The sequence below is a fragment of the Sphingopyxis sp. genome (genome assembly GCF_035998965.1).
In the GTDB taxonomy this organism is placed as follows: Bacteria; Pseudomonadota; Alphaproteobacteria; order Sphingomonadales; family Sphingomonadaceae; genus Sphingopyxis.
The window spans coordinates 1-104,730 of the sequence record NZ_DASYHE010000094.1 but is presented as its reverse complement, the minus strand read 5'-3'; the positions used below and the strand labels follow the sequence as shown (position 1 = coordinate 104,730).

Sequence of the window (104,730 nt, the reverse complement as noted above, 5' to 3'; positions counted from 1 at the left end):
CCCTCGACCCCAACCTTGGCAAGGTTGTGCTCTACCCCTGAGCTACGCCCGCTCTGGCGGCTGAAACCGGTCGGTTCCAGCGGGTGAGGCGGGCGCTTAGCATCGGGTTTTTGAGTCGGCAACCCCCCTTCATGCTTTTCGTATCTTATCGCGGGGGAAGGGTTGGCATATTCGCCGCAATTCCCACATAGATGGTTCGGCATTTTGAACAGGAGCATGACGCGTGGCCACTTTGGGTCTGAACCCCACCGAGAAGGAAGCCGTCGAAGCGTTCCGCCGCGACGTCGTCGAACCGTCGATGACCAAATTGGTGATCCTGGATTTCTGGGCCGAATGGTGCGGGCCGTGCAAGCAGTTGACCCCGATCCTGGAAAAGGTCGCCGCCGATTATGCTGACAAGGGTGTGTTGCTCGCCAAGATCGACGTCGATGCGAATCGCTTCATCGCCAGCCAGTTTCAGGTGCAGTCGATCCCGACCGTTTATGCGATTTTTCAGGGGCAGCCGGTCGCCAACCTGACCAACGCGCGCACCGAAAGCCAGTTGAAGACGATGCTCGACCAGCTGCTCGCGCAGTTGCCGATCGAGAGCGAGGCGACGGCGCGCGCGGTCGAGATCGCGCCGCTGATCGACATGGGCGAGTCCGTGTTGGCCGAGGGCGACGGCGAACGTGCCGCCAGTATCTTCGGGCAGATTCTCGAGATGGCGCCCGACAATGCGGCGGCGCATGGCGGACTGATCCGCGCCTTTGTGCTCGCGGGCGACCTGACCAGCGCGCAGGGCGCGCTCGACATGGTACCGGCCGAAATCGCTGACGATCCGGCGATCGCGCAGGCGAAAAGCGTGCTCGCGCTCGCCGCCGATGCGCCCGACGCGGGCGAACTGGCCGCGTTCGAAGCGGCAGTGGCCGCCAATCCCAATGACCATCAGGCGCGCTTCGACCTGGCCAGTGCGCAAATCGGCGCGGGGCAGCGCGATGCCGCCGCCGACAATCTTCTCCACATCGTTGCCGCCGATCGCGAATGGCAGGAAGATGCCGCGCGCGCCAAACTGCTGTCGCTGTTCGAAGCCGTCGGGCTGGAAGATCCTTGGGTCGCGGCGCAGCGCCGCCGGCTGTCGCTGATCCTGTTCGGCTGATGGGCGACACCGCGCCCCTGACTATCCAGCGGATCGCGATCTTTCCGCTGCCCGGCGCGGTGCTGTTTCCCGGGCTGCACCTGCCGTTGCATATCTTTGAGCCGCGCTATTCGGCGATGGTGCAGGAGGTGCTGGCGCGCGACCGGCAGATCGGGATGATCCAGCCGCGTATGCTGCCCGGTGAAGAAAGCCGCGAGCCGCCGGCGCTGTATGACGTCGGCTGCGTCGGGCGGATCGTCGATGTCGAAGCGCTGGACGAGGGCCGGTTCAACCTGGTGCTGGAGGGTGTGGCGCGGTTTCGCGTCCGCCGCGAACTCGACGTCATCACCCCGTTTCGCCAGGTCGAAGCCGAGATCGAAACCGAGATCGACGACGATGCAGTGCTGTCGAGCGTCGAACGAGCGAGTCTGGAGCGCGAGGCCAAGCGCTTTGCCGCGCGGCAGGGTTATGTCGTCGACTGGGATTCGGTCGGCCAGCTCGACGATGCGACGCTGGTCAACGGCATCGCGCAGGTCGCGCCCTTCGATGCCGCCGCGAAACAGGCGCTGCTCGAAGCGACCCCGATCGACGCGCGCGCCGAGCTGGTCGTTCAGCTGATGCAGTTTTTCGGCCGCTATGACAGCGACGACGGCCGCGCCACGCTGCAATAGACGCGCGCTCAGTTCAGCTTGCGGGACGCCGCGTGGCGCGTGATGTCGGTCAGCGCGCGGCGCACGATGTGGCGGTCGCTTTCGCGCAGCCGGTCTGCGGCGTCGTTTACCCTGAGCTGATCGCGGACCAGTGCCGTTTCGGCGGCGAGGCGCGCCGCGATGCGATCCTTATCGGCCCGCGGAGCGCGCGACAGGGTGGTTCGGCGACGCGCTGCCCATTCGGCAACCAGCCGGTCAGCGACGAGGGCGGCAAGACTGTCGCGCGCCGCTCCTTCAGTCGCCGCTTCGGCGATGGGATCGACCAGCCAGTCGTCTGCGCCGTCGGCCTGTAATGCATCAAGCGACAGCGTCGCGGTGACGTGCCGCCGCCCCGCTGATCGCTGGTCACCGTGCAGGCGCAGGCGCAGCGCCTGCAGCTCGGCGCGCAGCTGCCAGTTCACATAGGTGGTGAAGCGCGCGCGCGCCGGGTCATAGCGCTCGGCGGCACGGTGGAGTGCAATGGCGCACACCTGCGCCGCATCGTCGGCGACATCGCTCAGGCCATAGCTGCGGGTGAAATAGCGGATGCGCGGCGCCGCCAACGCCGCCAGCCGCGCAAATGCCCGATCGGCGAGTGCCCGCGCTCGCGCGCCCGGCGCCGCGTCGAGCGCGGTTCGTGCCTGGATATAGTCTTTCACAGCTGTTTCGAGCGCGTCGCTTTTTGCCGACATGGTCCGTCCCCATCGTGCCGCGGCGGGGGTGCCGCTTGGGCCGGGATAGGGAAAGATGATGAGCGGCAGACTGATGGTGGGGTAGGTAGAAATACCTATATGGGGTTCCCCATTTGCCGTTCGTGTCGAGCGAAGTCGAGACACCCATCGACCTGACTCGGCCCCGCAGCGTGTTTCGACTTCGCTCGACATGAACGGACTGGTGGGTTGGGCCTAGACCTCGGCCCCGGCGAGCAACCTTGGCAGATCGCCCGCCTCGCCGCGCGCTTCGTCCATGAAGAAGCGCTTGAGCAACGGCAGGCGCTGGACCGCGCCCAGCCCGGTGCGCCGGACCGCGGCGGCGGTGCGGCCGGGGATGCCGAACAGGCGAGTCAGCCCGTCGGTGGCGAGGCTGACCATCATGTTATCGAGCCCGCGCCAGCGCTGATAGCGCGCGAGCAAGGCCGCATCGCCGAGGTCGAGCCCGAGCCGGGCGCCCTCGACGAGCACTTCGGTCAGCGCCGCGACATCGCGCAGGCCGAGATTCAGCCCCTGCCCCGCGATCGGATGGATGCCGTGCGCGGCGTCGCCGACCAGCGCGATACGCTCGGCGACGATCGACGCGCTGTGGTGGAAGCCGAGCGGATAGGTCATCCGCGGCGCGACAAGCTCCATCGCGCCGAGCACCCCGCCCGCGCGCTTTTCGAGTTCGGTGACGAAGCCGCGGTCGCCGAGCTTGGCAAAGCCGGGACCGTCCTTTTCGGCGACCGTCCAGACGAACGCTGAACGGTGCCGTCCCTCGGCGTCATCGACCAGCGGCAGCAGCGCGAACGGGCCAGAAGGGTAAAAGATCTCATGCGCGACATTGCCGTGCGGCCGTGCGTGCGACACCGCTCCAATCAACGCGTGGTGATCGTATGACCAGGTGGCGATGTTGAACCCGGTCGCTTCGCGGGTCGGCGAGCGGCGGCCTTCGGCAACGATCAGCAGCGGGGCCGCGAGCTTCGTCCCGTCAGCGAGGGTCAGCGTGACGCCGTGGCTATCAATGTCGCGGGTCATGACGGCGGCGGGCATATGCAGCCGGACCAGCGGTGCATCGGCGAGCGCCGCGGCGAGCGCGAGGCGGAGCTGGCGGTTCTCGATCATCGTACCGAGCGGTGGATCGCCGTCGGCGGTGACGAAATCGAGATGGCCGCCGCGGCCACTGTCGGGGGCGCCGTCGGCGACCTGAATGGCCCGGATCGGGCAGCCGTGCCCCGCAAGTCGCTCGGCAATCCCCAGCACTTCGAACATCTGCCAGGTCGCACTGGCGATCGCCGACGCGCGGCCGTCGAAGCCAGGGGCGATCGTCGTGATCGGGTCGGTGGGATCGACGACCTGGACCGACAAGCCATGGTGCGACAGGGCAAGGGCGAGCGCCTGGCCGACCAGGCCGCCCCCCGAAATCAGGACATCGCTGCGCAGGGTTTCACTCATGAAATCACCCTAGCGCGCGGCGCGCGGCTTGGAAAGGCTGTGGACGCGCGCGGGGCTGCGCTTGACGGCGAGTCCGGGCCATGTGCATATCGCCGTGGTGTATCGATGGGGACCGTAAACAGCATGGCCAGCCGCAAGGGCGCACCGATCAAGGCCGATTGGCGCACCGTTTTCCGCCAGAGTATCGCGCGATCGCTGGTGATCGGCGCCGCGGCGGCGCTCGGGCTGTTCACGCTGTTTCTGGCGCTCGCGCTCGCGACGTACGACAGCACCGATGCGGCGCTGAACACCGCCGCTGCTGGTACCGCCGCCAACTGGATGGGCAGCCTTGGCGCGTGGTTCGCCGATCTGGGGCTGTCGATCGGCGGGGTCGGGATTGCCCTGCTGGTGCCGCTGCTCGGGCTCTTCGCGTGGCGGCTTTGGCTGGGTGAAGCGCAGCCCTATTGGCCGCGTCAGCTCGCCTATAGTTTCGTCGGTATCTTGCTCGTCGGGCTGGGCGCTGAACTGTGGTCGCCAGCCACCAGCGCGCCGATGCCCGCGGGCTGGGGCGGACTCATCGCGCTGCTGATCGGCGGCGCGATCACGCCGCTGTTCGCCGCAGCGGGCGAACCCGCCGCGGCGCTGATCCGTTTTGCGACCATCCTGCTGCTGGTCACCATCGGGCTGTCGCTGGCGTGGCGCGCGCTGCGGCTGGAGAAAGGGTGGGCGTCGCGTTTCCGTCTGCCTGCCGTCGAGCGCAGCCGCATCGCCGAGCCGGTGCGCGCCGCCGACGATGGCGCCCAAAGCCCGAACCTGATGGAGCGCGTCGTGCGCCCGCGCGCGATCGCAGAACCCAGCGACCGCGCCCCGCCTGAGATCGCCGATCCGGCGCAGCGCACAGCGCCGTCGAAACCGCGGCCCAAGCCACAGACCGAACTGTTCACCAATTACCAGCTGCCCTCGATCGATCTGCTCGCGCCGCCGCCGCCGGGGCCGACCGGACAGATCGACAAGGCGGGGCTGGAGCGCAACGCGCGCCTGCTCGAATCGGTGCTCGAGGATTTTCAGGTCAAGGGCGTGGTCACCGCGGTGCGCCCCGGCCCCGTCGTCACCATGTACGAACTCGAACCCGCCCCCGGCACCAAGGCGAGCCGCGTATCGAACCTCGCCGACGACATCGCGCGCAACATGTCGGCGCTGTCGGCGCGCATTGCGCCGATCCCGGGCCGCACCGTGATCGGCATCGAACTGCCCAACGCGCACCGCGAGGCGGTGGTGCTGCACGAAATCATCGGCAGCGCCTTGTTTCAGGATCAGACCGGCGCGCTGCCGATCATCCTGGGCAAGAATATCAGCGGCGACCCGATGATCGCCGACCTGGCGCCGATGCCGCACCTGCTGATCGCGGGGACGACCGGCTCGGGTAAGTCGGTCGGGCTCAACGCGATGATCCTGTCGCTGCTCTATCGGCTCGGTCCCGATCAGGTGAAGATGATCATGATCGATCCCAAGATGCTGGAACTCAGCGTCTATGACGATATTCCGCACCTCCTCGCCCCCGTCGTCACCGAACCCAAGAAGGCGATCCGCGCGCTGAAATGGGCGGTCGAGCAGATGGAAGACCGCTACCGGATGATGTCATCGCTGTCGGTGCGCAACCTCGCGAGCTACAACGACAAGGTCCGCGGCGCGCTGGCCAAGGGCAAGTCGCTCGGGCGGCGTGTCCAGACCGGTTACGACCCCGACACCGGCCAGCCGATCTATGAGGAAGAAACGCTCGATTATGCGCCGCTGCCGCAGATCGTCATCGTCGTCGATGAACTTGCCGATTTGATGATGACCGCGGGCAAGGAAGTCGAATTCCTGATCCAGCGCCTCGCGCAAAAGGCACGCGCCGCGGGTATCCACCTGATCCTGGCAACGCAGCGCCCGTCGGTCGATGTCATCACCGGCGTGATCAAGGCGAACCTGCCGACGCGCATCAGTTTCAACGTCACCAGCAAGATCGACAGCCGCACGATTTTGGGCGAGGCGGGCGCCGAGCAACTGCTCGGCAAGGGCGACATGCTCTATGTCCCGGGCGGCAAGCAGATCACGCGTATCCATGGCCCCTTTGTATCCGACGACGAGGTGCGCGCGGTCGCCGATCACTGGCGCGGGCAGGGCCGCCCCGACTATATCGAAAGCGTTACCGAAGATCCCGAGGACGGCGGTTTCGCGATGGAGGGTGCCCCGGCGGGCGGCGACAGCGCCGAGGACCGCATGTATGCCAAGGCCTGCCAGATCGTCGTCGAAAGCCAGAAGGCATCGACCAGCTGGCTGCAACGCCAGCTGCGCATCGGGTACAACAGTGCCGCCCGCCTGATTGAGCGAATGGAGGAGGAAGGGCTGGTCAGCCCGCCCAACCATGTCGGCCGCCGCGACGTGCTGACCGATCAGTACGGCCAGCAGCGATGAGGAGCCTTCGCCCGTCTCGCGGTTTGAACGGCGTCTGACGAGCAGGTTCACGGCGGGTTCAATGCCTATCTGCGATGAGCCGAGCGAATATAGAACAGAATGAGAGTCCCATGATCCTGAAGAATCCCTTCACCCGCCTTGCCGCCTGGACGCTGACGCCCTTGGCCGTCGCCGGGCTTGCGGTCGGCGTTCCCGCCATCGCGCAGTCATCATCGACGCTGGCGTCGGTGCAGTCGCACCTGAAATCGACCGGGTCGATGACCGCCGACTTTGTCCAGACCGACCGCAACGGCCAGCGCCTGTCGGGCAAGCTGACCCTGAAACGCCCCGGCAAGATCCGCTTCCAATACCAGAAGGACGTCCCGCTGCTCATCGTCGGCGACGGCAGTTCGCTGACCGTGATCGATTATGAAGTGCGGCAGGTGCAACGCTGGCCGGTGAAAAATTCGCCGCTCGCCGCGCTGCTTGATCCCGACCGCGACCTGACCAAATACGCCAGGGTCATCCCCACCGGCAGCAACGATGTGCTGAGCGTCGAGGTCAAGGATCCCAAGCGTCCCGAATATGGCACGATCACCATGGTGTTCGTCCGCGACGGCGGCGCCCCCGGCGGTCTGCGCCTGCGCGGCTGGGTCGCACTCGATTCGCAGAACAACCGGACGCGGATCGACCTCAGCAACCAGAAGTTCAACGTCGCGGTCGCCGATTCGGCGTTCCGCTGGACCGATCCGCGCCCGAACAAGCGCGGTCGCTGACCAAAGCTGAACGGAAAATTCAGGCCGGGGATTTTTTCATCAGAAATCTCCGGTCTTTTTCCGCCCAACTGTCGCCCAGCATCGACGAACTGCAAAATCGGCGCTCCGCCGCCGTTTTTCGTTCAGCTTGGCGACAGGGAGGCGGGGCTATTTCAGCTCTCGAAGACGCCAACACGGCCCCGGATTTGGGTTTCCCCCTGTTGCCCCACCCGGATTGCCCGGTGTCTTCTTTCAAGAGCGTGACGAACGCTGACCTTGAACCCCCGTTCCACCGCCCCTGGGACGGGGGTTTATGATTCCCGGCGTTTTTTTGCCGCTAACGCGGCTTTGCGGCACCAGCCCGCTCCCCCACCCAGCCTCCCTACAGCGTATCCTGAAATGGGAGGCTGGGTGGGGGAGCGGGCTGGTGCCGCAATCGCATTGCGAACAATGCGTGGCGCCGATAGAGCCAGCGCATGACTCGCACCAGCATCGCTTCGTGGAATATCAACAGCGTCCGCGCCCGCATCGGCATCGTCGAAAAATTCCTGCGCGAAGAAGCCCCCGACATCCTGTGCCTGCAGGAAACCAAGGTCGAATGCGGCACCTTTCCGCAGGACATGTTCAGGGCGCTGGGTTACACACACATCGTTACCCACGGTCAGCGCATGCACCACGGCGTCGCGATCGTCAGCAAGGTGCCGCTGGCCGATGTCCGCAAATATGACTGGCAGGCAAATGGCGAGGCGCGCCATGTCGGGGTGACCTTGCCGTCGGGGGTGCGGCTCGACAATGTCTATATCCCCGCAGGCGGCGACATTCCTGATCGTAATCTCAACCCCAAATTCGGTCAGAAGCTCGACTTTTTTGGCCGCATGACCGAATGGTCCGGGGCGCTGAACGGCACCCCCACCGTGCTGACCGGCGACTTCAACGTCGCCCCGCTCGAATGCGACGTGTGGAACCACAAGGCGCTGCTCGACGTCGTCAGCCACACGCCGGTCGAAGTCGAAACGCTGGCGCGGTTGCAGGCGGCGTCGAACTGGGTTGACCTCGGTCGCCATTTCATTGCCGCGCCGACGCCCTTGTTCACCTGGTGGAGTTACCGCGCCAAGGATTGGGAGGCGTCGAACCGCGGTCGACGCCTCGACCATATGTGGGTCACCCCCGACCTGCTCGACAAGGCGGTGTCGCACCGCATCGTCCAGCCAGCGCGCAGCTGGGAGCGGCCGTCGGACCATATCCCGCTGGTGACGGAATTTGCCTTTTGAGCGACGCCGACCATAGAGGCGCCCGCCGCGCCGCGCGCGCGATCGACGCGCTGCGGCGCGGCTGGCCCTTTCGCGTCGAAGGTGCGGGGGGCGCGCTCGACCTGCTCGCGGTCGAAAGCGCACGCGACGACGCGCTCGCCGAATTCGCCAGCCACGATGTCCTGCTGTCGGGCGAACGGGCGGTGACGCTGAAACTGACGAACCAGCGCGTCGCGGCGACGCCGGGTCCGGTGCGCCTCGCCGCAGCCGCCAGCACGGTCACCGCGGCGCTGGCGATAGCCGACCCGGCGCTCGACCTCGCCCACCCGCTCAAAGGGCCGTTTCGTACTATCCCGACCGGCGGTGACGACGCCGCCGCCGCCGTGATGACGATGGCGCGCCACGCTGGCCTGCTCCCGGCCTTTTTTGTGCGCGAAGCGGTCGGCGAGGCGGAGACACGGTGCACCGCCGACGATGTTGCGGCGCTCCTCGACCCGGCCCGCCTTCAGATCGCCGCACGCGCGCGCCTGCCCGTGGCGGCGAGCGAAACTGCCGAAATCATCGCTTTCCGCTCGCCCGAGGAAGCTTCCGATCATGTCGCGCTGGTCATCGGCCAGCGCGACGGAAATCCGCCGGTGGTGCGCCTGCACAGCGAATGCCTGACCGGCGACGTGCTGGGGAGCCTGAAATGCGATTGCGGGCCGCAGCTCCACGCCGCGCTGCACGCGATGGCTGATGCGCCGTGGGGGGTGCTGCTCTATCTGCGGCAGGAGGGACGTGGCATCGGCCTGGTCAACAAGCTGCGCGCCTATGCGCTGCAGGATCAGGGCTATGACACCGTCGATGCCAATCTGCGGCTGGGTTTTCCGGTCGAGGCGCGCGATTTTGCAATCGCGGGACGGATGCTGGAACTGCTCAACATCCCGCGCATCCGGTTGATGACCAACAACCCCGAAAAGGTCGCGCGGCTGGAAAAAGAAGGCGTCGCGGTGGTCGAGCGACTGCCGCTAGCATTGCCGACCAACAAGTTTAACGAGCAATATCTCGCGACGAAGCGCGACAGGACGGGGCACCAGCTTTAGCCGACCTCGTCATTGCGAGGAGCGACGCGACGCGGCAATCCAGAGCCCGGCGTAAACTGCTCTGGATTGCTTCGCTTCGCTCGCAATGACGTCGATTATTATTGCAGAACTTAATGTACGAACCGCGCCACCACATCGCGGTAGCTGCGGCTGACCTTCACCTGCGCGCCCGATCCGAGCACCAGGAAACATTCGCCATTGGTGTGCGGCTTCACCTGCTTGACCTGTGACAGGTTGACGATCGTCGAGCGGTGAACGCGCTGGAAATTGCGCGGATCGAGCCGCTTTTCCAGATCCTTCATCGTCTCGCGCAGGATCAGGCTGTTGTCGGCGGTGTAGATGCACATATAGTCGCCCGCGGCATCGATGCGTTCGATGCTGTCGACATCGACGCGGAAAATCTGGCCGCGATCCTTGATGTTGATCATCTTTTCATAGCGATCGGCGGCGTGCGCGTCGGGCTGCGTCTCGGCGTCATAATCGTCAACCGCATCGGGGGCGACCTCGGCCAACACCGTTTTCAGGCGTTCGACCTCGGCCACGCCGCGCTTTTCGGTGAGGCGCTGGCGCACCCGGTCGAGCGCATCGGCGAGCCGCTCGGGTTCGACCGGCTTGACCAGATAATCGACCGCCTGCGCTTCGAAGGCGCGGATCGCATGATCCGAGTAGGCGGTGACGAAAACGACGAGGGGCGGTTCGACCTCCATCAATCCCTGAATTACCGAAAAGCCATCGAAACCCGGCATCTGGATGTCGAGAAAAACGAGGTCGGGTTTGTGGGTCTTGATCTTGCGGATCGCCTCGCGGCCATTTTGCGCGGTGTCGACGATTTCGACATCGGTGTGCGGCTCCAGCCGCAGTTGCAGGCCTTGGGTGGCCAGTTTTTCATCATCCACCAGAATGGTTCTGATCGTCATGTCCGTTCGGTTCCAATCGTCATTTGCCCATCGGGCTGAAACGGAAACTCGATAACCACCGTGAATCCGCCGTCAGCGCCGCGTTGGGCATCGAACCGGTGCTGGTCGCCGAAAGCCTGCGCCAGACGGTCCCTGATATTGGCTAAACCCACGCCGGTCGATTCCGTTGCAAGACTGGTGGTGGGGTCGCCGCCATCGGCTGGCAATCCCGTGCCGGTGTCGGACACGATAATCCGAACATTTTGACCGGCCAGCTGTGCGGAAATCGTGATATCGGCGCCGTCCTCCTGCGGCGTCACCGCATATTTGATCGCGTTTTCGACCAGGGGTTGCAGGAGCAGCGAGGGCAATCGGGCGCGCGCGACCACCGGATCGATTGCGAAATGCGGGCGCAATCGCTCTTCAAAGCGCATCTTTTCAATGTCGAGATAGAGCTTCAGCGTCTCGATCTCCTGCGCCAGCGTGACCTGCGCCGTCGGTTCGTTGGCGAGGGTGTAGCGCAGGAACGCCGACAGCCGCGACAGCATCGCATTGGCGGGCTCGGTCTGTTTGAGCAGCACGAGCGTCGAAATGCTGTTCAGCGTGTTGAACAGGAAATGCGGGTTGAGCTGATAGCGCAGCATGGCAAGCTGCGCCGACGCCGCCTGCGCTTCCAGCCGGATGACGCGGTCATTCTGTTCCTCAAGCTGGAGGAAATAGTTGATCGCGAAATAAAGCGCCGACCACGCCGCGAGCGACGTCGCGTCGATATAGACCGCGCCGAGGAGCAAGCTGGTGAACCCCGCCTCGCTGTTCGGGTTCTGAATCTGCGCAACCCAAGCGTCGATAAATGCCCATAAGGCCGTGGCGATGCCCGACAGGCCAAAACTGACCCCCCACATCAGCAGCGGGCGGCGGCTGATCAGCGCGCGGTAGCACACCGCCAGGATGAGCGAGAGCGAGAAGCCCGTGATCGCCGAAATCGTCTGCGGAATCAGGAAGGTCAGGGGCTGGCCATTGGCAAGCCCCGACACGCCTCGCAGGCCAAGCCAGGCGGCCCAGCCCAGAATCTGCAGATTCCAGAAGGCGCGGACCTTATTGTCGAAAAAAGGCCCCGGCGAAGACAGGCGAAACAGCGGCATGGGGGTCCGTAAGGTGGCGATGGTCAGCGGCTTCGCGCGCGAAGATGCGTCCCGGCGCGGCCAGTCATTCGGCAGCCACCGGCGCCAGTCCACCCTCGGCGCGCACCCGGGCCTGACCGAGGGGTTGAAGTTCGGCGCGATGCTTCCACAACAATTCCTTGTAACCGATCACCCGGCCATCGTGCGCGGTCAGCGTCACCGGTCCGATCGGCTGTTCGTCGCGCGCATCGACCAGCACCGGGGTCGAGGGCACGCCCGCGCCCCATTTTTCGCCCCATTGGCGCAGCGCGATCATGGCCGGCAGCAGCTCGATCCCTTTCTGGGTCAGCTGGTAACGCACCTTGCGGCGGTCTTCGGTCATCACTTCGCGCGCCATGATGCCATGATCGACCAGCCGCGACAGCCGGTTCGACAGGATATTGCGCGCGATGTTCAATTCCTGCTGAAATTCCTCGAAATGATGCACGCCGTTAAAGGCCGCGCGCAGGATCATGAACGACCAGCGTTCACCCATCGCTTCCAGCGCCAGCGGCAGGGCGCAATTGCCCCCGTCGATATCGTTCAGCAGTTCGCGTAATTTTCCCATGACCCATGCCCTAACGTAAAATCGACCCCTGCGCCAAAAAAATATAGGGGCTTCGTTGCATTTCGCAACGCAATAGATCGGCCGACGCAAACGGTGGCAAGCCTCTGAACGGCGCGCGCAAACCCAGCCCGGTGTCGGCGCCGCCCCGCATCGCTACCCGCCACAACCAATGCTGCCGATCACGGTTATCAAAGTTGCGAAGCCACGCGCGAACCGCGCAATCACATTTCGCATTGCAATTGGGCCGACATGAACGACATTGGACGCGATGCTAAGACAATATGAACTTGTCGAGCGCGTGCGCGCTTATGATCCCGACTGCGACGAGGCGCTGCTCAATCGCGCCTATGTGTTTACCGTCCAGAAACATGGCAGCCAGAAGCGCGCCTCGGGCGATCCCTATTTCAGCCACCCGGTCGAAGTGGCGGGGATCTTGACCGACCTACACCTTGATTGCGAAACGATCGTCACCGCGCTGCTCCACGATACGCTCGAAGACACGCTGGCTACCCCCGAAGAGGTAGAGCAGCTGTTCGGCGCCGACGTCGCGCGGCTGGTCGATGGGGTGACGAAGCTCAGCAAGATCGAAGCACAGACCGAAAATGAGCGCGCGGCCGAAAATCTGCGCAAATTCCTGCTCGCGATGTCCGACGACATTCGGGTGCTGCTGGTCAAGCTCGCCGATCGGCTGCACAATATGCGCACGCTGCATTTCATCCAGAATCCCGACAAACGGCGGCGCATCGCCAAGGAGACGATGGATATCTATGCCCCGCTCGCCGAGCGGATCGGCATGTATGAATATATGCGCGAGATGCAGCTTCTGGCGTTCAGCGAGCTTGAACCCGAGGCCTATGCCACGATCACTGGCCGCCTCGCGAAGCTGAGCGCGGGGGGCAAGGACAAGGTCGCCGCGATCAGCCGCGATTTCAAGGACCTGCTCGCCGGGGCGGGGATCGAGGCCGAAGTGTCGGGGCGCGAGAAGCACCCCTATTCGATCTGGCGCAAGATGCAGGAACGCCATGTCAGTTTCGAACAGGTCACCGACATCATCGCGTTTCGCATCGTCACCCCGACCGACGCCGATTGCTACGCCGCGCTGGGGCTGATCCACCGCAAGTGGAAAATGGTCCCGGGCCGGTTCAAGGACTATATCTCGACCCCCAAGCGCAACGGCTATAAATCGCTGCACACGACGATCATGCACCAGCAGAATATGCGGATCGAAATCCAGATCCGCAGTCTGGACATGCACCAGCAGTCCGAGTTCGGTTTCGCCGCGCATTGGGCGTATAAACAGGGCGGCACCGCCCCCGACGGGCAGGCGGGGTGGATCCGCGACCTGATCGAAATTCTGGAACAGACGCACGATCCCGAGGAGTTCCTCGAAAACACGCGCATCGCGATGTATCAGGACCGCATCTTTGCTTTCACCCCGAAGGGCAGCCTGCACCAGCTGCCCAAGGGCGCGACCCCGGTCGATTTTGCCTATGCCGTCCACACCGGGCTGGGCGACCGCACCGTCGGCGCCAAGGTCAACGGGCGGCTGGTGCCGCTCCGCACCCAGCTCAACAACGGCGACACCGTCGAAATCCTGTCGTCGGACAAACAGACCCCGCAGCCAGCCTGGCTGGGCTTTGCGGTCACCGGTAAGGCGCGCGCCGCGATCCGCCGCCATGTGCGGTCAAAGGAAAAGGTCGAACTCGCCGCACTCGGCCGCAAGATGTACGACGAAATCGTCGCGCGCCTGCCGAACAAGGTCGGCGACAAGGCGCGCGCCGCGGCGCTGACCCGGCTCAAGCTCGACAGCGACGCCGCGCTGTATGTGGCGATCGCCAAGCAGCGGCTGACCGACAATATGGTGCTCGAAGCCCTCGTCCCCGGCATCACCGCCGAGATGAAGGCCAAGCCCGGCAAGTTTGGACAGGGCGCCGCGGTGTCGATCGCCGGTCTGACCCCCGGCGTCGCGTACCAGCTCGCCGATTGCTGCCACCCCGTCCCCGGCGACCGCATCGTCGGGCTGGCGCGTCCGGGCGAAGGGATCGAGGTGCATGTCATCGACTGCCCGAGTCTCGCCGATGGGGTCGATGCCGACTGGATCGACTTGAGGTGGCAAGAGGACAGCGAGGGCGGCAACGCGCGGCTGTGCATCGTCATCCTCAACGAACCCGGCACGCTCGCCGAAATGTCGGGCATCCTCGCCGCCAATTCGGCGAACATCACCAATTTGCGGCTGTCGAACCGCGAGGGGGGTTTCCACACCTACGACGTCGTCGTCGAAGTGCGCGACGTCCATCATGTGATGCGGATATTGTCGGCGCTGCGCGCGTCGGACACAGTGGTGCAGGCCGAGCGGCAGTAGGCGTTCGCCCTGCCTCCCAATTCCGTCATCCCGGCGAAGGCCGGGATCTCACCCTCGCATTCCGTCGCACCGGAGAGATCCCGGCCTTCGCCGGGATGACGGGATCATAAGGTCGCGGATTAATTCGCGTATAGCAACGGCGGCCGCCAGCCACTCTGATCGACCTCGTCGCGGACCTTGTACACCAGCCCTTTGCTGTTCAGGAACAGCTTCTCCATTTCGGGCCGGGTGAACGGCCGCGAGCCCAGCCGCCCGAACACCGCCATCTGGCCACCGGTCTCGTCGACCCCGCGGTCACGGTCGAGCCCCTTCGACAGCGCGAGCGCCGGCGACGGGGTCTTGGCCCAGGCGATCAGTTCGGGGGTCGGTTTGGGCGAGAAGCCATAGAGGCCCGGATTGTCGGGGCTGGTCAGTTGGATCACCTTGATCCCGCCGCGCCCGTCGGCGACATAACCGAACAGCGACGCATTGGTCGAGGCAACGATGACATCCTCAGCATCGGTCATGGTGCCGCCAAAGGTCAGTCCCGGCCACACGATCGGCGCCGCGGGGCGCGTGACATCGACGATGACGAGGCCATCCTGCTTGGCCGCGACATACATATAGGTCCGCGCGAGATAGATTTTGCGCGCATTAGCAAGCCGGACCGTGCCTTCGGGCACCGCAACCGGCTGCGCCAGATTGGTGACGTCGAACAGCTTCACCCCTTCGGCATCGGTGACCCAGAGGTAGCGGAACTGCATGGCACTGGCGCGCGCATCGGTCAGCGGCAGCTGCGCGGTGACCTTGGGCGCGAGCGGCACCGTCAGGTCGAGCACGACCAGCCCCGCGTCGGTGGTGATATAGGCGATGCTGCCCGCGAGCGTGACGTGCCGCGCGCCCGCGAGCACATTGCCCTCGTTCCAGGTCAGCGCGCGTTTCAGCTTGTTGTTGCGGAATTCGCCGTCGGCGAGCGTATCGACATCGACCAGCACCAGCCCCTCGACGCTGTCGGTGATGACGGCGTAGCGGTAGATATCGTGCATCACCTGTTCGTGGTTTTCGGGGAAGTCGCGGACGATCGCTTCGTTGCGGCTGACGCTGATCGGCTGCGTGGTCGCCAGCGCCATGCAGGTCGCGTTCTTCGTTTTCACATGCGTGTCATGGCCGAGCGCCGAGAAGGGGGCGCGGATGATGCGTTCGGAGAAGCCCTTGTTGCCGATCGAGGCGACGTCATAGATGCGGAAACCACCCTTGCCCTCCGCCACGAACATATATTCGCCGCGCTGTTGCAGGCAGTTCACACGGCCGCTGGTCCCCTGGACGATATTGGCGAACTCCTCGAGCGCCTGCGTCTCGCCCGACCCCTTTTTGTCGAAAATCTTGCCGCGCACCCAATTCTTGAGCTCGCGGCCGTTCTGGTCGACGTGCAGCCGCCAGTAATCGGGGTAGCTATATTTGTGCAGATAGCTGCCGATCACCGCCTGCGGTTCATCCCATTCGGTGACACGCGTCGCCTGGAAACCATCCTCCATCCCCGACCAGACGTTGAGGCCGACGAAGTTCACGAAGTTGGTGCCGAGGAGCATCAGCTGCGACATGATCGCATTATTATCGTCGGTGGCGGACACGTGGCAGTCGCTGCACTGCTTGGTTTCCTGGCGGCGCACCGTGTGCGGGAAATGCGGGGCGAAGGCTTGGCTGGAATAGCCCGCCGACGAGATCGGCGGCTGCTGCACATAGATGCGTTCGCGGTTGATATTGGTCGATGACAGGATCAACGCCGAGGTCGAACGCACCGGCGTGATGATGCCGCGCACCTCGCCGTTCGGGCCGGGTTCGCCGGGCTTGGTCAGCTGGTGACGGCCAAGCTGGAACATCTCGTCGCGCGCGACCTGCGGGTTGTAGGTCGCGAAATTGCGCGTCTCTTCCCCCTCGAAATGGTGCATCTTGGTTTTCCAGTTCGCCTCGATCGGCAAATGGCAACCGCCGCAACTCGTGGTCCACGACAGGTGGCAGGTGAAGCAGGTCAGCTTGTCATCGCCATGCGCGCGGTCTTCCTTCGCGACACCCGGTCCCCATTCATACTTGCCGTCGTCGCTGCCCGCGCGCGCCATCAGCTTGGCGCGCGCCGCCTTGGCGTTGAATTGGGGGCCCGGCGTCACCGACTGTTTTACCAAGCTAACCTGCCATTCGAGTTTCGGATCGACGATCGACCGCTGGATCAGGCCGATCACCTCGGCATCATCATTATACTGGAATTCGAAGCGGCGGCGCCCGTCGGGATTGCGCAGCAGCGCGAGGTTATTGCCCTGCGGCCGCGCCGCGACGTTCGAGGTGAGGAGATTGGGGAACGCATCGGCGGTGCCGTGGCAATCCTTGCAGCTGATTTCGACCGCGTTGGCGACTTCGCCCTGGATATAGCCATTGCCGTGGCTGTCCTGCGCGAAATGGCAGTCGGCGCATTGCATGCCCTTTTCGGCGTGGATGTCCATCATATGGACCGACTTGCCGGGGTTGATGCCGGGCGGAACAAACTTGCCCTCGACCCCCGGTTTGCCGGGGTCGGCACTCGACAGGCAGAGGTCGCGTTCCTTGGGATCGGTGTAATGGCTACAGCTTTTGCGCCATTTTTCGGGATCTTTGGGATCGATGATGTTCGCGGCATCGGTACCATAGGTCGACATATTGCCGTCGGCGTTCAGCAGATTGCCGTTGCGGTCGCGCTTGAAGATGCCGCGGAAGTTCCAGCCATGGCCGTGGTAGTCGGCGAACTGGGTGTCCTTGTTGCTGTCGTTGACGTCATAGACGTCGCGCAGGAATTCGACATCGGCCCACAATCCGCGCGTCGCCGCGGCTTCGGGATTGCGTTCCAGCACCTTGTGGGCCTCGGCCGCGGTCGGATAGCGCTGCTGCTTATATGTCTTCTGATATTCCGCGTCGCTCATCCCGGGCGGGCGCGGCGCCGTGTTGTCGGGGCCCGGCCACATCTGCGGCGCGTCGGACTCATAATCCCACATCGTGTAGCCGAGGTACGAGTTCAGGAAGATGTTCGGCTGGTGCATGTGGCACGTCATGCACTGCGACGTCGGGATCGCGCGGGTGAAGGCGTGGCTGATCGGATGCCCCGATTCGCGGCGCGGGCGCGGCTCGCGCTGCGGCGCTCCGGCGGTCGCAGCGGCGGGGTCGATCAACCCGCCATGCCCGGTCCCGCCGACAAAGCCGTCGTCGGGCGCCATATGCGAGGTGTCGGCATGACCGTCGCCCGCGGGCTTCTTGTCGCCGCCATGCGCATCGCCCGCCCATAATTTTTCGCGGATCGTCGGATCGACGGTGTCGGTTTCGCCGTCGCGGCCGAACTTGGCATAGGTCAGGCTGTGCCGCGGCTCGCGGTCGTTGGCATAAACGACATGGCAGCCCGAACAGCCCGAGTGGCGATAATCGCCCGGCTGGTCGTTGGTGCCCATGAACCACATCAGCGGATCGTTGAGGCGCGTCTTGTGGATGTTGAGCACCGGGATCGCAACGCGCAGCCCGGTGCCGGGACCGCGGTTCGACTGTTTGAGGTCGGGGCGTCCCGGTTCCTCCAGCCGCTGGATGCTGCCGGTCGGATTGGGCAGGCCGATTTCGGGGAATTGCGTGTTGATATTGCGACCGCCGCGTTCGAACACACGGAACACGTCGCCCGGCGGGATGACGCTCCAGCGCGGCAGCGGGTACATTTTGGCGAGCGCGCCGCGCTTTTTCTCGTCATCGGTCAGGATCTTGTCGAACCCGAATTCGGGCTTGCACGCCTCGGCATATTCTTCCTTCGTCAGCCGCGACGAGGGCGAGAGAATGCAGGCAGGTTCGCCGGTGCGCGTATAAGCCTCGCCGAACACGTAATTTTTATACGGCACGATGCCGTTGTTATATGCCGCGCCGCCCCACAGCATCGCCGACGTCGACATCAGCGAGCGTTCGGTCGCCTCGATCACTTCGAGGTGGCACGCCCCGCACGCCTCGCGTGCGACGCGGTAATCGCTGGGGTTCACGAAGCGGATGAATTCGGGCGATTCCTTGTTGAGCAAGGTGTAGCTGCGCTCCGGGTTTGCCGAGCTGTCGTGCCAGGCGCCGGGCAAGGTCGGCTGCGGATGCGCGAGCGCCATCACCGCCTTGTTCGTCGGATGTTTATAGCCCAGCGAAGGCGTGCCGACCTGGCTCGCGTCGCCGCCGTGGCAATCGGTGCAGCCCAATCGCACCGCCGGAGTCGCGTGCATCGACGGCTGGTCGGTGCGCGTGTGGCAGCTGTAGCAGCCCTCCGACTTCGCGCTGACATCGGCCTCGCTCTGCTCGCGCGGCGCGGGCGGGGTGAAGCGATAGGTGATCTTGAGCGGTTTCTCTTCCTCGGCCGCGCGCCCGACGCTGGCGCCGAAGGCGGCGCACATCGTGAGAAAGGCCAGCAGGGCAAAGAGTTTGCGCATCATCATCAAAAACTCAAAATCACATTGGCGAGGATCGACACATAGGCGTCGTTCTGCTGCTTGTTGTCGAACAGATCCTTGAACCCCTTGCCCGGCAGCAGCACTGCGCCGCTGAGCCGCCCGACGATGTTCTGCGTTGCTTTCGGCCGCCAGATCGTCGCGACCGACAGGTCAAAGCCGATGTCCTTGGGGATCGAGCCTTCGGTGCGCAGGGCCTGCAATGACGAGGTGTTTTCGAACCACAGATGGTTGGCGTTGGCGCTGACGCGAAATTCGGGGGTCAGGTCGAAATCGGCCCCGAGGCCGACAAACACCGTGCCGGGATTGTTGAAGTTCGACTGCCCCTCTTCCTTCGACGAGCGCAGCGAATTGAGGATGCCGTTGCGACCATTGATCGAAATGACGCGGCCGCCGCCGGCGAAGGGGATCGTCTGGCGGATCCAGTAACTGGTGTCGGCGCCGCCGAAGATCGGATTTTCGAAGATCGCGTCGAAGCCGCCTTCGGTATTGTTATACGGATCGCCATCGCCTGTCGCGTAAAGCCCCGAGAGGCGAAAGCGCAGCCAGTCCACGTCGTAGCTGAGTTCGACGGCGCCGAACCCGGCGCGGATTTGCGCCGGTTTGCTGGTGAAGAAACTGTTCCGGTCCTCACCCAGCGCCGCATAGAAGCTCGCTGTCAGGTTAATCCGGCCGATCCGCCCGTCGGCGCTATAGCCCAGATACACGACGTCATATTCGCGCCCGCGCAGGTCGCCGAGCAGCGCCGGACGCACCGGAAAGCCGTTATGGTCGATCTGCACATCGTTCTTTTCGCGGTTCATGTTGTACGTCACGCTGACCTGGCTGGTCAGCCCGACGAACGGGAAATCCTGGCGATACAGGTTGGCGGTCAGAATGAAGTCGTCGCGCGGGGTCTGGGTGATGTCGTTGAGACCGCTGTTGGTGTCCTTTTCGAGCCGCCAGAAGGCCGCGAAATTATACTGGAAGCGGTTGTTGTCGCGATTGCCGAAGAAACGCAGCCCAAGCTGGCTATCGTTGAACAGGAAGCCCCGGAAATCGCTCTGAAACGGCTGGATGCCGAGCCGCACCGAATAGAAATCATAGCGGTCCGACGTGTTGCCGAGATGCTTGTCGACGAACAATTCCTGCACCCCCAAGAACGCGTCGTAGCGATGGCTCGCCTTTGACGGGCGCACGTCGAGCACGCGCCGTTCGGGGACGTCGACATAATTGGCCTGATAGGCGAGGGTGACGCGATATTCGATGTCAGGCGGCTTGAACGCGGTCGATCCCTTGATCAGCGCCGCGCCGACGATGAAGGTCTGGGCAAAGACGAAGCTGCGGTCCTTGCCGAACACGTCGAGGCTGCCCGGGCGTTCGGTGGTCTGGACCCCGACCGGGATCGGGAAGGTGCGCGGTTCGAACACCGTGTCGGACACGGCATTGGCGACGATGAACCAGTCGTCGCCCTTGATCGGCAACCACGGCACCTTGGCCGGATCGATCGCGCGGTCGCCCTTGTAGGTGTTCTGGTGGTAGGGGTCGAACCAGCGTTCCTTGACCACCCCCAGGCTTTCGATCAGGCGCCAGCGGTCGGGAACCGGCAACTGGTCCTCCATCCCCGGAAACGCCTGCGGCGGTGGCGGGCGCAGCGCGCCGACATTGTCCTGCGTCAGCGCGTCGGGCAGGTCGGGACGATAGCCGGGGCGGCGGCGACCCTCGATGATCTGGGTGACCAGATCGTCCTTGACCATATCCTGCCAGTCGACGGGAGGGGGAGGCGGGATCAGTTCGTCGGCGGGCTGTTCGGCAGGAGCGGAATCCCCGGCGATTGGCGGTTGGTCGGGCGCGGGCTGCGGCGGCGTCACTTCGGTCCCCGGGGCGCCCTGCGCCGCGAGGCTCGCGATGATCGGCCAAAGGCTGCCCCCCGCCATCATCACCTAAAGCCCGTCACAGACATTTTGGGTGGCAGAGTCGAGGAACGGCGCGAACGGGCAGCTGATGTAGCGCAGGCGCACCCCGGCGCCGACGCTGACGACGACATTGTCCGAACGCAGCGGCTTGGGTGCATTGCCGATGCCGCCGACGCGCGCGCCGCCATTGTGCGCGCCGAGGAAGCTAATCATGTCATCCTGATCGATGCCGTCGCCGGACACCCCGATCGCGCCGACCAGCTGGTTGCCGCGATAGATGGGGACTGAACCGGGGAAAATCTGGATGCCGTTCTGCAGCCGGTTTTGTACCGCTGCGACGTCGGGCAGGGTGGTACAGCGCGCGGGGGTGTCGCTGGCACTGGCGCCCGAAACGAACCCCAGATGGGCGCCGAGATTGCCGATGATCAGCGCCGACTGCAGCCCGGTCGAGAAAGGGTTGAACTGTGCGATCGGGCGCGACAACGGCCCGTTCGGGCGCCCGACCTCGCCATCGGGGAAATAGGGCCGCGCCAGATTGCCGATCGCGCGGTCGGCATAAGCGACCGTGCCGGTCAGCGCCGCCGGGTCGTTCAGGAAGCTGCGCGTCGCGGGAACGAACTGCCGGATGTCGGCGCTGGCGTTGGCGCTGAGCTCGGTCGCGGCCAACGCGCTCGAGAAGAACGCGGCGGTGCGCGCCTTTTGAAGGCTGACGTCGGTGCCGAAAATCGGCGCGTCGGGCGAGCGGACGATACCGAGCACCGAGCCATGCGTGTCGACAATGCTGATCGTCACCTGCGCGCGGCTGTCGAGCGGGCGGCGGATCTGGGCGCGGGCGCGGCTCATCACCGCAAAGGCTTCTTCGAGCACCGCGCGCGCCTCGGCCTGCGTCAGCGGCGCGCTGTTGGTGGCGCCGTCGGTCCCGGCGCGCAGGGGATAGCGGTTGGTGCCGCTGCCGTTGGTCAGGACAAAGGCGTCGCGGTTCGAAAATTCGGCCGCGGTTGCGGCACGGATGCCCGACGCTTCGCTTCCATAAGCAATGCCGGCCGTGACCGCGGCATTGGCATAGCCGATCACCGCGACCAGACTGCCCGCGCTGCCGTTGAGGCTGGCAAAGCTCGCGCCGCCGCTGGTCATCACCCCGGCAAAGGTCGCGTCGGAAAAGCGCAGGCTGGTCCCGTCAACGGTGATCTTGTCCGCGGTGATCGTCGTCGGTGCCTCGAACCCGCGCGTGCCCGCCAGCGCGATGAATTCCTCGGGGTCGTTGTCGATGTCGAGGATATTGGGGTCGCTGCCATAGACGCCGTCACCCATCACCCCGATGCCACCGACGAGCACGCCATTCTTGTACAGCGGCAGCCCGCCCGGATCGGCGGCGAGGCCGAGCGGTGAGCGTTTCGGGCCGATGAGCGCCGCGCTGCCCGCCGCGCCAAAGCGCGCCGACAGGTCGCTGCACGGTAGCTGGCTGAACTGCACCCCGAACAAGGGGCCGCTCTCCAGCCCGACCGTGGTCGGCGCGGGCGGGAAATGTTCCTGGACGATCTGGCTGGCAGTGCGGGTCGAAAAGGCGTTGCCGCCGCTCGACAGGTAAGCGCCGGTCACCGCCTTGGCGATCGCGCCGCCCTCGGCCGGGAAAGTCACATTCTGCGCGTCGATGCTGATGCCATTCGGCGCCGCGGAGGTGGTCGCGGTGGCGCGCGCGCCGGTCATGCGGAACACGCCGAGCACATTGCCGACGCGGTCGGTCACCGCGATCACCGACGGCAAGCCGCGCGCCTGCGCTTCGGCGATGGCCTGCGCCAGCACCCGCTCGACATCGGCAACGGTCAGCGCCTCGGCGGCGGGCGGGGTGTAGAGACCGCCCGTCGGGGTCGGCGTTGGCGTGGGGGTCGGACCGGGCGTCGGCGTGCTGCCCCCGCCGCCGCCACCGCCGCACGATGTCAGCAGCAAGGCCCCCATCGCGGCGAAGGCCGCCGAGCGGAAGAGATGGCTGTTGCCCCGCATGATCTTACCGCAGCGCCCGGATCGCGCGCACCGCGCTGCCCAGTGACGCCTGGAATTCGGCGGGCTTGTACGCGTTGGGATCCTTTACCGCGGCATAGGCGCGGTCGATATCGCCGCGGATTCCCGCCGCGGCGCCGACCGTCACGCGCCCCGACGACACCATCGCGTTGAGCAGCGTGTCGACCCCCATCACCGCCTGCTGCGACCCCGAATAGTCGGTGAAGCGGTCCCCGATCGCCTTGGCCGAAATCGCATCGACCATCGCAAAGGCGTCGGTGCCCGAAAAGCTGCGCGCCGCAAACGCGCTCTTGAGCGCCGCCACCGTCTGCGCCAGTTGCCCCGCGGCAGCGACCGCGCTGGGACGGTCGGTGGCCATCGCCTTGTGGAACGCCGCGGTGCGCGCCGCGAGCTGGTCGGCGAGTGCGGGGGCGGCCAACCGCGCGGCAGCGGCGAGCATGATCAGATTTTCATCATTATAGGGCGGCATCCCCTCGGGAATTTGACGCCCCGGATTGTCGACGCCGGTGCGCACCGGCTTCGCCTGATCGAAGATGCGGCGATGGCAGCTGTGGCAATCGAGGAAGTAGAATTCGGGGAACATCCCTTCGGTCCCGCGGCGCGACTGGAACAGCGCCAGGCTGCGCTCGATCGCCGTCGCTTGCCCCACCGCCCACATCTGGACATGGTCGGTGCGACCGGTCGCCGAACCGAATTTGCGCCAGCCATAGTCGGCGTCTTCCTGATGGTGTGCCTGGAGCGAGGAGAAAAGGTCGAGTTCGAACGCGATACGCGGATGGCCCGCTGCCATGATGCGGTGGGTGACAAACTGCCCGTCGCTGGCCGATCCGAAGTGGCAATCGACGCACACCCCAGCGCGCACCACCGGATCTTCGAGCTTTTTCAGCCCCGCCGAAAGGTTGGCGAGATGCTTCTGGCGCATTTCGGCGTCGGGATTGGCGCTCGTGCCGACCCCGGCATAGTGGCTGGCCAGCCAGCCGCCCGCGGGGCCGTGGCACGATTCGCAGCCGACCCCGTCCTCGGTCGGCACGCTGCCGCGCATCGCGCCCTTGGCGGCAACCGCACCGGCGGTCGCATGACAGCCGATGCACATCTGCGCGGTGGCGGGATCGCCGATCCCCAGATTGCGCGCGATGAACTGGCTGCGACTGTTGCTCAGCACCGCCCAAGCGCGGCTATGCGCGCCGCCGGGGGTAGAGGGCTCCTGCCATTTCATCAGCTCGTCCTGGCGCACGACGGTCCCGTCGCCTTCCATCCGGCCGTGGCAGGTCGATCCGGCGCAGGACGCGACGCCAGTATAGCGCGCGGCGGGCTCGCCCTGCGAGCGGGCGGGGGACGCGAAAACGAACGCCGCGATCGCAAGCGCGCACAGCAAGGCAGCAAGCGCAGCTAACGCCGCCCAAGGCCGATCGCCGCGCTCCTTTCCAGCGTGCGTCGTCATTCGCGCATACCCCTTTTTCCCCCGGCCCGGCGCTTTTGCGCCTTAGGGCCGCAATTACACTACCCCGAAAGCCAGCATCGCGTCAGCGACTTTCTTGAAGCCGCCAATGTTCGCGCCCTTCACATAGTCGATATAGCCGCCGCCCTGGTCGCCATAGGTGATGCAGCTTTTGTGGATGCCGTCCATGATGTCTTTCAACATCTGTTGCAGTTCGGGCTCGCTCCAGCTGCGGCGGCCGCTGTTCTGGCTCATTTCCAGCCCCGACACCGCGACGCCGCCGGCATTGGCGGCCTTGCCCGGCGCGAACATGATCTTGGCATCCTTGAAGACATGCACGCCCTCAAGGTTCGTCGGCATGTTGGCGCCTTCGCTGACCGCGATACAGCCGTTCTTGACCAGTTCGCGCGCATCGTCGCCGAGCAGCTCGTTCTGCGTTGCGCAGGGCAAAGCAACGTCGCATTTGACCCCCCACGGTGTTTTGCCTGCCGTGAAGGTCGCGCTCTTGAACTCGGTGCAATAATCCTCGATCCGGCCACGGCGCACCGTCTTGTGCGCTTTCACCCAATTGATCTTTTCCTGATCGATGCCGTCGGGATCGTGGATGAATCCGGCCGAATCCGACAGGGTCAGCACCTTCCCGCCCAGCTGGACGATCTTTTCGGCGGCGTGCGTCGCGACATTGCCCGATCCCGAAATGACCGCGGTCTTGCCGGTCAGATCCTGCCCCTTGGCAGCGAGCATGTTGGCGAGGAAGTAAACCGCGCCATAGCCCGTCGCTTCGGTGCGGATCAGCGAACCGCCCCATTCGAGCCCCTTGCCGGTCAGCACCCCGGTGAACTCGTTGGTGATTCGCTTATACTGGCCGAACATGAAGCCGATTTCGCGCCCGCCCACGCCGATGTCGCCCGCGGGCACGTCGATGTCGGCGCCAATGTGGCGATAAAGCTCGGTCATGAAGCTTTGGCAAAAGCGCATGATCTCGCGCACGCTCTTGCCCTTGGGGTTGAAGTTCGACCCGCCCTTGCCGCCGCCCATCGGCAGCCCGGTCAGGGCATTTTTGAACGTCTGTTCGAACGCCAGGAATTTGAGCACCGATTCGGTGACCGACGGGTGGAAACGAATGCCGCCCTTGTACGGGCCGATGGCATTGTTGTTCTGGACGCGCCAGCCGCGCTGGACGCGGATATTGCCGTTGTCGTCCTCCCAGCAGACGCGGAACGACACCACGCGGTCGGGTTCGGCAATCCGCCGCAGGATCTGCTGCGAGTGATATTCTTCCTTGTCGGCAATGAAATCGAAGATGTCCTCCGACACCTCCTGCACCGCTTGCACGAACTCGGGTTGCCCCGGGTTCCGCTTCTTTACGCCTTCCATGAACGTCGAAAAATCGACGTGATCCGAAACTGCCATGCACCCCTCCCCTGATATGACTGGGAAAGCCGGTGCGACCCCGACGATATTTTAATCGTTGACCGACCTTGTATTGCAAAGGCTACACCATCGCCAAGCAAAGGCAATATGATGGCGCGCACAGGCGGCATTTTTCCGCAGCGCGCGCAAAGGGGCAAAAATGAGCGAGACCAGGAGCATGGCTGACGATGCGAAGCGCGGCATGGGCGGCACCAACCGAGCGATCCTGATCGCGGCCTTTGTGCTGCTGGCTGCGGCGATTGGCTATGCAATCTGGCGCGATTCGGCGCCTTCCGGGGCTGAGCCGACTGTGCCGAACGCTGCCGCGCCGTCCGACCAGCTTGCCGCTCTTGAGGCACGAACCAAGAGCGAGCCGAACAGCGCCGAAGCGTGGACCGCGCTCGGCGCGGCGCGATTCGACCTCAGCGATTTTACCGGTGCCGCCGCGGCCTATGAAAAGGCGACCGCGCTGTCGCCCGAGTCGGCGGGGCTATGGTCGGCGCTGGGTGAGGCGCGGGTGATGGGCAGCGACAGCGACCCGATGCCGGCCGCTGCCCTCGCCGCCTTCGACAAGGCGATCGCGCTCGACGCGAGCGATCCGCGCGCGCGCTATTTCCTCGCGGTCAAGAAAGACATTGGCGGCGACCATCGGGGCGCGATCGACGACTGGTTCGCGCTGCTCGCCGACACACCGCAGGGCGCGCCGTGGGAGGCGGATTTGCGCCGCACGATCGAACAGGTCGGCGCGATCCACAAGATCGACGTCGCCAGCCGCCTCGCCAGCACGCAGGCGCGCCCGCTGACCGCCGATGAAATGCCCGTCGCGGCGCGCGGCATACCGGGGCCGAGCCGTGCGGATATGGAGGCGGCGTCGCAGCTACCCAAGGGTCAGCAGGACCAGATGATCCAGGGCATGGTCGACGGGCTGGAGGCGAAGCTGAAGGCCAATCCCGCCGACGTTGATCGCTGGATCATGCTGATGCGCAGCCGGATGACGCTGGGCGAAACGGCAAAGGCGGCGCAGGCGCTGAAGGACGGGATTGCGGCGAACCCGGCGGCGGCGGGGCGGCTGAAGGCGCAGGCGCAGTTGCTGGGCGTCCCCGGGGCATAATTTTTTGGTTCACGCGGAGGCGCGGAGGCGCGGAGAGAATCTTTCAGCCCCGTTCGTGCTGAGCTTGTCGAAGCACCGTTCTTTACGTCGGCGGCCGCAAGAACGAACAACCGTTCGACAAGCTCAGGGCAAACGGTGCGTATAGATTCTCCGCGCCTCCGCGTCTCCGCGTGAACCTTGTTAACCCGCCATCAGCGCCGCATTGCCCCCCGCCGCGGTGATGTCGGTGCTGATCGTCTTTTCCTCCGCAAAACGGTGCAGATAATGCGGCCCGCCCGCCTTCGGGCCGGTCCCCGACAGACCACGCCCGCCGAAGGGCTGCGAGCCCACAATCGCGCCGATCTGGTTGCGGTTGACGTACACATTGCCGACCTGCGCGCGTGCGGCGATGTGCGCCGCGACGCCGTCGATGCGGGTGTGAACGCCGAGGGTCAGGCCGTAACCCGAGGCGTTAATCGCATCGATCAGGGCGTCGAGTTCACCGCCCTTCCAGGTCGCGACGTGCAGCACCGGGCCGAAAATCTCGCGCTTGAGGTCGGTGACCCGGTCAAGGCGGATCACCACCGGCGGCACGAAATGGCCGCCCGCGGGCAAGTTCGTTCGCGCCGCTTCCGCAATCACCCGCCCCGCGGCGCGCGCTTCGGCGACATAGGCGGCGATGGTCGCCTGCGCTTCATCGTCGATGATCGGGCCGACGTCGGTTGCCAGCAGCGCCGGATCGCCGACATTGAGCTCGGCCATCGCCCCCGCAACCATCTCGATCATCGTACCGGCGACATCCTCCTGCACGCACAGCAGGCGCAGCGCCGAACAGCGCTGCCCCGCCGACTGGAACGCGCTGGCCACGGCATCGCGCGCGACCTGTTCGGGAAGCGCAGTCGAATCGACGATCATTGCATTGGCGCCGCCGGTCTCCGCAATCAATGTCGCGATCGGGCCGTCGCGCATCGCCAGCCCGCGGTTGATCGCGCGCGCGACCTCGGTCGAGCCGGTGAAGGCGACGCCAATGATGTCGGGGTGGCCGGTCAGCGCTGCGCCGACCGTTTCGCCGCGACCGGGGAGGTAATGCAGCACATCGCCGGGAACGCCCGCTTCGAGCAGCAACTCAACCGCGGCGTGCGCGATCAGCGGCGTCTGTTCGGCGGGTTTGGCCAGCACGCTATTCCCCGCGGCGAGCGCCGCCGCGACCTGCCCAAGGAAGATCGCGAGCGGGAAGTTCCAAGGGCTGATGCACACGAACACGCCCTTGCCTTCGAGCATCAGCTCGTTGCGCTCGCCAGTCGGACCTGGGAGCGCGACGGGATAGGTGAATTCGGCGCGCGCTTGCGCCGCATAATAGCGCAGGAAATCAACCGCCTCGCGCACCTCGGCGATCGCATCGACCAAAGTCTTGCCCGCCTCGTCGATCGCAAGGCCGAGGAACAATGCGTCATGTTCTTCGAGCAGGTCGGCGGCGCGTTCGAGCCGTTCGGCGCGGAAGGCGCCGCCTGCGAGGCTCCAATTCTCCTGTGCGGCGCGCGCCGCGGCAACCGCATCGGCGACCGCAGCGCTGTCGGCCTCGATGACTTGCCCGACGATTGCGCCTGTCGCAGGATTGCGCACCGGATCGGCCGAACCCGTTCGCGCCACACCGCCGATGATCGGCGCCGCAACCCGATCGCTGCGCCGCGCTGCACCGATCGCGGCGACAAGCGCTTCGGGGACGCCGGGCTCGCCGAGGTCATAGCCACGCGAATTGCGCCGCGCCGGATCGAACAGGCCAAGCCCGGTCGCGATCTTTGACGACGCTGCGCTGGCAACGCTGCGCGGATCGACCGCCAGCTGTTCGGCGCTGACATCGGGGTCCGAGAATTGATGCACGAAGCTGGAGTTCGCGCCATTTTCGAGCAGACGGCGGACGAGGTAGGCGAGCAGGTCGCGGTGGGTGCCGACGGGGGCATAAACGCGCACCGGCCGCGGCGGCGGGAACAGCGCAACGAGGGCGTCATGCGCGCCCTCGCCCATGCCGTGCAGCCTTTGCAGCTCATAATCGGCGCCCGCGAACAGCTCGGTGACGAACGCCAGCGTCATCGCATTATGGCTGGCAAAGGCAGGATAAATGCAATCCTGACAATCGCGCAGCAGCTGGGCGCAGCGCATATAATTGAGATCGGTGTGGAGTTTCGCGGTGAAGACCGGAAAATCGCCCAGCCCGAGCGTCTGTGCGCGCTTGATCTCGGTATCCCAATAGGCGCCCTTGACCAGCCGCATCGAAAGCTTGACGCCGCGCGCCCGGGCACAGTCGGCGAGCCATTCGATCACCGCCGGGGCGCGTTTCTGATACGCCTGGATCACGATGCCGAGGCCAGTCCAACCGTCGGCGATCCCGGCATCGACCAGCGCCGCAAACACATCCATATGCGGTTCCAGCCGGTCGCTTTCCTCGGCATCGATCATCAGCGGGATGTTCACCGCGCGCGCCGCATTGGCGAGTTCGATCACCCGCGGCACCAGTTCGCCGATCACGCGCGACCGCTGGAGATATTCGTAGCGCGGGTGGAGCGCCGACAGCTTGATCGAAATGCCATGATTGGCATGCGGATCGCCGGGCTTCCCATCGCGGCCGATGCGGGTAATCGCGTCGGCATAGCTGTCGTAGTAGCGCGCCGCATCTTCGGCGGTGCGCGCCGCTTCGCCGAGCATGTCGAAGCTCGCCAGTTCCGACTTCTCCTTGTCGGCGCGCTTGACCGCGGCGTCGATCGTCTCGCCCATCACGAACTGCTGGCCGAGCAACTTCATCGCCGCCAGCGCCGCCTGGCGGATCACCGGCTCGCCCGAGCGACGGACCATCGATTTGAGCAGAGTCAGCGGGTTCGCCTTGCTACCCATCGCGTCGAGCATCAAGGTCGTCGACCCCAGCGACAGGCCGCGCGCCGACAGTGCAACAATCAGCGGGCTGTCCTCGTCCTCGCCTTCCTTCCACTGGCGCCCGGCGATCTTGTCGCGGATCAGCGCATTGGCAGTCGCGCTGTCGGGGACGCGCAGCAGCGCTTCGGCCAGGCACATCAGCACGACGCCTTCCTCGGTCGACAGCCGATACCGGTTCATCAACTGCGCGACGAGCGTCTCGCGGTCGCCCTCGGCCTTGGCCCTGCGGATCAGGTCGAGCCCGCGCCGGGTTACCGCCTCGACGCTGGCCGGAGACGCGGCAAGCGCGGCGCGGAGGTCGGCGACGATGTCGGCTTCGCTGCGGCGGGCGAGGGCGCGGAGTGCGGCGCGATCATTGGTCTGGGTCATCCGCGCAACATATCGCAGCATAGCACGGCAATCTGACCGATTATGCGTCGTTGCATTTATCTTTTGACCTATTATCGGATCAGTTTTAGGCGATTATGATGAATGAAACGCCCCTTGCAGTCGATCTGGATGACTTCGACCGCAAAATCCTGTCGATTCTGCGCCGCGACGGCCGCATCACCTTCACCGATCTCGCGCAGCAGGTCGGCCTGTCGAAAACGCCGTGCCAGCAGCGCGTCCGCCGCCTCGTCGATAAGGGCGTAATCACCGGATTTGCCGCAATCGTCGATCCCGCCAAGGTCGGGCTCGACCATGTCGCCTTTGCCGAGGTGAAATTGTCCGACACGCGCGAGGCGGCGCTCAAGCAATTCAACGCCGCGGTGCGCGCAATTCCCGAGGTCGAGGAATGCCACATGATCGCGAGCAGCTTCGACTATCTGCTCAAGGTCCGCACCGTCGACATCCGCCGCTATCGCATCGTGCTGGGCGAAAAAATCTCCAGCCTGCCGCATGTCGCCAGCACCTCGACCTTCGTCGCGATGGAAACGATCAGCGAAGCCAAGCGCTGACACTCATATTGACCACCGTCCACAGCTGTGCCAATCGCGCAGCCCCGGGCGGGTGTAGCTCAATGGCAGAGCAGAAGCTTCCCAAGCTTACGACGAGGGTTCGATTCCCTTCACCCGCTCCATTTTGCTGCTCACGCGCAGTCGCTGATGGTTGAAAAAACCCTGAAAATCCGCTAGTTTTTGAGCATTCACTGGCTTCCGGTGATTGCCCATGATCGCGTGTAGCTGAACGATTCGGGGGCATATCCGGGGGCCTTTCCAAAGCCCCTGATTTGCGAGGCCCCCAAATGGCGCTCACCGACACCGCGATCCGCAAAGCGAAGCCAAAAGATAGGCCTTATAAGGTCTCGGATTCGGGTGGCCTTTACCTTTTGGTCAATCCGACCGGCAGCAAACTTTGGCGCGTGAAATATCGCCTGCATGGAGTGGAGCGTAAACTGGCCCTCGGCGCTTATCCTGCGATTACGCTCGCGGAGGCGCGAGCGGCTAGAGAAGATGCAAAGAAGCAGCTCGCCCATGCCGTCGATCCCAACACTGCCAAGCGGCAGGCTAGAATCGCTGCGAGCATCAGCGCGGGTAACAGCTTCTCGGCGGTGGCTGAAGAGCTGATAGCGAAGCGCGAGAAGGAAGGTGTCGCAGCCGCAACACTCGAAAAGCATCGCTGGCTTTTGCGTTTGCTCGGCGCGGAGTTCGGGCGGCGGCCGGTGACCGACATCACGCCTGCGGAACTACTCCACGAGCTGAAGAAGCAGGAACGGCGCGGGCGCTTAGAGACGGCCAAGCAGGTCCGGGGTTTCGCGAGCCGCGTTTTCCGCTACGCCGCCGCTACCGCGCGAGCCGAACGCGATCCCGCACAGATGTTGCTTGGCGCGCTCATCCAGCCGACCGTCAAACATTTCGCGGCAATCACCGATCCGATTGAGTTTGGCGCCCTACTCCGTGCGATTGAGGGATATGTCGGTGATCCGGCGGTGATGCATGCGCTCAAGCTAACCCCGCATGTCTTTCAGAGGCCGGGTGAGCTTCGCCAGATGGAATGGACCGAGATCGACGTCGCCAAGGCAGTTTGGACGCTACCCGCAGCCAAGATGAAGATGCGTCAACCGCATGCAGTGCCACTGTCGCGCCAAGCACTCGCGATTTTGGAAAGTATGCGTGGGCTTTCTGGCAACGGCAAATATGTGTTCCCCTCGGTAAGAACACGGGCGCGGCCGATTAGCGACAATACAATCAACGCGGCGCTTCGTCGTCTGGGATATTCCAAGGAGCAAATGACGGCCCACGGATTCCGGACCTCCGCCTCCTCACTGCTCAACGAGTCGGGCAAGTGGAATCCCGATGCCATCGAACGCGCCCTCGCTCACATGGTCGCGGGGAGCATTCGGCGCATATATAACCAGTCGGCCTACTGGGCGGAACGCGTCGAGATGGCCCAGTGGTGGAGTGATTATTTGTGTCAACTCCGTGATGGAGGCAATGTAGACTTCCCTCGCTAGGAGAAGATGGTGGAGGACCGGAAGGAAGTATTGCCGCTACGCATCGTCGCGGCTCGCTTCATCAGCACGGATGACCAAGCCGGACTTGCCGAGCTCGACCGTATCACGGCGGAAGCTTGGCGCCTCATCCAAAGGCGATATTGGCTGTTATCTACCTCGTTCACGGCGGCCGCTTCAGCAACCGTCGCTACACTGCTCTCTGGGATCGCGCTCACTTGGAGTGAAACGCCTGGGGCCGAAATAGTCACGCTGATCGGATTGGGATGCTTCGTTTCAATGCTGGCGGTCGCAGCGTCGTGGCGCGTGTTTCAGTATGGCGGGATGAAAGCTGCCGCACCTCAGGAGCCCGCATACGCGAACGCGGAAGACCCGGCCGTGCGGAATCTCGAACGCCTGTTCGTCATTCTCCAACGCGAATCGACGCCGCGCGCCTTTTACTTCGCTCGCAATGGTCAACGTCGCTACGTCGATCATCGCTATTTCTTCGGCAAGCTTCGCGCCGCCCATGTGGCCAAGGGCGACACCATCCGCAACGCGCTCTTCGGACCGGTGGGTCTCTGGTTCGCGCGCGAACTGTTTCTGGAAGTGGACGTCGACAAACTGATCGCTGATGCCAAGGCGGAACCGAATCGCAAGGGCGCCCCGAAGCAATATGATCACACTAATGCCATCATCGCGCTGATTGATCACCCAAAGGTGCGGGCGCTCGACATCTCAAAGAAGCGCGGCAATCAGAAGGAAATCATCGAGCTGCTTGAGGATTGGTATCGCGACAGACGCCTGAAGGTGCCGAGCCAGTCGCAGCTTGCGCCTTACGCAAATCAAATTCTGGAGACGATCGCGAAAAATCGTTCGTCTTAATCCTACTCTGAATTACCGGGGATCCACGCATTTGCGTGGTTTCGGGAGGTAGGTAATTACCGGGGAACAGCCACGAGCGGCAGATTTCCGGTGCATCTACATCCTGTTGGAACTGTCGGCGCTTAGCTGCAAATGATCCTGTCGCCCGCCGCATCGCGGCACTCCAACGGAGGCGACAATGGATGAACTCGCATACTCGATTAACCGCACGGCCAAGGCGCTCGGCGTCGGCCGGAGCACAATCTACAAGCTCATCAAGACCGGCCAGGTCGATGCGCTGAAGATCGGCACGCGAACGCTGATCACCACCGCATCCATCGCGCGGCTCACCGAGGCTCGCCCCGAGACTTGATACCGACGCGGCGAATTGCCGCCGGCGCATCCCGATCACCTCTCGATTCAGGAGGACATGACATGTCCGTTCTTCGCAACGCTCTCGCCCGCTTCTTTTCTTCGAAGCCCAAGCCCGACATGCACATCGACGCCGATGTTCAGACCGCCATCTACATGTGGCCGATCATCGAAAAGTTGCTCGCCCATGGCGAGGATGGCGACACCTACCGCGCTGCTGTCAATTTCTGGCGCTACGCCGAGCGACCACCGCTTGCCACCTACGATAGAGATGGGAGCCACTGTCACATTGATGGTCCGCTTCAAATGGCAGGCGATTTTGACCTTCCCTTGGGCGGAGAAATCTTCAGCAGCGGCGTCACGATTGCCCTCGATCCCTTCGAGGCGAACGACCTTCGCGAACATATGCGGGCCGCTATCGAGCGCGCTATTCTCGCCTGGCTTGCGGACAATGGCCGCCGCGAATCTCCACCGGCAAAAAATCCTTACGACCGCCAAACAGCCGACCGCAAAGCGAAGGCAATGATCGCCGGTTGGGCTGCTCGCAAAGGAACAAAGCGCCCCGTCACGGAGGGCCCGGATCATGTCTGAACCGGTCGTCTTTGACGCAAGGCCGCAGGGCCGCGATGCTACGCATCGGACCCGCAATTTTGATACACACCTCACGCACGGGTGCATCCAGCTTTTCCGTCACTTTTCAAGGCAGCGCCGCGGCAGCGCTTCCCCGGGGCGCGCGCAGACTGGCGCTATTCAGCCAAATTTGGAGGCAGCGCCCCGGCAGCGCGGCGAGGGACGGCTATGACTCTCGCCCGTCACAACATCCGCCTCCCGGCGGCGATCGAAAAGGCGCTTCGTACACTCGCAGATCAGCAAGGCGTGACGCCATACGCTATGCTCCAGCGCAGCGTGAAGGCGGGGATCGCCGCGCAGTTGAACCCGCCAGTCGCTGATGGGGGATCGCGCGAACTTATCGCCGAGGTCGCATCGATGAGCACGCGCCTCGCCGATGTCGAACGCCTGCTCGACCGCACCTTGCACACGGCCTGCGCCGCCTATTGCTATGCCCGCAGCGCCGCGAAGGGAGGCGGCAAGAGCGACGAGGTCATCACCGCCGAGACGAGCCGGGCTTATGACCGACAACGTGCTGCGATGGCGGAACGGCCATGAGCGAGCCTCACGATCTCCGGCTACATGCCGAGACGCTGCGGCGTCATCTTCGCTACAGCCAGACGCGACGGTTCAAACGACAGTTCGCGATCATGGCCTCGTCGATCGCGCTGGGCGGTTTGGCGGCGCCCTATTTGATGCTCGACCCGAGCATCCTTCGGGACACCGGCACCCATTATCACGCGAAGATGCTGTCATGGTTTGCAGGCGACGGCGGCGATCCGGGGATCGTCATCCGTTACGAGGGGAGAGACTATCTGAACCCTGCGCGCACGGTCGCGACCGATCCCTATTTTGTCCGCCGGGCGAGCATCGCCAAGTCGTTCGTCCTGCGCGGCGCCATGCTGGGGTTTGTCGCATGGTTGTCGGGCCTGTTTCTGCTGCGCGACGTCGCCGCGCGGCGGCGCCAACGCGCGCTCCGCGACCGCGTCATCGACGGCACCAGGGTGACGAGCGAGAAGGAGTTGGTGAAGCTGGCGCGAGCCGAGGCCGGTTCGCATCCGCTGGCGATCGGTCCCGTCCCCTTTCCCCGCCGCCTCGAAACCCGGCACATGGCGATGGTCGGCACGACGGGCAGCGGCAAGACGACGGTGCTGCGCCAGATGCTCCACGGGATCGCGGCGCGCGGCGAAGCCGCGCTGGTTTATGACACCAGCGGTGAGTTCATCGCCCACTATTACCGCCCCGAGTGCGGCGACATCATTCTCAATCCGTTCGATGCCCGCTGCGTCTATTGGTCGCCCTTCGCCGAGATCGCCCACCCAGCCGATGCCGATCGCATCGCGCAGCAGCTCGTTACCGAGACCGGGAAGCAGGACGACGACGTCTGGCTGGAAACCAGCCGCATCCTCGTCGCCAACATGATCCGGGAACTCTGGAAGGAGAAGAAATGCACGCTGCCGGACCTGCTCGAAGCGCTGCAGAAGATGAACAAGGACAAGCTCAAGGCCTGGCTCAAGGACACATCGTCGGCACGCACCTTCTCTGACGACGCCGACCGGGCCACCGGCAGCGTGCTCTTCATGCTCGCGAAGGCCGCGAACCTGATCCAGTTCCTTCGCATGCCCGAAGAGGGCGAGAAAATCTTTTCGTTCCGCGATTTCATCGCCGGCCTCGACGACACGAAGGGCGCCAAGCCCTGGATTTTCGTGCCGCGGAAGGAAGAGCAGTTCGCGGCGTTAAAGCCGCTGCTCGCCTGTTGGCTTGAATGCGCCGCGAGCGCCATGCTGGGACTTTCTCCATCATCCGACCGGCGCGTCTGGTTCCTGCTCGACGAGCTTGCCGACTTGCCGCGCGTCGACAATCTGACGCGCCTTCTGCCCGAGGGCCGCAAGTTCGGGGCGGCGGTCGTGCTTACCTTTCAGGGCGTCGGCCAGATGCGCCATCGCTATGGCGACGACCTTGCCGAATCCATGCTCGGCTGCTGCAATACCAAGCTCTTCTTGCAGATGGGTGACGGCGAATCCCGGCGCTGGGCGAGCGACACGATCGGCACCTGCGAGGTCGAGATCCAGACCATGACCGGCGCGCTTGGCGATGGCGACGACAAGCCACGGATGACGCTCGGCCGTCAGCGTAAGACGCGGCCCGCCGTGTTCGAAAGCGAACTCCGCCTCGCACGCTATGAGGGCTATCTGCTGTTCCCCGATGGGCTTCCCGTCGCGCGCATCGGACTCACCGCCGATCATATCGAGAAACGCGGCGAGCCGCGCCAGCCCTCTTTCGTCGCGGCGAACCCGGAAACGACCCTCTGGCACCGGCCGTTGGAGGCGGCGCCCAAAGAAGAGCCCGACAGCGATGGGTCGCCGCCAGCCGAGAAGCAGGTCGTCGAAAAGCCGAAGGCAGGGAAAAAGCGATCAGCGCCTCCGCCCGCTGACGATGGCGGGCCGATCTGATGGTCGCGTCGGTATCGGCGCTGACCAGTTCGGCGCAGGCGAGCAGCTATTATGAGGCTGACGATTATTACGCCGACGGCGGACTGTCGCCGTCCGAGTGGCAGGGCAAGGGCGCAGAGGAGCTTGGGCTGTCGGGTGACATCGATCGCGATACCTTCCGCGAGTTGCTCGACGGCAAGGTCGCGGGGCAGCAGCTCGGCACGGTTCGTGACGGCCAGCTTGAGCATCGGCCCGGCTGGGATGTGACGCTGAGTGCGCCCAAGTCGGTGTCGATCATGGCCGAGGTCGCCGGCGATCGACGGTTGATCGAGGCACATGGGCAGGCGGTGAAGACCGCGCTCGCGCATGTCGAAACGCATATGGCCGCGACCCGCGTTCGGCATGGCGGCAGCGTAACGCGCGAGGCCACTGGCAATCTCGTCGTCGCCAGCTTTCAGCATGGGACCAGCCGGGCGCAGGACCCGCAGCTTCATACCCATAATGTCATCATGAATGCGACGCGCGGCGAGGATGGATCGTGGCGCAGCCTGGAACCGCGGGCGATCTATCAGCTCCAGAAGCAGATCGGCGCGATCTACCGGCAGGAGCTGGCCTTGAAGGTTCGCGAGCTCGGCTACGAGATTGATCCAGGCAAGGAGTCGATGTTTGAGATCAGGGGCGTCTCGGCGGACGTGATGGCGGCGTTCAGCACGCGCAGCGCCGAGATCGAGGCGGCGCTGTGGGAACGAGGCACATCGCGCGAGGAAGCCAGCGCCGCCGAAAAGCAAGTGGCCGCGCTCGATACGCGGCAGGCAAAGGTGGCAACTAATCATGGCGTGCTTGTCGCCGACTGGCGAGAGACCGCCGACGGCGCTGGGTTCAATGCCGAGGCCCGGCTAGCGTTGATGCACGAAGCCGAAGCCAAGGCCGCGAACGGCGCTCATCTTCCCAATCCATCGATCGCCGATCGCGCCGTTGCCCATGCCGCCGACAAGCTTGGCGAGCGGCAATCGGTGTTCTCGGTCGCGGCGCTCCTCGAGGAAGCGGGGCGGGTTGGCCTTGGGAAGGTGGGCTATGCCGAGATTGGCGAGGCGATCGGGCGGGCGACGAAGGAGGGCGAGCTGGTCGATCGCACCTTCATCGACCGGCGCGGCGCCGCGTTCGCCGGGTTTACGACCCGCCAGAATATTGCCGCCGAGAAGACAATTCTGCGTATCGAAGCGCACGGGCGCGGTGCGCTCGCGCCGATCGCCTCCCCGCTTGCCGCCGCCAAGGCTGTCGCGAGTGCGGCGGCGCAGGCGGAGCGGTCCGGCTTTGGCTGGAACGCTGACCAGAAGGCGGCGACCGAGCAGCTCCTTACCAGCCGCAATCGCATCACCGCGGTCCAAGGCTATGCCGGGACCGCCAAGACTACAACGGTGCTTGCGACCTTCGCGAGCGAGGCCGAAGTTCGCGGCATGTCAGTGGTCGCGCTGGCACCGACGGTATCGGCGGCTATGACACTCGGCGAAGCGCTCGGCGCCCGCGGCGATACGGTGGCGCGCCATTTGCTTGTGCCGGAAGGTTCTGCGTCTGGTCAGCCGCTCGCATGGATCGTCGACGAAGCCTCGCTCTTGTCGGCGCGCGATACCGCGCGTTTGTTCGATCTGGCCGAGCAGTACGATGCCCGCGTCATCCTTGTCGGCGATGTGAAGCAGCTCGGATCGGTCGAGGCGGGCGCGGCGTTCGCGCAGCTTCAGGGCGCCGGTATAGAAACCGCGACGCTCGGCGAGATCGTCCGGCAGAGCAACGCGGCCACGAAGGAGGCGGTGCTCGCTTCGATCGAGGGCGATGCGAAGAAAGCGCTCGCCGCGCTCGATCGCGGTGGCGGCCAGATCGTCGAACAGGCCGATCGCGCCGACCGCTTCGTCGCTATCGCCGAGCGCTATGCCGGGCTCGACAAGGCGGCGCGAGCGCGAACGCTGGTCATCGAACCCTCACGCGAAGGGCGCGATGCGTTGACGGCAGATATACGCGCGGCGCTGGTGAAGTCGGGCGCGCTGTCCGGTCCCGCCGTCGCCGTGGCAAGTCTCGTCAACAAGGGTCTCACTCGCGCCGAGGCACGCGACCCGCTAAGCTACGACCGGGGCGATGTCGTGCGGTTCACCCGCGATTATGCTGATAAGGGTGTAGCGCGCGGCGAGGCCTATCGTGTCGAAGCGGTCGATCCGGCGAAAGCCGCCATCGCGCTGAGGTCCGAGGATGGGCGGGAGGTCGATTGGAGGCTTCGCCAATGGGGCGCCGGCAAGGTGCAGGCGTTCGCGCCGCAGAATATGGACCTAAGGACTGGCGACAGCATCCGCTTTACCCGCAACGATCGTGAAGCCGGGCGGATCAATGGCGCGCGCGGCGAAGTCACCGCGATCGACGAGCAGGCACGGACCGCGACGGTGCTTGGCGCTCGCGGTCAGACACAGACTCTCGACCTCGATGCCCCGCGTGACCGGCATATCGCCCATGCCTATGTTGATACCGCCTTCGCGGCGCAGGGGCGCACCGCCGACCATGTCATCATCCATGCCGACAGCAAGGCGACCAATTTGGTCGACCAGAAAAGCTTCTACGTCGGCATCTCGCGCGCGAAGGAGTCGGCGACGATCGTCACCGATAATCGCGCGAAGCTGGTTTCGGCGATCAATGAACGCGCTGGCGCCGTGCAGACGGCCATCGCACAGGCTGCAATGCCGGCGGCCGACGCTCACAAAGCAGCGGGCTCGGCATTATCTAAAAACCTTGCGGCATTCGGACTTTGACCTCTTCAACCGAGATTGCGCTGACAGAGAGCATTTCCACGTGCGGTCGCAGTTATGGCAGGAGGAGCCCCCACTCGGCTCGCCACCATTCTCGATTCTCTATCGTGTCGACCACCCTGCAACCGGGGCGGTCCAACGCCGGGTCCGAGATCATCGAGAAGGCAAAGGGAATCTTGGAAAGCCAGCCAAGTGACGATTGTAGCTCTTCCCAGGACATCGAGTGCTTCAGGCCGTTCAACTCCCAGCTTAGCGCGGCAGGGGCGTCGCCGACCGACCCCATAATTCCGATCAGGCCGTGACAAATCCCGTTGCGGATATCCAGCTGCCCCTGAAGCTGCAATCTGAGAGTAGCCGCTAACAGGGCGCACAGCGTGTCGGGTGGTTGGGCCTCGACGACCGCGCCTTCCCAAGTTCCTATGACGCCTTTGATGCCGTGTGCCTTGGCCGGGAGAAATCCTAAGAGACGGACGACGTCATCGCGAGCAGACCGTTCAATCTTGGACCAGAGCAGAATCAGCGATCCTATCGCGCCGCTCATCTGATGGAATGTCACATCCAATGGCATTTCATCGTTACTGGCGAATTCATCGCAGGTCGGGCCACGACCACAGAGGCCCAGCATCCATCCCCTCTACATGCGCGCCCGTTTCTGGCGTGATCGAAGGCGGAGCGGGAGGGTCAAATAGTTCGTCGAACACGTCGCCGAACCAGCCTTCGAACACGGCAATCTCCACTTCTGTGACGGGAACCGGATCGGGCCAATCGTCGACCACGGTCCAAGTCGAGAGGTCGTGTTTCGGCGGTCTGCCCATGTATTTTCCTCGCCCATGCTTAGAGGTCAGGTTGCTGAGCCCGCCAAGGTTTCAGGCTCCTGTCAATTGCCTCTCCGAAAATCGGTCTTCGTCAGAGCAGTATACCGGCTACCCGAATGTCCTTGCCAAACCACTACAGTTTCTCGAAGATTCTATGAGCATGCGAACAGACATCGATCACCTTCCCGCCGCCAAGCAGCGTGAGCTAGAGCGCGTCGTCGAGACCATCTTTGACGAGTTCCGCAGCGCGACGGAAAATGCTACCGGGCCGCGCAAGGGCGCGCGTATTCTCAAGATCATCCTGTTTGGCAGCCACGCGCGGGGCGACTGGGTCGATGCGCCGCTGTCGGCGAACCAGTATAAATCCGACTATGACATCCTCGTCATCGTCAGCCAGAAAGAGATGACCGACCGCGCCGCCTATTGGGCGACTGCCGAGGAACGTCTCATTCGCGCTTACACGATCGAGAAAACGCTACACACGCCGGTCAATTTTATCGTCCACAGCCTGCACGAGGTAAACGACGGGCTCTCGCATGGTCGTGTCTTCTTCATGGAGGTCGCGAAAGATGGGATCGCGCTTTACGAAGCCGATGACCGAGAACTGGCCACGCCGAAGCCCAAGACACCGGAACAGGCGCTCGAAACGGCGCGGGAATATTTTGAGGAATGGATGCCGAGCGCAGCCGGTTTTCTCGATACCTCGAAATATGCGCGTAGCCGCGGCAGACTCAAGGAATCTGCGTTTCAACTGCACCAAGCGACTGAACGGCTTTACGGATGTTTATTGCTGACCCTGACCTTCTACACGCCGTACAACCATAATATCGCGTTCCTGCGATCACTCGCCGAAGGGCTTGACCGTCGCCTCTACGGCATCTGGCCAGACGCCACGCATCGTGAGCGAGCAAAGTTCCAGAAGCTGAAGGAAGCCTACACCAAGGCAAGATACGCGAAGCACTACAAAATTAGCGAAGAGGAGCTGATCTGGCTTACCGATCGCGTCGAAGAACTAGGCCGCGTCGTCCATCAGGTATGCTCGGACCAAATCGCCGAGCTTGAGACTGCGGCGCGCCGATAGGCGCTGGGCCCAGGCCGCTTGCCGGGACTCCCGGATTCTGGCATAATCGTAGGTACGGAATGGAACGACTGGCGGCCATTCCGGGGATTATCCTGCCAGGCATCATGTAGGTCCGGCCGCGTGTCGGACGGTTGCTGATCGCCGCTCTGGCGGCACCACAGCGAACACCGCTTGCCCATCCGCGCGCAATCGCGCGGACCGCCGCGGTGCGAGCTGCAAATGACACCCCCAACACCCGACGTTTACGCGTGCGAAGTCGTGATGGCGCGCGTCGGCCATCTCATCCGGCGCAAGCAGCGCGAAATCGAGCGCATCACCCGCATATTGCGCGGCCTGTTCGATCCCTCGCAGGTTCCGGCGCCCGAGCCGGGACGGATCAGGCGGATCATCCTGATCGGTCCCTATGCGCGGCGATCCTGGTACGAAGACAGCCGGACGATCGAATTTTCCGATTATGAATTCTGGGTCGTCGTCAATCATCCGCTCTTCACTGACGAACGCTGTTGGCGGCGCGCGCGTGCGACCATCGACCGCGAACTGGGCAATCGCTGTGCAGTCGATGTCGAGATCTATTCCAAGTCCGACATTCGCACCGCCAAGGCCGACCGCGACACTTTCATTCTCGACCGGATTGAGGCCGGCATCACCCTTTACCGCGCTTCGCGGGATGCGCCGCTGCCCCCCGGTGAACGCCGGGGGGACCGGCCATGACCGCCGTTGGCCCCTATCCGAACTTCGACGCCTTCTATCGGGCGCAGCATGATCGGATGTTCCATTTCTTTCGGAGGAAAGTTGGGCGTGATGAAGCTCCGGATCTCGTGCAGGAGGCATTTACCTGTGTCCTACGAAGCGGGGCCTTCGACAGGCTCGAAAATCCGAATGGCTATTTGACGCGGACGGCTCGCAATCTAGTGATCAACCGGGCGCGGACGTGGCACCGGAAAGGCTGCATGCTTTATCCGCTCGACGAAGCGCGCGATGCCCCACTCCCGCCGGAACAAGAATGGAAGATCGAGGGACGGGAGCTTCGCGCGGCGTATCGGCGTGCGTTACTCGCGCTGCCGAGGCGAACGCGGAGGATATTTCTCATGCATCGGCTAAAGGGCATGTCTTATCGGGCAATCGCTGAGCAGCTTGGCGTCGGCGACAAAGGCGTTGAATATCATATGATGCGTGCCTTGGCCCGATGTCGACGAGTTAGCGGTCGGTCCGGATCGACAGCCCTATTCTGACTCCATAGGCTGCGCGATAGGAAAATCCGCCACGCTCGAGCCATCTTATTCGACAGCTTTCTCGGAAAATCCGAGGGTGTTCGCATTCTCGACTAGCGTGCGCACCTTAGCACGATCGAGGCCGCTTGGCACCTCAGCTTCGATTTCTAGCCTCAGCGTAACCCTGCTGCCTGGCAGCGTGGTTAGTTGTTCCACGATTGCCTCCACGATTTGGTGCATATCCCGTGCCGGTCGCTCAGGGGAAATCATGACGGTCCCGCTAAATCGTGTCGGATTTTGTTCCGTCGGCGGTGGCGCGTTAACATCGTTGATTGGCCCGCTGGGATTTTCAGTTGCTCCGGCGGGTGAACTGTTGGGAACCGTATCAGAGAGCGCCGATGTTTCTGGACGATGCGATTCAGCGACTGCGGGCTTGACGATCACGCTATCACTATCAATGACAACCAAAGCGTCATTTGCGTGGTCAATCGCAAGGCCCAGATACCTGCGCGCAGCTTCGTCCCATCGCTCTGCATAGGCGAACGGTCCAGGCAGCATCCCGCTTACTGCTGACTGCACGGACCTGATTAGCACCTCCTGATTCTTGATGCGCGGCAAATAGATATAGCGATTGAGGTATTCGCGGAGGTCTTTGAGCGAGAGGTGCGGCTTGTCGTTCCAGATGTATTTCTGCATATCACGGTCAAGACGCGTGGGGCCGAGTTCGGTCAACAATCCTTCTTCGCCAATCAGCTTTTTGCTGGCGCGGGCGAGCAGTCCGTCCTGTGCGGGAATCTTGCCTGAAACCCATTCCACATCAGCTTGTGCGCTTTCCTGCGCCGGATAGTGCAGATAGCACCAAGCTTCTTTGAGCCGGGTTTTGACGGTTTCATTGGCCTCCGAGAGCTTCGCCTTGGCCAGCGCACTGTCGCTTTGTGTGAGGTTTAGGCGATCCGTATCGCGGACGATCTCGCTCCACGCGAGGCATGCGCGCACGGCATCCTTCAGGTTTTCGAGTTGCCGGGCATCAGCGGCGATGAAAACAAGCATATTGCGATACACCCGCGGCGTGCTGCCGCGCTGCATCAGGATTTCCTCGGCTTCGACCAAGGCCTCTGACCCATCCCGACCGTTGTGCGGATGCGCCACCCCCAGTATTACGGCCCGAACTCCGCCGGCTTCGTCAGGCACTTCGACGGAACCTGACGGCGCGACCTGAACCGCGTCGAAATGCCCTCGATCGGGGAGCGCATTGACATATTTGGTCAGCTCCGCGTCGATGGTGACATCAACCAACGCCGCTTCGATTTGCGCTGCTCTGTCCGTAGCAATGCGGTTGAGGCTTGCAGCCATCGAATACCAGTAGCGCCCGAGATCCGAGTGCATAAATTTGGCTTGGTTGGTCAAACGCCGCAACGCGTCCCCGAATATTGCCGGTCGTTCGCCCGGCTGAACAACTCCAAGGTTAATTTGCTTGTCGTCTAGGCCCGTGTTCTGCTGTTGGTGAGTGGGCGCTGTGCCCATGAAAATGGCGCGCGCGACACGCCGTGTGGCCGAGTAGCGATTCAGGTTTGGCGCCGCTTGGTCGATCTTGTACGGCGTCGAGGCGGTGCCATCGACGTCACCCGCAATGATCGACTGCCAGCTGACGTCAAGGTAGTGCAGTAGCTCCGGCTCGACGCGCGGCGAATTGACCGCGACGCTACCCGGCATGATCATCACCGACGGATCACCGCTCATCCAAAGTTCGTGGATAGCCTGTGCCATCAGTCGCAGTACCCCACGCGTGCGCTGGAACTTTTCGAGTGACCCCCAACACGTATAGAGCTGATCGAACAGCTCAGGGTGAATTGGAAAGGCTTTCTCCAACTTACGCCGGTAGTCCTCATCAGCGCAGCCCTGCGGAAAATCGTTGGGATTTTCACGGTAAAGTGTCGCGAATTTTTTGAGCGTGTTGTCCCGGTGATGGAAACGATCGCCTGGGATTTCTTTGAACAGGCGTCGGCGAACAATTTCGTAGCTCTCTTCCTGGCTGGCCGGACGCCATGAGGATTCAACCCGGCTAAATGTCTGTTTGAGACGCGCTAGAGCTTCTTGGCCACCTTCGCCGCCCACCTCGATCTGTGACGCGGGTAAGGAGGCGACGAGCAGTGTGCCGGGGCTTGCTTTCACCGCTTCGGTCAAAGCCTGTACGAACGACAGATTGGAGTCGAACGAGCCTGATGGCAGGCCATCAACCTTGTAGATCTGGCGCAGATAGGCGACCCACTCGTCGATAAGGATGAGGCAAGGCGCACATTTGTTGAAAAGCGCTTCGAGAAGATCGGATCCGGGAGCAATACCTGTCGCGTCGTTCTCCGCTATCATGTCAAATGCGTCGGGACCGCCCAGCTGCCACGCGAGATCTCCCCAGGTCGTCCGGATTTTCCGTCCACCTTCCACACTGAGTAAGTCCTGCGGCCCGCGGGAGGTGCCAACTAGCACCGCACGATTGATGCCGTCCGGCACCGTCAGGCCATTGCTTTCAAGCAGCTGATCAAGGCCCGACAAGTCCTGCACCGGCGTCGGACCTGCCATATGGTAGAGCGCCAGCATCGAGTGGGTCTTGCCGCCACCGAAATTAGTCTGCAATTCGACCACGGGGTCTCCACCGCTTCCCGACAAGCGCTTGGCTGCGCCGACGAGCAGTGCGCTGAGACCTTCGGTCAAAAAGGTCCGGCTGAAGAACTGCTTCGGATCGCGGTATTCAGGCGGTGCACTGCCCGAATATACTTTGGCAAGGTCCGCTGCGAACTCCGCCTGTAAGAATTCGCCGGTAGCTACATCCTGATGTGGTTCGACGATTTCCCGCCATGGTTTGAGGCCAGCCGCAGTCTCGACCGAAATCTCAAGTCGCTGCGTCTTGCGCCTCTCTTCGTTGCGTTGAAGCTCGGTGAACTTAGTGCGCAGGATCGTATCCCGCATCCGGCTCAACTGCTCGGCAGCCTCCCCGGCACTGATCGCTTCCATCAGTCGCCGCATGGAGTCAAGCGCGCGCTCGGCATCATCGTAAGTGAAAGTTTCATTGTGCGATAGCTTGTTCCGCACGTCGAGAAGTTCCGACACATAGGATCGCTCGGGATGACCGAGTACCGTGGCGAACGCGTCCTTCCAGAATGCCATCATCGTTTTGAGCAGACCCTGCTGGTCCCAGCCGACATCGCCGGTCGAATTGGGTCGCAAGCCCTGAACGCGTTGGACCACCTCCTGCTGCCAATGGCCCTTGATTGAACTGTCCAGGCGCTTTTCCACGAAGGGGATCAAAGCAGAAGGCAGAAGTTCCATGCCTTCGAACACGTATTGGCGGGTGCTTTTAGCCATTATAATTCCCTTTAGACGTCGAAGCGCATCTGGCCGTCTCGGCGCGTATCATGAACAGCGGCAGCCTGGCGCGTAAGCTCGGTCCAGTCCGTTATCAGGGCGTTGTAGGCTGTGGCTTCTTGTCGGTCCTGACGTCGTTTGTCGCTGATCTCGTAAAGAACGTAAGCTAAGTCTTTCACCGCTTCAGCTTTATCGCTCCCAAACTTTTTCAGGAGCACGGCCGTTTCGTGGGACAAGCCATCAAGCTGATGCTGGCGCACGAGGTATTGGCAGCATTCCCAAACCGTGAGGTGGCGGTCGGATTCTGGATCCCAGCCTTCCTCAAGTTCTTCGCGCTTGTAGATGCGAACGCGGCCGGCCGACGATTCCACAATGCCTGCGTGTCGCACATCGTCGACCGAAATTCCGCGGGCACGTGCAAGGCTATCAGCGTCCCCGAACATCCCTTTTTCGAAGCCATGTTGCGTAAACCATGTGACGGCAAAGCGGGTCTCCGGATCGAAATCACCTTCTTGTGCAGAGAGGTACTGGTCGAGTTCCTCGTTGATAATCTGCAGAGCGGTCTTCACCGACATCGGGCTATCATCGCGCTCGATGACGGAAGCATAACGACTGAAGATTGCTATGCCCGGGCCGATGGACGCTTGGGGAATGTCCACAGGGGCAATGCTAGCGCGATGCATTTCCTTGAGTGCGGCTGGCAGTTCTCGGCGCAAGGCCCGAATGAACTCGATGCGAGAGACGGTCTCGGCATCGGCCGCACGAGGACGGCATGCCATCACCACCGAGGTCGCGAGCGCATTCTTGTTCTTCTTGAGGTTACCGACCAATTCGGTACGAACAGGCCAGGTTGCCCCGATCGAATATCCTGCATCGACAATCGCTTGAAGGAAGGTCGCCCACCCCTTAACCGAGAAGCCGCTCTCATCGACCTCTCCTTGCCGGAAGGCATAGTAGATCGCTGCAGGAACATCGGGCCGACCCTGAGTTGCCATATGGCGCATGACGGTAGTCATGCCTTCAAGGAAAAAGCTGTCGGCCTCGTCCTTTCCGCCATGGCGCTTGTAGTCGGCAACCAGTTCCTCCTGCTTAGGAACCAGCATGGTCGAGAACAATTCGGGATAGGTTGCGGCTAACCCTTTTCTAAGCCAAACATAGAAGAAATCAGACAAATCCGCATACGGAACATTGTCATAGTAAGGCGGGTCAGTCGAAACGACGAAGCCAGTAAAGTCGACGTTTTGGGCATCCATCTGCCGCTCGACACCGGGGTGTTCAGCACAAGGAAGCGCGGCAACGCTCTTCGTCAGATACTCCACCTGGCCAATAAAATTGCCCGATGAAGATGAGAACGGATTTCCTTCCGCAGTATCCCACCTCATGGGAAGGGCCTGCATCGCGAATACCTGCTCCACCTTCTCCCCGGTTGTGTGCCAGAAGGTACTTGTTGATTGGCGATTAGCTAAACGACTAACACCCAGAACCAAATATGAATGAATCGCACGTCTGTAGTCTGCGTCTTTTATTTGTTCGACGATATCTGGAATGAAATCCATAAAGGTGTTCAGGGCGATCGTCTGGCGATCCATGAACAAATCTGAGATGTTTGTGGGTCCATAGTTGGTTACGCTCATATACTGAGGGTGTTGCGAAAGCGGATATTCCGGCCTCCACTCTGGCTTTTCGCTGAATGCAAGGGACTCTTGTTCTTCTGTAGGGGAGACGTACCGGCGTCCGCCTTTCCCTTCTGCGACAATCGCGACAAGACGCCAGCCCATTCTGCCGGCCATGCCTTCGGCCTTCACATAATCAGCAGTAATGGCGTCGCCTGTCAGGAGGCACCGGAAGTTCGCACCTCGTCCGGCTTTTGTGCCCGCCGCAACTGCATCCTCGTCAGCAGGCTTCCCGCTATGTACCTCGAAGCGAATGTCTGTCCCACTGACGACGGGTTTCACCCACACTGATTTCTTGGGTTTGTTGCAAAGCCAATAGTTAGAAATTAGAGGAACGTGAGCGCCGCGCACAGCTGGGTTTGGACTTGCAACGGTCCTCGCCCACAACCAAGCAAGCACAGTGGCGTCGCCGCCTCCCTGCGCGTTGGTAAGCGTAACTTGAGGATAGAGATGTCCAATCTTCGCCCGAGCCTTAGCGGTCAGCGATTGCGCATACCAAAGGATGTCCTCGGCAAGACCTTCCGCGCCGCGATAGTGGAGGCGCTCAGGTTTTCCTGGATGAACTGGCTTTTGATCTTTGAATTTGGAGGGCAGCTCGATCATTGCCTTGCCGATCATCACGGCTACTGGATTGAGGTCGGAGCCGGCCGACGGCAGGCCAAGCCGAAGAGCTTCTAGCGGGATCGAGCAGCCTCCGGAAAAAGGATCATATGCCGGGGGAACTCCGTCCGGGAAGTTCTTACGGATTTCCGCACGTGCCCGCTCGAGGACTTCTTCATTGGTTGAGTTTTCCCACTTCACCAAATCTTCAATGATCCGGAAAAGCCGATCACGCTCAGCCTCTACTTCGTCCTCAGTTGTGAACTGATCCGGATGACTCGACGGATCATCAACCAGCTGTGCAAACAGCACCGCGCGGCAAGCTGCGAGCGGCCGCCGCGCCCACCACAGATGCAGCGTCGAGGGATGCCCATGCCGGATAGACTTCTCGCGGGCTGAGGCCGCGTTTATCGCCTCCAGCGGGATGGCAACTTCGATCAGCTTCTTTTTGTAGGGAGTATTCATCGGAAATCTTCAATCATGACTGAGGAGTTTGAGGGCGGCGACGCGGTGCGGTGGGTCATACGACGATCCCGGTGTCGCAGAGCTTGAGCATCTTTTCCCGAACCAGCTTTGCGCGCTGCTCGAGGAAATCGTGATAGCTGTCGGTCACCATCTCATCATAGGGAATGAGGTGGCTCGCGAGGCGCTGGCGCACTTCGGGCTCACCGAGCGGCGTGCCTTCGAGCCGCTCGGCGAGATAGCGCTCTGGTTCCTTGTCAGAGATGTTCCGGTTAGTCTGCCATGTGACCAGAGCGCAATTGAGCGACCGGTAGATTTCTGAGTCCGGAACCCCTTGCCGGGTGAGGTGTGCGTCCGGGAAGAGATGGTGATATTCGCGGCGCGGCAGGTTCCCACGGCTCACCGTGCTACCATCGGCCAAGTCCAGGCCACCCTCGTGCAGCGCCAGCGCCAAAATGGCCCGGCCAAGCCGGTCCTTGTTCGTCGGCCAGCGCGCGGCGATCAGTTCATCGGTCTGGGGTAGCGGGTATTGCGCCTCATCGAAGATCGCAGGCTGCGCGGCCTCGGCCGAGGCGATGACCGCACGCAGTTCCAGATAGTCCGACAATGCCCGCGAATTGGTCGATTTCTCGTAGCGATTGGAGAAGAAGGCACGCCAGAGATACTTGCGCATGATGGTGCGTGCGCGGCCCTCGGCATCGAGCCCTTGGGGCGCGCGCGCCCACAGCGCCGTCAGCACTGGCAGCACCACATCGCTCGGCAGCCGCTTGGCGTCGAAGACCCGCTCTTCCTCAAGGAAGGTTACGGTGCGCTGCACGCCCAGGAGCAGTTCCTGCCAGTGCGCGAGCAGGGTTTCGCCAAACCCTTTGGCAAGATAGGTCGCGTTGGTCGGCGGCTTGTCCTGCAATAGCGCGCTCGCATAAAGCACCAAATCTTCGGGCGGATAGTAGGCCGCCATGCCAGGACACGCTTCGCGGCAAGCCCCGACCAACTCGTGCAGAGACTGTCCCATCGCCGCCTCGACCTGGGCGACAACAATGTCATAGGTCGATAGCGGTGCCGCCGAGGTATTCATCTTGATGAAGACGTCGAGCGCCGTGTCCTTGCTCGTCGTCACCGGGAGCGAAAGATAGGGCATGTTGAACGTCGCAAAGGTCTCGCGAACCTTGGACCGCAATTCGCCGATCGCCTCACGCTCATCCGCATCCGGGATCGCGATCTTTGCCCAGGTCTTGTAGCGGTCATTGGCCTCGTCGCCCGGCGCGCACAGGTTGAGCGGGATCATCCGCCGGCTCCACAACTGCACCGGATCGTTCGCCCAAAACGGGCGCGCCTCGATATCCCCCTGCTTTTTCCAACGTCCGACGGAATCGACATAATAGGGCATGCCGGAGTCCTCATCCGGCTTGAGGTAGAGGAAATATGTCCGATCTTCGTAATTGTTATGCAGGCCCCGCCACAGGGCGGTCAGGCGCTGCTGGCCATCGAGCAGATGTTCGGTGATGCGTTCGCCGTCAGTAGGCGCGCCCACGAGGGGCCGTGAAATGAACGGCTCCTCATTACCGATCTCGAGGATGAGTACTGCTCCGAGCGGCAGGCGGCGCAGGATCGTGTTGAACATCTGGGTGACATTGCCATAGCCCCAGGCCTCGAACCGCTGGAAGCGCGGCAACACGGTCTGGCGGGTGCGCACGCGGGCAAACCAGTCAGGCAGCAGTCGGTTTTGTGCGTTAATCGTCATGAACTGCCTTTCAAGCGGGGGCGCTCGCGCGCTCAAGCAAGCGCGGAAGGTGGAACTGGATGGCGGTTTCGAGGAACGACGGTTCGCGTTCGACCAGCGGGCCACGAATATAACGCGGAGTATGGGCGTAACCGTTGCTGATCGAGACCACCGCCAGGATGAATTTTTCAGGCTCGTGCAGCGAGGTGATGACCTCTTGCCGCGTGATCATCACGCTGTCGGCGCCGTCGATCCGGCCCTTGACCTCGATGAAGCGCAGATGCCCGGTCGCAGGATCGTGCGAGGCGATGTCATAGCCGATCTTCTGCATCGAGACATCGGTCGGCTCGTTGCCCAGTGTCCGCTCGGCGGCCATCACCGCCTCCATCGCCGCCAGCTCGATTGCCCGGCGCGCCGCCGGGTCTTCGGAGAAATGGTTGCCGATGGGCGCTGCGTTCTGCGCGTCGAGCAGGCCGCGCGGGATCACCACCATGCCGCCACGAACCCGCGGCGGCTGCGAGGAAATGAACCGCTCCTTCTCCAGTTGATCCATCCGCCGCTTCTGTCGTTCGGCGAGATCCTCGGCGCGGCGCTGCGCATTCTGCCAGTTGAGCCGCGTCTTCTTGCCCGCCTTTTCCTCTTCCTTGAGTTCGAAGGCGCGAGAATCCCAATAGTTGATTTCCTTCTTGAGCCGTGCGCGCACCTCTTGCTCGACCTTCTCGATCTCGGGCAGGCGCCGGGCTTTCACGTCAGCAACATGGTTCTGCGCCAACTCGACCGTCGCGAACCGGATCGCACTCTTTTCAAGGTCGGTGGTGAGCCAGCCCTCGTCGAGCTGGCCGCGAACTGCGGCAACCTCTTCTGGCGTGGCAGGGCGAAGGTTAAGGTGCGGGGCAATCCCTGCATTGGTCGCATTACCCGCCTTGTCGATCGCCGCGAACTGCAACTTTTGCGACAGCGTATGCGGCTTGCCGAAGCTAGTCAGGCGGCCATCCTGGACGCTGTGTTCGAGCAGGAACACGGCAGACAAGGCTTCTCCCGTATCGGTGTCATCGACCAGAATCGCACCCTGCCGCATGATCTGCTCATACTGCTCACGGATCAGGCTGATCACCGCTTCGAGTAACGGGTGCCCCGGGCACACGAAAGCCGCAACCGGCTGCTGATTGATCTTGTCCTTCTCGAAGCAGATCCGCTCATACTGCTTCTGGATCGGCGAGCCGTTCCCAATCTGCCGATCCCGCTCCCGAACGCGAACCGGGACGTGCGATATCTCCCAGCGTCCTTCTTCGCGCCGCTTGATGCGCCCGCCGAGATGCTGGAAGGCCTCAACGAAGAAGCTCTGGATATGGTGCGGCTGCAAGCGCAACGCCTCGGCGCGCTCCATCTCGAGCCGCAGCTCTTCGACCCGGGCTTCCGGCATCGTGTCATTGGTAAGCGCGCGGCGGCGCAACAGTTCGAGCAAATGCGTTTGGTCAACCGCACCGTCGACCTGGCGGAGCAGCCTGGCCTTAACCTCGTCCTGCTCGCCATATTGGATCGCCTGGAACAGGAGGTCCTTGAGCGCCGTCCCTTCGAACAGTTCGCCCAGCACATCATAGACCCGCCCGCCAAGCGCTTCGCGCGCCGCTTCCAGCTTCTCGAGCAGACGGGCATAAACCTCGCCCTCACGGGTGTCAGCGGCAACCAGGTTCCAGAGATGGCACACTTCGGTCTGGCCGATACGGTGGATACGGCCGAACCGCTGCTCGATCTTGTTCGGGTTCCACGGCAGGTCGTAATTGACCATCAGGTGCCCGCGCTGAAGATTGACGCCTTCGCCTGCCGCGTCATTGGCGATCAGCACCAGCAGGTCCTTGTCCTGCATGAAGCGCTCAACCACTTTGCGGCGCTCCTCGCGCGAAACTCCGCCATGGATTACGTCCACGGCCGCGGCGTTGCCGATCCGGGCACGCACCTTGTCGAGCAAATAGTTGAGCGTGTCCTTGGGTTCGGTGAAAATGATTAGCTTGCGCCGGTTTCCGGAGGAATCGACCATCAGATCGTCATCGAGTATCCGGTTGAGCTGGCTCCATTTGGTATCGACACCGGAACGCAGAACGCCGAGTGCCATCGTTTCCAGACCCTTGAGCGTCTCGACCTCCAGCGCAAGCTGCTCGACCGTCTCGGCGGTCGTTGCTCCGGTCGAAATCAGGTCTTCGAGTTCGTCGATCTCGTCCTGGCCATACTCATCGATATTACCGAGCATGTCAGGATTGACCTTCGCCATCGTGAAATCCGGGCGACGGCCAAGGCTCGCAAGTCGCGCTTCGCCGAGTTCAGCCTCGAGCCGCTCGCGGCGCCGTTTGAGCGACTGGTAGATCGCAGCGGGCGATGACGCGAGACGGCGTTGCAGGATCTGAAGCGCGAAGCCGACGTTGTTGCGCTTCTTCCCATCGCCTTCGGCAAAGCGCTGCACCCGATTCATCTCGGTGCGCACATATTCGGTGACCGCCGTATAGAGCGCAGCCTCGCCGTCGGAGAGTTCATACTTGACCGTATAGGCCCGGCGCTCAGGGAACAGCGGCCGCCCGTCGAAACGGAGCAACTCTTCCTTAGTCAGCCGCCGCATCATGTCGGCAGTGTCAGCATAGTGCACGCCGTCACGGAATCTGCCCTCGAACCGGTCGCCATCGAGCAGCGCCATGAACAGCTGGAAATCCTCTTCCTTGCCGTTGTGCGGGGTCGCCGACATCAGCAGGAGGTGACGGCAGACCTGACCCAGCTTCTGGCCGACTTGGTAACGACGGGTATATTTGACATCACCGCCGAAATAGGTCGCCGACATGCGATGGGCTTCGTCGCAGATGATGAGGTCCCACTCGCGGGCGCTCATCAACTTTTCCTGCAAATCCTCGTTGCGCGCCAGCACATCGAGCCGGACGATCAGCCGGTCCCGGTCGGTGAACGGGTTCCCTGAGCGCGAGGTTTCGATCATATCGCGGCTCAGAATGTCGAACTCGAGGTTGAACTTCTGGCCAAGTTCATCCTGCCATTGCTCTACCAGACTGCCGGGCGCTACGATCAGGCAGCGTTCGAGGTCGCTTCGTGCAATCAATTCTTTGATCAGCAGCCCGGCCATGATCGTCTTACCCGCGCCAGGGTCATCGGCGAGCAAAAAGCGCAGCGGCTGGCGAGGCAGCATCTCGCCGTAAACCGCCGAAATCTGATGCGGCAGCGGATCGACCAAGCTGGTATGGATAGCGAGATAGGGGTCGAAATAGTGCGCCAGCTTGATCCGGTTGGCCTCGGTCACCAGACGCAACAGCGCACCATCGGCATCGAAGGACCACGGACGGCCGTTCTGCTCGACCTCCAAGCGATGTTCGTCATCCCGGTAGAGAACGGATTCGGCGACGGCACCGTTGTGATCACGGTACACGACATTGATCGCTTGATCTCCGATCCAGTCGATTGAAATCACATGAACCGGCTGACTCGAGGCAACGCCGCGCACCGATGCACCGTTCTTGATGTCTTCGAGTTTCGCCCCCATCGGTACTTCCGTCCCCCGTTTACGTCCTATAGCTGAAACTCGGCCCGCTCGAGCGCTGCCTGCGTTTCCTTCCGGTTTACATTGACAATATGCTGGGTCCGCGCACTGCGCTTCGCTGCATCGTCAAGCAAACCGAGCCTTTTCAATACATAAAATAGCATCGCATAGCGCACGGAAAGTATCGTCGTGTCGATTTCAAGGCCGTAATCCTTAGCGACAACTTTCTTCTGTCCTTCTGTCAGATCCGGGTGCGGACCGATCAAAACGTCAAAATAGTTGTTCCAGAGCCAATCATGCTCCCCGGATTGTCCAGGTTCACCCTTGGTTCCCACCTCCAGAATCCGAGGAAGCAGGAAGTCCTTGAACTTGTCCTCGACATGACAATAAGCGCGCACGTGCCATCGGAATCCGTCGTACCCGAACGCGTGCGGCGTCATCCGACGCCAAATCGGATCAGGCCGCGCACTGTTCATTGACTGGTACAGAACCTCGATCGACTGGCTCTCGCGCACCGCCTCGAGAATCCGACGCAGGATAGCAATGTCGATCTCACGCTTGGGCGTGAGCGCGACGTCCGCGTTAGGCATCGCTGCGATCCAAGATTCGCTTGCTGGCAACATCCCCTCCGAAACCGCGCGCAATTGAGAGAGGTACTTGTATGGATCGGGATCGAGAAATCGCAGCACGAACGCGTCAGCCGCGACGTAACATTTAGCCCGCGAATCATACAGCATGTTGCCCGGCGCACGGGCTTGATAAAGCGACAAATCCTTCGAAGCTTGCGGCGTCGAGACACCGAAACAGTCGATGATATCGGCGCGATTGATCGAGCCCTCCCAAAACAGACGAAACTCAATAAACTCAAGCCTTTGTTCCACACCCCAGCGCACCTAGCTGTTCTCCATGAGTATATAAACTATACGGACCTTGACGTCCGATCAGAATAGTTTATATACGGTTGACCTTATCGAGTCAAGGAGACGTGTAGTGGCAGATCGGTACGTAACGAAGCACCCGAACGGCTGGGCGGTGAGGGCGGCAGGTGCGCAGCGTGCCAGCAGTGTGCATTCGACGCAGCGCAGTGCGGAACAGGCCGCCAAGCAGACGGTGAGGAATTTGGGTGGTGGTGAAGTTCGCATTCAGGGTCGTGACGGGCGCTGGCGCGATTCGGACACTGTGGCGCCCGGCAATGATCCGATGCCCCCGCACGACAAAAAGCACTGAGTTCGGAGCACCCCGCGGTGAAGCGCATCCTGACCATCGATGGCGGCGGCATCCGGGGCACTTTCCCGGCCGCCTTTCTTGCAAATCTTGAGCAGGATCTCGAACAGCCGATCGGGCGCTATTTTGACCTCATTGCGGGTACATCTACAGGCGGGATCATCGCTATCGGGCTCGCACTCGGGCTGCGCGCCGCCGACATTCTTCGTCTCTATGAGGAAGAAGGCCCGGCGATCTTCGCGCAGAGCCGAAAAGGCTTCATGGGCTGGCTGGGGCGCTACTTGCGAACTGGACGCTGGGCGCTCTGGGGACCCAAGTACAGCGCGGAGCCGCTTCGCAATGCCCTATATGGTGTGCTTGGCGATCGGCTTCTGGGCGAAGCACAGACCCGGTTGGTGATTCCTGCATGGCACCCCCAGACCCAAGGCGTCTATGTCTTCAAGACCGCGCACCATCCCCGGTTACAAACAGACTGCCGCGAGCTGGCGATCGATGCGGCCATGGCGACGGCGGCGGCACCAACCTATTTCGCCCAGCACGTAACCGCCAACGACGTCGGGCTGGTCGACGGGGGGCTTTGGGCCAATAATCCCGCCGGGCTCGCGGTTGTCGAAGCCATTGGCACGCTCGGCTGGCCCGCCGACCAAATCAACGTCCTGAGCGTTGGCTGTCTTGACGATATCAAGACCCTACGAGCTACATTCGGCGCGGCGAGGATTGCACCGCAGCTGTCGGGCATCTTCATGGCGGGACAGTCGCATGGCTCGCTCGGAATCGCCAAGATCCTGACCGGCGACGAGCACGAGCGCCGCGCCGTCTTCCGGGTCAGTCAGCCGGTCCCCGATGGCTTTTATTCGCTCGATGACACCCGGCGCATTCGCAGCCTCAAGGACCGCGCTTTCGCTGAAGCCCGCGTCCAGAGGCCGATCCTGCAACCCTATTTCTTCGGCACCCCCGCCGACGAATTCACCCCTTTTCAAAAGGTGCCCTGATGACTGTTCACGACAAGCGGCTGGCCAGGTCGCACGACGATATCCTCGAAGCAATCGCCGCCGCGCTCGACATCCCGGCAGGCAAGTTCGAAGAAGCCAAACAGCGCTATGAGGCGCTGGGCAGCTGGCTGGACCGCCCGGAATCCACCCTTGCCGATCTGGATCCTGCCATTTCGCCGCACGGGTCGTTCCTCTTGGGAACCGTCACGCGCCCGTTGACTGACGCCGACGAATATGACGTCGATCTGGTCTGTCGCCTCAACGGATCCAAGGCCACCCTGACCCAGAAGCAGCTCAAGGATGCTGTCGGCTATGAGGTCGCATTGTATGCGCGTGCCCGCAACATGGAGCGTCCGGACGAACGCCGTCGCTGCTGGACCCTCAATTATGCCCAAGGCGCTCAGTTCCACATGGACGTCCTGCCGGCGCTGCCCGACGCGCCGCGATATCAGTCGCAGCTGATGGCAAAGGGTTTTCGCGCTCTGGCATCGGATGACAGTCTAAGCGGCCACGCGATCGCGATTACGGACAACCAGCGTCACGACTACGATCGTATCTCGGACGACTGGCTGCAGAGCAACCCCTACGGTTATGCCGCTTGGTTCAAGGGACGGATGCGGGTGCGGTTGACCGAGGCGAAGCGGGTGCTAGCTACTCGTGAACGGGTTACAGCCAGCGTCGATGAGATCCCGGACCACAAGGTGCGCACCCCGCTTCAGCAGGCCGTCCAACTTTTGAAGCGCCACCGCGACTGCATGTTCGCCGACGATGGCGAGCACAAGCCGATCTCGATCATTATCACGACGCTGGCGGCACATGCCTATAATGAGGAGGCGTCGTTGTCGGCAGCGCTGCAGACTATCCTGTCAAACATGCACCTCCACATCCTTGAACGCGACGGCATCGCATGGGTCGCTAATCCGGTCAATCCAGTCGAGAACTTCGCCGACAAATGGCCGGAAGAGCCGACCAAGCGTGACAATTTCATCCGATGGCTTGCCCAAGCTAGGCAGGATTTCGCCCAGTATCTGCGTGCCAGCCCCTTCGGCACTGTTCCCGCCGAGCTGGAACGGCGGCTCGGTCCGACCCTCGTGAAGCGCGCGGTCGCCAGCGTCATGCCGAACGAAACCGCTATTGGCGTGCCGACACTTCTGCTGGGCGGCGCCTCCGACGCTGACCTGGAACGTGCCCGCCGCGCGGTCGACGAAGTACAGCGCAACGGACCCCAGTCCCGCCCATGGGTCCGCTAAGGCCGCTGACTTGCTGACACTGTCCGAAGTCGAAGCCGCAATTGCGTTCGACCAACCCGACCTTCGGGCAACGCAACAGCGCGACATGATCGTAGTCGAAGGGACGTTCGTGGTCACGGGCGGTGACGCCGCCTATGACCCAGAAGGCCCGCTGGCCCGATACGGGGTCAGGATCGAACTATCGTCGGCCTATCCGCGTATCGAACCTCGCGTGTTTGAGACCGACGGGCGCATTGCCCGCGATCCCGATCACCATATCAACGGCGAAGGCGATTGCTGCGTAACTGTCTGGGAAAACTGGCTGGTGACAGCTGGAAGCACGAGCTTTTCGGCTTATCTCCGGGGTCCGCTACGCGAATATTTTCTAGGACAGTTTTGGTTCGAGAATACCGGAAGCTGGCCTTTCGGTGAGCGCGCGCACGGCATGTCGGGCTTGGAAGAAGCCTATGCTGAAGCTTTGGGCATTCCTAACGTACGGAAAGACCTACTATATCTTCTACGATTCCTACGCCAGCAGCGATCGAAAGGGCATTGGCCCTGCCCCTGCGGTAGCGGGCGGCGTGTGCGGAACTGTCACCAAAACGATCTGTCGGCGCAGCGTCAGCGGATAAAGCCGCACATTGCCAAAAGCATGTTGGCCCGCATGCAGCCCAGAAAAGGCGAGCTTTCTAGATCCAGTTTCTAGCCTGCTTACGGGGAAAGTCTTCCCCTGATGGCCAGCCTGTAGTCCGTCCGTACCCCTTCCGCAGGGGCTGACCACCCCCGCGACGCCCCGGAAACTGTGCGCGGTTACTGGTGGGCGCTCACTGCCGACGGCAGGCGCCGACAGGGATCGCGCGTCTGTCCTGACCGCGCTGCGCGCTCGGTCCAGCTACCTTGTCAGTGCGGCGGCTAAGCACATCTGCGCACGCACGCCGCACAGCCTGCGGCCGTTCCGAGAGCGCGTCTCTTCTCGCGATCCGCCCGAGCGGCGGATAAGTCTTCGTCGCTGACGATCATGTCGGCGCCGCGTTGAACGCGGCGGCGTTATCGATCGGCCTCCCGTCTGTCGCTGGGTTGGCCGGCTCTCCCCTCTGGGCGCGTCCCGGCGTCCCGCAAGCCGCTGCGCGGCTCTTCCTCTTCGTTTCAGCCCTTCGGGTGCGGACCGCCTTCCTGGCCGCACCCGGCAGGTCGTTCTCGCCGCCCACCCCGCTCCGCCGGGGGCCTGATGGTTAGGGGGCGGGAATGGAGGATAGCATGGGAAAGACCAACGAACGCCGTGATGGGGGCAAGCTCCTGTCCGTTGAACTTCATGTCGCCTTGCGCGCCAATGATGAGGCGCGGCGTGCCGCCGTGATGGCGGGTGCGGCGGAGCCGGACTTTGTGCCGGTTGCCAAATTCTTCTCGCCAGTCGGTGCGGCGACATGGCTCGCGACCGAATTGGGTGAGGATGGCGACACGCTGTTCGGATTGGCGGATCTTGGGTTCGGCTGCCCCGAACTCGGCTCGTTCAGCCTGTCCGAACTGGCGTCGGTGCGACTGCCCTTCGGTCTCGGCATCGAGCGCGATCTGGGCTTTGCTTCCGAGATTCCACTGTCGGGCTGGACTGCTGCCGCTCGTCGTGAGGGGTCGATCATCACCGCCGAACAGAATTTCCGTCGCGCTGCGCGTGGCGACGAGCTTCCGAAGCCCAAGGGCTGAGGCTGACGCGGACGGCGCGTTTCGCCGTCATCCATAGTCGGTCCCGCCACGCTTCAAGACACAACGGGACCGACGCTCACAAGGAGCAAGACCATGAAACTCGACTTTATCGACCTTGGCAAGCTGTCGATCAGCAAGACCAACATGCGCTACGCCAAGAAGGCGCCCGATGTGGCGGACATTCTGCCGACCGTCCGTGCGCGCGGTGTTCTCGTTCCGCTGATCGTCCGTCCGAACTGCGCCGAGGGTGCGTTCGAGATCGTGGCGGGCGCGCGGCGCTTCACGGCGGCGATCGTCGTCGCGGGCGAGAAGGGCGAGGCCGAGCCGCTGCCGTGCGCCATCCTCGAAGAAGGCGACGATGCCGCCGCGCTCGAAGCCTCGTTGATCGAGAATGTGGCGCGGCGCGATGCCGACGAGGTCACGCAGTGGGTCACCTATACGCGGCTGGTCCGCGAAGGGCGCAGCATCGCCGATATTTCGGATACGTTCGGAATGCCCGAAGCGATGGTGAAGCGCATCCTCGCGCTCGGCAATCTGTTGCCGCGCATCCGTTCGCTCTATGCAAAGGAGAAGATCAGCGCGGGAACGGTGCGGCACCTGACGATGGCGTCCAAATCGCAGCAGCGCGCATGGCTGGCGCTGTTCGATGACGAGGACGCCTATTGCCCGCAGGGTCAGCAGCTCAAGAACTGGCTATTCGGCGGTGGCGCGATCAGTACAGCCCATGCCCTGTTCGATGTCGAGGCGAGCGGCCTTGCGATCATTGCCGACCTGTTCGGGGACGAGCGCTATTTCGCGGACAGCGATGCGTTCTGGACCGCACAGCTTGCCGCCATCGAGGAACGTCGGTCACGCTTTTTGGACGCGGGGTGGAGCGAGGTCGTCGTCCTGCCCAAGGGCAATTATTTTCGCGAGTGGGAACATCGTCACGCGGCGAAGCGCAAGGGCGGGCGTGTCTATATCGAGGTGCGCGATAGCGGCGAGGTCGATATCCACGAGGGCTATGTCACGGCCAAGGAAGCGGCGCGCATCGAAAAGGGCGAGAAGATCGACGTCGCGCCGGCAACCGCGCGCCCGGAACTGACTTCGCGGATCCAGGCCTATGTCGATCTTCATCGCCACGCTGCCGTTCGCGCCGAACTCACCGGTCATCCGGCGGTAGCGCTGCGCTTGATGGTCGCCCACGCCATCGCGGGTTCGCCGCTCTGGAATGTGCGGGTCGAGCCGCAGTCGGCCAAGGATGATGATGTGCGCGAAAGCGTCGAGGTCAGCAGGGCCGAGGCGGTGTTCGACGAGAAACGGCGCGCGGTGCTGGCGCTACTCGGCTTCGATGCTGAGGAACCGACCGTGACCGGCGGCAACCCTATGCCGCTCGGGGACCTGTTCCTGCGGCTTCTCGACCTGCCCGACCGCGCGGTGATGGACGTGATCGCCATCGTCATGGGCGAAACGCTGTTCGCCGGAAGTGCAGCCGCTGAGGCGGTCGGCCTTCATATCGGCCTCGACATGGCAAAATGGTGGAGTGCGGACGATGCTTTCTTCGGGGGGCTTCGCGACAAGGAGGTGCTGACCGCGATTGTTGCCGAGGTCGGCGGGGCCGAGGTTGCTGCCGCCAATGCCAAGGAGAAAGGCGCGACCTTGAAGGCGATCATCCGCGATCATCTGGACGGTGCGAATGGCCGGAGCAAGGTCGAGAGCTGGGTGCCGAGATGGATGAGCTTCCCGCCCGCCGCCTACACCGAGCGGGGCGGGATTGGCACCGTTGCGGCGCACCGCGAGCTGGCGGATCCGGTCGCCGAGAACGAGCCACAGCGCAAAGCGGCGTGAGGGTAAGGGGCGGCGGCGAAGTCCGCCGCCCGTTTGCCTGCGACCGTGAAAAATCGCGCGCCGCGCGCCCGTGGCGCGCGGCGCGATGCCCTATCGGAAAATAGACATGGTCGGACGGCAAGGCAGCCGCTAGGGCAGGACAGAAGAGGAGACTGCCCGTGGCCGAAGACACCCAGGATATGCTGCTCGCGCTGACCACCGATATTGTCGCGGCGCATGTATCGAACAATGCTGTCGGCCTCGCCGATCTTCCCGACCTGATCACGCGCGTTCATGGTGCGCTCGCGGGCCTGAGTTCGCCGGTTGTTGAGTCGGTCGAAGAGCAAAAACCCGCGGTTTCGATCAGATCATCGGTCAAGCCCGACTATATCGTCTGCCTTGAGGACGGCAAGAAACTAACGATGATGCGGCGCTATTTGATGACTAACTTCAGCATGACGCCCGACGACTATCGCGCCAAATGGAACTTGCCCAAGGATTACCCGATGACCGCGCCCAACTACACTGAAAAGCGCCGCGCGCTCGCCAAAGAAATCGGCCTTGGTTCCAAAGGGCGCGGCGGCGGTCGTAAGCCTGCTGCGAAGGCGGCCAAGGTTCCGGCACGGCGGGGACGGAGCTGATACGGACTTTGCACCGGTCGGGCGCGGTCGGAAGAAGCGCACACGGGTTCATCGTCGGGATTGAATGTTTGAGAGCGCCTTAATCGGACGCATAAACTCCGATCTCACAATGCTTGCGGCCATGGCGCGCATTCGACCCGAGTCGATGCGCGTTCAGGCGCCGGGCGTGCCCGGCACCACGACCTCCGCTGCGATGCGTGCCTCGATCTCTGCCGTCACCTCGGCATAGAGATCGACATCGAGGTCGGGCGCACTGATCGAAATAGCAAGCGCGTAGCGCGCCTTGTCATTGGTCCGCTTCTGTCCGAGATGCGATTTCCACCAGCCGCCAACAGGCAGGATCGCGATTTCGTCATGCGCGGCAAGGTCGACCGCCGGACCACGCCACAGGTCGCAGTGGAGCGAACCGGCCTGCATCGCCTGCGGGCCGAGTAGCCAATAGTCGGTCTCGGCCCCCACCTTCTCCGCCGCCTCGTCGGTCTTGCTGAGCCTCGCACGAAAATCCCGCGCGGTCTCGGTACGCTTTTTGAGCGCGAAGCGAAGGCCGAAAGAGCGGTATGTATCGGGCCGCGTGCCTGCCCTCCCGGACAGGTTCGGCTCGACGAAATAGGACAGTGTCACCTTCATCGTGACGGGCGCATTCTCTAACGCTTGCAGCGCCGCGCTGGGCCATGGAAGGTCGTAGAAATGGATCGCGTTGAACACGGCGCGGCCATCGTCGGTCAGCGCATAGGGTTGAATCTCCGCTTCTGCGATTAGCGTGATGTCATTTTGCGCCGAAGCGATGGCGCGCGCCAGAGAGGGAACGCCGAAGCCGACCTCGCGCAGGAGGCTCTGCCTAGCACCTTTAGTGATACCCTTCCACGACCGTCCCCGGCCAATAAGCATGGACCGGATCGGCTGCGGCCAGTCAGCGGCATGAACCGTTAGCGCACGGTAGGTCTCGGGCCAGTAGCCCGGTAGAGCCGCCATCAGTTGGCCCAAGAAATTACCAGCCACCCCGGTCGCAGCGCTCGTCGCCCAGAAGGGCACTAACGGCTCTGTGGCGAGGTCCTTCCCCGAGGTCACCAGCGATACCGCTGAATGCCAGCCGCAGTAATCCGCATCATCGACCATCATATTGCCAGCTTCGAACAGCACTTCGGGCTTGATCGGAGTGAGGTCGGACGGAAGGCTCAGCGATCCGCGGCTGAATGGGCTCTTGTGGTTGGCCTCTGCAAGCGGGGTCATCGCTGGGTCCGCGGCGGACAGCTCGACCTTGGCCGTGTAACCGCCGATGGTGAGCGCGTTCCAACTTTGCGCCGGGTCTTCGAGCGAATGATGCTGTTCGACATCGGCCTTGGGCCCACCCTGCATATTGCCCGTCGCGATCATCACGAGCCGCTTGGGATGATCCTTGGCGGCGACATTGTCTTGCCGGTCACCCGGCATCGCGCCCGAAGCGATCTGATCTATCGCGCCGCTCCAGCTCGACGGCGCGTCGGGATCGAGATCCTCTGTCGACGTTGCGATGCAGAAGCAGCGTGGCACACCTGCACGCTCGATCTCGACGGTCGCCACCGCGGATTGAGTGACGATGCCGTATTTTGGCGGCTCCGTGGCGGGAAAGCCGGTGGGCGGCAGGAATTTCACCGATTCAACTTGGTGGCTGAGCGCAACCACGCGACCGTCTGAAAGCGGACCTGTCATATCGCCGTGGAGGACGAGCCCGGCCATGCCGGTGCCGTGGCCGCCATGATCGGCATGATCATCCGTCCCCCATTCGGCATCGACCGCCCAGGCACCCGCGAGTGCCGGTGCGACCAGCGGGTGCGCGCCAGCTATGCCGGAATCGAGGATGCAGATGCTCGGCGCGCCTTCGGGGGGCGCGGTGAGACGCGCGAGATAATCCTCGACGAGTGCGTGCTGCCCGAGGCCATGGTCACCCGTATCGAGCAAGGGTTCGACCACCGGCGCTGCGGCTCGGATTTCGCCGATCGTGCCGTGCAGGCGATCGGCGAGCTCGAGGATTGCGGCGGCGCTGGCATGAACAAACAGCACAATCGTATCGGGGAAGATCAAGCGATCGGCGTGGACGTCGAGGTTCATGGCCTGAGCGGCGGCTACGACCGCATTGACGACGGCGTCAGGCCGTCGCAGCCATAATTCCCACCAGCGTATGTCGGGCGACTGAAGATCGGGCGTCCCCGCGATCAGGTTACGCGCACTGGCTTTATGCACAGCCTCGACCACCTCGAATTTATCGACATCGGGGCGCTCGCGGTTGCCAAGATTTTCGGTGCCATAAGCGGTGATCCTTGCCTGAAGGAAGGCGCGCGCGTCATCGGGCACGAACAGGATCGCCCGCTCGGTGCGGTCGTCACTGCGCTCGGAGCGCAACAACGCGATCTGCTGGGCGACGAACTCAAGGCCCGCCGGGATCTTTGTGGCCTTCGCCTGCGGTGTCGGCTGCATCGTCTCTAGTTCGACGAGGACACCGCGTTTGCGCCCAGGTACCACTATACGCTGGTCGACGTCGGCCGCAGGAAGCGCGCCCAGCGCGTTTGCGAGCTGTGCCAACAGCGTCTCGGCATGCGCGTGATAGTCCGCGCGCCGCTCGCGGGGATCGCGTTTCGACTTGGGATAGACATATTGCGCGTCGTCTTTCCACCGCGCGATAGGGATATGTGGCAGCGGTCCGGCGCTAGCCTCACCTTCAGACATGTTTCCCCCGCCTAATCTTTAAAATTTCTACTATTCCTTTGGCGCGATCGCGACGTCATTACGGATGAAAGCGCCGGCGGAACGATTGGCGGTCTTCAAGCGCAGCGCGCAGCCGCTCAACATCTATCGATTTGGCGTTTTGTAAGATCGCGGCCTTGAGCACGGCATCTGCGGCTCGAACGAGCTCTCCTTGACTGAGGCCCTCGGTCATCGGCGCGGTCAAACTCCAAGCCTTTCCCGTGAGGCGCAGCTTGCCCAGTCGCCGCGTCAGCAGGATGCGAGCCGCCTCGTGATCGGGGACATGATATTCGACGACCTCGTCGAAGCGACGCGCGAGAGCCTTGTCGAGGATCTCGACATGGTTAGTCGCAGCTATGACAATGCTGTCGGTGCTGTTGGGCTCTTCCATGAAGGACAGGACCGAGTTCAGGACGCGACGGATTTCGCCGACATCGTTGGGGTCACCGCGCCTTGAGCCAATCGCGTCGAATTCGTCGAGCAAATAGATACCGCGAGTCTGGGCGATCTGATCAAAGACGAGGCGCAGCTTTCCGGCGGTCTCGCCAAAGAAGCGGCTAAACAAGGATTCGAGCTTCACTGTGAACAGCGGCAGACGCAGCTCGCCGGCGAGCGCAGCCGCAGTCATCGTCTTGCCAGTTCCCGGCGGGCCGACAAGCAACAGGTGCGTCGCCGGAGTTTGCCCATGGTCGCGAAGCACAGCGCGTTGGCCTTGCTCGCGCACGACGCGTTCGAGGCGCGCACGAATGGGGTCGGTCAGCACCATGTTGGCAAGCGTGGTCTTAGGATAGGCGCTTTCGACGAGTCCCTGCAGTTCACCACGCGGTCGCGCCAACGGGATCGGCGTCTGACCCGAGGGCGCTCCACCTTGGCGCTGGCGCGCTTTTTGTACCAGCCGCTTCAACGCGCTAGCGTCGGCCTCATTGCCAGCCCGTGCCTGTTGCGCAGCGATTTGTAAGGCGATCGAGAGAAACTGCTCTTGATCGCCCTCCACATGCGAGTTCAGAAGCGCGACGATTTGCTTGGTAGACATGAGCGCTCCTTCCTATTGATCCTTAGCGCAGTCGGGCGCGACGCGGACCTTACTCTCGCGTCAATCTCTATCAGAGCCGGATTCGACGCGCCATCACGGATTGAAAAGGCTGGCTGCCACACGGTTGCGTCCAGCAATATGCCGATTGCGCGATCTTTCGGAATAGGCGAAATATATGCAGAAAGCTCCGCGTTCGGAATCGAACCTCCGGACTTTTAAGTCAGGAATTGACGGGGGCTTTTCTGGGGGCCTTTGAATTGGCGTCAGACTGCATTGCTTGTTTTCCGGGTCATTTGACCAATTATTCGATTCCCTTCACCCGCTCCAAACGACGCTCCAGTCAGACAGCAAAACGATAACGGTGGAGGCTGCGTCCTTCGCGGCGCAGCCAGCTGCGCGCCGCGGCGACGTCGCCGTCGTGCAGGTCGTCGACCAATGCATGAAACGCGGGGCCATGGTCCATATGTTCCAGATGCGCGACCTCATGCGCTACCGTCGCGCGGCGGACATGGTCAGGCGCCATGACAAGCCGCCAGCTGTAGCGCAGGTCGCCATCGTGGGTGCAACTGCCCCAGCGGCTGCGCGGATCGCCGACGCCGACACGGCCGACCGCCAATCCAGCGCGTGCCGCAATCTCGCGGCTCTCGCGGTCGAGCAGCACCAGCGCCTGCCCCTTCAGCCAGCGCTCGACCCGGCGCCCGACCGTCTCGGCCGGGCCACCGACGCGTAGCGCGTCCGGCTCGAGTTCGATCGCGCGCGGTGCGGTGGGGGACCAGTCGATGCGGCGATCGATGCCCAGGAACGGCACCGACGCGTCCGGCCCGACGAGCACCGGCAGCGCGGCCTTGCCGACCTGTTCGGCCAGCCACGCCTGCTGCTCGCTCGCCCATTTCAGCGCCGCGCGGATATTCGTCCGCCGCGGTACGGTCAGCCGCAGCTCCCCGCGCGCCGCGTCGAAAACCATCCGGTAGCGCCGCGACTGCGCGTGCTGGACCACGCGCACCGGCCAGGCGTCGTCGCCCACCTGAATGTGCGGCGCCTCGGCGCGCGAGTTAAACCACGCGTTCGACAAGGTGATTTTCCAGCGGCCCCGCGACATCCTCGCTGACCGTCCAGCCGACGATCGATTGACCGGCGCGGTGGACCGCATTGCGATCGCCGCACACCAGATAATGCCATGCGGGCAGGGGTTCCCCCTCGGCGCGCAGACGATAGGCACAGCTTTGCGGCAGCCATTCGATATCGGCGACCTTCGCCTTGGTCAGCGTCAGGCAATCGGGAACATGACGACGGCGATGCTTGTAATCGCCGCAGCGTGCAGTGGTGAGGTCGAGCAGGCGGCACGCGACATTGGTCGGATAAATGCGGCCGGTATCTTCATCCTCGATCTTGTGCAGGCAGCATTTGCCGCACCCGTCGCACAAGGCTTCCCACTGCCCGGCGTCGAGGCTGGCGAGCGGCGCCTCCCAGAACGGGCGAGGCGCCGCGCCTCCGGTCACTGGACCCATTTTGCCAGATCGGCGGCGACCGCCGCAGGCGCCCCTTCATCAGCGTCGGTCGACGGATCATCGAGCGGCAGCAGTGCCAGCGGCTTGCCTGCCGGGTCCATCAGGAACGCGAGCTGGCTGTGCGCCATCAGATAGCGGTCGGGCGCTGAGCCATCGACCTTGTGATAAGTGACGACATAGGCCTTGGCGGCCGCGGCGATCTGTTCGGGGGTGCCGGTCAGCCCGAGCAGGCGCGGATGATAGCGGGCAACAAAGGGCTTCAGCGCTGCGGGCGTATCGCGCGCCGGATCGACGGTGATGAACAAGGGCGCGATTTTGGCGCCGCGCGCCGGATCGGCCTTTTCGAACTGCGCCAGCCCGCGCATCAGTTTTTGCAGGTCGACCGGGCAAATGTCGGGGCAAAAGCTGTAGCCGAAATAGACGAGGCGATATTTCCCGGCAAAATCTGTGTCGCGAACGGTTTTGCCATTCTGGTCGGTCAGGGTGAACGGCCCGCCGATCCGCGCGCCTTCGAGCGGCGGCGTCGCGGGCGGGGCGTCGGCGGGGGCGCCACAACCCGCCAGCATCGCGCCGAACGCGACGATCAGGCTTGCACGGACAAGCGTTTGTCCCATATTCGCGATATTCATCATGGGGCCAGCCTTGGTCGGCTAGCCCGCGAAAATCAACCATTCTCGTCGCGATGTCGCGACGGTGCTTGCCAGGGGTCACCCAGATCATGTTCCGACGCGCGGAATTCCGCCTTGCCGCCTTCCTGTTGGCCCTCGTCGCGACGTCCGCCTTGCTCGCCGGCCCGGTTCAGGCGCAGTTTCGCGGCGGCTATGCCTTTTTGCAGGCGGTCGAAAGCCGCGACGGCACCAAGGCGACCGAGGCGTTGCAGGACGATGCGACGCTGATCAACAGTCGGCACCCCGAATCGGGCGAGACCGCGCTCGCCATCGTTGCCAAGCGCCGCGACGCGACCTGGCTGCGCTTTCTGCTGGCGAAAGACGCCGATCCGGCGATTGCCGACCGCCAGGGCATGACTCCGCTGATGCATGCGGCGCTCCTCAATTTCACCGATGGCGCAGAGGAATTGCTCAATGCCAAGGCGCCGGTCGATCAGACCAACCGCCGCGGCGAAACCGCGCTGATCCTGGCGGTGCAGACCAAGAATGCCGCGATGGTGCGCCTGCTGGTGCGACGCGGCGCCAATCCCGACAAGGCCGACCATGCCACGGGCATGAGCGCGCGCGATTATGCCAAGCGCGATGACCGCACCGGGCAACTGGTGACCATCCTCGACGCGAAAGCCGATGGGCCGCGGCGCGATCTGGGACCGAGCATCGGACCCAATTGAAGCTTGCAATGTGATGTCTTGATTGACATTCACATCACAGTGTGAGACATGGGCTTCATGTCCACACAGCTCATTGATCGCATCCGCGCCATTGTCGATGACGGCAACATGTCGCGCTCTGGCCTGGCGCGCGCCGCGGGCCTCCACGCCAACAGCCTGCGCGACCTCGACTCGCCCGGCTGGAACCCGACCGCCGACACGCTGCGCAAGCTGGAAAACTGGCTGGCGCACGGCAGCGACCTGTCGCCGATGGCGACCCCCGAAGAGATTATCGCCGAGGCGCGTAACGGCCGCATGTTCATTCTGGTCGATGACGAGGACCGCGAGAATGAGGGCGATCTGGTCATCCCGGCGCAGATGGCGACCCCCGATGCGATCAATTTCATGGCGACCCACGGTCGCGGACTGATCTGCCTGACCCTGACCAAAGCGCGCGTCGATCAGCTCGGGCTTGAACTGATGAGCCGCGCCAACGGCACCCGCCACGAAACCGCCTTTACCACCTCGATCGAGGCGCGTGAAGGCGTGACGACGGGCATTTCGGCCGCCGATCGTGCGCGCACCGTGTCGGTCGCGATCGACGGTGCCAAGGGCCGCGATGACATCGTCACCCCTGGCCATGTCTTCCCGCTGATCGCGCGCGACGGCGGCGTGCTGGTCCGCGCCGGACATACCGAGGCATCGGTCGACATTGCGCGCCTCGCCGGGCTCAACCCGTCGGGGGTGATCTGCGAAATCATGAACGACGACGGGTCGATGGCGCGGCTCGACGACCTGATTCCCTTTGCGCGGCGCCACGGGCTCAAGATCGGCACGATCGCCGACCTGATCGCCTATCGCCACCGCAACGACCGGCTGATCGAATGCGTCGCCGACGATCCGTTCGAATCGGACTATGGCGGCGACTGGCGGCTCAAATCCTATCGCAACAAGATCGACGGCAGCGTCAATCTGGTGCTGCAAAAGGGCGCGATCGATCCCGCCGCGGTGACGCTGGTCCGGATGCACCCGGTGTCGCTGTTCGACGACCTGATGGGTCGTCCGGGGCCGAAGAAGCGCCGCCTGCAACGCTCGATGGAAGCGATTGGCGAGGCCGGATCGGGGGTCATCGTCATGCTGATGCGCCCGCTGCCCGGATCGGCGGCAGCCGAGGAAATTCCGCCGCCGTCGGGGGGCATGGACCTTCGCACCTATGGCATCGGCGCGCAGATCCTCGCCGATCTCGGCGTCCACGCGATGGAGCTGCTGACGCCTTCGCACAACAATCTGGTCGGGCTGGAGGGCTATGGCCTGTCGGTCGTCGGCGAACGTTCCATCCCCGGGGAGGCCGCATAATGGCGCATATACTGATCGTCGAAGCCCGTTTCTATTCAGAGCTCAACGACATGCTGCTCGACGGGGCGCGCAGTGCGCTTGAGGCCGACGGGCATAGCCATGAGACGGTGACCGTCCCCGGCGCGCTCGAAGTCCCGGCCGCAATCTCGCTCGCCGTCGATACCGGCCGCTTTGACGCTTATGTCGCGCTCGGCGTCGTCATTCGCGGCGAAACCTATCATTTCGAGGTGGTGTCGAACGAAAGCGCGCGCGGCATCATGGCGCTGACGCTCGATGGTCTTGCAATCGGCAATGGCATCCTGACGGTCGAGAATGACGAACAGGCGCTTGCGCGCGCCGACAAGACGCGCAAGGATAAGGGCGGCGAAGCGGCGAAGGCCGCGCTCGCCATGCTGGCTCTGAAGGAACAATTCGGCATTGGTTGATGGCGCACCTCCCAGCCGTTTTTCTGTCGTCGAGCGCGGCGGGCGGCTGGTGGTGATCGACCGCGAAACCGGCCAGACGCCGCTGACCGCTGCCGAGCGGATGGAAATTCATGACCGCAATCTGGGCATCGAACCGATCCGTCCCGAACCGCGGACGAATGCGCCCGACCTTTCGGCGGCGGCGCGCGCCGAATCGGGACTAAGCGCGCGGCCGGCACCCGTCCAGCCGCAAGCGGCAGCGCGTACTGCCGCCAAACCACGCGCAGTCGCCGCGACAGCCGAGCAGGGCAACCGCCCTTGGTCGCCAGCCCAAAGCGACCGGCCCGCGCCGAAGGCCAACGCACCGGCCCGCATCCCGAACCGTCCCGCACCGCAAAGCGGCGCCCGCAAGACGATCGTCACGGGCAAATGGTGGGATAGCAAAGGTCCGCGCACGATCGAGCTTGGTCCCAAGGGGCAGCAGGTGCTGAGCGGCGGTTTTGTGACATTGTTCGTCATAGCGGTGATCGCCGCGATCGTCGCGCTCGTCATCGAACCGCTCCTGCTATTCGTCGGCGCCTTCCTGTTGTTCCGTTTCGGCAGCAACATCCTCGGCCCGCTGGGCGCCGGGATCGTCGACAAGGCGATAGCGGAGAGAAATTGATCGTCGCCCCCACGGAGGCGGGGGCCGTTGTGAGCCTCATTCCGCCTCGTTGCGAAAACCGATAGCGGCCCCCGCCTTCGCGGGGGCGACGATGTAAATTACGCGTCCACCAGCGCCGGATAGTCGGTGTAACCTTCCGCCCCCGGCGAATACCAGGTCTGCGGGTTATCTGCGGCCCATGCGGCGCCGCTCTTGATCCGCTCGACCAGATCGGGATTGCTGATATAGGGGCGACCAAAGGCGATCGCGTCCGCCACGCCGCTCGCCAGCGCCGCTTCGGCCTTGGCGACATCATAGTCGCTGTTGAGGATCAGCGGGCCTTTGAACACCTTGCGGATCGCGGGCGACTGCTTCGGCACGTCGGTGTTGCCAAACGTCCCGTCAGGGCCGGGCTCGCGCAGTTCGAGGAAACCGATACCGAGCGTGTCGAGCGCTGAGGCGGCAGCCGTAAACAAGGGCTCAGGATTGCTGTCATCGACGCCCTGTGAATTGCCATTGGGCGACAGGCGGACAGAGACGCGGTCGGCGCCCCAGACGCCGATCAGTGCTTCGGTGACTTCGCGCAGCAGGCGGATGCGGTTTTCGACCGGGCCGCCATAGTCGTCATCGCGCAAATTGCTGTTATCGCGCAGGAACTGGTCGATCAGATAGCCATTGGCGCCGTGAAGCTGGACCCCGTCGAACCCGGCGCGCTTCGCATTCTCGGCGGCCTTGGCGTAATCGGCGATCAACCGCGGAATTTCGGCTAGTTCCAGCGGGCGCGCGACTTCCAGATCGCGGCGGCCGACCGGGGTGTGTGCGCGGCCCTCGCCCTGCGTTGCCGAGGCGGACACTGGCGGCTTGCCATCGTTGAACACCGAATGGACGAGGCGGCCCATGTGCCACAACTGCGCGACGATCCGCCCGCCCGCTTTATGGACGGCGTCGGTGACCGGCTTCCAGCCTTCGACCTGCGCATCGGTCCAAAGCCCGGGCGCCGACGGCCAGCCCAGGCCTTCCTGCGAAATGCCGGTCGCTTCCGAAATGATCAGCCCCGCCGAGGCGCGCTGGCGATAATATTCGACCGCCAGCTCGGTCGGGACGAACCCAGCCGCGGCGCGGCCGCGGGTCAGCGGCGCCATGATGATGCGGTTCGGCGCCTCGATGGCGCCCAGCTTGATCGGGTCGAAAAGCGATACGGCCATAAATCCTCCACGTTCCAATTTTCCGGCGACGACCGATCGGGGCGCCGCTATGGCCCGCAAAGCTATGGACGCTGCGGTGCCTGCACAATGGTGAGTATCAAAAGAAAATCTAAATGACAGCCAAGATCGAAAGCCTCGACGCGAAAGATGCCGCCGTGCCGAACGCGGGACGCTGGGCGTTTCTGGCGCTGCTCGCGGGCAATATCGCGCTGTCGATTGGCGCATTGCTCGTCCGCCTTGCCGATACCGGACCCACCGCCTCGGCCTTCTGGCGCATGGCGATTGCACTGCCCTTCCTGCTCGCGCTGGCGTGGCGCGAGAGCGGCGGGCGATTGCCGCCGCGCAATGCCATCGTCGTCGCCAGCGCCGCGGGCATCTTTTTCGCGCTCGACCTCGCCGCCTGGCATATCGGCATCCTCCAGACCAAGGTCGCCAACGCGACGCTGTTCGGCAATTGCGCCAGCCTGCTGCTGGTGATCTGGGGCATTTTCCTCGCGCGCAGCTGGCCGCGCGGGTGGCAGGCGCTGGCGATCCTGCTCGCCTTTGCCGGGTCGGCGCTACTCATGGGGCAAAGCTACGAACTGTCGCCTGCCTACCTCGTCGGCGACCTGCTCAGCCTGCTCGCGGGTGTACTCTACACCGTTTACGTCCTGCTGATGCTGCGGGTGCGCGGAGCGCTCGAACCCTGGACCGCGCTTGCCATATCATCAGTCGTCTGCGTCCCGATCCTGCTCGCCACCGCGCTGGCGCTGGGCGAGACGATCATGCCGCAGAACTGGACCCCGCTGATCCTGCTCGCGCTGACCAGCCAGATTATCGGCCAGGGGTTGATGACCTGGTCGCTGCCGCGCTTTTCGCCGCTCGTCATCGGGCTGACCCTGCTGGTCCAGCCCGCGGTGGCGGCGTTGGCGGGGTGGCTGGCGTTCGGCGAGCTGCTCGGCCCGATCGATATTTTTGGCGGCATGCTCGTCGGCGCGGCGCTGGTGCTGATCCGGTTGCCGAACCGCCGCGCGTCGCCTATCTGATGCCTATGGCTTCAATGCTCCCTGCCGATCCGACCCTCGACGAAATTCGCGCCGCGCTCGCGCCGCTGATCGCCTCGTCGGCGGCGTTCGACGGCTTCGGCGCCGCCGCGCTCGCCGACGCCGCGCGCCGCGCCGCGGTCGATCCCGACGTCGCCCGCCTCGCCTTCCCCGGCGGCGGACGCGACATGGTCGACGCCTGGTTCGCCGACATCGACGATCGCATGGCGGCGAAATGGCCCGCCGAGAAACTGGCGACGCTGAAAATCCGCGAACGCATCACCACCCTCGTCGAAACGCGCATCGACCTGCTCGCCCCCGACCGCGAGGCGCTGCGCCGCGCCCTCGCGCTGCTGGCGCTGCCGACCAATGTCCCGTTCGCGGCCAAGCTCGGCTGGCGCAGCGCCGATATCATGTGGCGGCTCGCCGGCGACACCGCGACCGACTATAATCATTACAGCAAGCGCGCGATCCTGGGCGCCGTCTACGCATCGACGATGGCGGTGTTCCTGAACGACGAGAGCGACGGTTTCGCCGACACCCGCGCCTTTCTGGCCCGCCGCATCGATCAGGTGATGCGCTTCGAAAGCTGGAAATATCGCCGCGCCTCGCGCAGCACCGAACGCCCCAGCTTCGCCCGCTTCGTCGGACGGCTGCGTTATCCGGGGCGCTAACACGTCGGCGATAAACAACTGGCGCTAACCCGCCGTTATTGATAATCGCTCGCAAATGAACGCAAAGCTCGATTCTGCGCCGCTCGGCGTTGCTGTCCGCATTTCCCGTATCGATTGGGATCAGATGTCGCATGACGAGGGGCGGCGGCTGCGCGAATTCGGCTTGATGGAGGGGATCGACGTCACCCCGCTGCACCGCGGCAGCCTGTTTTCGCGCGATCCGCTGGCGTTGGCGGTCGGGCGGATGCAAGTGATCATCCGCGCGCGGCAGGCGGCGATGATCGAAGTGGCGCCGACCGCGCCATGACCGCGGCCATCCCGACGATCGCGCTGGTCGGCAATCCCAATGCCGGCAAATCCAGCCTGTTCAATGCGTTGACCGGCGCGCGGCAAAAAATCGCCAATTATCCCGGCGTCACCGTCGAACGCAAAGCCGGCCACGCCAGTTTTGCCGACGGGCGCCCCTTGTCGCTGGTCGACCTGCCCGGCAGTTACAGCCTGACCCCCGCCAGCCCCGACGAGGCGGTGACGCGCGATGTCGTGCTGGGCCAGCAGGCGGGCGAGCGGCGCCCCGATGCGCTGGTCGTCGTCGTCGATGCCGCCAATCTCGACAATCATCTCTGCTTCGCGCTCGAACTGATCGCGCTCGGGCTGCCGACGGTGGTCGCGCTCAACATGCTCGATCTGGCGGAACGCGACGGGCTGGTGCTCGACCCCGCGATCCTGTCGCGCGAACTCGGCGTCCCGGTGGTACCGACCGTCGCGGTGCGCAAGCGCGGGCTGACCGACCTGCTCGCCGCGGTCGACGGCGCGATCCTGTCGCACCAGACGCAGGCGACGGCGCAACCCGCCCCGCCCCCCTCCGACGCCGCGCTGCACCAGCGCGCCAAGGCGATCGCGCGCGCCGCGACCTTGTCCGAAACCCCGGTGCGCCGCTGGACCGGGCGCGTCGACAATGTCGTGCTTCATCCGGTCGGCGGCTTCATCCTTCTCGTCGCACTGATGTTCGTGATGTTCCAAGCGGTCTTTTCGTGGGCGACGCCTTTCGCCGACGCGCTCGAAGGCGGGATCGGCGTGATCCAGACATGGGTGGTCAATAGCTTTCCGCACAATTTCCTGCGCGGACTGGTGGTCGAAGGACTGCTGGCAGGCGTCGGCGCAGTCGTCGTCTTCCTGCCGCAGATACTGATCCTCTTCCTGTTCATCCTGCTGCTCGAAGCGTCGGGCTATATGACACGCGCGGCGTTCCTGATGGACGGGCTGATGGGCAAGGTCGGCCTTTCGGGGCGCGGCTTCATCCCGCTCTTGTCGAGTTTCGCCTGTGCGGTCCCCGGCATCATGGCGACACGCGCTATCCCTGACGAGAAGGACCGGCTGACGACGATATTGATCGCGCCGCTGATGACCTGTTCAGCGCGCATGCCGGTCTACACGCTGATCATCGGCGCCTTCATCCCGGCGCAGAAGGTCGGAGGGACACCGATCGGGCTACAGGGGCTCGTACTCTTCGGGCTGTTTCTCAGCGGTATCATCGGCGCGCTGCTCGTCGCGCTCGTCCTTCGCCGTTCGGTGACCAAGGGCAATGCGACGGGCTTCATGATGGAAATGCCGCGTTACCAATGGCCGCGGCCCGCGGACATCGCCATTGCGCTATGGCAACGCGCGTGGATATTTCTGCGCCGCGCGGGCACAATCATCGCGGCGACGACGGTCATCCTGTGGCTTCTTCTGACTTTTCCGCAGGCGCCACCGGGACAGAGTCAGGTCGAATATAGCATTGGCGGCCGCATCGCGAGCGGGCTGGAGGTCGTCGTCGCGCCGATCGGCTTCAACCACGATATCGCGCTCGCTTTGATCCCCGCGATGGCGGCACGCGAGGTCGCGGTTTCCGCGATGGCGACCGCGAACGCGATTGACGCCGGTGACAACGAGGAAGCGATGGCCGAGCAGCTCGGCGACCGCATCGCGGGCCGCTGGAGCATCGCGACCGCACTCGCCTTTCTCGCGTGGTTCGTGTTCGCGCCGCAGTGCATTTCGACAATCGCGATCACCCGGCGCGAGACCAATGGGTGGAAATGGCCGCTGTTCATGGTTGGCTATTTGTTCGCGCTCGCCTATGCCGCTGCGGGCATCACCTACTGGACAGCCGTTGCCTTTGGACTAGGCTGATCCTTCCAACATTCAAGCGGAGCGGAGCGGCATGGCTGGCAGCGTCAACAAGGTAATTTTGATCGGCAATCTGGGCGCCGACCCCGAAATCAAGTCGTTCCAGAATGGCGGCAAGATCGCCAACATCCGCATCGCGACCAGCGAACAGTGGAAGGACCGGATGACCGGCGAGCGCAAGGAGCGCACCGAATGGCATAATGTCGTGATCAACGGCGAAGGGCTGGTCGGGGTGGTCGAACGCTATCTGAAAAAGGGCTCGAAGGTCTATATCGAAGGCTCGCTGCGCACCCGCAAATGGCAGGACCGCGACGGCAACGACAAATATACCACCGAAGTGGTGATCGCAGGCATGGGCGGCAATCTGACCATGCTGGACGGCGCGCCCGGCGGCGGGGGCGGCGGATCGCGCGGCGGCGGCGGCGAGGATAGCTGGGGCGGCGGCGGCGGCTCGGGCGGTGGATCGGGCGGCGGCTGGAACCAGGGCGGCAGCTCCGGCGGATCGTCCGGCGGCGGCAGTGGCGGCGGACGCCCGCCGTTCGACGACGATCTGGACGACGACGTCCCGTTCTGACGATAAACTGACACGATGCTGAGCGAACAGATCACCGCCGCGGACGTCGCGCGCGGCGTGTGCCGCCTGTTCGCGCAGGCGGGGCTGGTCGCAATTCCCGAAGTGCCGTTGCCCAACGGACGGCGCACCGACCTCACCGCCATCGATGCCAAGGGCCAGATCACCATCGTCGAGATCAAGGTCAGCCGCGCCGACCTGCACGGCGACGGCAAATGGCCCGACTATTGCGACTGGTGCGACAATTTTTACTGGGCGCTGGCGTCGGGACTGGACCCCGCAATCCTCGACACCGCGGACTATCGCCCCGAAACTTCCGGCCTGATCATCGCCGACCGCTATGGCGCAGCAGTTGTGCGCGAAGCCGCAAGCTGCAACCTCGCTCCTGCGCGGCGCAAGGCCGAACTGCTGCGGATCGGGAGGCTCGCGATGCGGCGGTCAATGGTGGCGGCTGACCCTGAATTGGCGGCGGGGTGGGTCGAGGGTTGATGCCGCTCGCGTCGGCGCGGGAATATTATCTTACGCAAAGGCGCGAAGGCGCAAAGAAGAAGAATCTCACACAAAGTCACAAAGAGGGCGTGATTTTCCGCGGCCGTCGCTTGTCGCCGCAGGCGACCATCAAAATGGCGCTTCGCGTGGTTTGCGCGCGACGGTGTTCGAGAAGACCGCCATCTTTGTGTCTTTGTGTGAGATTATCGAAAGGCCCGCCGCGCTGACTTTTTCCTCTTCGCGCCTTTGCGCCTTTGCGTGAGACATTCTCACAACCGACCTTTGAAGCCCGCCTATCCCCGCGCCTGCATCCGCGCCAGATAGCGCGCCAGAATGTCGATCTCCAGATTGACCGGCCGCCCCGCCGCCGCTTCGTCGAGCGTTGTCATCGCCTGCGTGTGCGGGATGATGTTGAGGGTGAAATAAGCGCTGCCGTCGGACTGGTCGGTGACGTCGTTCACGGTCAGCGATACCCCGTCGACGGTGATCGATCCCTTGGGCGCGATATGCGCCGCCAGCGCGGCGGGCGCCGCGACGGTGACCGTCACGCTGTCGCCGATCGGCACGACCGACACGATCGTCCCCACCGCATCGACATGCCCGGTAACGATATGCCCGCCCAGCTCATCGCCGACCTTCAATGCACGCTCGAGGTTCAGGCGGCGCCCCGCGTCCCACATGCCCGGCGCGGTACAAGCGAGCGTTTCGGCGCTGGCGTCGATCGCAAACCAATGCCCGTCTGCATCGGCGCCCTTATCGACCACGGTCAGGCACGCGCCCGAACAGGCGATCGACGCCCCCAGATCGACGGTGGTGGTGTCATAGGTCGTGCCGATGATCAGCCGCGCGTCGCCGCGATCCTCGCGCGAGCGAACAGTGCCGATGTCGGTGATGATGCCGGTGAACATGGGGAGCGCTTATCCTTCTCTGACCCGCTCGTAAACGTCGAGCCGGTCGCTGCCAAGCAGGCGGCTGTCGGTCTGGCGCCAGCGGCCATGCGCGTCGGCCAGATCGGTCAGGCCGATGTCGCCGAGCGCGGGCTTGCCGCCGCCGATCAGGATCGGCGCGCGGTAGAGCAAAAGCCGATCGACGCGGTCGGCGGCGAGGAAGGCCGCAGCCGCCCCGGCGCCGCCCTCGACCAGCACCGAATCGACATCGTCGATCGCTTCGGGCGAAGAAACCGCACTCCAGCCTTCGGGCGCTTTGCCCGAGGTCAGCAGCAGCTTCTTCGGACTGCGATCCTCCAATCCGGCCAGTCGCACATCGAGCCGAGGATTGTCAGCCACCAGCGTGCCGCGCCCGACGAGGATCGCCTGATGGTTCGCGCGTTCGAGGTGGCCGTACGCGCGCGCGCGCTCCCCGGTGATCCAGTGGCTCGATCCGTCAGCCATCGCAATGCAGCCGTCGAGCGAGGTCGCCAGCTTGAGCGTGACGAAGGGCCTACGGGCCGCCTGCCGGGTCCACCAGGGCGCCATCGCGGCGCGCGCCTCGGCGGGCAGGACGCCCTCGATGACCGCGATCCCCGTCGCACGGAGGCGCGCGATACCCTTGCCGTCGGTGCGGGCATCGGGATCTTGCGCCGCGACAACGACGCGCGCGATGCCCGCGGCGATCAGCGTGTCGCTGCACGCCGGGCCGCGCGGGCTGGCGTGCGCGCAAGGTTCCAGCGTGACATAGGCGGTGGCGCCGCGCGCTGCTTCGCCCGCTGCCGCCAGCGCAACCGCCTCGGCATGCGGCCGCCCGCCGGCCTGCGTCCAGCCGCGCGCGACAACGCGGCCGTCGCTCACGATCAGGCAGCCGACATTGGGATTGGGCGCCGACGCCGGGCGACCGCGCCGCGACAGCGCGATGGCGGCCGCCATCCAGTCGGCATCGGCGGGCGGGCGCTGCATGCGCTCAGTCGGCGGCTTGGGCTTGCGGTCCGCGCGCCGCGCGCTCGGCGAGGGTCGAGCGCGGGACGGCCACCGGCTTTTTCTGCTTGGCCGCAGCCGCCTCGGCTTCGCCCAGCGTTTCGCGGGTCACCTTGTCGGCTTCGGCCGAATCATATTCGACCCCCATCATGTCGGCCAGCCGCTGATATTCGGCGCGCTTTTCGGCATTGGCGCGCGTCGTGGCCTTGGCGCGCGCGACCCATTCGGCACGAATCTCTGCCGCGCTGCGGTCTTGCGTCCAGTTTTCGAAATAGATGATCTTGGTCTTCTCTTTCTCATATGGGATGAGATGCTCGGAAAAGCCGTAGAAGATCACGATGGGCAGGGTGATCGCCACCCCCCAGCTGGCCCAGCGATGCGGGCGTGGTTCGCGGATATAGGCCCAGAAATCCGACAGGCCGCCACCGACATCGACAGTGTTGAACATTCCCATGCGACCAATTTAGGCGATCTTGTCGCAATTTGCGAGAGGGCGGGCGATTGCGCCGGACGATTGCAAACATGCTGACGATTGCAAAAAATGCAAGTGCAGATGCTTATTTCGCAGTTGCACAATTTTTTGTGCGCTGCAATATGAGCATGCCTTTTAGGCATCCTCTCCCAAAACTTTCATGGGCCACCCTCGGGTGGCCCTTTTTTTTCGACCTTTTTGGTTGAGAGATGGGGATATTCTCCATCGGCCGGTGATTCGCGAATCACGCCTGAAGCGGTGTCCGCTTTTCGAATCGCCGCACTTCGGCGATAAAGCTGCCCGGCAGCGCGGTCGCGCCACCACTGTCGAGGTCGATATGCGCATAGCTGATCGCGATATCGGTCAATCGTTCGGCATCGCGAAAAATCGCGCAATGCACCGTGAAGCTTGTGCGTTCGAACCGGCTCACCCGCGCTGCGATAGTGATCCGCTCGTCGAGCCGCGCGGGGGCATGATATTCGATTTCGCACCGCGTCTCGCGAATGTCTGTACCATATTGGTGAAAATAGGGGCCAGGCTGCCCTTCGCCCAGAGCGCGGAAATACTCGGTCACTCCGATATCGGCATAGACCAGATAATTGCCATTGAAGACGATGTTCTGGCCGTCGATCTCGTTGAAACGTACGCGCACCGTTTCGCGGACGCGAAAATCGTCCAGCGGCACGTCCCAGTTGCTGCGGTCCATCACCGCGTCAGGCCGCGAGCGCCGCGGGGGTGCGATCGAGCGGTGCGCACGCCGCTTCGAGCCAGGCCCGCTCGTCTGCATCCATTCCCGGCGACAGCTTGGCGAACACCGCGGCATGATAAGCGTCGAGCCAGTCGGCCTCGGCGAACGACAACAACGCGGTTTCGACCAGATTCTGGGCGATCGGGGCAAAGGTGATCGTCTCGAACCCCAGCATATCCTCTTCGGCGCCGTCGATACTGACCGGGACGACGATGACCAGATTTTCGATCCGGATGCCGAACGCGCCCGCCTTGTAATAGCCGGGCTCGTTCGACAGGATCATCCCCGCGTGCAGCGGCTCCTCGGTCCCCGCTTGCCCACCCGCGGGCTTGGCGATCCGCTGCGGGCCCTCGTGCACCGCCAGATACGTCCCGACCCCATGGCCCGTGCCATGCGCATAATCGACCCCGTCGGCCCACAGATATTGGCGCGCCAATATGTCGAGCTGGCTGCCGCGCGTGCCCTTTGGAAAGCGCGCGGTGGCAAGCGCGATGTGGCCCTTGAGCACCTGGGTAAAGCGGCGGCGCATTTCGGCGGTCGGCGCGCCGATCGCGATCGTGCGCGTGATGTCGGTCGTGCCGTCGGCATATTGCCCACCCGAATCGACCAGATAGAGCGTGCCGGTCTCGATCGCGCGGTTGGTCGTCGCATCGACTTTGTAATGCGGCAGCGCGCCGTTCGGCCCCGCGGCCGAGATCGTGTCGAACGACAGGTCGACAAGCCCGCCGCCCTCCTCGCGAAATTCGCGCAGCTTCGCCGCGGCGCCGAGTTCGTCGAGCCCGCCCTGCGGCGCAACATCCTCCATCCATTGCAGGAAGCGCGCCACCGCGACGCCGTCGCGGACATGCGCGGCGCGCGTACCGCCGAGTTCGACGTCATTCTTGATCGCCTTGGGCAGCACCGCGGGATCGCGGTGGCGCTCGATCTTCGCGCCGGCCGCTTCCAGCGCGGTAAAGATCGCGGCGACCGCCCGATCGGGATCGACCGCAACTTTCTTGTCCTTGAGGTCGGCAAGCGCCGCCTCGAACGCATCGCGGTCATGGATCCGCACGCTGTTGCCCAGATGCGCGCGCACCGCGTCGGTGACCTTCTCGGGCGCAATAAACAGGTCGGCGGTCGCGTCGGCGTGAAGCAAGGCGAAAGCCAGCCCGACCGGGGTGTGGCTGACATCGGACCCGCGGATGTTGAAGGTCCACGCGATCGAGTCGAGCGCGGTCATCACCGTGGTATCGAGGCTGTTCGCTTTCAGCCAATCGGCGATCACTTCGCGCTTCTCGACCGCGCTCTGCCCGGCGAGCGCGACATCGTGCACCGCGATCGGCGCAGCGCTCGGCGCCGGCTGATCGTCCCACGCCGCATCGAGCGGATTCTTGTCGACCGCCACCAGCTGCGCCCCCTTGGCGGTCAGCGCGCGCCCCAGCGACCGCGCCCAGTCGATGCCGTGCAGCCAGGGATCGAAGCCGATCTTCTGCCCCGCGCTGACGTGGCTGCCCAGCCACTCGGCCACGCTCGACTGCGGCACCCCGACATAGTCGAACAGCGACCCGTCGACCTGGTCGCGCACCTGCACCGTATAGCGCCCATCGACGAACACCGCGGCCTTGGACGGCAGCACCGCCGCCGTCCCCGCCGAGCCGCCAAAGCCGGTCAGCCACGCCATGCGCTGCGCATAATCGCCGACATATTCACTCATATGCTCGTCGCTGATCGGCACGACAAAGCCGTCGAGGCCGCGCGCGGCGAGTTCGGCGCGGACGCGGGCGAGGCGTTCTGCATGGACGGGGCTGGACATGACGCGTTCCTTGTTCCTACATCGCGGGCGATCCCGCCCAAATCGGGCGACACCGCAGGGGATTTATCGATGCGCGCTATTTGGATGTTTCTGGCGGCAATTGCCACCCCGCTTGTCGCGTCACCGCCCCTGCTTGCTCAACAGAAAGACCCCGCCTTGACCAGCCCGACGCCTGCCCTGCCCGCCGCCCCGGTCGCCGAGAAGCGCCCGCACGAGACGGTGCTGCACGGCAAAACATTGTCCGATCCCTATCACTGGCTGAAGGACGAGAGCTATCCGGTGATCGATGACAAGGACGTGCTGGATTATGTGAAAGCCGAAAACGCCTATTTCGACGCCGCGATGAAACCGCATGCCGCACTCGTCGAAACGCTGTTCCAGGAAATGAAGGGCCGGATCAAGGAGGCCGACTCGAGCGTGCCGCAAAAGGACGGCGACTGGATTTACTGGGTCGAATATGAGGAAGGCGCCGAGTATAAGAAATGGTATCGCAAACCCGTCGCCGGCGGTGATGCCGTCCTGATCCTCGACGAAGTCGCGATGGCCAAGGACAAGGAATATTTTCGCCTGTCCGACGTGGCGGTCAGCCCGAACGGCAAGCTGATGGCCTATGCGGTCGACGACAATGGCTCCGAACGCTTCGAAGTCCGCTTCACCGATCTGACCACCGGCAAGGCGCTGCCCGACGTCATTCCCGGCACCCTGTCGTCGCTGGTGTGGACCGAGGACAGCGACGCGCTGCTCTACGGCCTCGCCAACGAAAACTGGCGCACCGACAATGTCCGCCTGCACAAGCTTGGTACCCCGCTGAGCGAAGACAAATTGCTCTACAAGGAAGCCGACATCGGTTTCGGCGTCGGTATCGGCAAGACCGCGGCGGACAATTATATCGTCATCGCGACCGGCGATAACGAGACGAGCGAAGTCTATCTGCTCCCCGCCGACAATCCTGAGGCCAAGCCGCTGCTTGTGTCGGCACGCAAAAAGGGCCGCGAATACAGCGTCGATGAGCGCGAGGGGACGCTCTACATCTATACCAACGACGAACATGCCAACTTCCGCATCGCCACCGCCAGCCTCGACAAGCCCGGCGAATGGAAAACGCTGATCCCCGGTTCGGACGCGACCTACATCACCGGGCTCGCGATCTTCCGCGACTATTTCGTCCTAGAGGCGCGCGAAAAGGGCGTCGATCAGGTCGATATCCGCAGATATGACGCGCCGCTGACCCCCGGCCGCATCCAGTTCCCCGAGACGACCTATGTCGCGGGGCTCGGCGACAATCCCGAATATCATCAGGACAAGCTGCGCCTCGACTATGAATCGATGGTCACCCCCGACACGGTGTTTGATTTCGATGTCGCGAGCCAGAAACTGGAAACACTGAAAGTACAGGAAATTCCTTCCGGTTATAACCATGACGAATATGTAACCGAACTGGTAAATATGCCCGCACGCGACGGAACTCCGGTGCCGGTATCGCTGGTATACAAGAAGGGCACGCCGCGCGACGGCAGCGCGCCGATGCACCTCTATGTCTATGGCTCCTACGGCTACCGCGTGCCGCCGGGTTTCTCGACCACGCGCCTCAGCCTTGTGGATCGCGGCATGATCTATGCCATCGCCCACGTCCGCGGCGGCGACGATCTGGGCCGCGCCTGGTATCTCGCGGGCAAGACGACCGCGCGCAAGAACACCTTCAACGATTTTATCGACGTCGCCAAAGGCTTGATCGCCGCCAAATATACCAGCGCGGGCAAAATTTCGATCGAGGGCCGCTCGGCCGGCGGACAGGTGATGGGCGTCGTCTATAACGAGGCGCCCGAGCTGTGGGGCGCGGTGCTCGCGGGCGTGCCCTTTGTCGATGTGATCAACACGATGGTCGACGAAACCCTGCCGCTGACCCCCGGCGAATGGCCCGAATGGGGCAATCCGATCACCGACAAGGCAGCGTTCGACTTTATGTTGAGCTACAGCCCCTATGATAATGTGACGGCAAAAGCCTATCCGCCGATGCTGGTGTCGGCGGGGCTCAACGACCCGCGCGTGACCTATTGGGAGCCCGCCAAATGGGTCGCCAAGCTGCGCGCGACGCGCACCAACGACGCGACGTTGCTGCTGCGCACCAACATGGGCGCAGGCCATGCGGGCAAATCGGGCCGCTGGGGCGCGCTACGCGAGGATGCCGAGGAGTTTGCCTTCGTGCTGACGCAGCTGGGGGTGGAGAAGTAGAGCGTTGGCTTAGCGTCATGGCGGAAATGTACACGAGCTTGAGCGCCGATCAGCTGGGCGAAGCATTTCCTCTATCGCTGCGTGACCAGGCGATGGATGCTTCCATCTATAGCGCTGTCCAGCTCCAAGCCAGTCAATGGACCGAGCAATTTGAAGTCGCTCTTTGGGGAGAATCAATTCGAATTCCAGCGCGGCTGCGCTTCCGCAACAATCATTCGGACGAAGCATTGAGCGGCGATGTTCGTTTAATGGTGCGATGCCTGAGATCCCGTAGCAGCGACGGGTTCGAACGGCAGCGAGCGGTTCGTGATCTTTTGCTCAAAGTTGAACCTTGGACCGCGCCATTCATCGTTGCCTTGATCGGCGAATATGTGGTCGAAATCTTACGCGATGTTGCGGAGGCATTTGACGATTCGATCCCCGATCCAATAATTGAGTTTCTTAGAGAAAACCCCGCATATTGGTTTCTGACGAAGCAGCGCGTTTCCAGCTATTGGAATGTTTATTACCGGCGCTCCACACGTAAGAAGGACTATATCGGCTTCAAGCTAACCAGGCAGATTGATAGGGCAATCGCCGGATGTGAGACTACCGAGATTTAGGCGCCTAAATAACCTCGCCCAGCCAGCTCGCGCTCCAGCGTCGCAGCATCGACAAACCGATGCCCCGCGATCCCGACCGATTCGGCCCCCGCGACGTTCGCCGTAACATCGTCGATGAACAGCGCGCCCGCGGGGTCGATGCCGAATCGGTCGATTGCGAGGCGGTAGATCGCGGGATCGGGCTTCATCAGTTTTTCGGTGCCGGAGACGATAATGCCCTGGAAGCGGTCGAAGATCGGCTGGGTCGGGCGGAAGCCTTCCCAGAATTCATGCCCGAAATTGGTGATCGCGAACAAAGGCACGCGCGCGGCATCGAGCCGCTCGACCAGTTCGAGGCTGCCCGGCATCGGGCCGGGGATCGTTTCGTTGAAACGCGCCGCATAGGCATCGATCAGCGGCGCATGATCGGGAAATTCCGCCTTTAGCTCGGGCAGCATGTCGGCGAGCGGGCGGCCCGCATCGTGCTGGAAATGCCACTGCGGCGTCACGACATGGGTGACGAACCATTCGAGCTCGTCCTGGTCGGCAATCAGCTTCGCGAACAGGTGGCGCAAATCCCAGTCGAACAGGACGCGGCCGACGTCGAAAATCACGCAACGGGCAATCATGAAGCCTCCAGACACGCGAAAGCGCCGCCGGAAGCATCCGACGGCGTTACGCTGTTCAGCAAAAGCAAACGGGGTGAAACCACCCCGCGCCGGGACATCAGCCCTGGCGCGCCTTGAAGCGGCGGTTGGTCTTGTTGATCACATAGGTGCGGCCACGGCGGCGGATAACGCGGTTATCGCGGTGACGGTCCTTCAGCGACTTCAGGCTGTTGCGAATCTTCATGATCTCTGTCCGTAAATCTTGGCGTGTTGACGCGAAGCGGCGCAACTATGGGGATGCGCCGAAAAAGTCAACTGTCGCATGGAGTGCTAACGGCTCAAAAAGTTCACGCGGAGACGCGGAGGCGCGGAGAAGAGGATATTCGCGCAGAGAGCGCAGAGTCCGCAGAGAGAGAAAAGGGCGGCAAAGCCGCCAATCTCCTTCTTCCTCCGCGGCTCTGCGGCTCCGCGTGAACCAAAATTCTCTGCGATCTCTGCGCCTCTGCGCGAATCAAATTCTATCCCGCCAGCGCTTTCTGCCGCCGCCTTTGTACCGAAGATCCAAACCCCATCGCCTCGCGGTACTTCACCACCGTGCGCCGCGCGATGTCGTGGCCCTCGGCCGACAATTTCTGCGCGATCGTCTCGTCGGACAGGATCGCCTTGGCATCCTCGGCCTCGATCATCGCCTTGATCCGGCTCTTGATCGATTCGGACGACACTGCGCCGTCGCCCTCGGTCGCCGAAATACCGCTGGAAAAGAAATATTTAAGCTCGAACAGCCCGCGCGCGCAGCTGAGATATTTGTTGCTGGTGACGCGGCTGACGGTCGATTCGTGCATGCCGATCTCCTCGGCGACCTGGCGCAAGGTCAGCGGGCGCATATGCGCGACGCCGTGCAGGAAAAACCCCTCCTGTTGTTTGACGATCGCACTCGCTACCTTGACGATCGTGCGCTGGCGCTGGTCGAGCGCGCGGACCAGCCAGTTGGCACTCGCCAGCTGTTCGGACAGCCACGCCTTGCTCTTCGCCGCCGCCCCCGTCGCCAGTTCGGTATAGTAACGCCGGTTGACGAGCAGGCGCGGCAGGGTGCCGCTGTTGATCTCGACCGCCCAGCCCTTGGCGGTCTGGCGAATGAACAGGTCGGGGACGACCGCCTGCGCCCGATCACCGCCGAATTTCAGCCCCGGCTTGGGGTCATAACCCCGCAATTCGCGAATCATGTCGGCCAGATCCTCGTCATCGACCCCGCAGATACGTTTGAGCTGCGGAAAGGCGCCTTTGGCGACCAGATCGAGATGCGCGATCATCGTCGCCATCGCGGGGTCGTAGCGGTCCGCCTCGCGCGCCTGGATCGCGATACATTCGGCGAGGTCGCGGCCGCCAACCCCCGACGGGTCGAAACACTGCACCCCCGCGAGCACGCTCTCGACCAGCGCGAGCGGCACCCCGAGCCGCTGCGCGACCTCGGCCAGGTCGGCGCGCAAATAGCCGGTCTCGTCGATCAGGGCGACGAGCTGCTCGGCGATCATCGCTTCCAGCCCGCCGAAACGCTCGCCGACCTGCGCGAGCAGATGGCCGTGCAGCGTTTCGTCCTCACCCGCGAAGCTGTCGAAATCGATGCCCTCGCTGTCGCTGCCCGACAGGCCGACACTGTCGCTGGCGCTGTCGTGGTGAAAGCTTTCGGCGGTCATATCGACATCGAGATCGTTCGCGGTGCCGCTATCGGACGACAGGGCATGGTCGGTATCGAGCGCCGCCGCCTCGGTCACCGGCGCGTCGTCACCCGGACCGTCATTCGCATCGCCCGCGCTGCCGTCGCTATCGCCGGGCGTCGCGTCGAGCAGCGGATTGCCCTCCAGCGCCTCGGCCAGATAGGTTTCGAGTTCGAGGTTCGACAGCGCCAGCAGCTTGATCGCCTGCTGCAACTGCGGCGTCATCACCAGCGATTGCGACTGGCGGAGATCGAGGCGCGGACCCAACGCCATCGGTGCTACACTATCAAATCAGCCGTGCGTCCCCGCGAAGGCGGGGACCCATCACCGGTCGGTTCAACATGGCGCCACCCGGTGATGGGCCCCCGCCTTCGCGGGGGAACAGCCATTGTTCGGACGATGCACGCCATCGTTCACAGCGAAAAACCCTCGCCCAGATACAGCCGCCGCACTTCGGGGTCGGCGACCAGCTCTTCGGGCGAACCCGCGAGCAGCACCTTGCCGTCGTAAATGATGCAGGCACGGTCGACGAGGTCGAGCGTTTCGCGGACATTGTGATCGGTGATCAGCACCCCGATGCCGCGCGTCTTCAGATCGGCAACGAGGTCGCGAATGTCGCTGATCGACAGCGGATCGATACCGGCAAAAGGTTCGTCGAGCAGCATGATCGACGGGTTGGCGGCGAGCGCGCGGGCGATTTCGGCGCGGCGCCGTTCGCCGCCCGACAGCGCCATCGCCGCCGAATCGCGCAGCCGGGTCAGGCCGAATTCGTCGAGCAATTCTTCGAGCCGCCGTTCGCGCGACACCTTGTCGGGCTCCGCGAGTTCGAGCACCGCGCTGATATTTTGCGCCACGGTCATACCGCGAAAGATCGAGGTTTCCTGCGGCAGATAGCCGAGGCCGAGGATGGCGCGGCGGTACATCGGCAGCGCGGTAATATCCGCGCCGTCGAGCATGATGCGCCCGGCGTCAGGCTTCACCAGCCCCATGATCGAATAGAAACAGGTCGTCTTGCCCGCGCCGTTCGGGCCGAGCAGACCGACAACCTCGCCCTTGCCGACCGACAGCGACACGTCGGACAATACGGTGCGCTTGTCATAGCTTTTGGCGATCGAAATCACCGCGAGGCCATTGCCGGACGCGGCGTCGTCGCGCGCGTGTGCGCGATGTTCGGCAATGCCGTGGTCGCTGTCGGCGATCAGCGTGGCCGGGGTCGTTTCGTCATGGATCATGCTGGATCGCTTCCTGAAGACATATGCAGGGGCGTTACCCGAGGAGCGCCGCCAAGGTCAATCTGGCAAGATTTTTGCATCTCTAAAGCCCCTCCCCTTCAGGGGAGGGGTTGGGGTGGGCTCTGTCGGCGTCGCGCAAGGCCGATGGACCCCACCCGTGCGACTAGGGAGCAAGCTCCCAAGTCTCGCTGCCCTCCCCTGAAGGGGAGGGCAAGAATTCGCCTTAATGCCCCGTTTGCGGCCCGCGGGCGATCCCCGACAGTGCCAGCTGTTCGTCGATCGCCGCCAGCAGCCGCGCCAGCGCGGCCTCGTCCTTCGCCTCGGCTCGCGCCACCAGCACATCCTGCGTGTTCGACGCGCGGAGCAGCCACCAGCCGTCGTCGGTCAGCACGCGCGCGCCGTCGGTGCGATCGACCTTGGCCCCTGACGCGGTCAGCCGCGCCAGAACTTCGTCCACAATGGCGAATTTCCGCACCTCGTCGACCTGGAAACGCAGCTCCGGCGTGTTGACCATCGGCGCCATCGCGCCGCGTAATTCGGTGACGCTCTGCCCCAGCTTCGTCGCCGCCTCGATCAACCGCACCGCGGCATAGGGCGCGTCGTCATAGCCATAATAGCGATCGGCAAAAAACACATGGCCGCTCATCTCGCCCGCCAGCGGGCTGCCCGTTTCCTTCATCTTCGCCTTGATCAGGCTGTGGCCAGTTTTCCACATCAAGGGCGTGCCGCCGAGTTCGGAAACCCGGTCAAACAGCGCTTGGCTCGCCTTCACATCGGCGATGATTGTCGCGCCGGGCTTGTCCTGCAGCAGCGCCGCGGCATAGATTTGGAGCAGCTGGTCACCCCAGATCACCCGCCCCTCGCCGTCGATCGCGCCGATCCTGTCGCCATCTCCATCGAAAGCGACGCCGAAATCGAGGCTCCTCTCTGCGACGAGCTTACGCAAATCGGCCAGATTCTTCTCTTCGGTTGGATCGGGATGGTGGTTCGGGAAATGACCGTCGATGTCAGTGAACAACAAATGATGCTCGCCCGGCAACTTCGCGGTCAGCTTTTCGATCACCGTCCCCGCCGCGCCATTCCCTGCGTCCCAGCCGACCCGATAGGCGCCGCCGGCGAAACCCTCGACCAGCCGATCGACATAAGCGTCGATGATGTCGATGCTCTGCGTGGCACCTTCGCCAACTTCCCAATCCCCCGCGGCGGCCATTTCGCCGACCCGCTGAATATCGGCACCATAAAAGGGCCGCCCCTGCATCACGAATTTGAACCCGTTATAGTCGGGGGGATTGTGGCTGCCGGTTATCTGGATGCCGCCGTCCACATCCTCGGTTGAGGCTGCATAATAGAGCATCGGCGTCGGCCCCAGCCCGACGTTCAAGGCGTCGATACCCGCGGCGTTGATCCCGGCAACCAGCGCATCGCACAGCATCGGCGACGACAGCCGCCCGTCAAAACCGACCGCCACACGCTTGCCCCCAGCGCGCGCGACCAGCGTAGCAAAGCTGCGTCCGATCGCATAGGCGTCTTTGTCCGACAGCGTGTCGCCGACGACGCCGCGAATGTCATATTCGCGCAGCATCGTGGGATGGAAGATATGGGTCATGCGGGAATCCTGATTGGTAAAGAGAAATTCAGGCGGCAGCGAACAGATCGCCGTCGGGATGGAAGCGCTCACGCGTCGGCAGGTTCAACCCGCCCATCGCCTCGCGCAGTTCCTGCCGCGCGACGACATGACCGATGCCCATGCCGCCCAGATGCGCCTTGTCGAGCAAGGTCAGCCCGGCGGGGAACAGCTCGCGATAAATCACGCGTTCGCCCAAGCCAGGGATGACGCGAAAGCCGACGCGGCGGGACAGCTGGCTCAGCGCCTCACCGACGCGGCGCATATTGTGCGCGTCGACATGCTGGAGGCGGTTGCGCAGGATGATCCAGTCGATCGTCCGCCCATCAGTCTTCGCGCGCGCCTTGCGCGTGTCCCAGATCAGTTCGGAGTAAAAGCTGGGGCGGGTGACCTGGAATGTCTCGGGATCGACCTGCCCGATCAGGTCGAAATCGATGAAGCTGTCGTTGATCGGGGTGACCAGCGTGTCGGCGGTCATCGCCAGATGGCGGGCAAACACGTCATCGCGCCCCGGCGTGTCGGCGACGAAATAGTCGCAATCGGCGATCAGCCGCGCGACCTGCGCGTCGAGTTCCTCGATCGTTGTCCCTTCGAACACTTCGAACTGCGGCATCGGCAGCTCGATATCGCGGCGCTTGGCGGTGTTGGTGCGATTTTCGAGATAGCGGTGAAAGGTGCGCTGGCGCGGATCGAGATCGAGCCCGGCGACCTTCCAGCCCTGGCTGGCCAGCGCGACCGCAAAATGCACCGCGCAGGTCGATTTGCCGGTGCCGCCCTTTTCATTGGCAAAGATGATGCGATGCGGGGCAGGTTTGGTCACGCTGTTCGTCATGGGCAGTTGCGATTTTCCGGTTGGCGGCGCATGGCGGCGGCGCGAGTGGTGCTGTTGCGCCGCCAATATCGGAGGCAGGGCAAGCGTGCAAATCATCCGTGATATCGCGACGCTGCACCGCGCCATCGCCGCGCTGAAGCAGGACGGCAAAAGCGTCGCGTTGGTGCCGACGATGGGGGCACTGCACGATGGTCACCTTTCGCTTGTGCAGATGGGGCGGCGCGTTGCCAACCATGTCGTCGTGTCGATCTTCGTCAACCCGACCCAGTTTGGTCCCAATGAAGATTTCGCCGCCTATCCGCGCGACGAAGCACGCGACGCGGCGCTGCTGGTCGATGAAGGCGTCAGCCTGCTCTGGGCGCCCGATGTCGGGGTCATGTATCCGGGTGGCCACAGCACCCATATCGAGGTCGCCGAACTCGGTGCCGATTATTGCGGCGCCGCGCGGCCCGGTCATTTCGACGGAGTGGCCACCGTCGTCGCCAAATTGTTCAACCAGGTCCGTCCCGACATCGCGATCTTTGGCGAAAAGGACTGGCAGCAGCTCGCGATCATCCGCCGCATGGCGCGCGACCTCGATTTCGGGCTCGATATTTTGGGAGCGCCAATCGCGCGCGATCCAGACGGCCTCGCGCTGTCGTCCCGCAATGCTTATCTCTCGCCCGCTCAGCGCAGCGCCGCTATCGCGTTTCCGAACGCGCTCAAGAGCGCCATCGCGGCGCTAGCGAACGGCGGCGATATGTACGAAACGCTCGCCAAAGCCGAGGCGGCGATCGTCGCCGGCGGGTTCGACAGCGTCGATTATATCGCGCTCGCCGATGCCGACAGTCTGGAAAGACTGGACAGTTTTCGCGCTCCGGCACGCCTGCTGGCGGCGGCTCGCATCGGAAAAACGCGGCTTATCGACAATTATCCAGTAGGCTGACGGAGAACGAAAACTTTTCAATTCAGTCGTTTAGCTGCGCTATCCACAAGAAATTACCCGCGTCGTTAACGTTTTGTTGACCATAAGCCGCAAGGGTGGACCTCGAAGCTTCCTGTGGGGGGAAGCGACAGGGGGTTTTTATGGCCAACAGTCTGAAGTCCGCGCAATATCTGATCGAAAGCCGCTTGCTCGATGCGGCGCGCGGCGACGCCAATGCCTATTTCGATTTGGGCATCGCTTTCTCGACCGGCACCGGCGGGGTCGATGTCGACCTGATCCAGGCGCATAAATGGTTCAACCTCGCCGCGCTCGGCGGCAACAAGGAAGGCCAGCAATGCCGCGCCGACCTGTCCGACGAAATGAGCCGCGACGAAATCGCCGAAGCGCAGCGCCAGGCGCGCGCTTGGCTCGACGAGACAGCCCGCCGCCCGGCCGCGCGGCGGTTTGCCGCGTAAAAATCTTCCCTCGTTCGTTCGTGTCGAGCGTAGTCGAGACACCCATCAGGAATCCGGGCCTTCAGCGTGTCTCGACTTCGCTCGACACCAACGGGATTTGAGGATGCTCTAGCTGGCCCGCCGAAACGGCATATGCCCCGCCAGCCATTCCATCTCGACTTCTTCGGCACGCCGTTCCTGTTCCAGAAAATCGGCCACCGCGCGGCGAAAGCCAGGATCGGCGATGAAATGCGCCGACCAGGTCGCGACCGGGCCATAGCCGCGCGCCAGCTTGTGGCCGCCCTGCGCGCCCGCTTCGACGCGTGCCAGCCTGCGTTCGATCGCAATGTCGATCGCGCGATAATAGCATAGCTCGAAATGCAGATAGGGGATGTCGACCAAGCAGCCCCAATAGCGCCCGTAGAGCGTATCGGCGCCGAGGAAGTGCAAAGCCCCTGCCACCGGTCGCTCGCCGTCATAGGCGAGCAGCAGGATGACCTGCTCCGCCATCCGCGCGCCGATCAAGTCGAAGGCCGCGCGCGTCAGATAGGGCTGTCCCCATTTGCGCGCGCCGGTGTCCTGATAGAACAGCCACATCGCGTCCCAATGCTCGGAGCGAATCGCGGCGCCGGTCAACTCCTCGATCCGCATCCCTTCGCCCGCCCGCGCGCGTTCCTTGCGCAGCTGCTTGCGCTTGGCCGAGGTCAACGTCGCGAGAAAATCGTTGAAATTGGCGTAACCCACGTTGGCGAAATGAAACTGGATGTCGCGGCGGACCAGCCACCCGGCGCCTTCGAACAGCGGCATCTGCTCGGGCGCGACAAAGGTCGCATGCGCCGACGACAGCCCGTTCTGGCGCACCACCGTTTCGGCGGCACGGATCAGCAGCCGCGCGTCGTCGCTGTCCGGCGCCAGCAACCGTGGCCCCGGCACCGGTGTGAAGGGCGCCGCGATCTGCAGCTTGGGATAATAATCGCCCCCTGCCCGCGTCCACGCGTCGGCCCAGCCCTGGTCAAAGACATATTCGCCCTGGCTGTGCGATTTCAGATAGCCGGGGGCAGCAGCGACCAACACGCCAGCCTCGTCCTCGACCAGCAGCGGCGCCGCTTGCCAACCGGTCCCCGGCCCGACGCTGCCCGATTCCTCCAGCAGCGACAGGAACGCGTGGCCGACAAACGGATTGCCGCCGTCATGCAGCGCGTCCCACGCCGCGGCATCGACCGCGGCCACCCCCGTGCCGAGCGCTATCGTCCGCGCCGGGGGGTCGGCCTCGGCCATTTACGCCGGGCGCACCGCGACGATCGCGTCGGCCTCGACCGCAGCGCCCAGCGGCAGCACCGCGACGCCAACCGCGGCGCGCGCGTGACGGCCAGCCTCGCCGAACAGCGTTTCGAACAGGTCCGACGCGCCATTGGCGACCTTTGCCTGATCGGTGAAGCTAGGCGCGCTGTTGACGAACACGCCCAGCTTGATGACGCGCTCGACACGCGACAGGTCGCCGCCCAGCGCCTGCGCAAGCTGCGCGATCAGCATCAGCGCGACGCGCTGCGCCGCATCCTGCCCGCCCCCGACATCCATGTCGTCGCCCAGACGCCCGGTCACGACCTGTCCGTCGCGAAACGGCAGCTGGCCGCTGACATAGAGCAGCCCGCCATGTTCGACGACGGGGACATAAGCGGCGACCGGCGCGGCGGCCTTCGGCAGTTCGAGGCCGAGTTCGGTGAGCTTTGCGGTGATATCCATGGTCGTTCCTTCTTAAACGGGTTCGGGGGCCGGAGCGGGGACATTTTCGGCGAGCCGCGCGAGGATCCAGTCCTGCGCCGCCGCCCAGTCATCGATGCGCGCATGGGCATAAGGCGACGGCGCAATCTTGTTGGCGATGGCGGGCTCGCCGACCAGATGGAGCCGCCACACGTCGGGCGCTTCCTGCGCCACCGACTGATGATGCCCTGCCAGATCGTCGATGAATACGGCGACCGACGGCCGATATTGCTCGATCAGGCGGCACACCGGCTCGCCCTTGCCGCCGCGGCTGCCGATCACCGGCGCATGAAAATCGTGCAGCGCCAGTTGCTCGATCCGCGCCTGCTGATGGTCGGGGCCGACGTTGGTCAGCACGACGATGTCGGCCTGCTCGGCGATCGCCGCCATTGCCGCGAGCGCGCCCGGAATCGGATATTGCCGCGCCATCTCGCCGCGGAAAAAGGCGTCGAGTAGCGGCCAGACCTCGGCTGCCTCCAGCGGCGTCCCGCATTCCTTGCGTTTCAGCGCCCCGGCAAAGCTGGCATCCTCGATGCGGAACAGCACGCCATGTTCGGCGTCGACCCATTCGGCAAAGGGGACGACCATGTGCATCAGCACCTCGTCGCAATCGGTGATGACGAGCGGTCGGGTCATAGGGTCATTCCTTCGAGGCGCTGCGCTGCGGCGGATAGGGTGCCAGGCGGCACCTGCAACGCATCGGCGCAGGCGACAAGGTCGTTTTCATGGGCGGTCAGGAACGACAGGATAGCCGCGAGCGTCGCGCGTTCGTCCAGCGACGCGCGCAGCTCGTCGGGCGCGAGACCCGTGAGCGCCAGCAGCCGCTCGCCGCGCGGTTCGTCGCCTAATATCCAGCCGAGCGCCTGAAGCGCCAAGGCTGCGTCGTCGTCGTGCAAGGCATATTTCCCTTCAACGGGAGGCAATTGTGTCATGTCGCCGATTCGCCTAAACGGGCCGCGGACGCAAGGTGGGGAAGCGAATAATCATGGGCAAGACCATATTGGTCGTCGAAGATAATGAGCTGAACCTGCGCCTGTTCTGCGACCTGCTGAACGCCCACGGCTATACGGCGCACCCGGTACGCGACGGGCGCGACGCGCTGGCCAAGGCACGCGAGGTCGCTCCCGACCTGATCATCATGGACATCCAGCTGCCGCATGTCAGCGGGCTCGAGCTGATCGGCCAGATGAAGGCGGATCTGACGCTGCGCGCGGTGCCGATCATGGCGGTCACGGCCTATGCCGGCAAAGGCGACGAGGAGCAGATCCGCGCCGCGGGCGCCGAAGCCTATGTGTCGAAACCGATTTCGGTGATCAAGTTCATCGAGAGCGTTGGGGTGTTTGCCTGAGACGGCGCTGCTAAAAGAAATTCATGATCGACTGGAGTTGTTCGACCAGCTTGGCCCACGCGGGATCGTCAGTTGCCCAAGCGACCAACAACAATCCGCCAACCAGGGCCAGGCCTACGCCCAACGGCAAGCGGCCAACCATCACCTGCTGGTCATAGCTGCACCCGCTGTCGTCGGTGAATGTCACGCGATCCAGCCAGCTCCGGTTCTTGGGCTCTTTGCCCATGACTTCGCGCGAGAAGTCTTCGAGGCTCATGGTGCTGCTCCCTTGGGCCGCATACATAGGACGCGCTCGTAAACGACCAGATAATCGGCGCACGAAAAAGGGCGGCGCAAATGGCCGCCCCTTGATCCCGGCTTTCACCGGGGTAGCGCATCTTCTTGCCGCGCGCGTTCAGCGCGCAGGAAAACGCGTCACTTGATCTTCGATTCCTTGAACTCGACATGCTTGCGCACGCGCGGGTCATATTTGCGCACCGACATTTTTTCGGTCATCGTGCGCGGGTTCTTTTTCGTCACGTAGAAAAAGCCCGTGTCGGCGGTGCTCACCAGCTTGATCTTGACGGTCGTCGGCTTGGCCATGGCCCTGTTCCTCGAAATAACTGCACATCCGCCGGAGCTCCGAAGGATGCGGCGGGACTATGGCCCCGACGTTGGTGTGAAAAAACTCAGGGGCCGCGCACGAGGCGCCGCCCCCAATATCCGCGCGCCTCTGACCGGATTCGGCGCTTCTGTCAAGCAAAAGAGCGGGCGGACGGCGCACCGCCATCCGCCCGGGAGGGAGTTCGACCAGCGGTTAACCGGCCCTGATCTCGAAGCGAACCGTCATCGTCTTCCAGCTTTCCTCAGCCACGCCGCCGCGCGTCGCGGGGGTGAAGCGCCATTTGGCGAGCGCGCGACGTTTGGTTTCGGCGAAAAAGCCCGGGCTGTCGGTGCTGACCAGTTCGACCGCCTTCACCCGCCCGTCGGTGCCGATCAGCACGCGCACTTTGGCGACCCCTTCGATCTCGCGCCGCTGTTCGCTTGCCGGATAGTCGGGCTGGAACGCACCGGCGTAGCGCGGATCAAGTTCCGCGAATACCAGTTTGGGCATAGGTGGTGGATCGGCGGGCCGGGCTGGAGGCCCAAGGTCGATCGGGCCAAGGTCGACGATGACCGGCCCTTCGACCACGCGATTATCGAAGGACGGCATTGTTTCGACAAGAGGTTTCACCGTGTCGGTCGCGGACGCGGTTCGCGGTGCGGGCTTTGCGTCGGGAGTCGGCTGGGGCGGCGGTGGAGGCGTCGGTAGCTTGATCAATGTTCCGACCATCGGGTCGGTCTTGGGTATCGGATCAACGATCATCGGCGAGAGCGCCACCGCGACGACCAGTGCGGCGGGCAGGCCGACGGCGAGGAGCGCCGCGACCGGGTGGCGACCGGTGTCGCTGCCATAGATGTTGCGGGACATGGTCGCCGATCGACCCGCGGGGGCCGTTGTCACCTCGGGGGCAGTCAGGATGGTCGAAATCAGGGGTATCAGGGTCATGGCATCTCTCCTTGCCTATCAGATCCGGCCCCGCCGTGTTTCGACCACCGCTATCGGCCAAGTCAGATATCAGTTATAGTATATCATAACTCACATTGTCAAGCGCAGCGGTAGGCAAAAATGGTGATGCATTTTCGCCGAGGGTCGGTTTAGCTGGCCGCGAGCCGCGCGACCGCCTGATCCTTGGCGATCAGCGGCAACAGTTCGGCCATGTCCGGGCCGTGATCGCGCCCGGTCAGCGCCCGGCGCAGCGGCAGGAACAACGCGCGGCCCTTTGCCCCCGTCGCCTCTTTCACCGTCGCAGTCAGCGCGTGCCAGGGGTCGGCGCTCCAGTCGATCGCGGGCGCCGCGGCGGCGGCAGCGGCGAGCACCGGGCGGTCGGCATCATCGACCGGTGGCGGCGCAAGTGGCCCATCAAATACCGCCACCCAATCGGCAGCCTCGGCGACGGTCATCAAATTGGGACGAATCGCTTGCCAGCGCGCCGCGGTGATCGCAGCGGGCAGCCTGTCCGCGACCGTTTCATACGCGGTGTGGTGCAGGATCTTCTGATTGAGCAGCGCCAATTCCGCCTCATCAAATCGCGCCGGGGCGCGGCCGAACCGTGCGAAATCAAGGCTCTCGATCAGCGGCCGCAGACTGGTCACCGGCTCGACCGGGTCGCTGGTGCCGAGCCGTGCGAGCAAGGCCGCGAGCGCGATCGGTTCGATTCCCGCATCGCGCAAACTGGCCATGCCGAGCGAGCCAAGCCGCTTTGACAATTTGCCTTCGGTTCCAACCAGCAACGCTTCATGCGCGAACTGCGGCGGCGCAGCCCCCAAAGCGGCGAACATCTGGATTTGCGTCGCGGTGTTCGACACATGGTCCTCGCCGCGCACCACATGGGTAATTCCCATCGCGATGTCATCAATCACGCTGGGCAGCAGGTAGAGCCAGGTGCCGTCGGCGCGGCGCACCACCGGGTCGGACATCGTCCTCGGCTCGAAATGCTGATCGCCGCGGACCATGTCGGTCCATTCGATAGGAGCCTCATGATCGAGCCGGAAACGCCAGTGCGGCGCCACACCCGCGGGCACCGGCGCATCGACAGCTTTGCGCTCATAGACCGGCGGCATTCCGCGCGAGAGCAGGATTTTGCGGCGGATGTCGAGCTCTTCGGGGGTTTCGTAACAGGGATAGACGCGGCCCGCCGCCTTAAGCTTGGCAAACTCCGCCTCGTACAGCGCGAACCGCGCTGACTGGCGTTCCGCGCCATCGATGTCCAGGCCCAGCCATGCGAGGTCGGCCCGAATCGCGTCGACATATTCTTCTCTCGACCGCTCAAGATCGGTATCGTCGATGCGGAGCAGAAAGCGCCCGCCATGCTTGCGCGCCCACAGCCAGTTATGAAGCGCAGTGCGGACGTTGCCGACATGCAGGGTGCCGGTCGGCGAGGGGGCGAAGCGGGTCACAACGATCATGCCGCGCGCCTATAACCGCTTCGCTCCCCGTGCGCGACCCCGTCGTACAGCGTCAGGCCGCGCGGCGGCGCTCCGGCCAATAGGCCCAGGCGATCGTGAGCAATGAGACGATCAGGATGACGCTATATTCCATCCCGTTGCGCCCCGCGCCGACCACGAACCAGCCGAAGGGCATATGCACCAGCACCATGCCAAGCGTGAGAATTGCGGCATGACCGAGCGCGGCGAGGCTGGTCCAGCGGCGGGCCAACATCAGGACCGGGCCGACCAGTTCGAACAAGGTCACTGCCAGCGCCCAGGCAAAGCCCATGGGAAAGCCCTGGCTTTCCAGCCAGACGCCAAACGGCGCCACGCCGCCCGCGACGAGTCGAAAGGCCCCGTGGATCAAAATCAGCAGCGCGACGGTGACCCGCAGCACGTCGAGCGCCCGCTCGGCCTTTTGCGGCGACGCCTTTTCTCCCAGCAACCCCATATCCCGCTCCCCGTATTGCCGTGTCCCGATCCGCGATCTTAGCCCCGCCACACAGCGCGACGAAGAGACACGGACGTACCGGTACCCACAGAGGTCGGTGCCCGCAGGACGGGTCAGCCGGTGCGGAAACTGTGGGTGATCGGATAACGCCGGTCGCGCCCAAAATTGCGCGTCGATAGTTTGACCCCCGGCGGCGCCTGCCGCCGCTTATATTCGGCCAGCATCAGCAAGCGCTCAATCCGCACGACCGCATCGCGGTCAAAGCCGTGCCGCGCGACGACATCATCGACGCTCGCTTCCTCCTCGACCAGCATATGCAGCATCCGGTCGAGGTCGGCATAGGGTGGCAGACTATCCTCGTCCTTCTGGTCGGGGCGCAGTTCGGCGCTCGGCGGTTTGGTGATGATCGTCTCGGGCATCACTGGGGCGACCCGGTTGCGCGACAGCCGCGGCACATTTTCGTTGCGCCACTTGGCGAGCGCGAAAACGGTCATCTTATACGCGTCTTTCAACGGGTTATAGCCGCCTGCCATGTCGCCATAGATTGTCGCATAACCGACGCTCATCTCGCTCTTGTTGCCCGTCGTCAGCAGCATCGGCCCGAATTTGTTGCTGAGCGCCATCAAGGTCACCCCGCGGATGCGCGACTGGACGTTTTCCTCGGTGATATCGACCTCGACATCGGCAAAGCTGCCCGCCAACATCGTATCGAACGCCTCGACCGCCGGGACGATCGAAATCGTGTCGAGCTTGCACCCGATCAGTTCGGCACAGCCCGCGGCATCGTCAAGACTCGCCAGGCTGGTGAAGCGGCTCGGCATCATCACGCACCAGACGCGGTCGGGACCGAGCGCGTCGGCGGCGATTGCGGCGCAGATCGCCGAGTCGATGCCGCCCGACAGCCCGAGCACGACGCCGGGAAAGCGATTGCGTTCGACATAGTCGCGCAAAGACACAATCATCGCGCTGTAAATGTCAGCCGGGTGCGCCTCCCATTCGGCGATCGCGCCGGCGTCGCACGTCCAGCCGCCATCCTTCTTTGTCCAGCGCGTGACCCTTTCCTCGGCTTCCCAGTCGGTCAACCGATGCGCGGTCGAGCCATCGCTGTTCAGCACGAACGAACAGCCGTCGAACACCAGTTCGTCCTGCCCGCCGATGCGGTTCAAGAAGATCAGCGGCAGCCCGGTTTCAGCGACGCGGCCCGCGAACACCTGGCTCAGCCGCCGCTCGTCCTTGTCGATTTCATAGGGGCTGCCGTTGACCGAAATCAGCAGTTCGGCGCCCTGATCGGCCAGATGCCGCGATACCTTGGGCAACCAGCCATCCTCGCAGATCGGCAGGCCGAGGCGGATCCCGCGCCATTCGACGATGTCGGGCAGCGGGCCGGGCACGAAAATCCGTTTTTCATCAAAAGTGCCGTAATTCGGCAACTCATGCTTGCGCCGCGTCGCGACAACATGGCCGCCGTCGAGCAACGCGACGATGTTATACAGGTCCGCCCCGTCGCGTTCGACCGACCCGACCAACATCGCCGGGCCACCGTCGGCGGTATCGGCCGCCAGCTCGGCGAGCAACTTCGCGGCGCGTTCGGCGAGGGCAGGCTTCAACACCAGATCTTCGGGCGGATAGCCGATCAGCTGAAACTCGGGATAGAGGATCAGGTCCGCTTGCGCGTGCCGCGCCCGCACCGCACGCATCGCGTCGGCATTGGCGGCAAGATCGCCAACCGCCTGCGTCATCTGGGCGAGGACGATGGTGAGCGTGTCGGCTGCGTCGGTCATGGCGGCGAGCCTTACCCCCCGCCGCCGCGATTGCAATGACCCAAGGGGTCGGCGAACGCGCAGCGCCAACTTCGCCCTTCCCCTATCGCCCCCCGCTGGCTAAGGGGCGCGCAATCCTATCCGCCGCGAAAGGGCCGCGCACCCCATGAAACTGATCTCCGGCAACAGCAACCTCCCCCTCGCCCGCGCGATCGCGGACTATCTGGAACTGCCGCTGACCGACACCAGCGTGCGCCGCTTTGCCGATGAGGAAGTGTTCGTCGAAATTCATGAAAATGTCCGCGGCCAAGATGTCTTCATCGTCCAGCCGACCAATTTCCCGGCGAACGACAATCTGATGGAATTGCTCATCATCACCGACGCGCTGCGCCGCGCGTCGGCGAAACGGATCACCGCCGTCGTTCCCTATTTCGGCTATGCCCGGCAGGACCGCAAGCCCGGCCCGCGCACGCCGATCTCCGCCAAGCTCGTCGCCAACCTGATCACCACCTCGGGCGCCGACCGCGTCCTCGCGATCGACCTGCACGCCGGGCAGATCCAGGGCTTTTTCGACATCCCGACCGACAATCTCTACGCCGCGCCGGTGATGAGCGCCGACATTCAGGCGCGCTTTGCGGGCAAGAATCTGATGGTCGTGTCGCCCGACGTCGGCGGCGTGGTACGCGCCCGCGCGCTCGCCAAGCGGCTCGACAACGCCCCGCTGGCGATCGTCGACAAGCGCCGCGAGCGCGCCGGTGAATCTGAAGTGATGAATATCATCGGCGACGTGAAAGGCCGCTTCTGCATCCTGATCGACGATATCGTCGATTCGGCGGGGACGTTGTGCAACGCCGCCGGGGCGCTGAAGGCCGCGGGCGCCGAAGGCGTCGTTGCTTATTGCACCCACGGCGTCCTGTCGGGCGGCGCAGTCGCGCGCGTCGAGGCGAGCGAGCTCACCGAGTTGGTCATCACCGATTCGATCCAGCCGACCGACGCGGTCAACGACAGCAAGAAGGTCCGCGCGCTGACCGTCGCGCCGCTGCTCGGTGAAGCGATCAAACGCATCGCCGACGAATCGAGCGTTTCGTCGCTGTTCGACTAATCCGTCATCGCGCCAGCACGGCACCGACGATCAATTCCAGTTCGCGGCGAAAAGCCGCATGATCGGGCGCAGCATGAACAAGCCCCTTCGCAGTCCAGCATAGCGCCTGCGCCAGGCTGCCGGCGCGCGCGACCGCGGTGCCGGGGCCGCCGCGCCGGATGGCGTTCGCCATGGCCGTGACCAGCTTGCGTTCGGCCCCGCGCACCGCTTCGCTGGCGTCGGGTGCGGCCATGGGTGCGGCGTCGATGCCATGCGGCGAGGCGCGCAACATCGCCATATGCTCGCCAATCCACGCATCGAGCGCGGTCGCCAGCCGCGCAACCAAAGCCGCAGCGGGATTTTCCAGAGCATCTAATGCCACCGCCAGCGACTGGTCGATCAGCGATTGGGTTGCCCAGTCGATCAGCGCGCCCTTCGATCCGAAGCGGTTGTAGAGCGCCTGACGCGACACGCCAGTTGCCAGCGCCAGTTCCTCCATCGAAGCCTTGCGAAACCCGGTGCGCGCCACGACGGCCAAAATGGAATTGACGGAAATCCGGTCGGCCATGAGCGCAATTTTACAGAATATATGATATTTGTACAATTGATATATTTGGTCTCGCCCGTGCGGCCTCGGCTCTCTGGGGCTGGCGGGAACCGCCGCGCTGCGCTAGCGCCGATGATATGACGATCACCGCCGACCTCGCCCTTGCCAATCGCCTGGCCGACGCCGCGAGCGCCGCGATCCGGCCGCTGTTCCGTGCCGACTGGACGCATGAAGCGAAAGCCGATGCTTCGCCGGTGACCGAAGCTGACCGCGCCGCCGAAACCGCGATGCGCCGGATCCTCGACGCCGAGGCGCCGCGCGACGGCATCATCGGCGAGGAATTTGGCGCCGAACGTCCCGATGCGGCGCGCCAATGGGTGCTCGATCCGATCGACGGCACCGTCAGCTTCATGGCCGGACGCCCGATTTTCGGTACCCTGATCGCGCTGCTCCAAGACGGCTGGCCGGTGCTCGGCATTATTGACCAGCCGATCAGCGGCGAACGCTGGGTGGGCGCGCTGGGTCAGCCGACCTTGTTCAACGGAAAGCCCGCGCGCACCCGGACCTGTCGCTCCCTCGCCGATGCGGCGCTCGCCACGACCGGCCCGCAATATTTCGACGATCATGATGCCGAGCATTTCATGGCGCTCGCGGCCAAGACCGCGCACAAGCGGCTGATCTTTGGCGGCGACTGTTACAATTATGGCCTGCTCGCCAGCGGTCATGTCGACCTGGTCGTTGAGGCGGGCTTGAAGCTGCACGATTTCGCGGCCCTGGTGCCGATCGTCGAAGGCGCGGGCGGGACGATGTGCGACTGGAACGGCGACCCGCTCAACGCCGACAGCGCGGGCCATGTGATTGCGCTCGGCGATCCGGCGCGGCTGGAAGATGTCATCGAAGGCCTCGCCTGCGCGCACTGACGCGCGGCGGCATCGGCATCAGAAAATGCCGAGGAACTTCTTGCGCTGCTTGCCGCCTTCGTCCTTCGACAGTTTGCCGTCCTCGCCCTTCGCCGTCGTGCCTTTGCCGACATCGTCGCGCACGTCGCCCTTCGTCGTGCGCTGCGCACTGGCGCGCGCGCCGGCAAGGATCGGGCCGCATTGCGCCGATTTCGCATCGCCCGGATCGATGAAGGGAATGATCGCGGCGACCGGTGTTGCGACCAGCGCCAGCCCCAGACCAGCGCCCGCGCGGCCCATCAGCTGGTCGCTGATCGGGTCGATGCGCGGCGCCGCGAAATAGCCGCCGACGCTCACCGGCGACTGGCCCGAAAACAGGCTGAATTTCTTGCCGTCGGCGCGCACCACCATGTCGATCGCCTCGGTCCGGAACGAGAAGCCGCCGCGGCCGACCATGACATTCTTCTGCGTGTCGATCAGGATTGGATCGGCGGCGCCGACGCCATTGCGGACGGTGAAGGCGATCACCCCGCAATTGATCTCGACCGGCTTCTTCAGTTTATCCTCGAACAATTTTTGCACGAAGGTGCCGACGTCGAGCTCGGCGAGCTGGATATTCCGCGTCCAGAAACTACCCTGCGGCAGGACAAACGCCATGCGGCCGTTCGAACTGGCGAGCGATTGGCGCAAGCTGTCGCCATGGCCGACCATCTGGATACGGCCGCTGACGGTGCCGGTGGTCCCCGATTCGGCCACCCCGAACCGCGCCAGCAAGGTGCCGAGCCGCGTCGGCGACAAGCGAATGTCATAGGCGGTACGCACGACCGCGGGGCGCGAATCGATCGAAATATCACTCGCCACCTTGCCGCCCGCGAGCAGGAAGGTCAGCGGCTTCATCTCCATCAGCCCGTCCTCGAGCGACAGCGTCAAGTCGACATTGCTGACCGGAAAACTTTCGGCGCGGACCCGGGCAACCTTGTAGCGCAGATCGGCGTCGAAGGCCTTGAGCGAGTCGGCGCGCAGCGGCGAATCGGGCAGCACGCGCGGGCGCCCTCCGACGGTTTTGATTGCGCCATCGGTGCCCATCCGTTCAAGCCGGTCGACCTCGTAACCGATGAACGGCCCGGCATCGATGATGTTGAGCGACCGGGTGGTGAGGTCGGCGTTCAGATAGACGCGCCCTTTGGGCATGCTGACGGCGAAGGTTCCCGCGAGGTCGCTGTCGCCAAACACGCCTTTCAAGCTCGTGAATTTCCAGACCGTACCGTCGTAGCCGAGCTTCGACGTCGCGCGGTAGCGGCGCGTATCGGGGATCGCGACCCCCAGAAAATCGAACAGCCGCGACAGGTTCGCGCCGCGCGCGGTCAGCGCCAGATCGGCACCGACCAGCTCGGTCGGGCCGGGCAGCGTGCCGACCAGATCGACGGTGTTCCCCAGCCCGATCGCGCGCATCGTCAGCCGGTTCTTGCCGCCCGCGACCGTCTGGTTAGGCGACGACAACCGCCCGGTCAGCGTGAACGGCTGCGCGCGCATCGTCCCGCGGCCGTTGAAACCGATCGCTTCGTCGATCTGGCTGCCGGTTGAGCGCACCGTATCGATGTCGATGTCGGCGAACAGGCGCAGTCGCGGGTCGCGATAGGTCAGGCCGCTCTCGGTGATCGCAGCGCGCTCGATCGTCGGCAGGTTGAGCGGCTGCGGCGGCCGATCGGGATCGCCAAAGGTCCAGCTGTTATGCCTGTTCTGCGCATCCCATTCGAGCGCCACCTGCGCTTGATCGATGTCGGCAAAGGTCATTACGCGCTTGCCAAAGATCAGCGATAGGGTGGCCAGGCGGGTGTCGACGCGGCGCGCCGTAAAAAACTGCTTCGCCTGCGCCCATTCAGGATTGGCGATCCGCACATCCTCAGCGAGGAATTTGATGTTGAACGGCGCGAAATAGAGCTGGAAGTCGCCGCCGATCGCGACCTGTCGTTCCAGCTGCGACGACGCGACGCTTTCGAACGCCCCTTTCAGAAAGCGCCCCTTGGTGATGAACAGCACCAGCCAGATCGTCGCCAGCAGCAGCAGGATGATCGCAGCCGTGCGTGCCGCGATGCGCACCGCACGCGGCCGCTTTTCCAGCCAGCGCGGGGTCCAGATGCGGCGCGCGACGATCGACGAGACGGTGGACCAGCGCGAGTAGGGCGATCCACCGTCGGGGGCGGCAGTCGCGGCGGGCGGATGGCCCATCTGTCCGGTGGGCAGGTTCATGCGCTGTGAACGGCTGCGAACACCCTTGGTTCCGTTGGCCCCGCCCGCTAGGCTTGCATTTGCGGGCGAATCCCCCTAAGCGCCCCGCTTCCGATTGTGTCGGCTGGCTGAAAGGGCTGCCAGGCCGATACGCAAACGGACTTCCAAAGGAGACCAAAATGCCCAAATTGAAGACCAAGAGCGGTGTGAAGAAACGCTTCAAATT

89 protein-coding genes and 1 tRNA gene are annotated in these 104,730 nt (G+C 63.7%); 44 read left to right on the top strand and 46 right to left on the bottom strand.

All coding sequences use genetic code 11. From position 1 onward, the window contains the following. The first annotated feature begins 223 nt into the window (after positions 1-223). Together VGN68_RS17140 and VGN68_RS17135 are read left to right on the top strand one after the other, a co-directional pair. The gene (locus tag VGN68_RS17140) at positions 224-1,135 is read left to right on the top strand and encodes a tetratricopeptide repeat protein (RefSeq protein WP_327478360.1); all 912 of its coding nucleotides are present in this window, start codon (positions 224-226) and stop codon (positions 1,133-1,135) included. Then, positions 1,135-1,785, top strand: coding sequence for an LON peptidase substrate-binding domain-containing protein (locus tag VGN68_RS17135; protein ID WP_327478358.1), 651 nt, complete (start codon positions 1,135-1,137; stop codon positions 1,783-1,785). The genes VGN68_RS17140 and VGN68_RS17135 overlap by 1 nt, the downstream gene beginning before the upstream one ends. 8 nt (positions 1,786-1,793) lie before the next feature. On the opposite strand, the gene VGN68_RS17130 is transcribed toward VGN68_RS17135, so the two are convergent. Together VGN68_RS17130 and VGN68_RS17125 are read right to left on the bottom strand one after the other, a co-directional pair. Further along, the gene (locus VGN68_RS17130) at positions 1,794-2,495 is read right to left on the bottom strand and encodes a sigma factor (RefSeq protein WP_327478356.1); all 702 of its coding nucleotides are present in this window, start codon (positions 2,493-2,495) and stop codon (positions 1,794-1,796) included. A gap of 213 nt (positions 2,496-2,708) precedes the next feature. Continuing rightward, positions 2,709-3,950, bottom strand: a complete 1,242-nt coding sequence (locus VGN68_RS17125) for an FAD-dependent monooxygenase (RefSeq protein WP_327478354.1) — start codon at positions 3,948-3,950, stop codon at positions 2,709-2,711. A 123-nt stretch (positions 3,951-4,073) separates the two neighbouring features. Here VGN68_RS17125 and VGN68_RS17120 point away from each other — a divergent pair, with 123 nt between their 5' ends. From VGN68_RS17120 to ribA, 4 genes are all read left to right on the top strand, one after another. Next, complete coding sequence (locus tag VGN68_RS17120) at positions 4,074-6,386, top strand: FtsK/SpoIIIE family DNA translocase (protein ID WP_327478352.1); 2,313 nt, start codon at positions 4,074-4,076, stop codon at positions 6,384-6,386. Between the two features lie 110 nt (positions 6,387-6,496). Then, positions 6,497-7,141, top strand: coding sequence for an outer membrane lipoprotein carrier protein LolA (locus VGN68_RS17115; RefSeq protein WP_327478350.1), 645 nt, complete (start codon positions 6,497-6,499; stop codon positions 7,139-7,141). A gap of 455 nt (positions 7,142-7,596) precedes the next feature. Then, positions 7,597-8,391: an exodeoxyribonuclease III gene (locus tag VGN68_RS17110; RefSeq protein ID WP_327478348.1), complete on the top strand. Its 795-nt coding sequence runs from the start codon at positions 7,597-7,599 to the stop codon at positions 8,389-8,391. After that, on the top strand, positions 8,388-9,452 hold the full coding sequence (gene ribA / locus VGN68_RS17105) for a GTP cyclohydrolase II (protein WP_327478346.1): 1,065 nt from the start codon (positions 8,388-8,390) through the stop codon (positions 9,450-9,452). The genes VGN68_RS17110 and ribA overlap by 4 nt, the downstream gene beginning before the upstream one ends. Positions 9,453-9,562: 110 nt before the next feature. Here ribA and VGN68_RS17100 read toward each other — a convergent pair whose 3' ends face one another. From VGN68_RS17100 to VGN68_RS17090, 3 genes are all read right to left on the bottom strand, one after another. Continuing rightward, a complete protein-coding gene (locus VGN68_RS17100; protein WP_088440075.1) occupies positions 9,563-10,369 on the bottom strand; it encodes a LytR/AlgR family response regulator transcription factor in 807 nt (268 codons plus the stop codon). Continuing rightward, a complete protein-coding gene (locus tag VGN68_RS17095) occupies positions 10,366-11,490 on the bottom strand; it encodes a sensor histidine kinase (protein ID WP_293701544.1) in 1,125 nt (374 codons plus the stop codon). Before VGN68_RS17095 ends, VGN68_RS17100 begins: the two co-directional genes overlap by 4 nt. A 64-nt stretch (positions 11,491-11,554) precedes the next feature. Continuing rightward, a complete protein-coding gene (locus VGN68_RS17090) occupies positions 11,555-12,076 on the bottom strand; it encodes a winged helix-turn-helix transcriptional regulator (RefSeq protein ID WP_293701542.1) in 522 nt (173 codons plus the stop codon). Between the two features lie 268 nt (positions 12,077-12,344). Between VGN68_RS17090 and VGN68_RS17085 the strand changes: the two genes are divergently transcribed. Continuing rightward, entirely contained in the window at positions 12,345-14,438 is a 2,094-nt protein-coding gene (locus tag VGN68_RS17085; protein ID WP_327478340.1) for a bifunctional (p)ppGpp synthetase/guanosine-3',5'-bis(diphosphate) 3'-pyrophosphohydrolase, read from the top strand. A gap of 119 nt (positions 14,439-14,557) precedes the next feature. Here the strand turns inward: VGN68_RS17085 and VGN68_RS17080 are convergent, their stop codons facing one another. Genes VGN68_RS17080 through gdhA form a run of 5 tightly spaced genes read right to left on the bottom strand, consistent with a single transcriptional unit; the run spans position 14,558 to position 25,663 of the window. Then, positions 14,558-18,880, bottom strand: coding sequence for a hypothetical protein (locus tag VGN68_RS17080; RefSeq protein WP_414713053.1), 4,323 nt, complete (start codon positions 18,878-18,880; stop codon positions 14,558-14,560). A 5-nt stretch (positions 18,881-18,885) separates the two neighbouring features. Beyond that, the gene (locus VGN68_RS17075) at positions 18,886-20,817 is read right to left on the bottom strand and encodes a hypothetical protein (RefSeq protein WP_327478338.1); all 1,932 of its coding nucleotides are present in this window, start codon (positions 20,815-20,817) and stop codon (positions 18,886-18,888) included. Between the two features lie 3 nt (positions 20,818-20,820). After that, on the bottom strand, positions 20,821-22,794 hold the full coding sequence (locus tag VGN68_RS17070) for a heme-binding protein (RefSeq protein WP_327478336.1): 1,974 nt from the start codon (positions 22,792-22,794) through the stop codon (positions 20,821-20,823). A gap of 4 nt (positions 22,795-22,798) precedes the next feature. After that, positions 22,799-24,253, bottom strand: a complete 1,455-nt coding sequence (locus tag VGN68_RS17065) for a multiheme c-type cytochrome (RefSeq protein ID WP_327478334.1) — start codon at positions 24,251-24,253, stop codon at positions 22,799-22,801. Between the two features lie 54 nt (positions 24,254-24,307). Continuing rightward, positions 24,308-25,663 (bottom strand): NADP-specific glutamate dehydrogenase, encoded by a 1,356-nt coding sequence (gene gdhA / locus VGN68_RS17060; RefSeq protein WP_327478332.1) that lies wholly within the window; start codon positions 25,661-25,663, stop codon positions 24,308-24,310. 160 nt (positions 25,664-25,823) lie between these two features. On the opposite strand from gdhA, the gene VGN68_RS17055 reads away from it, so the two are divergent. Further along, a complete protein-coding gene (locus VGN68_RS17055; protein WP_327478330.1) occupies positions 25,824-26,774 on the top strand; it encodes a tetratricopeptide repeat protein in 951 nt (316 codons plus the stop codon). Between the two features lie 180 nt (positions 26,775-26,954). Here the strand turns inward: VGN68_RS17055 and putA are convergent, their stop codons facing one another. Beyond that, positions 26,955-30,050 carry a bifunctional proline dehydrogenase/L-glutamate gamma-semialdehyde dehydrogenase PutA gene (gene putA, locus VGN68_RS17050; protein ID WP_327478328.1) on the bottom strand — a complete coding sequence of 1,032 codons (3,096 nt, stop codon included), beginning with the start codon at positions 30,048-30,050 and terminating at the stop codon, positions 26,955-26,957. A 98-nt stretch (positions 30,051-30,148) separates the two neighbouring features. Here putA and VGN68_RS17045 point away from each other — a divergent pair, with 98 nt between their 5' ends. The 9 genes from VGN68_RS17045 to mobF all read left to right on the top strand — a co-directional run bounded on the left by VGN68_RS17045 (position 30,149) and on the right by mobF (position 39,160). Continuing rightward, entirely contained in the window at positions 30,149-30,619 is a 471-nt protein-coding gene (locus VGN68_RS17045; protein ID WP_293701828.1) for an Lrp/AsnC family transcriptional regulator, read from the top strand. A gap of 48 nt (positions 30,620-30,667) precedes the next feature. Further along, positions 30,668-30,741: transfer RNA gene (locus VGN68_RS17040), tRNA-Gly, on the top strand. Positions 30,742-30,906: 165 nt separating this feature from the next. After that, positions 30,907-32,115, top strand: coding sequence for a tyrosine-type recombinase/integrase (locus VGN68_RS17035; protein ID WP_327478325.1), 1,209 nt, complete (start codon positions 30,907-30,909; stop codon positions 32,113-32,115). Between the two features lie 6 nt (positions 32,116-32,121). After that, a complete protein-coding gene (locus VGN68_RS17030) occupies positions 32,122-32,976 on the top strand; it encodes a hypothetical protein (RefSeq protein ID WP_327478323.1) in 855 nt (284 codons plus the stop codon). A gap of 178 nt (positions 32,977-33,154) precedes the next feature. Continuing rightward, entirely contained in the window at positions 33,155-33,328 is a 174-nt protein-coding gene (locus VGN68_RS17025; RefSeq protein ID WP_184101351.1) for a helix-turn-helix domain-containing protein, read from the top strand. Positions 33,329-33,390: 62 nt separating this feature from the next. Further along, complete coding sequence (locus VGN68_RS17020) at positions 33,391-33,918, top strand: hypothetical protein (RefSeq protein WP_327478313.1); 528 nt, start codon at positions 33,391-33,393, stop codon at positions 33,916-33,918. 207 nt (positions 33,919-34,125) lie between these two features. Continuing rightward, on the top strand, positions 34,126-34,494 hold the full coding sequence (locus VGN68_RS17015) for a hypothetical protein (RefSeq protein WP_327478310.1): 369 nt from the start codon (positions 34,126-34,128) through the stop codon (positions 34,492-34,494). Beyond that, entirely contained in the window at positions 34,491-36,389 is a 1,899-nt protein-coding gene (locus VGN68_RS17010) for a type IV secretion system DNA-binding domain-containing protein (protein WP_327478308.1), read from the top strand. Before VGN68_RS17015 ends, VGN68_RS17010 begins: the two co-directional genes overlap by 4 nt. Next, on the top strand, positions 36,389-39,160 hold the full coding sequence (mobF, locus tag VGN68_RS17005) for a MobF family relaxase (RefSeq protein WP_327478306.1): 2,772 nt from the start codon (positions 36,389-36,391) through the stop codon (positions 39,158-39,160). Before VGN68_RS17010 ends, mobF begins: the two co-directional genes overlap by 1 nt. A 52-nt stretch (positions 39,161-39,212) precedes the next feature. Here the strand turns inward: mobF and VGN68_RS17000 are convergent, their stop codons facing one another. Next, the gene (locus tag VGN68_RS17000) at positions 39,213-39,782 is read right to left on the bottom strand and encodes a hypothetical protein (RefSeq protein ID WP_327478304.1); all 570 of its coding nucleotides are present in this window, start codon (positions 39,780-39,782) and stop codon (positions 39,213-39,215) included. A 350-nt stretch (positions 39,783-40,132) separates the two neighbouring features. Between VGN68_RS17000 and VGN68_RS16995 the strand changes: the two genes are divergently transcribed. The 3 genes from VGN68_RS16995 to VGN68_RS16985 all read left to right on the top strand — a co-directional run bounded on the left by VGN68_RS16995 (position 40,133) and on the right by VGN68_RS16985 (position 42,285). Next, a complete protein-coding gene (locus VGN68_RS16995; RefSeq protein ID WP_327478364.1) occupies positions 40,133-41,053 on the top strand; it encodes a nucleotidyltransferase and HEPN domain-containing protein in 921 nt (306 codons plus the stop codon). Positions 41,054-41,272: 219 nt separating this feature from the next. Beyond that, the gene (locus VGN68_RS16990; protein WP_327478302.1) at positions 41,273-41,764 is read left to right on the top strand and encodes a hypothetical protein; all 492 of its coding nucleotides are present in this window, start codon (positions 41,273-41,275) and stop codon (positions 41,762-41,764) included. After that, on the top strand, positions 41,761-42,285 hold the full coding sequence (locus tag VGN68_RS16985; protein WP_327478300.1) for an RNA polymerase sigma factor: 525 nt from the start codon (positions 41,761-41,763) through the stop codon (positions 42,283-42,285). Before VGN68_RS16990 ends, VGN68_RS16985 begins: the two co-directional genes overlap by 4 nt. 45 nt (positions 42,286-42,330) lie before the next feature. On the opposite strand, the gene VGN68_RS16980 is transcribed toward VGN68_RS16985, so the two are convergent. Genes VGN68_RS16980 through VGN68_RS16960 form a run of 5 tightly spaced genes read right to left on the bottom strand, consistent with a single transcriptional unit; the run spans position 42,331 to position 54,504 of the window. Further along, positions 42,331-45,624 (bottom strand): DUF499 domain-containing protein, encoded by a 3,294-nt coding sequence (locus VGN68_RS16980; RefSeq protein ID WP_327478298.1) that lies wholly within the window; start codon positions 45,622-45,624, stop codon positions 42,331-42,333. An 11-nt stretch (positions 45,625-45,635) separates the two neighbouring features. After that, a complete protein-coding gene (locus VGN68_RS16975) occupies positions 45,636-48,362 on the bottom strand; it encodes a DUF1156 domain-containing protein (RefSeq protein WP_327478296.1) in 2,727 nt (908 codons plus the stop codon). 55 nt (positions 48,363-48,417) lie between these two features. Further along, positions 48,418-50,100, bottom strand: coding sequence for a GmrSD restriction endonuclease domain-containing protein (locus VGN68_RS16970; protein WP_327478294.1), 1,683 nt, complete (start codon positions 50,098-50,100; stop codon positions 48,418-48,420). Positions 50,101-50,110: 10 nt separating this feature from the next. Next, positions 50,111-53,614 carry a helicase-related protein gene (locus VGN68_RS16965; RefSeq protein ID WP_327478292.1) on the bottom strand — a complete coding sequence of 1,168 codons (3,504 nt, stop codon included), beginning with the start codon at positions 53,612-53,614 and terminating at the stop codon, positions 50,111-50,113. A gap of 26 nt (positions 53,615-53,640) precedes the next feature. Next, positions 53,641-54,504, bottom strand: a complete 864-nt coding sequence (locus tag VGN68_RS16960; RefSeq protein WP_327478290.1) for a WYL domain-containing protein — start codon at positions 54,502-54,504, stop codon at positions 53,641-53,643. A gap of 97 nt (positions 54,505-54,601) precedes the next feature. Here VGN68_RS16960 and VGN68_RS16955 point away from each other — a divergent pair, with 97 nt between their 5' ends. The 7 genes from VGN68_RS16955 to VGN68_RS16925 all read left to right on the top strand — a co-directional run bounded on the left by VGN68_RS16955 (position 54,602) and on the right by VGN68_RS16925 (position 61,204). After that, complete coding sequence (locus tag VGN68_RS16955) at positions 54,602-54,838, top strand: DUF2188 domain-containing protein (RefSeq protein ID WP_327478287.1); 237 nt, start codon at positions 54,602-54,604, stop codon at positions 54,836-54,838. A gap of 17 nt (positions 54,839-54,855) precedes the next feature. Continuing rightward, positions 54,856-55,827, top strand: a complete 972-nt coding sequence (locus VGN68_RS16950; RefSeq protein WP_327478285.1) for a CBASS cGAMP-activated phospholipase — start codon at positions 54,856-54,858, stop codon at positions 55,825-55,827. Next, positions 55,827-57,077: a nucleotidyltransferase gene (locus VGN68_RS16945; RefSeq protein ID WP_327478283.1), complete on the top strand. Its 1,251-nt coding sequence runs from the start codon at positions 55,827-55,829 to the stop codon at positions 57,075-57,077. Before VGN68_RS16950 ends, VGN68_RS16945 begins: the two co-directional genes overlap by 1 nt. 10 nt (positions 57,078-57,087) lie before the next feature. Beyond that, positions 57,088-57,762 carry a hypothetical protein gene (locus tag VGN68_RS16940; protein ID WP_327478281.1) on the top strand — a complete coding sequence of 225 codons (675 nt, stop codon included), beginning with the start codon at positions 57,088-57,090 and terminating at the stop codon, positions 57,760-57,762. 551 nt (positions 57,763-58,313) lie between these two features. Further along, the gene (locus tag VGN68_RS16935; protein WP_327478279.1) at positions 58,314-58,757 is read left to right on the top strand and encodes a DUF2958 domain-containing protein; all 444 of its coding nucleotides are present in this window, start codon (positions 58,314-58,316) and stop codon (positions 58,755-58,757) included. Positions 58,758-58,850: 93 nt separating this feature from the next. Then, the gene (locus VGN68_RS16930; RefSeq protein ID WP_327478277.1) at positions 58,851-60,584 is read left to right on the top strand and encodes a ParB/RepB/Spo0J family partition protein; all 1,734 of its coding nucleotides are present in this window, start codon (positions 58,851-58,853) and stop codon (positions 60,582-60,584) included. Positions 60,585-60,763: 179 nt separating this feature from the next. Then, positions 60,764-61,204 (top strand): MucR family transcriptional regulator, encoded by a 441-nt coding sequence (locus VGN68_RS16925; RefSeq protein WP_327478362.1) that lies wholly within the window; start codon positions 60,764-60,766, stop codon positions 61,202-61,204. Positions 61,205-61,357: 153 nt separating this feature from the next. On the opposite strand, the gene VGN68_RS16920 is transcribed toward VGN68_RS16925, so the two are convergent. From VGN68_RS16920 to VGN68_RS16900, 5 genes are all read right to left on the bottom strand, one after another. Next, positions 61,358-63,907 (bottom strand): S8 family peptidase, encoded by a 2,550-nt coding sequence (locus tag VGN68_RS16920; RefSeq protein ID WP_327478274.1) that lies wholly within the window; start codon positions 63,905-63,907, stop codon positions 61,358-61,360. 58 nt (positions 63,908-63,965) lie between these two features. After that, positions 63,966-64,958, bottom strand: a complete 993-nt coding sequence (locus VGN68_RS16915; RefSeq protein ID WP_327478272.1) for an ATP-binding protein — start codon at positions 64,956-64,958, stop codon at positions 63,966-63,968. A gap of 340 nt (positions 64,959-65,298) precedes the next feature. Continuing rightward, complete coding sequence (locus VGN68_RS16910) at positions 65,299-66,030, bottom strand: M48 family metallopeptidase (protein WP_327478270.1); 732 nt, start codon at positions 66,028-66,030, stop codon at positions 65,299-65,301. After that, positions 66,011-66,466: a YcgN family cysteine cluster protein gene (locus tag VGN68_RS16905; RefSeq protein ID WP_293701519.1), complete on the bottom strand. Its 456-nt coding sequence runs from the start codon at positions 66,464-66,466 to the stop codon at positions 66,011-66,013. Before VGN68_RS16905 ends, VGN68_RS16910 begins: the two co-directional genes overlap by 20 nt. Beyond that, positions 66,454-67,098 carry an SCO family protein gene (locus tag VGN68_RS16900; RefSeq protein WP_293701516.1) on the bottom strand — a complete coding sequence of 215 codons (645 nt, stop codon included), beginning with the start codon at positions 67,096-67,098 and terminating at the stop codon, positions 66,454-66,456. The genes VGN68_RS16905 and VGN68_RS16900 overlap by 13 nt, the downstream gene beginning before the upstream one ends. 86 nt (positions 67,099-67,184) lie before the next feature. Here VGN68_RS16900 and VGN68_RS16895 point away from each other — a divergent pair, with 86 nt between their 5' ends. The 4 genes from VGN68_RS16895 to VGN68_RS16880 are packed head-to-tail and all read left to right on the top strand — an operon-like array spanning position 67,185 to position 70,208. Beyond that, positions 67,185-67,805 carry an ankyrin repeat domain-containing protein gene (locus VGN68_RS16895; protein WP_327478266.1) on the top strand — a complete coding sequence of 207 codons (621 nt, stop codon included), beginning with the start codon at positions 67,185-67,187 and terminating at the stop codon, positions 67,803-67,805. A 57-nt stretch (positions 67,806-67,862) separates the two neighbouring features. Continuing rightward, entirely contained in the window at positions 67,863-69,140 is a 1,278-nt protein-coding gene (gene ribB / locus VGN68_RS16890; protein ID WP_327478264.1) for a 3,4-dihydroxy-2-butanone-4-phosphate synthase, read from the top strand. Next, positions 69,140-69,565 (top strand): 6,7-dimethyl-8-ribityllumazine synthase, encoded by a 426-nt coding sequence (gene ribH / locus VGN68_RS16885; RefSeq protein WP_293701509.1) that lies wholly within the window; start codon positions 69,140-69,142, stop codon positions 69,563-69,565. Before ribB ends, ribH begins: the two co-directional genes overlap by 1 nt. After that, the gene (locus VGN68_RS16880; RefSeq protein ID WP_327478261.1) at positions 69,558-70,208 is read left to right on the top strand and encodes a hypothetical protein; all 651 of its coding nucleotides are present in this window, start codon (positions 69,558-69,560) and stop codon (positions 70,206-70,208) included. Before ribH ends, VGN68_RS16880 begins: the two co-directional genes overlap by 8 nt. A gap of 98 nt (positions 70,209-70,306) precedes the next feature. Here the strand turns inward: VGN68_RS16880 and VGN68_RS16875 are convergent, their stop codons facing one another. Continuing rightward, positions 70,307-71,392 carry an alkene reductase gene (locus VGN68_RS16875; RefSeq protein ID WP_327478259.1) on the bottom strand — a complete coding sequence of 362 codons (1,086 nt, stop codon included), beginning with the start codon at positions 71,390-71,392 and terminating at the stop codon, positions 70,307-70,309. 113 nt (positions 71,393-71,505) lie between these two features. Here VGN68_RS16875 and VGN68_RS16870 point away from each other — a divergent pair, with 113 nt between their 5' ends. From VGN68_RS16870 to VGN68_RS16845, 6 genes are read left to right on the top strand one after another with little or no spacing between them, the layout of a single operon-like run. Continuing rightward, the gene (locus VGN68_RS16870) at positions 71,506-72,417 is read left to right on the top strand and encodes a DMT family transporter (protein WP_327478256.1); all 912 of its coding nucleotides are present in this window, start codon (positions 71,506-71,508) and stop codon (positions 72,415-72,417) included. 5 nt (positions 72,418-72,422) lie between these two features. Next, positions 72,423-73,088 (top strand): COQ9 family protein, encoded by a 666-nt coding sequence (locus VGN68_RS16865; RefSeq protein ID WP_414713052.1) that lies wholly within the window; start codon positions 72,423-72,425, stop codon positions 73,086-73,088. A 55-nt stretch (positions 73,089-73,143) separates the two neighbouring features. Beyond that, a complete protein-coding gene (locus tag VGN68_RS16860; RefSeq protein WP_327478252.1) occupies positions 73,144-73,395 on the top strand; it encodes a FeoA family protein in 252 nt (83 codons plus the stop codon). Further along, the gene (gene feoB, locus VGN68_RS16855) at positions 73,392-75,257 is read left to right on the top strand and encodes a ferrous iron transporter B (RefSeq protein WP_327478250.1); all 1,866 of its coding nucleotides are present in this window, start codon (positions 73,392-73,394) and stop codon (positions 75,255-75,257) included. Before VGN68_RS16860 ends, feoB begins: the two co-directional genes overlap by 4 nt. A gap of 31 nt (positions 75,258-75,288) precedes the next feature. Next, positions 75,289-75,828, top strand: a complete 540-nt coding sequence (gene ssb / locus VGN68_RS16850; RefSeq protein ID WP_327478248.1) for a single-stranded DNA-binding protein — start codon at positions 75,289-75,291, stop codon at positions 75,826-75,828. Between the two features lie 15 nt (positions 75,829-75,843). Continuing rightward, complete coding sequence (locus VGN68_RS16845) at positions 75,844-76,314, top strand: MmcB family DNA repair protein (protein WP_327478246.1); 471 nt, start codon at positions 75,844-75,846, stop codon at positions 76,312-76,314. A gap of 293 nt (positions 76,315-76,607) precedes the next feature. Here the strand turns inward: VGN68_RS16845 and VGN68_RS16840 are convergent, their stop codons facing one another. The 5 genes from VGN68_RS16840 to VGN68_RS16820 form a co-directional block, all read right to left on the bottom strand. After that, positions 76,608-77,222, bottom strand: a complete 615-nt coding sequence (locus VGN68_RS16840; RefSeq protein WP_327478244.1) for a riboflavin synthase — start codon at positions 77,220-77,222, stop codon at positions 76,608-76,610. A gap of 9 nt (positions 77,223-77,231) precedes the next feature. Continuing rightward, complete coding sequence (gene ribD, locus VGN68_RS16835; protein ID WP_327478242.1) at positions 77,232-78,206, bottom strand: bifunctional diaminohydroxyphosphoribosylaminopyrimidine deaminase/5-amino-6-(5-phosphoribosylamino)uracil reductase RibD; 975 nt, start codon at positions 78,204-78,206, stop codon at positions 77,232-77,234. 4 nt (positions 78,207-78,210) lie between these two features. Continuing rightward, positions 78,211-78,678 carry a hypothetical protein gene (locus VGN68_RS16830; protein ID WP_293704729.1) on the bottom strand — a complete coding sequence of 156 codons (468 nt, stop codon included), beginning with the start codon at positions 78,676-78,678 and terminating at the stop codon, positions 78,211-78,213. A gap of 262 nt (positions 78,679-78,940) precedes the next feature. Further along, positions 78,941-79,402, bottom strand: a complete 462-nt coding sequence (locus VGN68_RS16825) for a thioesterase family protein (RefSeq protein ID WP_327478235.1) — start codon at positions 79,400-79,402, stop codon at positions 78,941-78,943. Between the two features lie 7 nt (positions 79,403-79,409). Continuing rightward, positions 79,410-81,236, bottom strand: coding sequence for an aminopeptidase P family protein (locus VGN68_RS16820; RefSeq protein ID WP_327478233.1), 1,827 nt, complete (start codon positions 81,234-81,236; stop codon positions 79,410-79,412). A 69-nt stretch (positions 81,237-81,305) separates the two neighbouring features. On the opposite strand from VGN68_RS16820, the gene VGN68_RS16815 reads away from it, so the two are divergent. Further along, the gene (locus VGN68_RS16815) at positions 81,306-83,468 is read left to right on the top strand and encodes a S9 family peptidase (RefSeq protein ID WP_327478231.1); all 2,163 of its coding nucleotides are present in this window, start codon (positions 81,306-81,308) and stop codon (positions 83,466-83,468) included. A 17-nt stretch (positions 83,469-83,485) separates the two neighbouring features. Continuing rightward, complete coding sequence (locus tag VGN68_RS16810) at positions 83,486-84,070, top strand: hypothetical protein (RefSeq protein WP_327478229.1); 585 nt, start codon at positions 83,486-83,488, stop codon at positions 84,068-84,070. Here VGN68_RS16810 and VGN68_RS16805 read toward each other — a convergent pair. The 6 genes from VGN68_RS16805 to VGN68_RS16780 form a co-directional block, all read right to left on the bottom strand. Next, on the bottom strand, positions 84,067-84,678 hold the full coding sequence (locus VGN68_RS16805; RefSeq protein ID WP_327478226.1) for an HAD family phosphatase: 612 nt from the start codon (positions 84,676-84,678) through the stop codon (positions 84,067-84,069). The genes VGN68_RS16810 and VGN68_RS16805 overlap by 4 nt on opposite strands. Before the next feature lie 97 nt (positions 84,679-84,775). Then, positions 84,776-84,901: a type B 50S ribosomal protein L36 gene (ykgO, locus tag VGN68_RS16800; protein ID WP_003046794.1), complete on the bottom strand. Its 126-nt coding sequence runs from the start codon at positions 84,899-84,901 to the stop codon at positions 84,776-84,778. 274 nt (positions 84,902-85,175) lie between these two features. Then, positions 85,176-86,645 (bottom strand): RNA polymerase factor sigma-54, encoded by a 1,470-nt coding sequence (gene rpoN / locus VGN68_RS16795; protein ID WP_327478224.1) that lies wholly within the window; start codon positions 86,643-86,645, stop codon positions 85,176-85,178. 140 nt (positions 86,646-86,785) lie between these two features. Next, positions 86,786-87,604 (bottom strand): LPS export ABC transporter ATP-binding protein, encoded by an 819-nt coding sequence (lptB, locus tag VGN68_RS16790; protein WP_327478222.1) that lies wholly within the window; start codon positions 87,602-87,604, stop codon positions 86,786-86,788. Between the two features lie 223 nt (positions 87,605-87,827). Continuing rightward, positions 87,828-89,210, bottom strand: coding sequence for a phosphoglucomutase/phosphomannomutase PgmG (pgmG, locus tag VGN68_RS16785; RefSeq protein ID WP_327478220.1), 1,383 nt, complete (start codon positions 89,208-89,210; stop codon positions 87,828-87,830). A gap of 28 nt (positions 89,211-89,238) precedes the next feature. Further along, on the bottom strand, positions 89,239-90,048 hold the full coding sequence (locus tag VGN68_RS16780) for a division plane positioning ATPase MipZ (RefSeq protein WP_414711715.1): 810 nt from the start codon (positions 90,046-90,048) through the stop codon (positions 89,239-89,241). A gap of 97 nt (positions 90,049-90,145) precedes the next feature. Between VGN68_RS16780 and panC the strand changes: the two genes are divergently transcribed. Together panC and VGN68_RS16770 are read left to right on the top strand one after the other, a co-directional pair. Then, positions 90,146-90,985 carry a pantoate--beta-alanine ligase gene (panC, locus tag VGN68_RS16775; RefSeq protein ID WP_327478217.1) on the top strand — a complete coding sequence of 280 codons (840 nt, stop codon included), beginning with the start codon at positions 90,146-90,148 and terminating at the stop codon, positions 90,983-90,985. A gap of 140 nt (positions 90,986-91,125) precedes the next feature. After that, positions 91,126-91,440 (top strand): sel1 repeat family protein, encoded by a 315-nt coding sequence (locus VGN68_RS16770; protein WP_054589726.1) that lies wholly within the window; start codon positions 91,126-91,128, stop codon positions 91,438-91,440. A gap of 108 nt (positions 91,441-91,548) precedes the next feature. Here the strand turns inward: VGN68_RS16770 and VGN68_RS16765 are convergent, their stop codons facing one another. From VGN68_RS16765 to VGN68_RS16750, 4 genes are read right to left on the bottom strand one after another with little or no spacing between them, the layout of a single operon-like run. Then, positions 91,549-92,697 (bottom strand): GNAT family N-acetyltransferase, encoded by a 1,149-nt coding sequence (locus tag VGN68_RS16765; protein WP_327478214.1) that lies wholly within the window; start codon positions 92,695-92,697, stop codon positions 91,549-91,551. Continuing rightward, positions 92,698-93,162 (bottom strand): RidA family protein, encoded by a 465-nt coding sequence (locus VGN68_RS16760; protein ID WP_293701446.1) that lies wholly within the window; start codon positions 93,160-93,162, stop codon positions 92,698-92,700. A 12-nt stretch (positions 93,163-93,174) separates the two neighbouring features. After that, entirely contained in the window at positions 93,175-93,816 is a 642-nt protein-coding gene (locus tag VGN68_RS16755) for an HAD family hydrolase (RefSeq protein WP_327478210.1), read from the bottom strand. Continuing rightward, entirely contained in the window at positions 93,813-94,076 is a 264-nt protein-coding gene (locus VGN68_RS16750) for a DUF3572 family protein (protein ID WP_327478208.1), read from the bottom strand. Before VGN68_RS16750 ends, VGN68_RS16755 begins: the two co-directional genes overlap by 4 nt. Before the next feature lie 89 nt (positions 94,077-94,165). Here VGN68_RS16750 and VGN68_RS16745 point away from each other — a divergent pair, with 89 nt between their 5' ends. After that, positions 94,166-94,528, top strand: coding sequence for a response regulator (locus tag VGN68_RS16745; RefSeq protein ID WP_327478206.1), 363 nt, complete (start codon positions 94,166-94,168; stop codon positions 94,526-94,528). Between the two features lie 10 nt (positions 94,529-94,538). Here the strand turns inward: VGN68_RS16745 and VGN68_RS16740 are convergent, their stop codons facing one another. The 6 genes from VGN68_RS16740 to VGN68_RS16715 all read right to left on the bottom strand — a co-directional run bounded on the left by VGN68_RS16740 (position 94,539) and on the right by VGN68_RS16715 (position 99,769). Further along, positions 94,539-94,784, bottom strand: a complete 246-nt coding sequence (locus tag VGN68_RS16740; protein WP_327478204.1) for a hypothetical protein — start codon at positions 94,782-94,784, stop codon at positions 94,539-94,541. A 158-nt stretch (positions 94,785-94,942) separates the two neighbouring features. Next, entirely contained in the window at positions 94,943-95,110 is a 168-nt protein-coding gene (rpmG, locus tag VGN68_RS16735) for a 50S ribosomal protein L33 (RefSeq protein ID WP_058818055.1), read from the bottom strand. A 214-nt stretch (positions 95,111-95,324) separates the two neighbouring features. Next, positions 95,325-96,056 (bottom strand): energy transducer TonB, encoded by a 732-nt coding sequence (locus VGN68_RS16730; protein WP_327478202.1) that lies wholly within the window; start codon positions 96,054-96,056, stop codon positions 95,325-95,327. 149 nt (positions 96,057-96,205) lie between these two features. After that, the gene (gene gltX / locus VGN68_RS16725) at positions 96,206-97,516 is read right to left on the bottom strand and encodes a glutamate--tRNA ligase (protein ID WP_327478200.1); all 1,311 of its coding nucleotides are present in this window, start codon (positions 97,514-97,516) and stop codon (positions 96,206-96,208) included. Positions 97,517-97,568: 52 nt separating this feature from the next. Continuing rightward, positions 97,569-97,988, bottom strand: a complete 420-nt coding sequence (locus tag VGN68_RS16720; RefSeq protein WP_327478198.1) for a DoxX family protein — start codon at positions 97,986-97,988, stop codon at positions 97,569-97,571. A gap of 113 nt (positions 97,989-98,101) precedes the next feature. Further along, positions 98,102-99,769, bottom strand: a complete 1,668-nt coding sequence (locus VGN68_RS16715) for an NAD+ synthase (protein ID WP_327478196.1) — start codon at positions 99,767-99,769, stop codon at positions 98,102-98,104. Between the two features lie 145 nt (positions 99,770-99,914). On the opposite strand from VGN68_RS16715, the gene VGN68_RS16710 reads away from it, so the two are divergent. Further along, positions 99,915-100,850, top strand: a complete 936-nt coding sequence (locus VGN68_RS16710) for a ribose-phosphate pyrophosphokinase (protein WP_327478194.1) — start codon at positions 99,915-99,917, stop codon at positions 100,848-100,850. Between the two features lie 4 nt (positions 100,851-100,854). On the opposite strand, the gene VGN68_RS16705 is transcribed toward VGN68_RS16710, so the two are convergent. Next, positions 100,855-101,397, bottom strand: coding sequence for a TetR/AcrR family transcriptional regulator (locus VGN68_RS16705; protein ID WP_327478192.1), 543 nt, complete (start codon positions 101,395-101,397; stop codon positions 100,855-100,857). Positions 101,398-101,513: 116 nt separating this feature from the next. Here VGN68_RS16705 and hisN point away from each other — a divergent pair, with 116 nt between their 5' ends. Further along, positions 101,514-102,296 (top strand): histidinol-phosphatase, encoded by a 783-nt coding sequence (gene hisN, locus VGN68_RS16700; RefSeq protein WP_327478190.1) that lies wholly within the window; start codon positions 101,514-101,516, stop codon positions 102,294-102,296. Positions 102,297-102,314: 18 nt separating this feature from the next. Here hisN and VGN68_RS16695 read toward each other — a convergent pair whose 3' ends face one another. Next, positions 102,315-104,525, bottom strand: a complete 2,211-nt coding sequence (locus tag VGN68_RS16695) for an AsmA family protein (protein ID WP_327478188.1) — start codon at positions 104,523-104,525, stop codon at positions 102,315-102,317. Between the last annotated feature and the right edge of the window lie 205 nt (positions 104,526-104,730).

Coding starts and splice junctions, on each gene's coding strand:
- VGN68_RS17135 (WP_327478358.1), top strand. CDS start 1,135: ATGGGCGACACCGCGCCCCTGACTATCCAGCGGATCGCGATCTTTCCG.
- VGN68_RS17130 (WP_327478356.1), bottom strand. CDS start 2,495: ATGTCGGCAAAAAGCGACGCGCTCGAAACAGCTGTGAAAGACTATATC.
- VGN68_RS17125 (WP_327478354.1), bottom strand. CDS start 3,950: ATGAGTGAAACCCTGCGCAGCGATGTCCTGATTTCGGGGGGCGGCCTG.
- VGN68_RS17120 (WP_327478352.1), top strand. CDS start 4,074: ATGGCCAGCCGCAAGGGCGCACCGATCAAGGCCGATTGGCGCACCGTT.
- VGN68_RS17115 (WP_327478350.1), top strand. CDS start 6,497: ATGATCCTGAAGAATCCCTTCACCCGCCTTGCCGCCTGGACGCTGACG.
- VGN68_RS17110 (WP_327478348.1), top strand. CDS start 7,597: ATGACTCGCACCAGCATCGCTTCGTGGAATATCAACAGCGTCCGCGCC.
- VGN68_RS17100 (WP_088440075.1), bottom strand. CDS start 10,369: ATGACGATCAGAACCATTCTGGTGGATGATGAAAAACTGGCCACCCAA.
- VGN68_RS17095 (WP_293701544.1), bottom strand. CDS start 11,490: ATGCCGCTGTTTCGCCTGTCTTCGCCGGGGCCTTTTTTCGACAATAAG.
- VGN68_RS17090 (WP_293701542.1), bottom strand. CDS start 12,076: ATGGGAAAATTACGCGAACTGCTGAACGATATCGACGGGGGCAATTGC.
- VGN68_RS17085 (WP_327478340.1), top strand. CDS start 12,345: ATGCTAAGACAATATGAACTTGTCGAGCGCGTGCGCGCTTATGATCCC.
- VGN68_RS17080 (WP_414713053.1), bottom strand. CDS start 18,880: ATGCGCAAACTCTTTGCCCTGCTGGCCTTTCTCACGATGTGCGCCGCC.
- VGN68_RS17075 (WP_327478338.1), bottom strand. CDS start 20,817: ATGATGGCGGGGGGCAGCCTTTGGCCGATCATCGCGAGCCTCGCGGCG.
- VGN68_RS17070 (WP_327478336.1), bottom strand. CDS start 22,794: ATGCGGGGCAACAGCCATCTCTTCCGCTCGGCGGCCTTCGCCGCGATG.
- VGN68_RS17065 (WP_327478334.1), bottom strand. CDS start 24,253: ATGACGACGCACGCTGGAAAGGAGCGCGGCGATCGGCCTTGGGCGGCG.
- gdhA (WP_327478332.1), bottom strand. CDS start 25,663: ATGGCAGTTTCGGATCACGTCGATTTTTCGACGTTCATGGAAGGCGTA.
- VGN68_RS17055 (WP_327478330.1), top strand. CDS start 25,824: ATGAGCGAGACCAGGAGCATGGCTGACGATGCGAAGCGCGGCATGGGC.
- putA (WP_327478328.1), bottom strand. CDS start 30,050: ATGACCCAGACCAATGATCGCGCCGCACTCCGCGCCCTCGCCCGCCGC.
- VGN68_RS17045 (WP_293701828.1), top strand. CDS start 30,149: ATGAATGAAACGCCCCTTGCAGTCGATCTGGATGACTTCGACCGCAAA.
- VGN68_RS17035 (WP_327478325.1), top strand. CDS start 30,907: ATGGCGCTCACCGACACCGCGATCCGCAAAGCGAAGCCAAAAGATAGG.
- VGN68_RS17030 (WP_327478323.1), top strand. CDS start 32,122: ATGGTGGAGGACCGGAAGGAAGTATTGCCGCTACGCATCGTCGCGGCT.
- VGN68_RS17025 (WP_184101351.1), top strand. CDS start 33,155: ATGGATGAACTCGCATACTCGATTAACCGCACGGCCAAGGCGCTCGGC.
- VGN68_RS17020 (WP_327478313.1), top strand. CDS start 33,391: ATGTCCGTTCTTCGCAACGCTCTCGCCCGCTTCTTTTCTTCGAAGCCC.
- VGN68_RS17015 (WP_327478310.1), top strand. CDS start 34,126: ATGACTCTCGCCCGTCACAACATCCGCCTCCCGGCGGCGATCGAAAAG.
- VGN68_RS17010 (WP_327478308.1), top strand. CDS start 34,491: ATGAGCGAGCCTCACGATCTCCGGCTACATGCCGAGACGCTGCGGCGT.
- mobF (WP_327478306.1), top strand. CDS start 36,389: ATGGTCGCGTCGGTATCGGCGCTGACCAGTTCGGCGCAGGCGAGCAGC.
- VGN68_RS17000 (WP_327478304.1), bottom strand. CDS start 39,782: ATGCTGGGCCTCTGTGGTCGTGGCCCGACCTGCGATGAATTCGCCAGT.
- VGN68_RS16995 (WP_327478364.1), top strand. CDS start 40,133: ATGCGAACAGACATCGATCACCTTCCCGCCGCCAAGCAGCGTGAGCTA.
- VGN68_RS16990 (WP_327478302.1), top strand. CDS start 41,273: ATGACACCCCCAACACCCGACGTTTACGCGTGCGAAGTCGTGATGGCG.
- VGN68_RS16985 (WP_327478300.1), top strand. CDS start 41,761: ATGACCGCCGTTGGCCCCTATCCGAACTTCGACGCCTTCTATCGGGCG.
- VGN68_RS16980 (WP_327478298.1), bottom strand. CDS start 45,624: ATGGCTAAAAGCACCCGCCAATACGTGTTCGAAGGCATGGAACTTCTG.
- VGN68_RS16975 (WP_327478296.1), bottom strand. CDS start 48,362: ATGAATACTCCCTACAAAAAGAAGCTGATCGAAGTTGCCATCCCGCTG.
- VGN68_RS16970 (WP_327478294.1), bottom strand. CDS start 50,100: ATGACGATTAACGCACAAAACCGACTGCTGCCTGACTGGTTTGCCCGC.
- VGN68_RS16965 (WP_327478292.1), bottom strand. CDS start 53,614: ATGGGGGCGAAACTCGAAGACATCAAGAACGGTGCATCGGTGCGCGGC.
- VGN68_RS16945 (WP_327478283.1), top strand. CDS start 55,827: ATGACTGTTCACGACAAGCGGCTGGCCAGGTCGCACGACGATATCCTC.
- VGN68_RS16935 (WP_327478279.1), top strand. CDS start 58,314: ATGGGAAAGACCAACGAACGCCGTGATGGGGGCAAGCTCCTGTCCGTT.
- VGN68_RS16930 (WP_327478277.1), top strand. CDS start 58,851: ATGAAACTCGACTTTATCGACCTTGGCAAGCTGTCGATCAGCAAGACC.
- VGN68_RS16925 (WP_327478362.1), top strand. CDS start 60,764: ATGCTGCTCGCGCTGACCACCGATATTGTCGCGGCGCATGTATCGAAC.
- VGN68_RS16920 (WP_327478274.1), bottom strand. CDS start 63,907: ATGTCTGAAGGTGAGGCTAGCGCCGGACCGCTGCCACATATCCCTATC.
- VGN68_RS16915 (WP_327478272.1), bottom strand. CDS start 64,958: ATGTCTACCAAGCAAATCGTCGCGCTTCTGAACTCGCATGTGGAGGGC.
- VGN68_RS16905 (WP_293701519.1), bottom strand. CDS start 66,466: ATGGGTCCAGTGACCGGAGGCGCGGCGCCTCGCCCGTTCTGGGAGGCG.
- VGN68_RS16900 (WP_293701516.1), bottom strand. CDS start 67,098: ATGATGAATATCGCGAATATGGGACAAACGCTTGTCCGTGCAAGCCTG.
- VGN68_RS16895 (WP_327478266.1), top strand. CDS start 67,185: ATGTTCCGACGCGCGGAATTCCGCCTTGCCGCCTTCCTGTTGGCCCTC.
- ribB (WP_327478264.1), top strand. CDS start 67,863: ATGTCCACACAGCTCATTGATCGCATCCGCGCCATTGTCGATGACGGC.
- ribH (WP_293701509.1), top strand. CDS start 69,140: ATGGCGCATATACTGATCGTCGAAGCCCGTTTCTATTCAGAGCTCAAC.
- VGN68_RS16875 (WP_327478259.1), bottom strand. CDS start 71,392: ATGGCCGTATCGCTTTTCGACCCGATCAAGCTGGGCGCCATCGAGGCG.
- VGN68_RS16870 (WP_327478256.1), top strand. CDS start 71,506: ATGACAGCCAAGATCGAAAGCCTCGACGCGAAAGATGCCGCCGTGCCG.
- VGN68_RS16865 (WP_414713052.1), top strand. CDS start 72,423: ATGGCTTCAATGCTCCCTGCCGATCCGACCCTCGACGAAATTCGCGCC.
- VGN68_RS16860 (WP_327478252.1), top strand. CDS start 73,144: ATGAACGCAAAGCTCGATTCTGCGCCGCTCGGCGTTGCTGTCCGCATT.
- feoB (WP_327478250.1), top strand. CDS start 73,392: ATGACCGCGGCCATCCCGACGATCGCGCTGGTCGGCAATCCCAATGCC.
- ssb (WP_327478248.1), top strand. CDS start 75,289: ATGGCTGGCAGCGTCAACAAGGTAATTTTGATCGGCAATCTGGGCGCC.
- VGN68_RS16845 (WP_327478246.1), top strand. CDS start 75,844: ATGCTGAGCGAACAGATCACCGCCGCGGACGTCGCGCGCGGCGTGTGC.
- VGN68_RS16840 (WP_327478244.1), bottom strand. CDS start 77,222: ATGTTCACCGGCATCATCACCGACATCGGCACTGTTCGCTCGCGCGAG.
- ribD (WP_327478242.1), bottom strand. CDS start 78,206: ATGCAGCGCCCGCCCGCCGATGCCGACTGGATGGCGGCCGCCATCGCG.
- VGN68_RS16830 (WP_293704729.1), bottom strand. CDS start 78,678: ATGGGAATGTTCAACACTGTCGATGTCGGTGGCGGCCTGTCGGATTTC.
- VGN68_RS16825 (WP_327478235.1), bottom strand. CDS start 79,402: ATGGACCGCAGCAACTGGGACGTGCCGCTGGACGATTTTCGCGTCCGC.
- VGN68_RS16820 (WP_327478233.1), bottom strand. CDS start 81,236: ATGTCCAGCCCCGTCCATGCAGAACGCCTCGCCCGCGTCCGCGCCGAA.
- VGN68_RS16815 (WP_327478231.1), top strand. CDS start 81,306: ATGCGCGCTATTTGGATGTTTCTGGCGGCAATTGCCACCCCGCTTGTC.
- VGN68_RS16810 (WP_327478229.1), top strand. CDS start 83,486: ATGGCGGAAATGTACACGAGCTTGAGCGCCGATCAGCTGGGCGAAGCA.
- VGN68_RS16805 (WP_327478226.1), bottom strand. CDS start 84,678: ATGATTGCCCGTTGCGTGATTTTCGACGTCGGCCGCGTCCTGTTCGAC.
- ykgO (WP_003046794.1), bottom strand. CDS start 84,901: ATGAAGATTCGCAACAGCCTGAAGTCGCTGAAGGACCGTCACCGCGAT.
- rpoN (WP_327478224.1), bottom strand. CDS start 86,645: ATGGCGTTGGGTCCGCGCCTCGATCTCCGCCAGTCGCAATCGCTGGTG.
- lptB (WP_327478222.1), bottom strand. CDS start 87,604: ATGATCCATGACGAAACGACCCCGGCCACGCTGATCGCCGACAGCGAC.
- pgmG (WP_327478220.1), bottom strand. CDS start 89,210: ATGACCCATATCTTCCATCCCACGATGCTGCGCGAATATGACATTCGC.
- VGN68_RS16770 (WP_054589726.1), top strand. CDS start 91,126: ATGGCCAACAGTCTGAAGTCCGCGCAATATCTGATCGAAAGCCGCTTG.
- VGN68_RS16765 (WP_327478214.1), bottom strand. CDS start 92,697: ATGGCCGAGGCCGACCCCCCGGCGCGGACGATAGCGCTCGGCACGGGG.
- VGN68_RS16760 (WP_293701446.1), bottom strand. CDS start 93,162: ATGGATATCACCGCAAAGCTCACCGAACTCGGCCTCGAACTGCCGAAG.
- VGN68_RS16755 (WP_327478210.1), bottom strand. CDS start 93,816: ATGACCCGACCGCTCGTCATCACCGATTGCGACGAGGTGCTGATGCAC.
- VGN68_RS16745 (WP_327478206.1), top strand. CDS start 94,166: ATGGGCAAGACCATATTGGTCGTCGAAGATAATGAGCTGAACCTGCGC.
- VGN68_RS16740 (WP_327478204.1), bottom strand. CDS start 94,784: ATGAGCCTCGAAGACTTCTCGCGCGAAGTCATGGGCAAAGAGCCCAAG.
- rpmG (WP_058818055.1), bottom strand. CDS start 95,110: ATGGCCAAGCCGACGACCGTCAAGATCAAGCTGGTGAGCACCGCCGAC.
- VGN68_RS16730 (WP_327478202.1), bottom strand. CDS start 96,056: ATGACCCTGATACCCCTGATTTCGACCATCCTGACTGCCCCCGAGGTG.
- gltX (WP_327478200.1), bottom strand. CDS start 97,516: ATGATCGTTGTGACCCGCTTCGCCCCCTCGCCGACCGGCACCCTGCAT.
- VGN68_RS16720 (WP_327478198.1), bottom strand. CDS start 97,988: ATGGGGTTGCTGGGAGAAAAGGCGTCGCCGCAAAAGGCCGAGCGGGCG.
- VGN68_RS16715 (WP_327478196.1), bottom strand. CDS start 99,769: ATGACCGACGCAGCCGACACGCTCACCATCGTCCTCGCCCAGATGACG.
- VGN68_RS16710 (WP_327478194.1), top strand. CDS start 99,915: ATGAAACTGATCTCCGGCAACAGCAACCTCCCCCTCGCCCGCGCGATC.
- VGN68_RS16705 (WP_327478192.1), bottom strand. CDS start 101,397: ATGGCCGACCGGATTTCCGTCAATTCCATTTTGGCCGTCGTGGCGCGC.
- hisN (WP_327478190.1), top strand. CDS start 101,514: ATGACGATCACCGCCGACCTCGCCCTTGCCAATCGCCTGGCCGACGCC.
- VGN68_RS16695 (WP_327478188.1), bottom strand. CDS start 104,525: ATGAACCTGCCCACCGGACAGATGGGCCATCCGCCCGCCGCGACTGCC.